Consider the following 111,445-nt stretch of genomic DNA (forward strand, 5'->3'; position numbering starts at 1 on the left):
CGGGATCTGCTGAATGACCGGTCCATAGCGGTGGATTACACGCTGCGCGAGGTGACCTATGTGCACCTGATGCTGGAGCGTCACCAAATCCTGTTTGCCAATGGTGTGGAATCCGAAAGCTTTCACCCGGCGGACACGTCGCTGGACGTGCTGGACCCGGATCAACGTGACCTGTTGTTAAAGCTTTACCCATCGGTTGAGCACGACCCGGAAACCTATGGCGGCCATGCGCGTCGTTTCCTGAGCCCATCCGAGGCGGCAGTTTTGCAACATGAGGGCGGTCTGAGGCATTGACTCTGCCCTGCGCGGCTGTATAAGCCCGCCATTCCCGGCCCCCGCGGCCGGGTTATTCATTGGTGTTGGTGGCCCCCGCAAGGGGATTCCTGTCAGGCCACGCGTCCCACGATGCGTTTGCCAAAGGACAACGCCCTTCATAGCTGCCACATGGCAGCGTTCTGACGAAGGAGATCAGCCGTGACCAAACGCACGTCTGCCAAGTACAAAATCGACCGCCGGATGGGTGAAAACATCTGGGGCCGTCCGAAATCCCCCCTGAACCGCCGCGAATACGGCCCCGGCCAGCACGGCCAACGTCGCAAGGGCAAGCTGTCGGATTTCGGCATTCAGCTGCGCGCCAAGCAGAAGCTGAAAGGTTACTATGGTGACCTGACCGAGAAACAGTTCCGCCGCATCTATGGCGAAGCCGAGCGTGTGAAGGGTGACACCGGTGAAAACCTCATCGGTCTGCTGGAGCGCCGCCTGGACGCGGTTGTGTACCGTGCCAAGTTCGTGGCCACCATCTTTGCCGCGCGTCAGTTCGTGAACCACGGCCACGTTACGGTGAACGGCCAGCGCGTGAACATCCCGTCCTACCGCGTCAAGGAAGGCGACGTGATCGAGGTGCGTGACCGGTCCAAGCAACTGGCCGTGCTGCTGGAAGCCGTGCAACTGCCCGAGCGTGACGTGCCCGATTACATCGAGGCCGACCACTCGAAAATGACCGCCACCTTCACCCGCACGCCGGGCCTGTCGGACGTGCCGTACCCGGTGATGATGGAACCCAACCTGGTGGTTGAATTCTACGCGAAGAACTGATCTTCGCCGCCCTTTGAAGTTCCTGGAAAACCCGTGGCTTGGCCGCGGGTTTTTCTTTTGCGCATCTTGTCGCAGAGGGGCTGCCTTTGTCGGGTGGCCTGCCTAGATCAGCCCCATGATCACGATGAACAACTCCAACGCCTATATTCTGGGCCCGATGGGCAGCCTGGACTATTTTGACCAGCAATCCATCAACCTGCCGCGCGCCGTCACGCCGTTGGATGTGTGGAACCTGGCCATTGCCGACCCACCATCGTGGCTGCGCGTGGCGTTTCGGATCCGCGATGCGATTTCGTCGTTGTTTGGTGTCCAAGGGGCCGGCGGGTTCAGCGGAGCGCGGTTTGACGCGGTGAAGGCCGGGGATCGCATGGACTTTTTCCTGGTCGAACATGTGGCGCAGGACGTGTTGGTCATGACCGCGAATGACAAACATCTGGACGTCATGATCAGCATTTCGACGCACGGCAAAACGGTGGATGTGACGGCATCGGTCAAGAACCACAACACGTTTGGGCGGGCCTATATGGTGCCGGTGGGCATCGCGCATCGCTGGATCGTGCGGGATACATTGAAACGCCTGAAGGCGCGGGTGTCGGCCACCTAGGTGTCGAAACTGGCGCGGTATTCGGTTGGTGTCATCCCGGTGAACTCGCGAAAAGCCGCGTTAAAGGCCGAGATCGAGCTGTAGCCAACAGAAAGGGCCACGTCCGTGACAGGGCGTTTGGGATCACCCGCCAGTGCCTCGATCGCGCGGATCATACGCAGCCGCCGCAAGGTCTGTCGCCAGGTCATGCCCATCTCGTCAGCAAAGCGCCGGGCCAGTGAACGCGGGGACAAGGCGACCTGCGCGGCTATGTCATCGAAGACCGGGGTGCCGGCGATCTGCGTTTCGGTCAGATCCATCGCCTGGGCCAACCGCGCGTCGCGGGGGATTGGCATCACCGCTGGGCTGGGCGTTTCGGCCAGTTTCCACGTGGCCTGGGCGAGGGCTTTGAACATCTGTTCGGCATAGGTGGGCAACGTCCCTTCGGGGTTTGACCATTGCCCGCATTCCATGACCAAGGCCCGCGCCAGCGGCGACATCTCGAACACACGCAACGGTCCCGGTGGCGGGTCCGTCAGGCGGGGTGCAAACAGCACCGACCGACAGGTCAGCGCCGTGGTGATTGTCACTTGAATCCGCGTTTGCGCGGCAATCAACGCTGCGCGCGCGGGCGGCAAAGTCCAGCTGCGCCCTTCATGCGTCAACCGCATCGCTCCAGCAGACGCGTAGAGCAAATAGTGCCGGTCCATCCGAAAATCGGTTGGGGGGGCGGGCGGAAAGTCCAGCGCGACGCTGTAGGCGAGGGGATCGCTCATGCCCCGATGCTAGGTCAAGCGGCGTCCTCGATCAACGCGGCGTTGTATCGGCGGCTTGAGGGCGGGGCGACCATCATCGGGCGCAACGCGGCCCCAAGCTGAGCAAAACTGTCGGACGACAGGTACCCGGCAAAGCCGCTTTCGGCCGCCCATTCATGGATCACGGTCACCAACATGTCGTCGACAGGGTCGGCGACCGGCCGGAAGGTCCGGCATCCCGGCATGGCGCGCACGGCCTGCGCATGGTCCAGAAGCAACGCCAGGGCAGCGGCGCGGTTGTCTGCGGTGGTTTGGAAATCTACGATGGCAACGAGCATTCGGGGACCTTTCAGGACGTATGGCAAAGATAGGCAAGGCTGGTGCGTGAAGGCACGCCTTTGTCGAAGGGAATGACCTGTACACGTGTGAAACCGGCGATCTTGCAAAGGCCAATGATGTGTTGAGATGGCCACCATTTATGGCGCCACTTCAACCAGATAACCCATTGGCAAATATGGGGTTTGCTGACAACCAAAACGGCGCGCCCACCTTCATTGCACAGGCCGTGCAGCCGCCGAACGGCATCTGCCGGATCATTGCAATGTTCGATCACATGGGCGGCTAAAACGGTGTCGTATTTTGTCGTTACCGGCAGCGATTGCAGCGTCGTTTCAGCCCGCCCCACGTTGCGGGTCATTGGGGTAAGGGCAGTCTGCGCGGTGTCCAGCATGCTGGCAGAAGGGTCAACCAGGGTAAGGTCGGCCGCCATCCCGTTTACACGCAGAAATGCGTGTGCAAATTCACCCGTTCCGGTGCCAATGTCGCACACCCGTTTTGCGTGGGGCAGTTGCAGACGTTCGAACAGGCGACGATAGGCGGCGGCATAGCCAAGCTCGGCCAGCTTTGCGCCCCAATTCGGCGCGGCGCGGTCATATCTTTCGATCATGGTCATTGGGCATCGCCTCCTTGACGTGAAGGTTAGTCCGAGCCCGGCAAATCCGCTTGTTGTGACGCGCCAAAGACACGCGTGTAACGGACTTTCAGTTTGCCGTGTTCTGAGGCTGGCCAACCCCCAAAGACACAGGTAGAAAATGAGGGCAATTTCGTGAGTATCAGTCCATGGCAAAGTCGATCACTCCGCAGCCCGGAATTCTCGATATCGCGCTCTACGTTGGTGGCGCGTCCAAGATCGAGGGCAAGAGCGATGTGGTGAAACTCTCGTCTAACGAGAATCCCTATGGTCCTTCGGACCAGGCCAAAGAAGCTTTTGCGCGGTCAGGCTTGCAATTGCATCGCTATCCGCCAACCGACCACGCGCATCTGCGCGAAGCAATCGCCGAAATTCACGATGTGGATGCGGACAGGGTGATTTGCGGTGTCGGCTCGGACGAGGTCATCACCTTCCTTTGCCAGGCTTTTGCCGGGCCGGGGGATGAGGTGATCCACACCGAACACGGCTTTTCGATGTACAAGATTTCGACGCTGGCGGCCGGTGCAACACCCGTTGAGGTGCCCGAGCGCGAGCGTGTTGTCGATGTCGACGCCATTGTCGAGGCCTGCAATTTCCGCACCAAGTTGGTGTTCATTGCCAATCCGGGCAACCCGACAGGCACGATGATCGGTGGGAACGAGCTGGCGCAGCTGGCCGACCGTTTGCCCCCGCATGTGTTGTTGGTGGTGGACGCGGCCTATGCCGAATATGCCGAAGGCTATGACGGTGGCAAATCGTTGGTGGACGAGCGCGACAATGTTTTCATGACGCGGACCTTTTCCAAGATCTACGGGCTGGGCGGGTTGCGTGTCGGTTGGGGCTATGGCTCGCAGGACGTGATCGACGTTCTCAACCGCGTCCGTGGTCCGTTCAACCTGAGCGTTGCGCAAATCGAAACCGCCGCGGCGGCATTGCGCGATCTGTCCTATACCGAGAAGTGCCGGGCAGACAACGCGCGGTTGCGGATCTGGTTGGCGGACGCATTGGCCGAAACCGGTGTTCAGTCCGACGCGTCATCGGCCAACTTCATTTTGGCGCGGTTCGACACGCCAGACGAGGCAGAGGCATGTTACGAGTGGCTGCGCGACGAAGGGATTCTCGTGCGCAAGGTTGCAGGGTATAAGCTGCCCCAATGCCTGCGTATCACGATCGGGGACGAGGCGGCTTGTCGCCGTGTGGCCCATGTGGTGCGCGCCTTTCGGGAACGGAGTGAATGACAGACGTAATTTTTCCGCGCATCGCGCTGATCGGGCTGGGGCTGATTGCCGGCTCTATGAGCTTGGCCGCGCGCCGTGCGGGTGTCGTGGAACAGGTGGTGGGTACGGCCCGGTCGCCTGAAACACGCGCGATCGCAGCCGAGATCGGCCTGTGCGACGTGGTCGTCGATACGGCGGCCGAGGCCGTGAAAGACGCAGATTTGGTCGTGCTGGCAGTGCCGGTAGGGGCCATGGGCGCGGTTGCCGCCGAAATTGGCCCGCATCTGAAGCCGGGCGCGACGGTGACCGATGTTGGGTCGGTCAAGCGCGCGGTGATCGACACGGTGACGCCCCATATCCCGGACGGTGTCCATTTTGTTGCCGGTCACCCGTTGGCCGGGACCGAGCATTCGGGCCCGCGATCGGGTTTTGCCGAGCTTTTCGACAACCGCTGGTGTCTGCTGATTCCGCCCGCTGACGGGTCGGGCGCGGAACCTGCAGCAAAGCTGCAATCGCTGTGGGAAGCCATGGGCGCAAATGTCGAGATGATGGATGCCGATCACCACGATCAGGTCCTTGCCGTCACCAGCCATGTGCCACACCTGATTGCCTACACGATGGTGGGCGTTGCAGACGATCTGGGACGGGTGACCGATAGCGAGGTCATCAATTTCTCGGCCGCAGGTTTTCGCGATTTCACCCGCATTGCCGCAAGCGACCCCACGATGTGGCGCGACGTGTTCCTGAACAACAAGGACGCCACGCTTGAGATCCTTGGCCGGTTCACCGAAGAACTGTTTGCCCTGCAACGCGCCATTCGGACGGGCGAGGGCAACGTGCTGCATGACTACTTCACCCGCACAAGAGCCATCCGACGTGGTATTGTACAAGCAGGGCAAGACACCGACGCCCCGGATTTCGGGCGCGGCGTGCAAGGAGAAAAGAAAGAGTGACGCGTTTCGGGTTGGCAATTGTGGCGGGCCTTGGGCTGGCGATCGGTGCGGTGCAGGCTGCGCCGCTGGATCGGTCGCCGATCCCCAAGCCGCGTCCTGTTATCGGGGTTCCGGTTTTGAAACCGGTGTTTGGTCCCGGATCCCACATCGTCCGCCCGCAACGCAACCCACGCCGGATTATCACTACGGTCAGCACTGCAGCTGTGGCAACAGCACGTGCAGCCGCAAATGCCCCACTGGCGGTATCGTTGTTCCCCAAGCCGCGCCCTGCTTTGAAACCCTACAAAGTCAGCGCACCAGTGCAGGTCGCCGGGGGAAAAGTTGGCCCAATCTGCGGGCGACGCGACATTCAAGGGGTGCGCGTTGCTGATATTCGGGGCTCGCAAGCCGGATGCGGCGTGAGCGACCCCGTACAGGTGATCGAGGTGTCGGGCGTACGTCTTTCAACCGCGGCCACCATGGATTGCAACACGGCAAAGGCCCTGAACGAATGGGTCGAAGACGGGCTGCAGCCAGCCGTGGGGCGCTTGGGCGGTGGGGTGTCTTCTTTGAAGGTTGCGGCAAGCTATGTCTGCCGCACGCGAAATCATCAACCGGGTGCGAAGTTGTCTGAGCACGGCAAGGGGAAGGCCATCGATATCTCTGCCATCACCCTGTCGAACGGCAAGGTTCTGAGTGTGCAGGAAGGCTGGGACCAAAGGGCGGATGGCAAGATCCTGAAAAAGGCGCATGCGGCGGCATGTGGGCCATTTGGCACGGTGCTTGGGCCGGATGCGGACAGATTCCACAAAGACCACTTCCATTTTGACACGGCCAAACACGGCAACGGCAATTACTGCCGGTAATCAGCCGCCGGTTTGCGGGGGTGTCAGCCAGAGGAATGGCAGGGCGCCGATGTAGACAACGCCGTTGCGAACGGGCAGCGGCAGGGTGACATCATCACCTTCAGCGATCAGCGGCAGTTGCCCGGACAGGCCTTGCAACACCTCGGGTGCAATCAAGCCAAGTTTCTGCAAACGCTCAAGAAAGCCGCGCCAATTGACAATCTCCAGCGTAAGCTGTCCCTGCGGTCGCCCAAACTGCCAGTTCAGGATGCCGGTCAGGCTGGCCCGGACACCGTCGCCTGCATTCAGTTGAAACCTGGACAGATCCAACGCCACCGGCTGCGCCGCGCTTTGGGCAAGATGGCGGTCCAGCGGGTTGTTCAACGTCAAGACGCCGTCCATGTTCAGTTGCAGCGTTTCGCCACCCAGTTGGGGCCAGGCAACGTCGCTGGCGGCAAGGCCCAGCCTGTATTGCGCGTCTTCCAACCCGCTGATTGCGGCGCGCAGGTTGGTAGTTGAAACGGACATGTCAGACAGTGAAACGGTCAAGGCTTCTGTAACAAAGCTGAGCTGTTGCAAGGGCAGGTCCGGTGTTGCAGCGAGCGAAAGGCTGGCGCGCATGTCTTCGTTTTTCAGGACAACCGGAATGCCACCGACAGACAAGTTGATGTCGTTCGGAGCCACGGCGATGACATGGGTCGGACGATAACTGAGCGACAGGATTTGCAGGAACGCCGCCTCAAGTGTCAGCGCCGCGTCGGGCGAGGTCAGCTCAACATCGCTGAGCGTCGTGTCCAGCCGGCTTGGAAACCCACGTGTCTGAACGTCCGAGGTAGTGATCTGCCAGCCCTGCGCATTGGCCTGGTCCAGCGCCGCGTTGAACCCACGCCGGGTGCCCTCGGCGGCGACGAACCAGTAGATCGACCACCCCAGCGCCACCACCAACAACAATACGAACAGCCGCCGCATAAAGCGCCCTCTTTTCCTTTTGATCTGTGTGGTGTTTACAAGCGGCACAACAAAAGGGCCAGTCACATGACACTTTGGGTGTTTGGATACGGATCGCTGATTTGGAACCCCGGTTTCGAGGTTGCTGAACGGCAGGTCGCCACGATGCACGGATACCACCGCAGCTTTTGCATGCGCTCTATTCACCATCGCGGCACAGAAGAGGACCCGGGCCTTGTACTGGCGCTGGACGCCGACCCGAATGCAAGCTGCACCGGCATGGCGTTTCGCGTCGCAGAGGGTCACGAGGACCGAACACTTGCGGAGCTGCGCGAACGTGAATTGATTTCATCGGCCTATCTGGAGGCTACCGCGCCGGTAAAACTGCAAACGGGCGGTCAGGTTGAAAGCTTGGTCTATATAATCGATCCCGACCATGTGCAGTATTGCGGAGGGCTGCCGCTGGACGAACAGGCGCAGATCATCGCGACGGCGGTTGGTGGGCGGGGCCCCAATTCGGAATACCTGTTCAATACCTCGGACCACTTGGTGGATCTTGGCATTGCCGACGCGGAATTGTCTTGGTTGGCCAATAGGGTGCGCGAAATTCAATCATCCTGAGCAAAGGCTGGCCGCACTGTCATTGCTTATTGTGGCAACGCAGCATTTACCCTAAAGTTCAGGCAATAATTTTGGGGCCGGAACCCGGTTTAGGCATATGAGCACGCCCGAGGCAGAGACGCAGTTTTCCCAACCGTTCCGCCAGTTTTTCCTGATGCTGGTGGTGCTGGCGGCGTTTTCAACGGGCGCCTATTTCATCTATCCCAACGTTGCCCCGGTCTTTTTGGCCAACCCCTATTTGAACGGTGCAATCCTTGTGGTGTTTGCCGTTGGGGTTCTGACCTGTTTCCTGCAGGTTATCCAGCTGGGCTTTTCGGTGAATTGGATCGAAGGCTTTGCGGCCGAACGTGTGGGCCACGAGATGACGCGCGCCCCACGCCTGTTGGCACCGCTGGCGGCGCTGCTGCGGTCGCGCGGGAAATCGATGCAGATCAGCTCGACCTCGTCCCGTTCGATCCTCGAATCCGTGGCCACGCGGATCGAAGAGGCGCGCGATATCACGCGCTATATCGTCAACCTGCTGATTTTCCTTGGCCTTCTGGGTACGTTTTATGGGCTGGCAACAACCGTACCGGCGGTGGTGGATACGATCCGATCACTGTCGCCCCGCGACGGCGAGACCGCGGTAGAGGTGCTGGCCCGCCTGATGTCCGGGTTGGAAGAGCAGTTGGGCGGTATGGGCACGGCCTTTGCATCGTCCCTGCTGGGGCTTGCCGGATCGCTGGTGGTTGGTCTGCTTGAACTGTTGGCTGGACACGGACAGAACCGGTTCTATCGCGAGCTTGAGGAATGGCTGTCCACCATCACCCGTTTGGGCTTTTCCAGCGGCGATGGCGAGTTGGGCGAGCAGGGCGCGCTGGTTGGCGTCATGGCCCAGATCGCCGAGCAGATGGACGCGCTGCAGACGATGTTCACGCAATCTGACATCAACCGCGCCATGGTGGATGAGCAGATGGGGACGATGGCGCAGGCCATCGTTCACCTGTCCGACCAGTTGAGCCAAGACGCGACATTGTCGACGCTGAACCGGATCGCTGACGGGCAGGAGCGTATCGCCAACCTGTTGCAGGGGCGCGCGGATGCCGGCGACGATGTTGCCGATGCCAGTGTCGACGCCGAAAGCCGGATGCGGTTGCGGTCAATCGATGTGCAGTTGTTGCGCATACTGGAAGAGATCTCGGCCGGGCGACAGGAATCCCTGACCGATTTGCGCAGCGATCTGGCCACCCTGAACGCCACGATAAAACGCGCCGCGGGCGAGGCCGAGGGCTAGGCGATGGCCCTGACCCGACGCACCGGACAACGCTTCCAAGGCTCTATCTGGCCCGGCTTTGTTGACGCAATGACGGCGCTTTTGTTGGTGCTGATGTTCGTGCTATCGGTCTTTATGATCGTGCAGTTCATGCTGTCCGAGACGATTTCGGGCCAGGAAGACGAACTGTCTGAACTGAATACCGAGCTGGCCGCTCTTGCCGAGGCGCTGGGCCTGGAACAGCAGCGTGCGTTTGAGTTGGAAACAGAGATCGGCACGCTGGGCGGGCAACTGGATGATGCGCGAGAGCTTTCGGCGGCTCAAACGGCGCTGATCGCATCGCTGAATGCACAGGTACAGGATCAGGCCAACGCCCTTACCGCGGCCCAGGCACGTATCACAAGTTTCGAAGCGCAAGTCGCCAGTCTGTTGGCGCAACGGGACGAGGCGGAAGCGCGCGGCGTGGCTTTGCAGGCGGATCTGGATGCGCTGCAGGGCGAAAACGCGCGGCTGTTAACGCAGCAGGAACAATTGCAACTGGCCTTGGCACAAGCTCGCGATGAAATCGACGCCGGCGTTGAGGCGGCGCGGTTGGCCGCCGCCCGCCGTGAGGCGTTGGAAGCGTTGATCGCAGATTTGCGTGCGGAAAACGAAGGCGCAGCCGAAGCAAACACCGTCTTGTCCGGTCGGATCGAAGATTTGCAGGCGCAGCTAAGCGAAGAAGAAAAGGCGCGATTGGCAGAAGCCGCCGCTGCGGCTGCGTTGCGTGAAAGATTGCAGGGTGCGCAGGACGAGTTGACAGCGATGACCCTGGCGCTTGAAGCCAAGCGGAAAGAGGCCGAAGACACGTTGACACTGTTGGCTGCCGCCCGCGCTTCGCAGGATGACCTGACGGCGAAACTGGCCGCGGCGCTGGCGGCACAGACCGAACTGGACGCAACGCTGGCAACTGCCAACCAAGGGCGCGAGGGGCTGCAACAGGCCTTGCAAGACGCGCGGGCCGAGCGTGAGAAGCTGGCCGAAGAATTGGCCATTGCCTTGGCTGCGCGCGACCGTCTGCAAGCGGAATTGACCACGGTTCGCGCCGAGGCCAGCGATGCGGCAGCCGCGCTTTTGGCCGCGCAAGAGGCAGGGCAGGCGGCGCTGGAAGCGTCGCAAGAAGAACTGCTGGCTGCCATTGCTGCCCGTGATACCGCGCGGTCTGAACTGGAGGCCGCACGGGCCAAAGAGGCAGAGACCACGCAGGACCTGCTGGCTGCAATCGCGGCCCGTGACCGGCTTCAAACGCAGATCGAAGACGCCGCAGCGGCGAATGAGGCCGACAGGGCCGCACTGGACGAGGCGCGCGCGGCACTGGCCCGGGCAAATGCCCAGTTGGAGGCGTTACAGGCCACTGCGGGGAACGAGGCGGAGTTGCAGAAATCTCTGGCGGCGGCTTTGGCTGCAAAGCTGGCGGCAGAACGTGATGCGCAAGCTCGGTTGACCGAAGCGGAAGAACGCGCGGCACTTTTGGCGGCCGCGCGCGACTCGCTTAGCGCAGAAGAGACCAAATCGGCCGACTACCTGCGCCGGGTGGAGTTGTTGAACCAGCAGGTGGCAACACTGCGCAGCCAGCTTGCTTCGCTGGAGGCAATTTTGGATGTGGCCGAGCAGAAGGATGCCGACGCGCAGGTACAGTTGGAATCACTTTCCAGCCGATTGAACTCGGCGCTGGCGCAAGTCGCTTCCGAGCAACGGGCCCGCGCGCGGCTGGAAGAGGCGGAACGCCTGCGGCTGGAGGAAGAGGCGCGCCGGTTGGCGGCCGAGGCCGAAGACCTGGAAAATTATCGGTCCGAGTTCTTTGGCCGCCTGCGCGAGGTGCTGGCCGGGCGCGAGGGGGTGCGGATCGTGGGCGACCGTTTCGTATTCTCGTCCGAGGTGCTGTTTGAACCTGCATCGGCAGACCTGGCACCGGCGGGTCAGGCGCAGATCGCCAATGTTGTGTCCATCTTGCGGGACATTTCGGATGACATTCCGGAAGGCATCGATTGGATCATTCGCGTCGATGGCCACACCGACAACGTGCCGCTGTCCGGTACAGGGCGATTCCGCGACAATTGGGAACTGAGCCAGGGCCGCGCCCTTTCCGTGGTGCGATACATGACCGATGTCTTGGCATTCCCACCCGAGCGTCTGGCCGCAACAGGGTTTGGCGAATACCGTCCGGTGAACCCGGCCGATACACTTGAAGCACGCGCACAGAACCGGCGGATCGAACTGAAGCTGACCGAACGCTGAAACGCAAAACGCCGAGGCACTGCCCCGGCGTTTTGTTATCTGGTGTAGCCTTTCTTTAGTCGGCTGTCAGAAGTGGCGGTTTGCGGGTCGAGATCTGGCGTTTGCCAACTTCTTCGATCCGTAGATCGATCTCGCCACCTTTGACACCAACCTTGACCAGCCCACCTTTGGCCAGCTTGCCAAACAGCAGTTCCTCGGCCAATGGCTTCTTGATATGCTCCTGGATCACGCGGGCCAAGGGGCGCGCGCCCATCTTGTCGTCGTAACCCTTGTCACCCAGCCATTCGGCGGCGGCGCGGGTCAGTTCGATCGACACGTTGCGGTCCATCAACTGAGCCTCAAGCTGCAGCACAAATTTCTCGACCACCTGCAGGATCACCTCTTTGCCCAGCGGCGCAAAGCTGATCACCGCGTCCAGACGGTTGCGGAATTCAGGTGTGAAGGTGCGTTCGATCGCGGCTGTATCCTCGCCCTCGCGACGGTCGCGGGCAAAGCCGATAGCGGCCTTGGCCTGTTCGGCGGCACCGGCGTTCGAGGTCATGATGATCACCACGTTGCGGAAATCCACCTGACGGCCGTTATGGTCGGTCAGCTTGCCGTGATCCATCACCTGCAACAGGATGTTATAGACATCCGGGTGCGCCTTTTCGATCTCGTCCAACAGCAGCACGCAATGCGGGTGCTGGTCTACGCCATCGGTCAGAAGGCCGCCCTGGTCAAAGCCAACATAGCCCGGAGGGGCGCCGATCAGGCGGCTGACGGCGTGTTTCTCCATGTATTCTGACATGTCGAACCGCAGCAGTTCCACACCCAACGTATCGGCCAGCTGCTTGGCCACCTCGGTTTTGCCGACGCCGGTGGGGCCGGCGAACAGGTAGTTGCCGATGGGTTTTTCCGGCTCGCGCAGACCGGCGCGCGACAATTTGATGGCCGAGCTTAGCGCGACGATGGCGTTGTCCTGACCGAACACAACGCGTTTCAGCGTGGTTTCCAGATCTTTCAGCACCTCGGTATCCGCTTTCGACACGTTCTTTGGCGGTATGCGCGCGATCTTGGCCACCACGGCCTCAATCTCTTTCGCACCAATGGTTTTGCGGCGTTTGGATTCAGCCACCAGATGCTGCGCGGCACCGGCCTCGTCGATCACGTCGATGGCCTTGTCCGGCAGCTTGCGATCGTTGATATAGCGCGCCGACAGTTCCACCGCGGTTTTGATCGCGTCGGCGGTGTATTTGATGCCGTGATGCTCCTCGAAATAGGGTTTCAGCCCTTGCAGGATCTTGATCGCGTCATCCACCGACGGCTCGTTCACATCGATCTTCTGGAAACGGCGGCTCAGCGCGCGGTCTTTCTCGAAATGCTGGCGGAATTCCTTGTAGGTTGTTGACCCCATGCAGCGCAATTTGCCGCCCTGCAATGCCGGTTTCAGCAGGTTCGAGGCATCCATCGCCCCGCCAGATGTAGCGCCGGCACCAATCACGGTGTGAATCTCGTCGATGAACAGCACCGCGTCGGGGTGATCTTCAAGCTCGGTCACCACGGCCTTCAGCCGTTCTTCGAAATCGCCGCGATACCGCGTGCCGGCCAACAGCGCGCCCATATCCAGCGAGTAGATTGTGGCGCCTTGCAGAACCTCGGGCGTTTCGCCGTTGACGATCTTGCGGGCCAGCCCCTCGGCGATGGCGGTTTTGCCCACGCCCGGGTCCCCCACCAACAGCGGGTTGTTCTTGCGGCGGCGGCACAGCACCTGCACGCAGCGTTCCACCTCGTGGCCGCGGCCGATCAGCGGGTCAACGTCGCCCTCGCGGGCCTTGGCGTTCAGATCGACGCAATATTTGGCCAGCGCTGATTCCTTGGCGTCGCCTTCTTCAGGGGCGGCCGAGGTATTGGAGTTGTCTTCTTCATAGTCCGAGCCCGAGATCGGGCGGGATTCACCATAGTTCGAATCCTTAGCCACGCCATGGGCGATAAAGTTGACCGCATCATAGCGGGTCATATCCTGCTCTTGCAGGAAATAGGCGGCGTTGGATTCGCGTTCGGCGAAGATGGCCACCAGAACATTTGCGCCGGTGACTTCGGTGCGGCCAGAGCTTTGAACATGGATCGCGGCGCGTTGGATCACGCGTTGGAAAGCCGCGGTTGGCACCGCTTCCGATCCCTCGATCTCGGTTACAAGCGTCGCCAACTCCTCGTCAATGAATTCTTCCAGGGTCTCGCGCAGCTCATCCATGTCCACAGAACAGGCTTTCATGACCCGGGCCGCGTCGGGCTCTTCGATCAGGGCAAGAAGCAAATGCTCTAGCGTTGCCAATTCGTGACGGCGCGCATTGGCAAGGGCCAAAGCGGCGTGGATTGCTTTCTCGAGCGTATTCGAAAACGAAGGCACGTGACGTGCTCCTTTCCTGTAGGGATGCGAGAGGCGCGCTCTCACAACCGTGGCCTCATACAATTAAGGTTCGGTTTTTGGCGGCCGGCTTCAAGTCTTTTATTGCGTTTTTCTGACAATCACGCGGCACAGACGTGATTTTCATGGGGTAAAAACGGGTAACTTTTTGCGGCGCGGTCAGAACCGGTCCTTTCTTTTGCGGATTTCGCCGAAAACTTCGGCGTCGGATGCATCGCGCATGCCCAGGCTGGCTTTGATCGCGGGCAGATGGGCGCGCAGGAAGGGATTCGTGGCCAATTCCTCGGACATCAGCGAAGGAACCGTGGGCTTGCCTGCGGCGCGTGCCTCGGACACGGCGGAGACCCGAGAGATAAGGTCAGGATTGTCGGGTTCAATGGTCAGCGCAAATTTACCGTTGCTGGCTGTATATTCATGGCCTGAACCGATAATTGTCTCCGGCGGCAGGGCGGCGAGTTTTGACAGGCTTTGCCACATGGTTTCGGCCGACCCCTCAAACAAGCGCCCGCAGCCGAGCGCCATCAGGCTGTCACCCGAAAAAAGCGCGCTGGATTGCGGGAAATGATAGGCGACGTGCCCAACCGTGTGGCCCGAGACATCCATCACATGCACGGGCTCGCCACATACTTCGATGGTGTCACCGTCCGCAACGGCCAAATCCAGCGCCGGCAAACGATGGGCATCAGCGGATGCCCCCACAACACGCGCGCCGGTTTCCGATTTCAACGCGGGGATACCGTTGATGTGGTCGTCATGATGATGCGTGATCAGAATATCCGTCAGGGTCCAGCCGCGATCGGCCAGGGCCTGGCGCACCGGGCCGGCCTCGGGGATATCAACCGTGGCAGTCTGGTCCGTTTCGGCATTGTGCAGCAGAAACACGTAATTGTCCGAGAGGACGGGCAGGGTGACAATCTCAAGGGGCATGGTTTTCTGTTCCTACTCGGCTATGTTTAACCAAAGAATGGCCCATTTCGGGGAAACTGTACAATGCACGTTGATGTGCTGGATCTGCGAAACTTTTATTACCGCACCAACCTGGGCCGCGTGGCGCAGCGGGCAATCCGCAACAAGGTGATCGAGATCTGGCCCGAGGCCAAGGGCCAAACCGTTGCCGGTTTCGGGTTTGCCGCGCCTTTGTTGCGTCCGTTCATCGCAGATGCCCGCAGGGTGGTATCCCTGATGCCGGGACAGCAGGGCGTCATGGCCTGGCCTGCAGGCGAAGAAAACCTGTCGGTTCTTTGCCCCGAAACGATGTGGCCCCTGCCCACGGGAATGGTGGACAAACTGATCCTGCTGCATGGGCTGGAGACGGGCGACCAACCGAATCTGGTTCTGGAAGAGTGCAATCGCGTGTTGGGGCCCGGAGGGCGGGCGATGTTCATTGTCCCCAACCGGACCGGCATGTGGGCGCGGCGTGACAAGACACCGTTCGGATATGGACGTCCGTATTCGCAAGGTCAGCTTGACGCACAATTGCGCAAAGCCGGGTTTCAGCCCGAGGCCCACAAGTCTGCGCTGTTCTCGCCACCGTCGCACAAGCGATTCTGGTTGCGCTCGTCACAATTGCTGGAATCGATGGGCACCCGTGTCGCTACGTTCGTTGCCGGCGGGGTCTTGATCGTCGAGGTATCAAAGCAGGCTTACCGTCCCGCCGGGACCGCCGCCGCCCCCCTTGCAAAAAGATCCATCGTTGGGGCCGCAGAAGGCGTGGCCGCGCAAACGGCAGAGCCGGTATAACCCCCTGCGGCGGCTGGTCGCACGGAATCAGCGCTGCGTGCGCATTCGTTTCAAATATTGAACGATGTTGCTTCAATTCGCCGCAGTATACGTTTGTATACTGAAATAAAAGCCAGATTCCGGCCCCCACTTCACCGTTAGGTGTTCTTGAGTGTTGCGGGGTCAGAAAGGCTCTGCTACACCCGCGCCGATTTCTAACGCGTACGCAACTGTGCGCGCTTTGACCTGCCTGGGGGCGTTCCTCCTACGTGTCCGGGCTCCAGATATCGGAAGGGTGGACGTGTCCGAACCAGCTTCGATCTCCACTGGCATCGCAATGCGCTATGCCACGGCCGTCTTTGAACTGGCCAAAGAAGAGAATGCCTTGGCTGCACTTGAGGGCGACCTTGGCACATTGCAAGCCGCAATCGACGAAAGTGCTGAACTGCGCGATCTGCTGAACTCGCCGGTGTATACCCGCGAGGAGCAGGCCAAAGCTGTTTCTGCCTTGTCGTCCAAGATGGGCCTGTCGGCCGTTCTGGGCAACACGCTGAGCCTGATGGCGTCGAAGCGTCGCCTGTTCGCAACGCCGCAGCTGATCGCCGGCCTGTCCGCGCTGATCGCCGAGGACAAGGGCGAGGTGACGGCAGAAGTGACCGCCGCCAAGGCGCTGACTGCCGAGCAGCAAAAGAAACTCGCCGCGTCGCTGAAGGCCAGCACCGGCAAAGATATCAACCTGAATGTCGCCGTCGATAACAGCCTTATCGGCGGCCTCGTTGTAAAAGTGGGCTCGAAGATGGTCGACACGTCGATCCGCTCCAAGCTTGCAGCACTCCAGAACACCATGAAAGAGGTCGGATAAATGGGTATCCAAGCAGCCGAAATCTCTGCGATCCTCAAGGAGCAGATCAAGAACTTTGGCCAAGAGGCCGAGGTGGCCGAAGTGGGCCGCGTGCTGAGCGTGGGCGACGGTATTGCCCGTGTGCACGGCCTGGACAATATCCAAGCCGGCGAGATGGTCGAATTTCCCGGCGGCATCCGGGGCATGGCCCTGAACCTGGAAACCGACAACGTTGGTGTGGTTATCTTCGGTTCGGACCGCGACATTAAAGAAGGCGACGTTGTTAAGCGGACCAACGCCATCGTGGACGTGCCCGCGGGCGACGCCCTGCTGGGGCGCGTTGTCGACGGTCTGGGCAACCCGATCGACGGCAAAGGCCCGATCGAGGCGTCCGAGCGCCGCATCGCCGACGTGAAAGCGCCGGGCATCATCCCGCGTAAATCGGTGCACGAGCCGATGGCAACCGGCCTGAAATCGGTGGATGCGATGATCCCGATTGGCCGCGGCCAGCGCGAGTTGATCATTGGCGACCGTCAGACCGGCAAAACCGCCGTGGCTCTGGACGCGATCCTGAACCAGAAATCGTATAACGACGCCGCCGGCGACGACGAAAGCAAGAAGCTGTACTGCGTCTACGTTGCAGTTGGCCAAAAGCGTTCGACCGTTGCGCAGCTGGTGAAAAAGCTGGAAGAAACCGGCGCGATCGAATACTCGATCGTCGTGGCCGCCACCGCGTCGGACCCCGCGCCGATGCAGTTCCTGGCACCCTATGCTGCCACCGCCATGGCCGAGTATTTCCGCGACAACGGCAAACACGCACTGATCATCTATGATGACCTGTCCAAGCAGGCTGTGTCGTATCGTCAGATGTCGCTGCTGCTGCGCCGCCCGCCGGGACGTGAAGCCTATCCGGGTGACGTTTTCTATCTTCACTCGCGGCTGCTGGAACGTTCGGCCAAGCTGAACGAAGATCACGGCGCAGGCTCGCTGACCGCGCTGCCGATCATTGAAACCCAGGGCGGCGACGTGTCGGCCTTTATTCCGACCAACGTGATCTCGATCACCGACGGTCAGATCTTCCTGGAAACCGAGCTGTTCTATCAGGGTATCCGCCCCGCCGTGAACACCGGTCTGTCGGTGAGCCGGGTTGGCTCTTCGGCCCAGACCAAGGCGATGTCGTCGGTTGCCGGCCCGGTTAAACTGTCGCTGGCGCAGTATCGCGAGATGGCCGCCTTCGCACAGTTCGGTTCGGACCTTGATGCCTCGACCCAGCGTCTGCTGAACCGTGGCGCCCGCCTGACCGAGCTGATGAAACAGCCGCAGTATTCGCCGCTGACCAACGCCGAGATCGTCTGTGTGATCTTCGCCGGTACCAACGGGTATCTGGACGATGTCGACGTCAGCGATGTTGGCCGGTTCGAAGCTGGCATGCTGAACCACCTGCGCACCAAACACGCCGATCTGCTGGCTGACATCACCGACAACGACCGGAAGGTGAAAGACGAGCTGGCCGACAAGGTGAAAGCTGCGCTGGACGAATTCGCAGCCGACTTCGCGTAAGGGAGAGATTGGCTTATGCCCAACCTCAAGGACCTAAAAAACAGGATCGCGTCGGTCAAATCGACCCGCAAGATCACGAAGGCCATGCAGATGGTGGCCGCCGCAAAACTGCGGCGGGCACAGGATGCGGCCGAGGCCGGACGGCCATATGCAGAACGGATGAATGCCGTTCTGGGCGGGTTGGCGGCTTCGGTCGGCGGCTCGGACAGCGCGCCGAAGCTGTTGTCGGGCACCGGCAGCGACCAGGTGCAGCTGCTGGTGGTGATGACCGCCGAACGCGGCCTGTGCGGCGGCTTCAACTCGACCATCGTGCGCCTGGCGCGCACCAAGGTGGAAGAGCTGCAGGCGGCTGGCAAGACGGTCAAGATCCTGACCGTCGGCAAGAAGGGCCGCGAACAGCTGAAGCGTGACTACGAAGACCTGTTCGTCGGTCACGTCGACCTGAGCGAAGTGAAGAATGTGGGCTATGCCAATGCGCATGGTATCGCCGCAGACGTTCTGTCGCGTTTCGACGCCGGCGAGTTCGACGTGGCCACGATCTTCTACAACCGCTTCCAGTCGGTGATCAGCCAGATCCCCACTGCGCAGCAGATCATTCCCGCTGCATTCGAAGCAGAGGGCGACGAAGGCGGTACGCTTTACGATTATGAGCCCAGCGAGGAAGACATCCTGGCTGATCTGCTGCCGCGCGGTGTCGCCACGCAGATCTTCGCCGCTCTGCTGGAAAACGGTGCATCCGAGCAAGGCGCACGGATGAGCGCGATGGACAACGCCACGCGCAACGCCGGCGACATGATCGACAAGCTGACCATCCAATACAACCGTTCGCGTCAGGCCGTGATTACCAACGAACTGATCGAAATCATTTCGGGCGCCGAGGCGCTCTGAGCCAAGAACCGGAGAAACGACAATGGCAAACGCAAAAGGCAAGGTGACCCAGGTCATTGGCGCCGTTGTGGACGTGCAGTTCGAAGATCACCTGCCGGAGATCCTGAACGCGCTGACCACCGACAACAACGGCAAAAACCTGGTTCTGGAAGTTGCACAGCACCTGGGCGAAAACACCGTCCGCACCATCGCAATGGACGCGACCGAAGGTCTGGTCCGCGGTCAGGAAGTAACCGATGCCGGCGGCCCGATCTCGGTGCCGGTGGGCAACGCCACGCTGGGCCGCATTCTGAACGTTGTGGGTGAACCCGTGGACGAAGGTGAGCCGCTGAAAGCCACCGAAACCCGCGCCATCCACCAGCCCGCACCTGAGTTCGCCGAACAGGCGACCTCGTCCGAGATCCTGGTGACCGGCATCAAGGTGATCGACCTGCTGGCCCCCTATTCGAAGGGTGGTAAGATTGGCCTGTTCGGCGGTGCCGGCGTGGGCAAGACGGTTCTGATCATGGAACTGATCAACAACATCGCCAAGGTGCACTCGGGTTACTCGGTGTTCGCCGGTGTGGGTGAGCGTACCCGCGAAGGCAACGACCTGTATCACGAGATGATCGAATCGAACGTTATTAAGCCGGACAACCTGGAAGACTCGCAGGTGGCACTGGTTTACGGCCAGATGAACGAGCCTCCGGGTGCGCGTGCCCGCGTTGCCCTGACCGGCCTGACCCTGGCCGAGCAGTTCCGCGACCAGTCGGGTACCGACGTTCTGTTCTTCGTCGACAACATCTTCCGCTTTACCCAGGCGGGTTCGGAAGTGTCGGCGCTGCTGGGTCGTATTCCTTCGGCTGTGGGCTATCAGCCGACGCTGGCCACCGACATGGGCGCGATGCAGGAACGCATCACCTCGACCAAGCAGGGTTCGATCACCTCGATCCAGGCCGTTTACGTGCCTGCCGATGACCTGACCGACCCCGCGCCGGCCACCACCTTTGCCCACCTTGACGCCACGACCGTTCTGTCGCGCGCCATCTCGGAACTGGGCATCTACCCGGCGGTTGACCCGCTGGACAGCTCGTCGCGGATCCTGGATCCGGGCGTGGTTGGCGAAGAGCACTATCAGGTTGCCCGTGATGTGCAGGGTATCCTGCAGCGCTATAAGTCGCTGCAAGACATCATCGCCATCCTGGGCATGGACGAACTGAGCGAAGAGGACAAGCTGACCGTTGCGCGTGCGCGCAAGATCCAGCGCTTCCTGTCGCAGCCGTTCGACGTGGCAAAAGTGTTCACCGGCTCGGACGGTGTTCAGGTTCAGCTGGAAGACACCATCGCCTCGTTCAAGGCGGTTGTGGCTGGCGAATACGATCACCTGCCCGAGGCTGCCTTCTATATGGTTGGCGGCATCGACGAAGTGATCGCCAAAGCCGAGAAACTGGCCGCGGAAGCTGCCTAAAGGGGGCGTAAATGGCTGAGACCATGCAATTTGACCTGGTGTCACCTGAAAAGAGGCTTGCCTCGGCTCAGGTCACCGAGGTCCAGATCCCGGGCGCCGAAGGTGACCTGACGGCGATGCCAGATCATTCGCCGCTGATCACCACCCTGCGTCCCGGTGTCGTTAAGGCAACGGGTCCTGATGGCGGGCTGGAATTCGTCGTAACCGGCGGGTTTGCCGAAATCTCGGCCGCGGGTACGTCGGTTCTGGCCGAAGTTGCCGTTCCGGTGGCCGATGTGACGCGCGAGATCTTGGACGGAATGGTGGAAGAGGCCAACGCGGCCCGTGATGCCGCCGAAGCCGAAGCACAAGATGTGCTGGCCAAACGTGCTGCCGATCTGGCTGCAATCAGCGCCTCGTTGGGCCTCTGAGGCCGGCACTGCGCCTTATGTGAGTTTCAAAACCCCCGCAACATTGCGGGGGTTTTGCCTTTTTCCCTTCCAAAATCCGCCGTGATTGACAAGTAATCGGACACGCGGAGGACCGTATTCTTATGCAGCGTTTGGACGGCCGTAACATTGGTGTTGACCAAGGCGAGACGCACCTGTTCTCGGATTACGAGGACGGCGGCGCAATGTGGACAGGTTCTGGTCCACGTGAGGTGCGCAAACGGGTGACCTTCTCAGCCTCCTACAGAACACCACCATCTGTGAGTGTTGCGCTGTCGATGTGGGACATGGATCAAAAGACCAACGCGCGGGCCGAAATTCAGGCCGAGAAAGTATCGACAACCGGATTTGAGATTGTGTTCAAGACCTGGGCCGACACCCGTATTGCACGGGTGCGGGCCAGTTGGATGGCCATCGGCGAACTTCCGTTCGACGATGACTGGGAGCTTTACTAAGGCAGCCTCAGCTGCGGGCAAACAGCCCTTCGTAAATCGGTTCGAGGGTCGTGTGATCGAACAGCGACGAGACCGACGTACCGTTCCAGATATTCAGGATCGCCTGCGCAAACATCGGCGCAGTTGGGACAATTCGGATGTTTTGTGCGGCCTGCGTGGCAGGGGTTGCCTGAATGGAGTCTGTTATGACCAGGCTTTTCATAGCAGATTTGGTGATCCGATCCTGCGCGGGGCCGGACAGCACGCCGTGCGAGATATAGGCGTGCACCTCTTTTGCGCCTTGTTCAATCAGGTGATCTGCTGCCTTGCACAGCGTGCCAGCGGTATCGCAAAGGTCGTCCACGATGATGCAGCACTTGCCTTCCACATTCCCGATCACGGTCATCTCGGCCACTTCACCAGGTTTTTCGCGACGTTTGTCCACGATCGACAGGGGGGCATTGATCCGTTGCGCCAATTCACGGGCGCGGGCCACGCCTCCGACATCGGGCGAAACGACCATCAGGTCATCCATCTGACCGGCGAACTGGTGCTTGATGTCCAGCGCGAAAACGGGCGACGCATATAGGTTGTCGACCGGAATATCGAAAAAGCCCTGGATCTGTGCCGCATGAAGGTCAAGTGTCAGGATCCGCTCGATCCCGGCTTCGACCAGCATATTGGCCACAAGTTTGGCGCTGATCGGGGTGCGAGCCTTTGTGCGGCGGTCCTGACGGGCATAGCCGAAATAGGGGATGACGGCGGTGATGCGCGAAGCCGACGAACGACGCAATGCGTCAGCAATGATCAAAAGCTCCATCAGATTGTCATTGGCGGGGTTCGAAGTGGGCTGGACGATGAACATATCCTCGCCCCGCACGTTTTCGAACACTTCAACAAAGATCTCTTGGTCGTTGAACCGTTCAACCCTTGCTTCGACCAAACCCATGTTCACGCCGCGATGCATGGACATCCGCCTTGCGATAGCCGTGGCCAGAGGGCGATTGGCGTTACCAGAGATCAGCTTGGGTTCGGTGATGTTCGCCATTGCGGAAAGTCCCTATTTGCGCAGGTCAGATGACAGAATCATGACGTTGACACCGCTTACCACCGCGATACCGTCTTGCAAACAGCCCGCTTTGGACAGGATGCAAAATGCCTCATATCGAATACTATTTCTCGACGATTTCTCCCTACACCTACATCGCGGGGACCCGGCTGGAGGAAGTTGCCAGCGCAAATGGGGCGACGATCACCTACAAGCCTTTGGACCTGATCGCGCTCTTTAGCCGTACGGGGGGTGTCCCGCCGGGGCAACGTCATGAAAGCCGCCAGGCCTGGCGCTTGCAAGAACTGCGCCGGCAGGCTGCGAAGGCAGGGGTTCCGATCAACCTGAAACCGGCGTTTTGGCCTACGAATGCAGCACCGTCATGTTACGCGGTCATTGCGGCTCAAAACGCAGGTGGCGGCAATCTTGGGGCGTTGGTCCAAGGGTTCACCCGGGCGGTGTGGGCGGAAGAAAAGGACATTTCGGACGACCGCGTTATTCGCGAAATCCTTGGAGCAAACGGGTATGACCCATCGCTTGCCGATAGCGGACTGTTAAGCGGTGCCGAAGCTTACGAGCGCAATCTGGAAGAGGCCGTGACTGCAGGAGCCTTTGGCGCGCCTTTCTATATCACGGATCGGGATGAGCGATTTTGGGGTCAGGACAGGATCGAAGACCTGGAACTGTCGCTGCAAGGAAAGCTGTAAGCAAAAGGCGCGCCTTTGGCGCAAGGCATTTGTCTCACGCGCGGCCTTGCGGCTGCGCGTTCGGGTGGGTGCGGGTTGTTGGGTTGCGACATTCGCCAGCCCGTGCCGAAAGCCGAAGGCGAAAGGCGAGACAAAGGACTTGCGCCGCAGGCGCACTATTTGATTGTGTCCAGAAAGCTTTCCACATCCGCGGCGCTTGTGCTCCATGAGCACACGAGGCGTGCAGAGACGGCCTCGTCATCGGGGCCTTCGAGAGTTTGGTTCATCGGCCAGAGGTAGTATTGAGCACCTGCACTTTGCGCCCTTCGGTGGCCCGCACGGGGCCAGGCCGCGAAAACTTCGTTGGCCCGGGTCGGATGGAGCAGCGATGTACCGGGCAGTGTCAGAATACCCTTCGACAGCTCAGCCGCCGCCGTGTTCGCGCGCATAGCCAGTGTTCGCCACAATCCGTCGCGCAGATAAGCGGCCATCTGGGCAGAAAGGTACCGGTGCTTGGAAAACAGGTGTCCGCCACGTTTTCGGCGCAACTCAAATTCCCATGCATGTTTGGGATCGAAGAGGATCACCGCTTCGACCCCCATCAGACCGTTTTTTGTGCCGCCAAAGCTGAGCACGTCGACACCGGCCTTCCAAGTCAGTTCAGCGGGCGTGCAGCCCACTGACACCAATGCATTGGCAAACCGCGCGCCATCCATGTGCACAGGCACGTCCGCCGCGTGGGCCGTGGCGGCAATGTCGGCAATCTCGGCCGGGGTGTAGACCGCGCCAGCCTCGGTCGCGTTGGTCAAGGTCACCGCGCCCTTTTGAACATTGTGCACGCCTGCACGAGCGGTGAAATCCAAGGCCTGTGCAAGCGCGGCGGCGTCGAATTTTGCATCCGGCCCGTCCAGAAGGGTCAACTTGGCCCCGCCAGCAAAAAACTCTGGCGCGCCGCACTCGTCTTCTTCGACATGGGCGTTGCGGTGACAGTAGATGGTTCCCCAAGGTGGACAAAGGCAGGCCAGAGACAATGCGTTTGCTGCGGTTCCAGTGGCCACCAGGTAAATCTCGGCTTCGGGCGCTTCGAACTGCGTTCGTATCTCGGCTCGTACTTCGTCCATCAGCGCGTCGGCGCCATAGGGGCTGGCATAACCTTTGTTGGCCTCAGTCAGCGCGTCGAGCACTTGCTGTGGGACGGGCGAGGTGTTGTCAGAGGCAAAAAACATCGCGCTAAAGCTCCATCTCGATCAGAAAATCTTCCCACTCTTCCACCGGCACGTCGAACTCGGACACGGTCCAGCCTTGCACGGACTGTCCTGCCTTGCGCACCGAGGCCGGATCACCCGTGATCAACGGGTGCCAGTCGGGCAGGGTACGCCCTTCCTGCAGCAGACGATAGGCGCAGGAGGCGGGCATCCAATAGGCGATGTCGGGCAGAGTCTTGGGGGTCAGAACCACGCATTCGGGCACCAGCGACTTGCGGGCCTCGTAATGCGCACAGCGGCATGTGTTGTCGTCCAGCAGACGGCAGGCCACACGCGTAAACGCGACCTCTTGCGTCTCTTCGTCTTCCAGCTTGTTCAGGCAACATTTGCCGCAGCCATCACACAGGGCTTCCCACTCGTCCTGAGTGAGTTTTGCCAGTTGATGGCGTTCCCAAAATCGTGGGCGCAGGCCCTTGCGTTGGATCGGTTCGGACATGGGGCGAGACTACGCCCATTGTCGCGAAGTTAAAGGGCGGAAAGGATCTCTCGCGCTTTTTTGCAATCTGCGTCCATCTGCGTGATCAGGGTTTCGAGGTTTTCAAAACTCAACTCGGGTCGCAAGAAGTCGACCAACGCGATGGACAGCGGGGTGCCATAGAGGTCGCCCTTGAAATTAAACAGGAAGGTTTCGCAATTGGCACGGTTCTCGCCGAACATCGGGCGCACGCCGATCGAGGCGGCACCGTGATAGGTGCCGGCATGCGGGCCTGACAGCACATCGACAAACACCGCATAGACCCCGAATTTCGGTGGATGCAGGCCGTCGATGGCCATGTTGGCAGTGGGGAAGCCCAACTCGCGACCGCGTTTTTCTCCGTGAATGACAGGCCCGTCGATACGATGCCAATGTCCAAGCATTTGTTGGGCGTCACGGGGACGACCGTCACCAAGCGCTTCGCGAATGGCGGTCGAAGAGACCTCGCCCTGATCGCCTTGAACCAACGTGGCAATAGTGACGCCGAAACCCATTTCCTTGCCGAAGACCTGCAGGTCGGAGGCATGACCCGCGCGGGCTTTGCCAAAACGGAAATCTGCCCCGACAACCACATGGTCCAGGCCCAGGCCATCGGCGATCACCTGCTGTGCAAATGCGCGTGGTTCCAACGCGGCCAGATCAGCGTCGAACGGCAATTGAAAGAGTTGGTCGACGCCCAGCTTGGCCATGCGGTTGACCTTCGCCTGGGCATTCATCAACCGAAAGGGTGGGGCGTCGGGGGCAAAGAATTCACGTGGGTGCGGTTCAAACGTCATCACGCCCAGCGGCGCGCCCGAGGCATTGGCCGCCCCACGTGCCAGGTCGATCACCGCCTGATGACCCAGATGCACACCGTCGAAATTGCCAATGGCCGCTGCCGCGCCGCGTTTGTCGGCAGGCAGGTTGTGCCAAGTGGTGAAAACGTCCATGCATCCCCCGTGCAAGCACCGGGGACCCGGCGCCGATCAGTCCAGCTTGCGGCTGGGCGCCATCACCAGCGCTTCGCCCTTCAGGACGACCGTATCGCCCACCGCGCAGTGACAATCAAGAGTGACGCGGCGCTTGGCGTGGTTGATATCGCTGACAGAAACTTCGGCCCGGACACGGTCGCCGATCCGAACCGGTGCCATGAATTTCAGGTCCTGTTTCATATAGACCGTGCCGTGGCCGGGCAGTTGCTCGCCGATCACCGCCGAGATCAGGCTGGCGGTCAGCATGCCATGGGCTATGCGGCCGTGGAAACGCGTGTCCTGGGCGTATTCTTCGTCCATATGGACCGGGTTGAAATCGGTCGAAACCTCGGCAAAAAGCTCGACATCCCGCTCGGTGATTATCTTAATCACATGGCGGGACATGCCGATTTCCATATCTTCGATACAGATTGTGCCCCTAGGGAAATTATCCAGCATTTTCGTGCGTCCATCATCTGTCATGTTGCGGTGCAGCATAACGGAAGTGCTGGAAAAGATCAATCCGCGCAGTAATTTTGTCGCACCAAAGTGTGAATTGCGGCAATTTTATTTCGCGGACAGTCTTATCGCAAGAAGCCGATGGTAAAAGTTGGCGACATGTTTTCAGCCTGCAGATACGCCTTTAGCGCGGCGGGGTCGGGTTGGTACGTGGTCTTGGTTTCCGCCGCGGCCAGCCCGCCCGAGATAAACACGCAATCCAGGTTCTCAGATATCGCACCACGCACATCGGTCAGGATGCCGTCGCCGACGCACAGGATGCGGTCATCGGCCACATAGGAGATTTGCGCCAGGCGGCGGCGCGCAAGGTCATAGATCGGCGGGTGCGGCTTGCCGAAATAGAGGCTTTCGCCGCCCATCTCGGTATACATTTTGGCCAGCGCCCCGGCGCACCATTCGCGCACTTCGCCGCGATCCACGACGATATCGGGATTGGCGCAAAGCAGCGGCAGGCCCTTCTGTTTGGCCAGCATCAGTTCACCCTTGTGCGCATCCAGATCGGCCAGCGGGTCCACCGGACCGCAGCAGACGATACCGTCGGCCTGATCCAGCGGCACGCGGGTGATCGCAACCGGATCTTCGATCAGCTTCAACGGGTCGAAAAAGCTGAAATCATGCGGCTGGCCCATGAAAAACACGTTCTGGCCCACGGCCCCGGTGAACATCGCGGCGCGCGCGCTGTCGCCGGAAGTGGCGATTGTGTCCCAGGCGTCAGGGTCCACGCCGATCTTGCCCAGCTGCACCTCGACCGAGGCGCGGTGGCGCGGCGCGTTGGTGACCAGCACCACGATGCCGCCCTTGGCGCGGTACGCTTTCAGCGCGGCCACCGCCTCGGGGAAGGGGTCGCGGCCGTTATGCACACAGCCCCACAGGTCGACGAACATGGCGTCGTAATTGGCAGAAACTTCGGAAAGCTGTTCGATGATCCGGGTCATGGGGCGCGCCTTGGCAAAGGAAAAGGGGCGCCCGATGCGCCCCTTTGTTGTGTCTGCGATCAGACCTTGAGGTTCGGGATGATCTGCTTTTTGCGGCTCATCACGCCGGGCAGAACCACGGTGTCGCCATCAACCGCCACATCGAACGACTTTTCGGCCACCGATTTCACCGCGTCGTTGGGGATCAGCAACGTGGCCTCTTCGTTCAGGATGTCCACGGCGAACAGCAGTACCTGATCCACGCCATCTTCGGCGGCCACATCGGCGCACGAGGCGATCAGGCTGTCCTTGCGGTCCAATACCAGCTTGGGCGCGGTGGTTTCCAGAACCGAGACGCGGAACTTGGTGCCGTCGACCTCGTATTCCTTGCTGTCCATGCGGATCAGCTCGGCATCGGAAAAGGCCGAGATGTCGGATTTAGCTTCGAACATCTCGGTCGCATAGGCGCTGATGTCGATGCCCAGATCGGCGGCCAGCCCCTCGGCCACGGCGCGGTCATGGTCGGTTGTGGTGGGCGAGCGGAACTCCAGCGTGTCCGACAGGATACAGCTCAGCGCCGCGCCCTTGATGGCGTCGGGCATCTTGGCGGTGTCATCGCCCATCAGGTCGATCAGAACCGTGGCCGCACAGGCCAGCGGGCGGATGGTGATGTCGATCGGTGCCTTGGTCTTCAGGCCACCCTGCAGCAAGTGGTGGTCGATCACTGCGATGACATTGGCATCGTTGATGCTGGGCGGCAGTTCGGCGACGTTGTTGGTGTCAACGATCACACAGTCCTGGCCTTCGGCCACATCGTCGATAATGGCCGGTTTGGGCAGGTCCCACTTGGTCAGCATGAACGCAGCTTCGGTGTTGGGTTCGCCCAGCAGAACGGCCTCGGCCGGCTGGCCCTTCACCTCGTTCAGGTACCAGGCCCAGACAATGGCAGAGCCGGTGGAATCGGTATCGGGGGCCTTGTGGCCAAACACTTTGATGGTCATCAGATCTATCCGCAAGAGGTCAATTTCCGCGGTGTTATAGGCGCCGTTCGCGGGGATGTCACCACCGGGAACACCAAGGGGGAATTTGCCGCATGGCCACCCGGTACCGGCGATCTGAAATAAACCAGTTTTGGCCCAATTGGCGCCCCAAATCACGGTGTACAAACGGCCAAAGATTGGGGGAATTGTTTCATGAAACGCGGCTCGCTTGAGGCCCTGCGCGGCATCGCGGCACTGGGGATTGCCCTGTACCATTCGGTATTTCTGGCGGCCCCGCGGGGCAACCTGCTGCTGAACGCCGAGTTTTTCGTGGATTTCTTCTTTGTGCTTTCCGGGTTTGTCATGGCGCTGGCCTATGCGCAGAAGGTCGCGCAGGGGCTGAGCTTTCCGGTATTTGCCTTCCTGCGGTTGGCGCGGTTGCTGCCGTTGCATGTGTTCGTGATGGGGTTGTGGGCGGCGTGGGCGATCATAGCGCCCGGCCCGTTCGCAGAGCAAACCCACACCATCGGCCGCTTCTTTCTGAACCTGTCTCTTCTAAACGCCGTGGGTCTGATGCCGGTTCTGAGCTGGAACTACCAAGCATGGAGCATTGGGGCCGAGCTGGTGGCTTATTCGGTGTTCTGGATCGTTTATGCCCGGTTTGGCCGGCACATGAACTGGGCCTGGGCCTTGGCGGTATCGGCCTTGGCCTATGGCATAGTTCTGGCAAATGGCGACACGATCCTGCGGACCCACGACCTGGGCGCGGTGCGTTGCGTCGGCGGCTTCTTCCTTGGCGTCGCGGTGTATTATCTGGCGGCAAAGATCCCATCACCCCGAGCGCTGGGCACCCGCGCCGAGGCCTTGGCGGTATTGGCCACAATTGGCGCCCTGTCGATGGCACCGGGGCCGGTGGTGTTTGAACTGGTCACGATTTTGGCCTTAGCCGGCGTGGTATTCGTTTTTTCCAGTTCAACCGGAGAAATCGCACGGTTTTTGAACACCCCGGTCATGCTGTTTTTGGGCCGGGTGTCCTATTCGGTCTATATGCTGCATACACTGTTCTTCGAGATCATGTTCCACCATCTCTGGTCGGGCCCGGTTGTCCTGCAATACGGCGCCGATGGTAGTGGTCGTTACTTCTTTGCAACGCCTCTGGCACCGCTTGTGAACACGGCGGTTCTGGCGGGCGTTGTCGGCTGTGCCTATGTGACGTGGCGCTGGATCGAAGAGCCCGCCCGCAAATGGTCGAAACGGGTTGTTGCCCGCCGCGTTGCGCCGTCTGCCCTGATGGCCACCGCCTGACCGCGGATTTCCGGTTTTCTTTGATTGACTCTGCGCGTGTGGTTCCTTACATCCGCTACGTTAGCACTCGACATAGATGAGTGCTAACGCGCGAATAAAACCTTGAACGAAGGAGCGTTCCAAGATGGCATTTACTCCGCTTCATGACCGTGTGCTGGTCGAGCGCGTGGAAAGCGACGAGAAAACCGCCGGTGGCCTGATCATCCCCGACAGCGCAAAAGAAAAGCCCGCCGAGGGCCTGGTTGTGGCTGTTGGTGCTGGCGCCAAGGACGAAGACGGCGAGCGCATCGCCATGGACGTCAAAGAAGGCGACAAGATCCTGTTTGGCAAATGGTCGGGGACCGAAGTGACAGTAGACGGCAAAGAGCTGCTGATCATGAAAGAGTCCGACATCATGGGCATCATTGCCTAAGCCCTTCCCAGAAATTCAATTAAGTCAGGAGCAAGCACATGGCTGCTAAGGACGTAAAGTTCGATTCCGACGCTCGTTCGCGTATGCTGAACGGCGTAAACGTACTGGCCGACGCCGTTAAAGTGACCCTGGGCCCCAAGGGCCGCAACGTGGTCATCGAGAAATCCTTCGGCGCCCCGCGCATCACCAAAGATGGTGTCTCGGTTGCCAAAGAGATCGAGCTGGAAGACAAGTTCGAAAACATGGGCGCGCAGATGGTGAAAGAAGTCGCCAGCCGCACCAATGACGAAGCCGGCGACGGCACCACCACCGCCACCGTTCTGGCCCAGGCCATCGTCAAAGAAGGCCTCAAGCAGGTTGCTGCTGGCCTGAACCCGATGGACCTGAAGCGCGGCATCGACCTGGCCACCACCAAGGTTGTTGAAGCCATCGTTGCCTCGGCGCGTGAAGTCAAAGACAGCGACGAAGTTGCGCAGGTTGGCACCATTTCGGCCAACGGCGAAGCCGAGATCGGCAGCCAGATCGCAGACGCGATGCAGAAGGTTGGCAACGAAGGCGTCATCACTGTTGAAGAGAACAAAGGTCTGGAAACCGAGACCGATGTTGTGGAAGGCATGCAGTTCGATCGCGGCTACCTGTCGCCTTACTTCGTGACCAACCCTGACAAGATGATCGCAGATCTGGAAGACTGCATGATCCTGCTGCACGAGAAAAAACTCTCGTCGCTGCAGCCGATGGTTCCGCTGCTGGAATCCGTGATCCAGTCGCAGAAGCCCCTGCTGATCATTGCTGAGGATGTTGAAGGCGAAGCCCTGGCAACCCTGGTTGTGAACAAGCTGCGCGGTGGTCTGAAAATCGCTGCTGTTAAGGCGCCGGGCTTTGGTGATCGTCGTAAGGCCATGCTGCAGGACATCGCGATCCTGACCGGCGGTCAGGTGATCTCGGAAGATCTGGGCATGAAGCTCGAGAATGTCACCATGGACATGCTGGGCACCGCCAAGAAAGTGTCGATCACCAAAGACGAAACCACCGTTGTGGACGGCGCTGGTGAAAAGGCCGAGATCGAAGCACGCGTTGCCCAGATCCGCACCCAGATCGAAGAAACCTCCAGCGATTACGACCGCGAGAAACTGCAAGAGCGTGTGGCCAAGCTGGCTGGCGGTGTTGCCGTGATCCGCGTGGGCGGCATGACCGAAGTGGAAGTGAAAGAGCGCAAGGATCGTGTTGACGATGCTCTGAACGCCACCCGTGCTGCCGTGCAGGAAGGCGTGATTGTTGGCGGCGGTGTAGCGCTGGTTCAGGGCGGCAAAGCTCTGGACGGTGTCGAAGGTGCCAATGCTGACCAGAACGCCGGTATCGCCATCGTGCGTAAAGCTCTGGAAGCTCCGCTGCGTCAGATCGCTGAAAACGCTGGTGTTGACGGTGCCGTGGTTGCTGGCAAGGTCCGCGAAAGCGACGACGTTGCCTTTGGCTTCAACGCCCAGACCGAAGAATATGGCGACATGTTTTCGTTTGGTGTGATCGACCCTGCCAAGGTAACCCGCACCGCTCTGGAAGACGCGGCCTCGGTTGCTGGCCTGCTGATCACCACCGAAGCCATGGTTGCCGACAAGCCCGAAAAGCCGGGCGCAGGCGCCCCGGCCGGCGGCATGCCCGACATGGGCGGCATGGGCGGCATGATGTAATCACGCCGGTCCAATGGATCTTGGGAAGGGGTCGCCTTGGGGCGGCCCCTTTTCATTTCGGTTTGCGGTTCTGCGGGCAAAACCGCCTCTTGTGTTATCGAGTGGTGGCGACAGAATCCCGCACATTGCGACTTTGGCGAACGTCGCCTTGGAAATCGCACAACTGTTTCTCTATCTATCGATAATCCGGGTCATCCCCGAAACGCGAATTCCCTCACCCGGCGTTGCGCCAATGCTTGCTTTCAACACTGACCTTGCGCCCATATCTTCGCCTTGCACGATGTCGATCTCGCCATCGTGGGGCCATTCGACGTCACGAAGATAGCCCGACAGTGCCGCAGCCGCCGCGCCGGTTGCGGGGTCTTCGATCACACCTCCGATCGCAAAAGCGTTGCGACTGTGAAACCGGCGCGGCGTCTGTGCCCACAAAAGGCTGATTGTGGTCAGATCGTGCTGCCGCATAAGCCGCGCACCGTCCTCCAAATCATAGGACATTTTGGAAAGCGTCAGCCTGTCATTCAACGCAAGGATCAGATGATTGTTCCCGGCATTGGCCAGCGCGGGCGGCAATGTTGGGTCAAGGTCAGCAATCGTGAGATCGAACAGTTCAAGCGCTGCCGTCAAAAGGGCCGCGTCTGCTCTTACGCTGTGGGTCGGGGGGGACGTCAGGGTTGCGCTGCCATCCGCGCCTGTCTCGACGGTGATGCGCCCCGCATTTAGATCGAGCGCAAACAGCCCCTGGCCTTCGTGTGCGGCCAAAGCACTGCCCAGAGCAATGGTGGCATGTCCACAAAAAGCCACCTCTTCCTCCGGCGAGAAGAACCGCACCCGCCATCCTTCACCCTGAGGCGCTGCAAAAACGGTTTCGGAGTATCCTATGTCTGTTGCAATGCGTTGCATCTCTGATGCAGAAGGAAGCGTGTCGCCGATGACAACACCTGCGGGGTTGCCGCCAGTGCCGCCATCCGAAAAGGCCGCGATGCGGAGAACGGGCCGGTTGGTTTCATCTTTCATGGTTACAATCCGATCTCTGTCGTCGTGAATCCGAAGTGGAAGGGCTGCTGGGCGTAAAGCAATTGCACCCTGTACCCATTCAGCCCCGGTGGAGATGGCCACCGGGGCCGGGCATGGTCACTTGGTGATGCGCGCCAGGAAATCCTGCATTTCTGCGGCAATCACATCCCCGTATTCCTCGAGCGCGAAATGCCCGGTATCAAGCAGATGAAACTCCACATCAGACAGATCGGCCTTGTAAGGGTGGGCGCCGTCGGCAGGGAAGATGTGATCGTTTTTTCCCCAGACGATCAACGCCGGAGGCTGGTATTCCCGGAACAGGGCCTGCCACTTGGGATACTCGGCGACATTGGTGCCGTAATCCAGGAACATCTCGAGTTGCACTTCCTGATTGCCCGGACGGTCGAGCAGGTATTGAACGTGCCAGAAATTGTCGGGGCTCACCGCCGAGACGTCACCAACACCGTGAGTGAATTGCCATTTGGTGGCGTCGAGCGTCAGGAAGCCGCGCAGCGCATCACCGTTTTCGGTGCTCGGGTCTGCCCAATACGCCTTGATCGGATCCCAGAATTCGCGCAACCCCTCGTCGTAGGCATTGCCGTTCTGGATGACAAATCCGGTGACCCGCTCGGGATGCTCAGCGAACATGCGAAACCCGATAGGTGCGCCATAATCCATCAAATAGACGGTGTAGTTATCGACTCCTTTTTCGTCGATCAAACGCGTTACCATTTCTGCGGCATTGGCGAAGCTGTAGTCGTACATGTCGGCAGACGGCATGTCCGAAGCGCCGAAACCGAGGTAGTCCGGTGCGATGACGTGATAGTCCTCTGCCAGGACCGGGATCAACTCGCGGAACATGTGCGAGGAGGTTGGAAAGCCATGCAACAGCAGAACCGTTGGGTTCGCTGGGTCCCCGGCCTCGCGATAGGCAATTGTGTGTCCGTCGATCTCTGTCGATTTCATGTCGACAACAAACGGGCTTTGGGCTGCGATTGCACCGTTCGGCAGGGACACGGGCAAGAGCGTGGCGCTGGCAAAAAGTGTGGCAAGGATAGATGTGTGAAAACGCTTCTTCATTGCACTGGTCCTTTCAGGGTTGGATTGGTGAGCCCGAAGCGCCGGACATGCGCAGGGCGCGGGTTTCGGCCCTCAGGGCCTCGTTCTCACGGCGCAATGCCGCGATCTCTTGATGCGCTTCATCAACAGTGAAGCGGCGTGGAATGTGGCTTGGGCAATTCCAGTCGAATGCTTCGACCGTAATCAGTACGGCGCGTTCGGGGCGCGCCCGATAGGTTCCGTCATGCAGCTGGCTTAGAATTTCGGGATTGTCCGCGCCTTCGATCAGACGGGCCCGGCCCCAGAGTTTCAGGCGGCGGCTGTTGGGATAGTCCGTCAGGATCATTGACAGACGATCGTTGCCGGACAGGTTGCCAGCGCTGATATACTGGCGGTTTCCGCGGAAATCGGCATAGGCCAACGTTGTAGATGTCAGCACTTTCAAAAATCCGACCGGGCCGCCGCGAAACTGGACGTATGGCCATCCTGTCTGCGATACGGAAGCCTGATAAAACCCATCGCGTGCGCCGATGAAGCCGATCTCTTCCGGCCCAAGCTCCTCCAGGTCTGCAAGGCCGTCGCCGAGGAATTTTCGGTACCCGTCGGCAGACCCCATCCGCGATTGCTGAGCGCGGACGTCAGGGGTAAAGGCAATGGTCGCAAAGGCCCGTGCCATAGCGTTTCCTTTCGGATGATCATTAGTTTTTCTGCAATGAGGTCCGTGTTCAGACCCTGTGTAAGTCTATATTTGTGCGGGTCTGGCCGAATTGACAAACGACGATGTCTATCGCAGGGTTAGAAAAACTTAGTCACTGACATGAATCGCAAAAACTACCCTCTGAACGCACTTCGCGCATTCGAAGCCTCGGCACGTCATCTGAGTTTCGTCGCTGCCGCCGACGAGTTGTCTGTGACGCCCGCTGCGATCAGCCACCAGGTCAAGAAGCTGGAAGATTTCCTTGGTGTTCCGTTGTTTCGACGGCGGACGCGAGGATTGGTTCTTGTCGAGGCTGGGCAGCGGTTGGCCAAGGAGCTTCACTCGGTCTTTTCGACCCTCGATCAGGCCATGGAACAAGTGATGGAAACGGACAGGGGGGGCTCGTTGGCGCTGACAGTGGCGCCAACATTCGCCGCGATGTGGTTGATCCCGAGGCTGCAAAAGTTTTATGCCCAACACCCAGATATCGATGTGCTTGTATCGACCAGCTTGGGTCTTGTGGATTTTCAACGTGATGACTTTGACGCCGCCATCCGGCTTGGACACGGGCAGTGGCCAGGTCTTGAAGCCATCAAGCTGTTCGACGAGTCCGTGATCCCAATGTGCAGCCCACGCCTGCTCGACGGGAAAAACGCCATCAGAACGCCTTCTGACCTCAAGAACCACGTTCTGTTGCACAATCAATCTATGGACTTTGACCCAAACGCGCCAACTTGGCAGACTTGGCTTGATGCAAGCGGTACACAGGATGTTGACGCCTCGCGCGGCATGCAATTCAGCCTGCCGGATCATGGGCTTCAGGCCGCGATCGACGGAGCCGGCGTGGTTTTGGGGTGGCGATTTCTTTCGGCAAAAGATGTCCAGGCCGGGCGCGTGGTCGAGCTTTTTGACCTGGCCATTCCTCTTGGATCAACATTTTACCTTGTCTATCCGGAGGCACATTCGCGACGACCCAATATTGTTGCTCTTCGCAATTGGGTTTTGGGGGAGCTTAATGACCGCTAGTCGACAAGCCGAAGCCTCACTGGATCTGAAAGCGGGGGTTCGAAGACTGACGAGGGCAGAAGAATACCGAGGACGGCCACCAGATAGGCCCTCCGGAGGTCGCCCGTTGGCCAAGAACTCCCACTTGCTCGTTCCGGTTCGCTGATCGAGGACGCAGCGGAACTAACGGTCAGCGGGCCAACCGGTGCAGGCATTTCGGTGCCCGTCTTGGGCACGACATTTGACGACACCGGTGAACTGATGCTGACCGGCGTCACTTCCGCAACACGGGCAGAAGTGAACGGCGGTGGAGGCGAAACGGCCTTGTCCCCGGAAACAGTGGCGGCCCCGGCATCCGGAAGCCGCCCGTGGGGTCAATGACCACCTGTTAACCAGGCTGGTCAACAATTCGATCCCGGCCGGAACTGGCCGTGCGCATCGGCTTGAATGCAACGAGCAAAAGGCCAGCGATCACGACCTCGATTGCTAAAGCGCCGATGACGCTGCCGGACGGCATACCATCCAATACGATGCCCACGATGCGCCCGACTGGGAAGGCCAGATAGACGGTCAGCGCGACGGCAAGTGCAATCGGTGCCATGGCCGCACGGATTGGCCCGGCCAACATAATTGCCCCCAATACCGCCAGCCCGGCGCCCGGTGCCCGAAGCTCGCTCAGCAGGTTGGGGTTCGGCCCAAGCGTTATGCCATAGCTGGCGTAAAACGCATGGGGTGCCAAAGTGATGAAGGTGCCGATGGCCAACGCCGTGGCGCCGCTGATGCCGAGGGTGATTTTCTGAAAACGAGTGAGTTGCATGCTTGGTGTTCCTTTTTGATTGAGTACGTCAGGCCGCTTTGGCCCATTTGCCTGCCGTGGCGGCGGCTTGTGCGAATTCGGTGAAGTCGCGGGGCGCGCGGCCAATTGCGCGCATCACACCATCGCCGATCTTGGCATTCCGGCCGTCAAAGGTTTCGCGCGCAATCTCCGTTACGATGTCGGCGAAGACCGTTCCGCTGGTTGCCTCAAGCGCGGCATGGAAATCATCGAAGGAGATCGGCAAATAATCGACCCGCCGCCCCATTGCACCCGACAGGATGTCAGCGACCTCGGCAAAGCCCAGCAGACGTGGGCCGGTGCATTCATAGGTCTGGCCGGAATGGCCCGTACCTGTAAGCGCCGTCACAATGACGTCTGCGAGGTCGTCGATGTCGATAATCGGCTCTTCCAGATCGCCGCCAGGCATCGGGACAACGCCCTCCATCACCGGCTCCCACAGGGACCCTTCAGAGAAGTTTTGCGCAAACCAGGCGGAACGGATGATGGTGTGGTCCAGACCTGAATTGGCGATCACCTTTTCGCCCAGCTGTGCATGGTGTTCGCCACGACCGGTCAGGATGACCAGACGCTGAACACCGCAGGACGCGGCGACATGGGTGAACCGTGTCAGGTTCTCAATGGCACCGGGAAAAGCATAGTCTGGATGATAGTTGACATAGACGGCCCAAATGCCGCTAAGCGCCTTTTGCCAGGTGTCCGGATCATCCCAGTTAAAGGGGGGCTGCGCTGTGCGCGACCCCGAGCGGGCATCATGCCCCGCGGCCGTGAGCCGGGCCAAGACACGAGATCCGGTTTTCCCGGTTGCGCCCGTTATCAGGATTGGTTTCGATGTCATGTTGGTCTCCCTTGATTGACGTGATGGTCAAGGGGTAGACGCTGTCGGGGGCGACGGTATTTGCATTAGGCGCCAGTGTTTTGGCCCGATGCGCCATGGTCATACGCAACTTATTCGATGGCTTGAATTGCGGCCGATGCACCGCGTCGATAGCTTGCCGGTGTTTGCCCGTGCCAGCGTTTGAAGGCTCGGGTGAACGTGCTTTGATCAGAAAAACCCGTCAGAAAGGCGATCTCTGCCAAGGCGTATTCCGTTCGCCGCAAAAGCTGCCCAGACAGAGATTTTCGCGCCTCCACTACCAGGTCCTGATAGGCCAAACCCTCCGCAGACAGGCGTCGTTGCAATGTTCTGCTGCTCATCCCCAAACGCCCTGCAAGGTCGGCAAGCGTGGGTACACCTTCGCTCAACGATTCGGTGATCTGATCCACAATGCGCCGCTCAAGTTCGGACGTGTCGTTGATTTGGCTAAGTTGGCTGTCGAGATGTGTTTCGAAAAACTTTGACATGCCGTCGTCGGACAAACGATTGGGTTGGGCGACAACAGCAGCCGAGACTTCAAGGGCATCGCGATCTGCGCCGAAATGAATTGGGCACTGAAAATGCGCCTGATACACGCGGTCATCGTCAGGGCGATCCGACATGAGGTGAACAGCCTTCAGCGAGAAGCCATCCATGCTGACTTCCCGGCTTATCGACATCGCCGCGGCCAGAGCCAGCTCATTGGTCATCTTTAGGCCCAGACGACGATCCCGTCCCTGAATGACGTCCATGAAGACCGACGTTCCGGACCGTTCAACGCGGAAATTAGCAATCGAGGTCACGACCTTGCCATAGCGTTCGACACGCGCGTAAGAGCCAAGGAGATCAGGGGCAGTTTTGAACGCAAGCCCAAAGGCGCCGTAGTCATCGCATCGCATTGACGTGCCCATATGTATCGGAACGGATCGTCCACGATCATCACGTTCGGCGATGCGTTCCAGCAGGCCAAAAAAGTCGCCATCCGAGATCATTGCGCCGGGATCAGCCGGCGCTGAAGGGTCCAGCCCAACGCTTGCGAAAAGCGCCAGGCGCGCGTCTGGTTCGACGCAATCAAGAGCGACCGCGGCATCCAGTGCTTTGTGAACGAAGATCGATGAAATCCAACCCATACAGTAAAGATAGACGAGTGTGCCCAAGCTGAAAACTGGCACCCGTGGCCCAAATTTTGGCGGCGCGCGCCAATGCCTTCGCTGTCTCACCTTTGCAGACTTGGCTCATCTGCAAGCGGGAAACGCGCCAGGCTTTCGCGCACCAACGCAAAGGGGAAGCTTCATGGAAAACACAAACACCAAGGTCCTTGTGACCTATGGCAGCAAGCTCGGATCGACCGCCGAGGTCGCCATGTTCATTGGGGATGTCTTGGCTGAACAAGGGGTTGCAATCACCGTTCTGCCCCTTTCTGAGGCTGATGATCTGCATACTTTTGACCGCGTCATTATCGGCAGCGCAATCCGCTACGATCGTTGGCTGCCCGTCGCTGCTGCTTTCGTGAAAGAAAACAAGACAATCCTCAGCAGGATACCGGTTTCCTTCTTCTTCACGTGCCTCACGCTTGCAAACCCGACGCCGGCTGCACTGCGCAAGGCCGACGCGTATGCAGACAAGCTCCGTACCCTCGCGCCAGAAGTCAAACCCGTGACCGTCGGCGGATTTGCAGGTGTGCTGCAGTTTTCACGCACCCCTTGGCCGGTGCGATTCGTGCTCAAATTGCTATCAATCGCGACCGGCGTGAAGGAGGGCGATTATCGGGATTGGGCGGCCATTCGCGCCTGGACCTTGAACCTTGAGCCCTCCCAAGACCCACAAATAAGACGGCGTTGAGGGTTTGGCGAGGCGTGGAATTCTGGGCCACGGGTGCCAGTCGGCAGAGCGAAACAGTCTCTGCCGGAAACGTCCTCAGCAACGGCGTAGTGTGTCTCGCGGCCGCGTTTAGGAACTAAATGGGCCGAAGCGTTCATGCGCCGTTGTTGCAATGCGAATTGGCCTACCGCGCACAGGCGTGTCTTGACCCCGAAACGCTTCAAAAAAACTTCTGCCGACGCTTGGCCCTCTCCCATACACCTACATGTCACATTGAGGCCTTAACGCTTTCGACATCCAAAAATTCAATACACAGAGGTCATGCATGTTAAAACGCTTCCTTGTAGCTGCCGCTGCGACCGCATTCGCAAACGCCGCTTTCGCCGCCGATGTATCGGGTAAACTCGTCCTCTACACGTCTCAGCCGAACGCCGATGCTCAGCAAACAGTTGACGCGTTCACGGCGAAGTACCCGGATGTAGACGTCGAATGGATCAGAGATGGTACAACCAAGGTTATGGCAAAACTTCGGGCCGAATTCGAAGCGGGTGCCCCTCAGCCAGACGTCCTCCTGATCGCCGATATGGTCACCATGGAAGGGCTTGAGGCTGAGGGCCGGTTGATGCCGCATGCTGATGCCGATGTCACTGCCTATGACCCAGCTCTCATGGACGCCGAGAAGCACTACTTCTCGACCAAGTTGATCACGACGGGCATCGTATACAACACATCGGCCGCGATGGTGCCGACATCCTATGCGGATCTTCTTGGTGAGGATGCCAAAGACAAGCTGGCCATGCCATCGCCGCTGACCTCGGGCGCAGCGACCATTCACATGGCCGCCATCACCTCGCACCCCGACTTGGGCTGGGAATTCTATGAAGGGCTGGCGGACCAGGGCGCCAATCCTCAGGGTGGCAATGGCGGCACGTATAAGGCGATTGCCGGCGGCGAAAAGCTGTACGGGTTTGTCGTTGATTTCCTGCCCATCCGGAACAAGCTTGACGGCGCACCGGTGGAGTTTGTTTTCCCGGAAGAAGGCGTTTCGGCGGTGACCGAGCCTGTCGCGATCCTGTCGACCGCGCAAAACCCAACGGCTGCGAAGGCTTTTGTGGATTTTCTGATCTCTCCCGAGGGGCAGCAGCTGGCGTCCGATATGGGCTATCTTCCGGCGCATCCGGCAATCACGCCGCCCGAAGGCTTCCCCGCGTTGAGCGACATCAAGCTTCTCGATTTTGATCCGGCGGCAGCCCTTGCCAACGATCAGGAGAACAAGGCGCGCTTCATCGATATATTCGGTGGCTGATGCTAAAACGACTTTTGGGCGGCGAGGGGATAACCTTGGCCGCCCTCATTGTGATTGCCGCAGCGCTTTTCGTCCTTCCACTTGCCTTGCTGGCTGGCGTGGCGATTGGCGAAGGCCCCGTGGCATTTCTATCCGCGCTCAATAGCCGGTCCGTGCCCCGCGCCGTGTGGAATTCGTTTGAAAGCTCTGCGCTATCGGCGTTTGTCGCGCTCGTTGGGGGAAGTGCTGCGGCGCTCATTCTTGGGCTGGCAGATGTCCGGATGAAAGGCCTGTTCACTTTTCTTCTGCTGATCCCAATGATGGTGCCGCCGCATGTGACGGCCATAGCCTGGGTGCAAGCACTGGGCCCATCATCGGCTCTTCTTCAGACGCTTGGAATAGCGCCGGAAATCGGCTCGACGCACCCGCTGTATTCGCGCGAAGGTGTGATCTTTCTTCTTGGCATTCAGCATGCACCACTTGTCTTTCTGGTCGTCCTGGCTGCGCTTCGCAGTTTGCCACGTGAAATGTCCGACGCTGCCCGCGTTGCGGGTGCGAAACCGGTGCGACTTCTGTTTCGGATCATTTTGCCGCTTCTCGCGCCGACGCTGATCGCCGGTTATGCCCTTGCCTTCGTCTCGGCACTTGGGAATTTCGGCATCCCCGCGTTGCTGGGCATTCCCGCCCGGTACACGACGCTGCCGGTTCTGATTTGGCAACGGCTTGCCAGTTTTGGGCCAACCGTGTTGACCGACATGGCTGTGATTGCCAGCCTCGTCGCGGTTATCGCCGTGGCTGCGGTCGTGTTTCAGATGTGGTTTGCCTCGCGACAGCGGAATGCATTGATTGGGCCACCCCAACCGCCACTGGACATTCGGCTTGGCCGGATCCGCCCGCTGGTCGAGACTGGCTTGGCGCTGGTGATCCTGGCAACACTTGTGTTGCCGATTACGGCGCTGTTTGCGACGGCCCTTGTCCCAACCTACGGCGTACCACTGACGTTTGACACGGTGACCTTCGCGAATTTTGCCGAAATCCTGTTCCGGCAATCCGTAACCGCGCGGGCGTTCATCAATTCGACAATCGTGGCCATCGTCGCGGCCGTAACCATCGCCATTCTTGCCATCTTTGTCGCGCGCTACGCAGCGGCGCAAAACAGAGCTGTCAGGCGCGTCGGGACGCTGATGACGGCGCTGGCCGAGATGACCTATGCCATTCCGGGGCTTGTGATTTCGGTGGCTTTCATCCTTGCCTTCATCAGGCCGCTCCCCCTTATCGACGTGTCGATTTACAATACGCTGACGATCATCCTGCTTGCCTATCTATGCGCCTTTTTCTCCATTGCGTTGAAGCCGATTACCGCCGCGACCCTTCAACTGGACCGAAGCCTTGATGAAGCGGCGCGGGTGGCGGGCGCGGGGTTTTATCGCCGCATGGCGCGCATTACCATTCCGCTGATTGCCCCGGCTGCAGCCTCCGGCGCGATCCTCGTTTTTCTGACAGCCTATAACGAGGTCACAGTATCTGCCCTGCTTTGGTCGAGCGGTAACGAGACCATCGGTACGACGATTTTCAACTATGAGGACGGCGGCTACACAACACTGGCGTCAGCCATGGCTGCGGTCACGATCATTGCAACGATCCTGTTGATGGCGCTGCTTGACTGGGCCGGACGGCGTGCGCCGCCAGGTGTCGTGCCCTGGCGCCTTTAGTCAGCAAGCCCCCAGCCGCCGGCGAAGCGCAGCCCAACGGTGTCCCCGGTGCGGATCGGGTCATTGAGATTCAGCAAAATCGACTCCGTCAGCCCGTCTATTCGCGCTTCCGCTTCCCAGAATCCGCCGCGGTACTGTGCGGTTGAGATTCGAGCTTTTATGCCGTCATCAGCAATGGAAACGCGCTCGGGGCGGATAAAAACTTTGCCCGCTGCGGGCCCGGATACAGGAAACACCTGACCCTGGAAACACGCCTCATTACCGCGAATGTCGGCGTCGAGCACCGTACCTCTGCCGATAAAACGCGCGACTCTCTCCGTCGCGGGCCGATCATAGATTTCCTGTGGTGTACCAAGCTGCAGGAACCGACCCTGGTCCATCACCGCCATCAGATCTGCAAGCGCCATCGCCTCGCGTTGATCATGCGTGATATAAAGCGTCGTCACATCTGATCGATCGTGGAAGGCCCGAAGTTCCCCCTCCATGGCCCCGCGCAAATGCGGGTCAAGGTTGGCCAGCGGCTCGTCCATCAGAACTGTCCGCGCATCGCTCGCAAGACACCGCGCCAGCGCCACCCGCTGACGCTGACCGCCGGACAGTGCCTCTGGCCGACGGTCTGCATATGGGGTCAACGCCACCCGTTCAAGATGATGGGCCGCGCGTTCCGCGGCCCGGTTCGCCGAAATTCCTTTTGCTTCATATGGGAATGCCACGTTCTTTGCGACCGTCAGATGGGGCCACAGCGCATAGGATTGAAAGACAACGCCAACCCTCCGATCTTCAGGAGGCACATTCACATCGGCACCAAAGACCTTGCGACCTGAAAGATCGATCTTCCCCGCATCAGGGGTGTCCAGCCCCGCAATCAGGCGAAGCAATGTGCTTTTCCCGCACCCAGATGCTCCGACAACACAAAAGAACGCGTGCTCTGGCACATCAAAGGTTAAGCCGTCGATGGCCTTATGGTTTGAGAATGTCTTCTTCAACTCAGCGACGTGTATGCTCATCCTGATGCCAACTTTAGTTCTCAGCTGTTTCGGTGCGTCATACTCTACCGCCAGCAGTCTTGAAGCTTAAGTGAATGTTTCGCTTCATGCGAAAGTAACCGCCTTGGGTTTTGGGGATGTAAGCGGTTCTTTTTGTTGGCAATGGTCACAAGCTGCGATTGTCCGGCTGGCTACTGCCGCAAGATGAACCAATGATTAAAATCAGGCTACGCCAACAGCGTTGTCGTTGATTCGCGAAGGGCAAAAGTTGGGCGTTGTTTGCCGGCGCCAATGTGCGTCTTCCTCCGACCTAAAGGCAATCGTGCGATTTGCATCAGCCAGCGCCCCGGGCTCGGAGCTGGGTTCGGATGCAGCGCTTGTCCGGCTGTTAGAGACAACACTAACGATCCAATATTGACCTTGGCAGGTGGTCGTTGGTGTTGCAATCCTGTTGGTTTAACCAGCCAGTCGCTGCAGAAACGTCATTAAGCGGATAGCGAACTCACGTTAATGGCGGCACAGCGGAATCGGATCAAACAAAACTGTCGTTGTCGTCTTTTATTACGCCTCCAACAATGTTTTGAACTTTTCGAAGCAGAGACAAAACATAGTCATCTTCATTGTAGTTACGACCGCTTATGTCAGCTTGAATATAAAATGGGCCTTCAACTTCGTCCCAGACGTCATCAACGATGTCTACATTCAGGTATGCAACCGGGGCTGCTGCATCTCTGGTCCACAGTACCCAAGGATCGTGCTGGCCTGGTAGGTATTGGGAAAGAGTTTGACGCGCTTTCAAGGGGTCTGTGATGCGCTCGATAAAGTAACTCTTCACTTCATTCTCCGACAGGTTTTCAACAGGCTATTGGGTCGCCGAGAATAGCACAATTGGCACTTTAAATGCCGTTCAAGGGTACCCGACAAGCGTGAAGAGGCGGATGCAGGTGAACCGGACGGCGGCATACGTGACAAGGACGGTATGATGCAAGTCAGTCCAATGCAGCAAGAGTTACAAAAGGCGTCCGGTGAGGCGGGCTTTTTCTTTTAGAACACAATCGGTTCCAATGGATCGTAATGCGCTGTGCTGCCACCAAAGGCGATGTCGGGCAAGCTGGAAGGCTTCAGGTGCATACCCCGTAACTCGGACTGCGAGAACCATTTGCGGCGTGTCACAATGCCCTCTGGATCTTGCCAGGTGTCGCTGAGAGCGCCACCCGCCAAAGCGCAATGAAAGAAAACCTCAACTTGGTGAAAGTCTCTTTTGGGGTCGTGAAACTCGTTCACAAGGCACGGTGCGCCAACGGTGATGCTCAATCCGGTTTCTTCCATCACTTCGCGCTGCAGGTTGTCCGGTAAGGACGCGCCGGGCTCTACACCGCCTCCCGGCGCGCACCAAAGCTTACGGGATGGGTCGGCCCAAGCATTGACCAGCAACAAGCGGTTTTCGTGCACCATCACGGCGCGCACAGCAAGGCGTGGGGGGCGGGTATGGCTCATCGTGCCACTATGTTCTGGATCATGCGGAAGGCAAGAGGGGTCGTCTCAGCGCCCCGTCTACACACCGGGTTGAATGGAGCGGCTTAGCACCAAAACCGCGATTTTCCCTGGCAAAGTAGCGAGCCAACCCATTCAAATCGCTTAGCATATGGTGGCTCAGCGTCAGTTCGGTTTGATATCATGTATGTGGGCGCCTATGTCGCAGAGATGCGTTGGTGTGTTTTGTTCTTATGCTTTTTCGCGCTGCCTGTACGGGCAGACTGCGTGGTATTGTTGCACGGCCTGGCCCGAACGGAGGCGTCATGGGCCTTGATGGTGCCGGCGCTGCAGCGCGCGGGGTTCCATGTTGAAAACGCAAGTTACCCTTCGACCGATGAACCGGTCGAAGGGCTGTTGCCCTTTGTCGACACCGCCATGTCCGCGTGCAAATCCGAGAATGTTCATGTTGTCACGCACTCCATGGGCGGCATTTTGTTCCGCGCTTGGCTGGCACAGGAAGGCCGCAAGTTTGAGGGTCGTGCCGTCATGTTGGCACCGCCCAATTCGGGGTCTGAGCTGGTGGATAAGCTGGGCGGTTGGGCGCCGTTTCGCTGGGTGAACGGGCCCGCGGGTCTGCAATTGGGTACGGGCGCGGAAAGCGTGCCCAACAGCCTTGGGGCATTTGACGGCACGTTGGGGATTATTGCGGGCAACCGGTCGGTCAGCCCGGTATTCTCATCACTGATCCCTGGAACCGACGACGGAAAGGTCTCTGTCGAGGCGACGAAACTGCCGGGTATGGACGCGCATTTGACAATGCCCACAACGCATACGTTCATGATGGCGAACCCCGTGGTCATTGCCCAGGTTTTGCATTTCCTGAGGCACGCGTCCTTTCAACCTGACCTGGATTTGGAAGAAGCGTTGTTGCAATTGGCGCGGTAACAGCTTTGTTGGATTTGCGACCTTCCTGCCGGTCTGTGGCCACGATAGGGTCCGGCCATGCGACTGATCCTGCTTTCCTGTCTGACCATGGTTGCCTTTGCGGCCAATTCGATCCTGAACCGTTTAGCGCTGGCTGAAGGTGCGGCGGGACCGGCAAGTTTTGCCGCGATCCGGCTGGTCGTAGGCGCCGGGGTGCTGGCCGTGCTCATCCTTGCCCGTGGGCGGCCAGACTTTGGCCGGATCGTGCAGCCGGGGTGGGGGATGGCCAGTTTGCTGGCCTATATGCTGGGCTTTTCTTTTGCCTATACGCAGTTGGATGCGGGTATCGGCGCGCTGATCCTTTTTGGTGGGGTGCAGATTACCATGTTTGCAGGGGCCGTATTAACGCGCGAGGCAATCCCTGTGATGCGCTGGGCCGGTGCGGGTGTGGCATTTTCGGGGCTTGTCGTTTTGTTGTGGCCGGGGGCTGAAACTTCGCTGCCTTTGTTCGGTGCAGCGATGATGGCGATTGCGGCGGTTGGATGGGGTATCTATTCGCTGCTGGGGCGGCGGCAATCGGACCCTTTGCTTAGCACAGCGTCGGCATTTGTTTTGGCGGCGCCGATTGGTTTGTTGGCCCTGTTGATTCTACCAGACAGCATTTCCTGGTGGGGAGTGTTGCTTGCCGCAATCTCTGGCGGGGTGACATCGGCGCTGGGCTATGCGCTTTGGTACAGCATCTTGCCCGCCCTTGGCGCGGCTCGCGGTGCGGTGCTGCAACTGAGCGTGCCTGCCATCGCAACAGCCGGTGGCGTCTTGTTTCTGAACGAGGGTGTGGGTCTGCGGTTCCTGATCGCATCAGCACTGGTTCTGGGGGGCGTCGCGCTGTCGATGCGCCGCGCCTAGCGTTTGACGCGGTTCACGTGACCCATCTTGCGGCCCCTTCGGGTTTCCGCCTTGCCGTAAAGGTGTATCGCCACATCCTGCTCGGCCCGCAGTTCTGGTAAGCGGTCCATATCGTCACCAATCAGGTTTTCCATCACCACATCGGCAAAACGGCCGCCATCACCCAGGGGTTGGCCGGTCACGGCACGGATATGCTGTTCGAACTGATCCACCGCACAGCCGTTCTGTGTCCAATGGCCGGAATTATGCACGCGTGGAGCAATCTCGTTCACGACCAACCCACCGGCGGTAACGAACAACTCAACCCCCATTACGCCAATATAGTCCAACGCGTTCAGGATCTTGGCGGCCATCAGCACAGCGTCGGTTCGCTGCGCGGGGGACAGGCGCGCGGGCACGGTGGTGGTGCGCAGTATGCCGTCGCGATGTACGTTCTCGCCCGGATCAAAACAGGCTACGTCGCCGGACATGCCGCGCGCGGCAATGACCGAGACCTCGTGACTGAAATCCACAAACCCTTCGAGGATCGCCGGAGCGCCCTGCATCGCAGACAGCGCCTCTGGTGCGTCCCCGGGCGTCATGATCCGCACCTGCCCTTTGCCGTCATATCCCAGACGGCGGGTTTTCAGGATGCCGGGTGCGCCAATTTCGGCCAGCGCAACGTGCATACTGTCGGTGTCATCCACGGCGGCAAAAGGCGCGGTGTTCAGACCCAAATCGCGCAGGAAAGCTTTCTCTGTCAGGCGGTCCTGACTGACCTGCAAAGCGCGGCGCCCCGGGCGTACCGGGCGCAGGTCTTCCAAGACGTCCAAGGCAGCGGTTGGAATGTTCTCGAACTCGTATGTCACCACATCGACCGATTGTGCGAACCGGGTCAGGGCAGGGATATCGTCGAAAGAGGCCGCGGTCTGATGGCGCGCCATCTCGGCCGCAGGTACAGTGGCCGAAGGATCATATACATGCGTGGCATAGCCCAACCGGCCCGCCGCGACGGACAACATGCGGCCCAGTTGGCCGCCACCCAGAATGCCAATGGTTGCGCCGGGTTCCAAAGCCTCACTCATCCACCGGCACCTCGGGGATAGAGGCCGACAGCGCCGCGCGCCAAGCGTCCAAACGTTCGGCCAGTGCTTCGTCTTCGTTGGCAAGGATTGCGGCGGCCATCAGACCAGCATTCTTTGCACCTGCTTCACCGATAGCCATGGTGGCCACCGGATACCCGCGGGGCATTTGCAGGATCGAATACAGGCTGTCCACTCCGCTCAGCGCGCGGGTTTGGACAGGTACGCCGATCACAGGCACGCGCGTCTTTGACGCCATCATGCCCGGCAAATGCGCCGCACCCCCCGCACCTGCAATGATGACCTTCAAGCCCCGATCAACAGCGCCTTTGCCATAGTCCCACAGACGGTCAGGGGTGCGGTGGGCCGAAACGATGCGATCCTCGTGCGCCACGCCCAGTTCGTCCAGAACATCGGCGGCGTGTTTCATGGTGGGCCAGTCGGACTGGCTGCCCATAATGATCCCAACTTTGACCTGCTGCATCGGCCCCTCCTGAATTTGAGAGGCGGACTATAGCGGCCTTTACTGGCTACGCAATGATATCAGGGGTCAGGCGGTCTTCGAGTGTGGCAATACGGTCTTTCAGCGTCAGTTTCTGCTTTTTCAGGCGCCGAATGGTGAACGGATCCGCCGCTGCACCACGTTCTTCCAACGCAGCGATTGCGTCGTCCAGATCGCGATGCTCTCGGCGCAGCACTTCGAGCCGAACCCGCAGCACCTCGTCACTGTTCATTTCTCCGGCGATATTCACGGAACCACTGATTTTGCCATCATCCATAGACCTTTGAGGATAACCAATTCGAAAGGCTCCGGGAAGGCCGGGCTTGCAGGAACTAGGTCAAAAGCCCATATAAATACTTGGCCGCCGAGAAACGGGGCCGAAAGACATAACAGGTCGCTTGATCAAGGACCCGACACGATGACAAAACTGACGCTTGGCTCGCACCCTTATCTTCTGGGTTTCGAGCAGCTTGAACGCCTTCTGGAACGCAGCGCCAAAGCTGGAAACGAGGGTTATCCCCCTTTCAATATCGAACAAACCAGCGAGCGCAGCTATCGCATAACTCTGGCAGTGGCCGGGTTCAGCGAAGATGATCTGGCCATCACGGTCGAAGAACGGCAGCTGTTGATTCGCGGCCGACAGTCCGAAGACGCGTCTGAACGTGTCTATCTGCATCGCGGCATCGCAAATCGGCAGTTTCAGCGGACCTTCCTGATGGCCGATGGTGTTGAAGTGGCCGGTGCCGAGATGGAAAACGGTTTGCTGCATGTGGACCTTGAACGGGCAGAGCCCGAGCGGGTCGTGCAGACCATTCAGATCAAATCCGGCGAAAACAAGTAGGGGTGAGCAGATGAATATGAAACACGAGTTTGAAACCAGCGATCAGACCGCATTGGTCTATGTGCGCGCCGTTGATGTCGCCGACTTGCCCGTTGAAGTGCAAGAGCAGGTGCACGAAGAGGTGCCGGGCGCGGATCAGCTGTTCGCGGTGCACGATGCCGAAGGACAACGTCTGGCCCTGGTCAAGGATCGAAACCTGGCGTTCACCCTTGCCCGCGAAAACGATCTGGAGCCTGTTGCGGTTCACTAACCAATCCGCAGGTGTGCAAATGAAAAGGCCACGCTGTTTAGCGTGGCCTTCGTCGTTTCTTGTAACTGGAATCAGCCGGCGATCAGGCCCATAGCTTCCAATTTCAGGATCACCTGATGCGCGCAGTTGTCCACGTCGACGCCTTCGGTGTTGACCACCAGTTCGGCATTCTCGGGTGTCTCGTAGGGATCCGAGATACCGGTGAATTCCTGGATCTTGCCTTCGCGGGCCAGCTTGTACAGACCTTTGCGGTCACGGCGTTCGCATTCTTCCAGCGACGTGGCAACATGCACTTCGCAGAATGCGCCGTAGGCTTCGATCATTTCACGCACAGCGCGGCGGGTGGCCGTGTAGGGCGCGATGGGTGCACAGATGGCGATGCCACCGTTCTTGGTGATTTCCGAGGCAACGTAGCCGATGCGCTTGATGTTGATGTCGCGATGCTCTTTCGAGAAGCCCAGTTCCGACGACAGGTGCTTGCGCACAACGTCACCGTCCAGCAGCGTCACGGGGCGGCCGCCCATCTCCATCAGTTTCACCATCAGCGCATTGGCAATGGTCGACTTACCCGAACCCGACAGACCGGTGAAGAATACCGTAAAGCCCTGGCTTGCACGCGGCGGCTTGGTGCGGCGCAGTTCCTTGACCACTTCGGGGAAGCTGAACCATTCCGGAATTTCCAGCCCTTCGGCCAGACGGCGGCGCAGCTCGGTGCCCGAGATGTTCAGGATGGTGACGTTGTCGCGGTCGGCGATTTCGTCGTTGGGTTCGTACTGGGCGCGCTCTTGCACATAGACCATGTGCTTAAAGTCGACCATTTCGATGCCCATTTCCTCTTGGTGCGTCCGGAACAGTTCCTGCGCATCATAGGGGCCATAGAAATCTTCACCGGCCGAGTTCTTGCCGGGGCCAGCATGGTCGCGACCAACGATCAGGTGAGTGACACCGTGGTTCTTGCGGATCAGGCCGTGCCAAACCGCTTCGCGCGGGCCGGCCATACGCATGGCAAGTGGCAAAAGCGACATGGTGGTGGTCGATGCCGGATATTTGTCCAGAACCGCCTCGTAGCAGCGCACGCGGGTGAAATGGTCTACATCGCCCGGCTTGGTCATACCCACAACGGGGTGGATCAGCAGGTTGGCCTGCGCCTCTTTCGCGGCGCGGAAGGTCAGTTCCTGGTGCGCACGGTGCAGCGGGTTGCGGGTTTGGAACGCAACCACCTTGCGCCAGCCCAGCTTGCGGAAATACGCGCGCAGTTCATTGGGGGTGTCGCGGCGGGCGCGGAAGTCATAGTGCACCGGCTGCTGGATACCCACAACAGGGCCGCCCAGGTAAACAGGGCCAGCAGTGTTGTGCAGGTAGTTTACGGCAGGGTGGGCCAGATCGTCGGCACCGAACACTTTTTCAGCTTCAACAGCTTTGTTCGGTGTCCAGCTATCGGTCACCGTCATGGTGGCCAGGATCACACCTTCCTGGTCGCGCAGCGCAATGTCCTGTCCCGGCTCAAGCGAGGCGGCGAACTCTTCCGATACATCCAGATTGATCGGCATCGGCCACAATTGGCCATCCGCCAGGCGCATGTTTTCAACAACGCCATTGTAATCTTCTTCGGTCAAAAAGCCCTTCAGCGGGTTGAACCCGCCATTCATCAGAAGCTCGAGGTCGCAGATTTGGCGCGGGGTCAGGTCCCAGCTTACCAGATCGGCAGCCTCCATTTTCAGTTTTTGGGCACTTTCGTGGGAAACGTATAGCTCCGGGATCGGAGCAAGGTTGTTCAGCGACATGATATCAACTCGATTCTCTGTCTGGTTAAAATTTTGGCCGCACCCAACTCGGGCACGGCCGCACAGGGCGCGGGTTAGCGCGTGAATGTGACAGTAATCAAGCAAATCCCGGGTTTATTTTGCAGATGCGGCAAAATTCCCGCTGTTTTTTGCCCGGAAGCGAACAATGTTCTGAAATCCGGGCAAAAAGTGAAAGCCGCGCTGCAGCTTATTCTTGTTCGGCCAGAAAGCGCTCGGCCTCAAGCGCGGCCATGCAGCCCATGCCGGCGCTGGTCACGGCCTGACGATAGATGTGGTCGGTCAGGTCACCCGCGGCAAAAACGCCCGGGATCGAGGTTGCCGTGCTATCGGGTTTGGTGACAACATAGCCACCCATGTGGGTTTCCAGCTGATCTTTGACCAGTTCGGATGCGGGCGCGTGGCCGATGGCAACAAAGAACCCTTTGCAAGCCACTTCCTGCACTTCGCCGGTTTCCACATGCTTGATCTTCACAGCTTCTACGCCCAGCGGATTGTCGCCGCCAACAACCTCTTCGACCGCGTGGTCCCAGATGATCTCGACCTTTTCATTCTTGAACAGGCGGTCTTGCAGAATCTTTTCTGCGCGCAGGCTGTCGCGTCTATGTACCAGCGTGACCTTGGAGGCGAAATTGGTCAGGAACAGCGCCTCTTCGACGGCGGTGTTGCCGCCCCCTACAACTACTACTTCCTGCCCGCGGTAAAAGAACCCGTCACAGGTTGCGCAGGCCGAGACACCGAATCCTTTGAACTTTTCTTCGCTGTCCAGGCCCAGCCACTTGGCCTGTGCACCTGTGGCAAGGATCACCGCGTCGGCAGTATAGGTGGTGCCGCTGTCGCCATGTGCCACAAACGGGCGCTTGGACAGGTCGATATCGGTGATGATGTCGCCGATGATCTCGGTGCCGACGGCGCGGGCATGTTCTTCCATCTTGATCATCAGGTCGGGGCCCTGGATCTCCACCCATGACGGCCAGTTCTCGACCTCGGTGGTGATGGTCAGCTGCCCGCCCGGTTGAATGCCCTGTACCAGAACGGGGTTCAACATAGCGCGCGAGCCGTAGACGGCGGCGGTATAGCCCGCCGGCCCCGAACCCACGATCAGCAGCTTGGTGTGTTTGGTCTCAGCCATTTGGGCAGCCTCTTACGATTTTCGTTTGAACCGATATAGACACTGCCCACCAGCGGTGAAAGGGGATTCGCAATGCGTAAATTATTCGCGTTTCGCATTTCTGAAAGTTGCTTAAGGGTGAAATATTATTGCGCTATGCGAAGGCTCTGCGTAGTATCCGCCAAAATTAGGAGACTTTGATGGCAGCACACAGGCTAGACCCGATCGACCGCAAGATCTTGGCGGAATTGCAGGCTGACGGGCGCATGACAAATGTGGAACTGGCCAAGCGTGTTGGCATCTCGGCGCCACCCTGTTTGCGACGTGTGCGAACCCTGGAAGAGGCCGGGTATATTCGCGGCTTTCACGCCGATGTGGACGCGCGCCAGCTTGGGTTCGAGGTGCAGGTTTTTGCCATGGTGGGGCTGGTCAGCCAAGCCGAGGTGGACCTGTCCGCATTCGAGGCTCGTTGCCGCGAATGGTCGCTGGTGCGCGAGTGTCACATGTTGAACGGCGAGGTGGATTTCCTGCTGAAATGCGTGTCGCCCGATTTGTCGACTTTCCAGACATTCCTAACCGAAGAACTGACTGCGGCAGAAAACGTTGCAAGTGTAAAAACCTCGCTCGTCATTCGCTGTGCGAAAGACGAACCCGGTGTCCCGTTTGATGTAATCGAAGCCCGCGCAACTGCGCAGGATTAAGCCGCGTCCACCCGGATCATTTCGACCTCATGTGCGCTGAGGCGTGGATAGCTCATCGGGCCAAATTCGTGGATCGACCGCACATGCGGGAAAAGGCTGAGAAACAGGTCCAGTGTCTCGGCATCCATCATGTCGTCGGCGCGTGCACCGGGGTGAAAGCTTTCCACTTCCAAGCCGTTGGCGGATAGAACCTGTTGCCCTTCAACGGCCACGTGGTAGACGCGGACCGGGGCAACGGGCTGAATTGTGATCATGCTTTCGCCATCGGCAAAGCCATGAGCGGGCGCGAAGGCAGACGGTGTGCCAAACATGCGGCGGCAGGCATCATGCTGAAACAGCACGCGGGCACGCGGACCAAGCATCAGATCCGGCAAAGGGCGCCCCATGCCAAAGCTTTCCGCGGTGACCCTGAGCAGCCGCACCGATTCTTCTGACAGTTCCGGCAGCCCCGGGAACACCATCATCGAACCGATCCACAACAGCGGCATCGGACCATTATCCTTGGTGACAATCTGCATGCCGGGGCACAGGTCTTCGACCGCGATGGGGCCATCGGTGGTCGTGATCAGCGTGCCGCGGGCAAAACCGGCAAACGCGTCTTCAAAGGTCGGAGTGGCGGGGGCGACAGCGGATTTCTGAGTCAACGCGCCTTGAACATCGATCGCCTGAATTTCGTAACGGCGCGTCAGCGGCATCGCGCGGGCCAGCGCCGGCTTGCGCTGAACCTGCGGGACCCGCGAAGGACGCGAGGGAACAGTAGCCGGACGCGGCGGTGTTGTGTGGCGCTGGTGTCCCATCTTTACTCCGTAGTCAAAACCAAACCCCTCACTTTCGGGCGAGGGGCCAACGATTGTCAGCGCGCGGCGCGGCGCTTTTCTGCTTGCTGCCCATAGGCGCGCTTGGACTTGCGGGCCCACGGCATGGCCTGCACCGGCTTCTTGCTTTCGTTAAGCACCGATTTCAGCCAGCGACGTTCGCTCTTCATAACCTGTTACTCCTGCCATCAGCCTCGCTTTTGGAGGTCTGCGTTTATTCTTCGTAAACAGGTATGAACGGCCAATGCGGCGGGCATATGGCTGGGAATGTGTCGTTTTGCGGTCAAGGTATGGAGGAAATGTGGCGCTCGTGTCAGAGGCGGATCGCCGAAATCAGACGGCCATAGTCGGCTTCGCCCAGATGGCAGGACCTGCGATAGGAAAAGAACCGGTCCGGCTCGGAATATGTGCAATGCCGCGTCCACTCAGCCTGACCAATTCCCGCCGCGCGCAAGCGGTGCAACCCGTAAGAGGGTAAGTCGAACTGCAGTCGATCTTCTTTGCCGCTGGCGAAAAACCGGGTGTTGCCTGCATCGTCATCGGCAAACCGTTCAAACAGTTCCGGCCCCACCTCATACGCGCGCTGGCTGATCGATGGGCCGATGACGGCAACGGTGTTTGCCCTGTCTGCGCCAAGGTTTTCCATCGCATCCAGCGTCGCTTCCAACACGCCGTCCAACGCTCCGCGCCACCCGGCATGGGCGGCCCCAACAACACCAGCCTGCGCGTCGGCAAACAGCACCGGTTGGCAGTCCGCGGTCAGGATTGTCAGCACCACACCCTGCGTCGCCGTAACCAGCGCATCGGCGCGCGCGGGAAGCTCTGTAGGCCCGTCGACGGCCAAGACATCGGCGGAGTGCACCTGATGCACCGCGGCCAACCCGCCCGGTTCGCTGTCCATCGCGGCGGCGACCCGGGCGCGGTTGATCTGTACAATCTCGCGCAGGTCGGTCGAGCCCAACCCGCAATTCAGCCCGGCAAAGATTCCCGACGATGCGCCGCCACGGCGGGTAAAGAACCCGTGGCGGACAGAGCCCAAAAGGTCAGCAGTCAGAATTTCCAGCGTCATGCGGCAAAACCCGGCAATTGAGGTGCGTCGTGTGGGCGCAGTCCCAGCACTTTGAAGAGCGTTCCCATTTCCTGCGGGTGGGTCAAGCGCCGATGCGCTGCAATGTGCTGTTCCAGCGCGTCGCCGCTGAGACGTTGCGCCAGGGTTTGTGCGCGATGTGTGATGCCTAGACGTTCAAGAAACGCGCCCTGTTCCGTGTAATCCGCTGACAAAACCGGGGTCGCGGCCTGTGCCAATGCCTCGAAATCCACGTGGGCGGTCAGGTCAGCCTCGCCACAATGTGATAGCGGGTCCAGGGGTTCGTGGTTGCGCAGCGCCTGAAACGTATCCCCTTTCGAGCGCCAGCCACCGTAATCCAATATCAAAGCGGCGCCCCCGTGTGTGGCGATTTGACTGGCGATTCCCGCGATCGCTGGTGCGGCTGAAGGACAGGTTTCAACAATGTCACCGGGTTCGGAGTCTGACAGCCGGCTGTCCAGCGCGGCGATAGGCGCTGCGGCCGAGAGGGCCAGCGTCAGGGCACCATTGGGTGCGGCAACCACGACTTCATGCCAGCCCTGATCTGCACGCTGGAACTGGCGAATGGGGAGCGCATCAAAGAACTCGTTGGCAACGAGGTATAGCGGCTGATTGTCGGGCAGTTCCGACAGATGGTCGTGCCAGGTGACCTGGGCGTCTTTCAACTTGTCGCGCTGAAAGTCGCGCAGGCGGGACGACGCCTCGATCAGATGCACCGACAACGCGGCGTGAAAACCCGGTACAGCGCGTGTGGCGCGCAGGATGTCGGCCATCAGCGTGCCGCGCCCCGGTCCCGGCTCGGCCAGCACAAATCGCGCGGGTTGCCCCTGGTCCATCCAGGCCTGTGCCAGCGCCAGGCCCAGCATCTCGCCAAACATCTGGCTGACCTCGGGCGCGGTGATAAAGTCACCCGCCGTACCAAAGGGTTCGGACCGGGTGTAATAGCCATGCTCGGGATGCAGCAGACATTCGGACATGTAATCGCCCAAGGTCATCGGACCCGAGGTCGCAATCCGCCGTAAAAGGATATCGGCCAGTGCCGTCACGCCGCGCGCTTTTTCTGCCGCAGCGCGATCAGGATCAGCGCCGCGCCAAAGGCGACCATCGGCAACGACAGAAGCTGCCCCATGGTGACGCCAATACCGTTCCAATGGATGGCGAACCCAATCGGGTTTTCGGGCGTAATGAATTGGAAATCGGCCTGCCGAAAGAACTCGACGATGAACCGCCCCACGCCATAGCCGGCAAAGAACAGCCCCGCCGTCAGGCCCGGCACCTTCAGCCAGCCGCGACGATAGACGAGATAAAGCAGGATCAGCCCCAGGATCAGCCCCTCAAGCGCCGCCTCGTACAGCTGCGAGGGGTGGCGCGCGCAGGGGCCTTCCCAACCAGGCGGGCAAAGCGCCGCAAGCTCGCCGGGGAACACCATGGCCCAGGGCACGTCGGACGGGCGGCCCCACAGCTCGGCATTGATGAAATTGGCAATCCGGCCAAAAAACAACCCCGGCGGCGTGGCCAGCGCCAGCGCGTCGGCGGCCTGCATCAGGGGAATGCTCTGGCTGCGGCAATACAGGATCAGCGCCACAACAACGCCGATTAGCCCGCCATGAAAGGCCATGCCGCCTTCCCAGATCTTGACGATGTCGATGGGGTTGGCCAGGTAGTCCATGGGTTTGTAGAAAATCACAAAGCCCAGTCGCCCGCCCAACACCACGCCCAGGATCACCCAGGTTAGCAAATCGCCCACCTGTTCGGCGGTCATCGGGGCCGTTTCGCCGGGCCATAAATCGGCGCGCTTGACCAGCCGCACCACCAGCCACCAGCCCAGCAACAGACCTGCCATATAGGCAAGCGCGTACCAGCGTAGGGCAAATTCGAATCCGCCTATCGCGAAGGAGAATAGCTCAGGGTCGAGCGCGGGGAAATTAAGGACAGCCTGCATCAGGGACTCTCTTGCCGTTTAACCTGCGACCAAGTCAACCTTGAGCTTTGGGCCGCCTGCGACCATATAGAGGGCGAATGTAACGCCGGAGACCGCAATGCAGACCCGCAACAAGTTTTTTGACGACATGTCTCAGTTGATGACCAATGCAATGGGCGTTGCGCAGGGGGCCAAGGACGAGGCCGAAAATGCCATGAAAGGCATGATCGACCGTTGGTTGGCCGATCGTGACTTTGTCACGCGCGAAGAGTTCGACGCCGTCCGCCTGATGGCTCAGAAAGCCCGCGAAGAAAACGCCGAACTGCGCGCGCGCCTCGAAGCGCTGGAAGCCGCGAAGAAATAAGCATCAGGCCGCAAAAGCTGCGGCAAGATCGGCGGGCAGTTCGAATTCGTCCAGCACGCGCGCACGTGCTGCGGGCGACATCTTGCGGGCCGTTTTCTCGACAATCGACTGCACCTTTTCGGCCGGATGTTTGGCGGCAAAGGGGGCAAAATACCATTTCAAGAAGACGAAACAGATCACGTCCTCCAATGCCTGCACGTCAGGATCGCGTTTCAGCCCCTCTTTGCGCAACATCGCGCCAACCTTGTCGCGCTCCTCTGCGCCATATCCCGCATCTGCCATCAGTCCCGTCACCGTATCGGCGTGATGCCGCCCCAGATCGCGGCGCCATGTCAGGTATCCGGTACGTCCCTCGGGGTAGTCGGCGCGTTTCAATACCCAGCGTTCCACGTGCTGACCGCGCGCGGCGATCTGCAGCAGGTCCGAGGCACTGGGGAAAAGGCGCTGTGCCTCGGCGCTCATCCGTTCGCCATAAATCAGTTCCTTCGGGCGGCCGTCCTCAAGATCGGGGTCGGCGGCATTCAGGGTATCGATGGCGGCAAGAACCTGGCTGAGGGACATGGGTGCTCCGTTTGTCTGTCAGAGAGGTCAGACTACGGCGCGGCGGTTGGGCTGTCACCCCGAAAGGCGGGGGCAGGGCCGTAGTCGGCCCTGCCCAACGCGTTATTGCTTGATAGCTTCGGCGTCGATGAACACTTCAACAACCGGGCCCAGGCCAAATTCGGTCAGTTTGTTCATGCCGAAGATGGTGCCGTCGATGCTGCCGGTTGCGGTGAAGCCGGTTTTGACAGTGTTGGCATCCCAAGGCAGCGGGAACTCGGCATTCCATGTGGTGTCCAGCGCAATTTCACGGGTGACGCCGACCATGGTCATGTCACCGTAGATCACCGCGGTTTTGTCACCTGTCTGCTCGATCCGGGTGCTTTCAAAGGTGATTTCGGGGAATTCCAGCGCATTCAGAAAGTCGGGGCTGCGCACGTGATCGTCACGACCTTGATCGTTGGTGTCGACGGTTTCGGCGGCGATGGTCACCTTGACCGAGCTTTTGGTGACGTCGTCTTTGTCAAACACGATGTCGCCGCTGACGCCACGGAAGATGCCGCGGGCATTGGCCCAACCGGCGTGGTTCACGGCGAACTGCACCCAGGTGTGGTTTTCGTGCAGCTTGTATTCGTCGGCCGCCATGGCTGGCATGGTCACAGCCGAAAGCGCAAGCGCGGCGATGGTGGATTTCAGAATGGTCATGGTTTTCTCCTTCAGGGTTGGGGTCATGAGAACAGGGCGACAAGGACAGCGGGTGCGGCGGCGATGGCCGACACCACGCCGATTGCAACAGGCCGCAACAGCGGATGCGTCACGGGAATGCGCGGGGCAAAAAAAGGCACTACCAGCACAAGGTGTTGCAGGAAGATGGCCGGAACGCTCAGCTTGGGGGCAAAGAACGCGGTCCCTGCCAGCATGGCGACACCAGCTGCGATAAAAAGGGCCGTTGCGGTTTCTGATAGCCCCGGACGGTTGGCCAGTTTGGCCAGAAGGCCGCCATAGGTGGCCAGCAATGCGCCGCCGGTCAGGGCCGCCAAGGCACCCAAGACCTGCCCGCTGCCGATATAGCCACCGTCAACTGAAATGATGCTGCCTGCAATTGCCCAGACAAGAATGGGCACGGGCCAAATGAACCCCGTGTCGGTGGCCGTGGGACGTGCGGCAAACCATGTGGCAGCCAATGGCAGGACCAGTGCAACGAACCCTGGAGGAATGGCTCCACCGGAAAGGCGTCGTTGGCCAATCCATATTACGGTAGCCGCTGCAACAGCAATGGCGGCCGCGACACCGACCCGCGGGATCAACGAGACCGCGCCAATGGCCAGAAGGCCGTAGAAAAGCTTGTGTTTGGAGGCAACGGGAGGAAAGGGTGGCAGCCCTTCAAGCCCGTAATAGACGATTAAAAGCGCGACACCTGCCACGACAACTTGGATCAGTGGTTGCGGCGCGCGGGCGGAGATAGCGACAAAAACCCCTAAAACCAGGGGAAGGATGGCAGTGTAGATCAGTAGCGTGTTGAGCATTTCGACCTCGAATTTCGTGTTCGTGGTCGATGTAGAGGCGATCTATTTTCGCGATAATGCGGCGGTTTGTTGCTTGATAATCGTCAAATCAGGGATAGACATGTTCAGCGGCGGCGCAGCAGGTAGACGTCCATCACCCAGCCGTAACGTTGTCGGGCTTCAGTGCGGGCGGCTTTGATGTCATCCGCAACATCCTGTAAGCGGCCCGCCCGCAGCACCTGTTGGTCCATCCCAACATAAGCACCCCACCAGATGTCGAATGCCTCGCCGGGCAAGGTGTCAAAGCTGCATTGCCCGTCCAGCATGATCACGGCGCTGTCGGCATCTGTTGGAAAGCCATGATCGCGCAACTGCCGGCCCGTAGTTACAACAACGGGTGCGCCAATATCGTTAAAGGGGATTGCATGGGCAGCAGTCAAAGCCTGTATGGCTGTGATACCGGGGACTACCTGCACATTGGGGGCAGGGTTCAGCCGAGCGGCGATCCGCAACGCGCTGTCATACAGCGAGGGATCGCCCCAGATCAGCATTGCCACATTCTGAGCGTCGGGATGCGCGGCAATGTTCTTGGCCCAAACTTCAGCGATGGCGTCATGCCAGTCATTCACCCCATGGTGGTAACTTAGGTTCGCCGTGTCTCGAACGGGCAGGTCGAACGCGGCAATCTTGGTCTTGGGGTTGCTCAAATGCACGTCACAGATCTGATGGCGGAGCGCGGCCAGTTCGGTTTTCTCTGCCCCTTTCAATGGGATCAGGACCAAATCCGCAGCGTTCAGCGCCTTGATCCCTTGCACCGTGACGTGGTCCGGGTTGCCAGAGCCAATGCCGATCAGCGACAGCGTAAACATCTCTCAGCCCTCCGGACCGTCGTCGGCCAAGGGTCCATATAGGATCAGCGCGGCCGAGGTGCCGGGGCCGGTCGCAAGGGCCGCGGCCAGTTCAGTGATTGTGCTGCGGGTCAGGCGCTGTTCCGGTTTGCTGATCTCTTCGGCCAGCAAGGCGGGCGTGTCCTTTGGCAGGCCCGCACCAATCAATGCCGCGGCCAGTTTGGGGAAAGTTCGTTTGCCCATGAACACCACCGTGGTCGCCAGCGGGTCGGCCAGCGCGGCAAGGTTCAGGTCAGCGGGCAGTTCTCCATCCACACCGTGGCCGGTGACAAACTGCACCCGCCGCGCCGTTAAGCGACGTGTCAGTGGGATGCCCGCCGCCGCTGCCGCCGCGCAGGCCGAGGGCACGCCGGGGATGACCTCGTAGCCGATCCCGGCCTCTCGCAGCGCCGTAAGCTCTTCCTCCAGCCGGCCGAACATGCCGCCATCGCCGGATTTTAGGCGAACCACCCGCGCCCCGGTCTGCGCGTAGTCCACCAAAAGGCGGCTCACGTGGCTTTGCTTGGGCGATGGCCGCCCGGCGCGTTTGCCAACCCCCACCAGATCGGCACCCGCGCCGGCATGCTCCAGGATCGGTCCGGCGCTGAGATCGTCAAACAGCACCGCATCGGCGGCTTTCAGGCGATCCACCGCCTTCAGCGTCAACAGCTCGGGGTCACCGGGGCCAGAGCCGACGAAACTGACAAAGCCCGTCATGCGCCCTCCGCCGTGATCAGGTGGAAGAAGGTGCCAGTGACATTGCCGCGGTGCGAGCCGGTCTCGGGCACCGGATTGCCGTCAGCATCAGCCACATCTGCCAAAGGTTGGTCTGGTTGATCAAGAATGGTGGAGTAATGGAATTCGTGCCCGCGCAACGCAGCGCCAGAGCCATGGCCAGGCATCGCATCGCGCAACACCGCGCGACGGTATCCAAGATGGAATTTACGCTTCTCATAACTGGTCACAAGGCCCAGCAAACCGGCCATTTCGTGCCGCGTGCCTTCTTTGTCGATCAGCGCCGCGCCCAGCGCCATATAGCCCCCGCATTCGCCATGCACCGGTTTGGTTTTTGCGTGCTTCCGTAGGCCGGTCAGGAAGGTCTCGGCTGCGGCCAGCCTGCCTGCGTGCAATTCGGGATAACCACCCGGAAGCCAGACAAGGTCAGCCTCGGGCGGGGCCTCGTTGGCCAAAGGTGAAAATGGCAGGATTTCGGCCCCGGCCGCCCGCCACCCGGCCAGCAGATGCGGATAGGTGAAGGAAAATGCCGCATCTTGAGCCAGCGCGATGCGCTGCGCCGGGGGCTTAGGCAACGCGCCTGCGGTCAGCCGCGCGGCAGAGCCATCGGCCGCGGCCTTGATCGCCTCCAGATCGACATTCTCGCGCAGGAATGTGGCATATCCGGCGATCGCGGCCTCAAGATCGGGGTGCTCGACCGCTTGGATCAGGCCCAGATGGCGTTCGGGCAGGGTCAGATCGCCCCGGCGGGGCAGCGACCCCAGCACGCGCATACCCGCCTGTTCCATGCCCAGTCGTGTCAGGCGTTCGTGGCGGGGGCTGGCCACCCGGTTCAGGATTACACCCGCAAAGGGCAGGTCCGGGTTGAATGTCTTGAACCCCAGCGCCGTGGCCGCCGCCGACTGCGCCTGTCCGCCAACATCAACCACCAGTACCACCGGCAATCCCAGCCACGCCGCGGTCTCGGCGCTGCTGCCGAACCCGGCGCGCCCGCGCGTGGCGACGCCGTCAAACAGGCCCATCGACCCCTCGGCGATCACGATATCGGCGCCGTCCGCCTGCCGCGAAATCTCGCTCAGCAGCGCGTCGTCCATCGACCATGTGTCCAGATTGAACGAGGCCCGCCCGCTGGCCGCCCGGTGAAAAGCTGGATCGATATAGTCAGGCCCCGATTTGAACGGCTGCACCGCCAGCCCGTCGTCGCGCAACGCGCGCAGAAGGCCCAGCATCACCGTGGTTTTGCCGGTGCCCGAAGACGGGGCCGAGATCATCAGGCCGCGGATGTCAGTCATCATGTTCACTCCAGCTGGCCCAGGGGCTGTCAGCGGTTTGCGGGCGATAGCGCCGGTCGTAATCGGCGGAGTAAAGACAGCTTTCGGCAAACCCCTCGGCCGCCAAGGCCGGGCCAACAAGGATCAAGGCGGTGCGCTTGATATCCTCGGGCAGGGTTTCTTCGATGCTGCCCAAGGTGGCGCGCACGATCTGCTGATCCGGCCAGCTGGCACGATAAACCACGGCGACCGGGCAATCAGCGCCATAGGCGGGGGTCAGCGCGCCCACCACCGTGTCAACCTGGTGGATCGACAGGTGAATGGCCAGTGTCGCTCCGGTGGCGGCAAAGCTCTGCAGGCTCTCGCCTGACGGCATCGCGCTGGCCCGGCCCGGCGTGCGGGTCAGAACCACCGATTGCGCCACGCCGGGCAGCGTCAGTTCCGCCCCCAGCGCGGCGGCGGCGGCGGCAAAGGCCGGCACGCCCGGTGTCACGGTATAGCGGATGCCTTCGGCGCGCAGGCGGCGCAGCTGCTCGCCCATGGCCGACCAGACCGACAGGTCGCCGGAATGCAACCGGGCAACGTCCTGGCCGTCCGCCTGCGCCTGCTTGATCTCGGCGATGATGGCGTCCAGATCCATCGCCGCCGTGTTCACGATGCGCGCGCCTTCGGGGCAATGGGTCAGGATCTCTTTTGGCACCAGCGAGCCCGCGTAAAGACAAACAGGGCAGGCCGCGATCAGGTCGCGCCCGCGCAACGTCAGAAGATCCGGCGCACCGGGGCCGGCGCCGATGAAATGCACAATCATGCAAGGCCTCCTACGGCAATGGCGCAAGTGGCCATACCATCGCCGGAAACGTGGCGCGGCGACCAAAGGGATGCACCCGGGCCAGCCGCGATCAGGGCCGCGGCCTCGGCCACGCTGCCGGAGCCATGGGCCGCGAGCGACGCGGCGGATTGGGTGGGCGTGGCAACCCGTTGCAACGCGTCGGGAGACAGGGTGATCAGCGGCAGGTTCAGCACGTCAGCCAGCGGGGCCAGCATCGCGGCCTTGCTTTCCAGCGTCGCCAGCGCCTGCACGGTATGTGCGCCCGCCGCGCCGCGCAGCGCGTCGCGCAAACTGGTGGCGTTGGTTCCGTTGCGCATGCCAAATCCCGCCACGATCATCGCTGCACACTCCATTGCACAATCGGATTGGCCGCCGACCAGCCGCGACGGCTGCCCAAGGGCTGTGCCCGCGAAAGCTCAACGCGCAGAAGGTCACCGCCATTGCGCGCCTGCCACGTGGCCAGTAACGCCTCGCTTTCCAGCGTCACCGCATTTGCGACCACGCGGGTTCCGGCGGGCAGCATTTGCCAAAGATGATCCAAAAGCACCTCCGACAAACCCCCGCCGATGAATACGGCGTCGGGCGGCGTTTCGTCCTGCAGCACCGCAGGCGCGCGGCCCGTGAGCACCCGCAGCCGGTCCACGCCAAGCCGCACCGCATTGCCCTCGATCCGGGCGGCGCGGGTTGGGTCGGCTTCGAAACTGGTGGCGGTGGTGGTGGGATGGCTAAGCAGCCATTCGATGGCCACCGCGCCTGACCCGCCGCCGATATCCCACAGATGCGCGCCGGCACTCGGCGCCAGCGCGGCCAGCGTCATAGCCCGCATTGGCGGTTTCGAGATTTGTCCGTCATGGTCGAACCAGACTGTGCTCCGGCCCGGCACGGTTGGCAGGGCCAATCCACCCGCACATTCCAAGGCAACGCAGACCGGATGGCTAATATCGTCGAACGCAAAGGTGCTGGCCGTTGTCTGCCGTTGACGCTCGCGCGGGCCGCCCAGCGCCTCCAGCACATGCATCTGGCTAGCGCCAAACCCTTCATTGCTCAGATATTCGGCCAGTTGCGCCGCCGCGTCGCCGTCGCGCAGCAACAAGATGGCCCGCTGTCCTTCTGCCAGAACCGGGCGCAGCCGCGACAATGGCGCCGCATGCAGGCCCATGCAGGTGGTCTTTTCCAGCGGCCAGGCCATCGCCGCCGCCGCCAGCGAGAAGGTTGCGCGCCCGGGATGGGCCACCCACTCGCCGGGTTCCAGATGCCGTGCCAATACCGAACCCGCGCCGAACCAGAACGGATCGCCCGACGCCAGAACCACTGTGGCCTGTCCGCGAAATTCCAGCAATTGCGCGATGCCATCGGCAAAGGGCACCGGCCATTCCACCCGTTGAGCCACGATTTCGGGCAGCAACGACAAATGGCGAGGCGGACCCATCACCACCTTTGCGGCCGCTAATGCGGTTCGGCTTGCATCGCTCAGCCCTTCCGGGCCATCTTCGCCCAACCCGATGATTGTCAGCCACGGACCCTCAGACATGCGCGCGAAACTCCTGATCCTGGGCGGCACAACCGAGGCCAGCGCACTGGCCCAAGCGGTGGCCGATGCCGGGTTGGCGGGCGAGGTGTCGCTGGCTGGCCGGGTGGACCGCCCGCGCCCCTTGCCCCTGCCGACACGGATCGGCGGGTTTGGCGGGGTCGAAGGGTTGGCCAAATACCTGCAGGCCAACGCCATCACGCATCTGGTCGACGCAACCCATCCCTTTGCCGCGCAGATCAGCGCCAACGCCATACACGCCGCGCGGTTGGCCGGTGTACCGATGGTGGCGCTGACTCGCGCGCCCTGGGCCGCGCAAGCAGGTGACCAATGGCACCACGTGCCCGACATGGCCGGGGCGGTTGCGGCGCTGAGCGGGCCGGCGCGGCGCGTGATGCTGGCCATTGGGCGTATGCACCTGGCCGATTTCGCCGCGCAACCACAACATTTCTATCTGCTGCGCCTTGTCGACCCGCCCCGCGACGCGATCACGCTGCCCGACCACCATGCCGAGGTCAGCCGCGGCCCGTTCACCGTTGAGGGGGACATGGCCCTGCTGCGCGAGCATCGAATCGAGGTGATTGTCTCCAAGAACTCGGGCGGGGCCGCGGCAAAGGCCAAGCTGGACGCGGCCCGCGCCTTGGGGATCGGGGTGATCATGATCAACCGGCCCTGCGTCCCGGATCGGATGGAGGTCACAACGGTTGAGGATTTGATGGCGTGGCTGGGTCATTCCGGCACCGATCGCGGCGTATAGACAATCGGCGCGCCGTCCCGTTCGATCACCCGCGTCTGGCTGGACCCGACAATCACCATGGTGCGCATATCCGCCATCTCGGGCCGCGCCTCGGGCAGGGGGACGGTGCGGATAACCTCGTCCGGGGTGCTGACCGCTCGTGCGAATATCACCGGGCGCGCATCGCCGCAGGCGTCGTTCAGAATGTCCAGCGTGCGGGCAAACCCCTCGGGCCGGGATTTGGAGCGTGGATTATAAAACGCCATGGCGAAATCGGCTTCGACCGCCAGCCGCAGCCGTTTCTCGATCAACGCCCAGGGTTTGAGGTTATCGGACAGGTTGATGGCACAGAAATCATGCCCCAATGGCGCGCCAACCCGCGCGGCGGCGGCCAGCATCGCGGTGATGCCGGGCAGCACGCGGATGTCCAGGTTGCGCCAGGTCTCGGGCCCGGCTTCCACCGCCTCAAACACCGCCGCCGCCATCGCAAAAACGCCGGGATCACCCGACGACACCACAACCACCCGCCGCCCTGCCGCGGCCAGTTCCAGCGCGTGGCGTGATCGGTCAAGCTCCACCCGGTTATCGGTGGCGTGCAGGGTCAGCCCGTCGTGCGGCGCAATGCGCGCCACGTAGGGAATATAGCCGATCACGTCGGTCGCCTCGGCCAGTGCCGCCGTCACCTCGGGCGTGATCAACGCGTCGTCGCCGGGGCCAAGGCCCGCGATCTGCACCCAGCCGGTCACGGGCGCCGCCCCTGTCCATGCACGATGATGATCGAGAAATAGGGGGTCACGGCGCCCTCTGCCTCGGCCAGTTTGCGCACGGTCTGGTTTGGCATCTGCGCGTATTCGACCAGCCAGGCATCAGCGAACCGGTCGGCAGATTTCAGCGCCCGGCAGACCTTGTCGAAGTTTCGTCCGATCTTCATCACCACCAGCGCGTCGGCGCGGGTCATGTGATCGGTCAGCGTGTCTTCGTCCAGCGTGCCCATCAGCACGCACATCACGTCATCGCCCCAGGTCACCGGCTGCCCGGTGGCCGTCCACGCCCCGGACATGCCGGTGATGGCGGGCACAACCTCAACCGTGACATCCGCGACCAACCGCGCGTGCAGATGCATGAACGAGCCGTAAAAGAACGGGTCGCCTTCGCACAGAACCACCACGTCGATGCCCGCTTCCACCAGCGCCCTCAGTTTGTCGACACATTCGGCATAGAACGCGGCAAGGGTCTGATTGTAGCGCGGATCGGTAAGCGGGATCTCCGTGGTCACTGGGTATTCCATCGGCACTTCGATGACATCTTCGCGCAGCAATCCTTCAACAATCTGGCGTGCCTGACCTTTGCGGCCCGCCTTGCGGAAAAACGCAACGTGCCGCGTTTCGCGCAGCAGACGGTGCGCCTTTACGCTCATCAGCTCGGGATCGCCAGGACCCAGCCCCAGCCCGTATATGGTGCCGCCGCTCATTCGGCGCGGCTCGCAATGGCGTTGACGGCGGCCACGGTGATGGCGCTGCCGCCCAGCCGGCCCTGCACGATGCAGCACGGCACCGGCTGATCGGCCCACAGCGCGTCTTTGGATTCGACCGCGCCAACAAAGCCAACAGGGCAGCCGATAATGGCCGCGGGGCGCGGGCAATCGGGGTCTTGCAACATGTTCAGCAGGTGAAACAGTGCCGTCGGAGCATTGCCGATGGCCACAACCGCCCCGGCCAGATGCGGCCGCCATAGTTCCAGCGCTGCGGCCGACCGGGTGTTCGACATCTCGGCCGCCAGTTCGCGCACACCATCGGCATGCAGGGTACAGATCACTTGATTATCTGCGGGCAGCCGGCCGCGCGTCACCCCTTCGGAAACCATGCGCGCGTCGCACAGGATCGGCGCGCCACCCTCCAGCGCGGCACGCGCTGCGGTGACAAAACCGGGGGAAAACCGCACGTGTTCCTCAAGCCCAACCATCCCGGCCGCATGGATCATGCGCACGGCAACTTGCTCTTCGTCCGGCGCGAACCGGTCCAGCGCAGCCTCGGCCCGTATGGTGGCAAAGGATTGCTTATAGATGGCGGCGCCATCGGTTTCATAGCTATAGGCCATCAGCTCAGGCTCAACTCCCTAACTTGCGCCGCCGTTAAACCGCGCAGGGCCGGTTCCTCCCACGGAGCGCCATGTTTCACAAGGTCAAAGACGCCGTCGCGCCCAACCAATGTTGTCGCAGCCGGGCGCGGATGGGCGCAGCCCTTTGCGCAGCCCGAGACATGCAAATCCGGCAAATCGGCCAGTTCGCGCGCCAAAGCGCGGGTTTCGACGCTGGCCGATGCGCAATGCGGCGCACCGGGGCAGGCGCGGGTGCGCAGCAAGGGGCCGGGCTCTGTCAGAAAGCCATGCGCCGGGCCGGGCCGGGCGTTTTCAAGGATAAAGACGCGCCATGGTGTAACGCGCAGGGCGGTTGCGGATGTGTCTTGCAACAGGCCTTGTAGGTCTCTGGCGGCGATCGCGCCAAAGGGCGCGCCGAAAGCAATGCCGTTTTGCACCGCGCCGGGGGGGATCGCCGGCCCGGCGGTTGCGGCGGCTGTTGTGGCCCAGCCATCGGGCAATGGCGCCTTGTGGCGGATCATGCGACCGGCCTGCGCGCCGCCGGTCCCGGTGAACCATGTGGCGGCCTCGATCAACGCGCCCGGTGCATCTCGCTCGATTATCTCGCGCCCCAGATCGCGACCATCGAGCCGCAGGATCAGGGTGCCGCTGGCGCTGCGTTCAAACCGGAAATCTGCAGAGATTGCGCTCAACAACGGCGCTGGTCCGGTATCCACGGCCACGCCCATTTTTGCGGGCAAGTCAGGCAGGTGAGGCAAAGCGGTCAGCAACGCATCATGCAGCCGCTGCGTCAGGTCACCCGCCACCCAAAGCGGGGTGATCACGATGTTACGTTTGGCTTCAGCTTCGGGCGTGTCGTCCAAAAGGCCAGCACCGGCAAGTTCGCTCAGCAGCTGGTCCAGCCCCTGTTCGCTCACGCCCCGGATCTGCAAATTTGCGCGGCTGGTCAGGCCGATAATGCCGTTGCCATGGGTCAGCGCAGCGGTGCAAAGCACCTGTACCTGATCGGCGCTGAGCCGTCCGATATGGGGGCGCACACGGACAATCAGACCATCGCCCGAGGCCATGGGGCGCCACGCGCCCGGGCACCAGCCTTTGGCGGCAGGGCGGTTCACAGGCTGGCCTCCAGATCGGCGCGGATCGAGTTGCGGCGTGTCGCCCACAGGCCCGCTCCATCCAGCGCGGCGAACTGGTCGCGCATGGCCTGCAGCGCGCCGGGATTGGCCTCGGCCAGGAAGGCGGTGACATCGGCGTCGCCCAGCGTGGCGTCGTAATAGAGGTCAAACAGATGCGCGGGCACTGCGGCGGCCAGCTGTGCAAAAGCGGCCATATGGTCCAGCGTTGCCGCGATCTCGGCCGCGCCACGAAAGCCGTGGCGCTGCATACCGGCCAGCCAGTTCGGGTTGGTGGCGCGGGCCCGGACAATGCGCGCGATTTCCTCGGGCAGGGCGCGCATCTGTGGCTGGGCGGGATCGGTATTGTCGAGGTGATAAAGCGCGGCATTGCCCCCCGAGACCGCCTGCGCCGCGGCAAACCCGGCCTCGTGCGCGGCGTAGTCGGCGGCCAGCAGGATGTCGGTTTCCGGCAGGTCCTGCAGGTGCACGAAACTGTCGGCCTGTGCGACGCGCGCGGCAATGGCCTGCGGGGCGTGTTCGGGTTCGGCCCCGTCCAGTGCCCAGCTGCTGGCGGCCAGCCATGCGGCCCCGGCGCGGGCGCGCGCGTCGTCGGAAAAGGTTTCGGCCAGATGCCCCATGCTCAGCCCGTATTGTCCCGGTTGCGGGCCAAAAACGCGGGCAGATGGGGCCTGGCCCGCGTAGGGGTTCCAGTCGGGTGCCTCGTCGCGTGCCGCCAAGGCGCGGGTGGCCTGGGCGAACAGGGACGAAAGGGTGGGAAACACGTCACGGAAGAGGCCCGAAACACGCAGGGTCACGTCGATCCGGGGGCGGTCCATCTCGGCCAGCGGCAGCACCTCGATGCCCGACACACGTTCCGAGCCTTTGTCCCAGATCGGCCGTACGCCCAGCAGGTGCAGCGCCATGGCGAACTCTTCGCCCGCTGTGCGCATGGTGGCCGAGCCCCAGAGGTCGACCACCAGCCCGCGCGGATAGTCGCCGTGGTCCTGCAAGTGGCGGCGCACCAGTTCCCCGGCCAGTTTCACCCCCTGGGCGTAGGCGGCGCGGGTGGGCACCGCGCGCGGGTCGGTGGTGAAGAGGTTGCGGCCGGTGGGCAGCACGTCGGTTCGGCCCCGATAGGGTGACCCGGAGGGGCCGGGCGCGATGCGTTTGCCGGCCAGCGCGTCGCGCAGGGCGTGCCGCTCGTCGGTCGCTGGCGCGCCCTTCTCGCTGGCGTGGCGGCCAAAGATATGCAGCCCGTCGCCGAACTGGCTTTCCTTGATGTCGCAGACGAAGCGGTCGATGCGGGTGATGGCCTCGGCTGTTGAGGTGGCGCGGTTCAGGCCAAGATCGTCCTCGACCCCCAGCGCTTGTGCCTCGGCGCGGATGTCGGATTGCAGGCGGTCGCGGCGTTTGGGATCCAACCCGTCGGCGTTGGAGAACTCGTCCAGCAGCGCCTCGAGCCCAGCCATGCGGTCGGGCGTGGCGCTGTCGCGCATCGGTGGTGGCAGATGGCCCAGCGTTACCGCACCGATCCGGCGTTTGGCCTGCGCGGCCTCGCCGGGATCGTTCACGATGAACGGATAGATCACCGGCAGCGCGCCGGTCAGCACCTCGGGCCAGCAGCCATCCGACAGGGCCACCGATTTGCCCGGCAGCCATTCCAGCGTGCCATGGGCCCCCATATGGATCAGCGCGTCGGCCTGGCTTTGTAGCCACAGGTAAAACGCCACATAGCCGTGGCGCGGGGTGCGGGCGAGGTCGTGATAGTCGTCATCGCGGTTGTCGCGCTGCCCGCGTTCGGGTTGCAGCGCCACAAGGGCCGCACCGCGCCGCGTGGCAGGGAAATGGAACGCGTTTTCAGCGACCAGCGGGTCGGTTTCGGGGGCACCCCACGCCGCAGTCAGATCGTCCTGCAAGGGTTGCGGCAGGGCCGCGAGGGCCTTTGCATAGGCGGTCAAGGGCCAGGTGACGCGATCCAAGGTCAAAGCGTCCTGCAGCGCCGGGCCGGGGGGGATGGCATAACCCTCTTCGGCCAGATCCCCCAACAGCGCTTCGGTCGATGCGAGGGGGTCCAAGCCCACCGCATGCGCCATCTGCCAGCTCTTGCCCGGATAGGTCGACAGGACAATCGCAAGGCGTTTATCTGTGTTGGCACGCTGCAATCCCACCCAGCCGTGAACCCGGTTCGCGATGGCGGCGATCCGGTCGGCATCCGGCTGGTGTGCCATGCGGGCAAATTGCAGCGCGTCGTCGCGGGGGCCGGGTTCCTTAAAGCTGGCCACGCCGCCGGTCAGGCGGCCATCCACCTCGGGCAGGACCACATGCATGGCCAGATCGGCGGGCGACAATCCACGCTCAGCCTCGGCCCAGGCTTTGCGACTGGACGTGCTGAGCGCCACCTGAAACACAGGCACGTCGGCGACATCCAGGGGGGAACGCCCGTTGCTGCCTTTGCCGGAAAACGACGTGATATTCACGATGGCAGCGGGCGCGTGGTGGGCAACCTGCCGTTCCAGCCAGCCCGCGGCCAGTGGCGCCTTCAGCGACGGCGCGAAAAGCGCCAATACGTCGTAACCTTGCGCCCGGAATGCCGCGAACAGCGCGGTCACCGGGGCCATGTCAGCCGCGGCCAGATAGGCGCGGTAAAAGGTGACCAGTATGCGCGGCTTGTCCCCCCAGGCCAGAGCCGGACAGCGCACGCCGTCTTCGGGCGTCCAGGCGCCAACCATCGGCAGAACCTTGGCGCCTTTTACCGGCCCGGCATAAAGCCCCGCCGACAGTGCCAACTGCGCCAGGGCCGCCTGCGCCGCAATCGCGCCGCCTTCGTCACACAGATGCGTCAAGCGGTGCAGCGTGCTGACCGGCAGGGTCGAGGCCGCGTCCAACTGAGGATCGGGCCGCCCATCGGCCGGCAGCACCGCCAGCGCAATGCCGCGCTCCTGGCACAGCGCCTGCACCTGTTGCAGCCCGTATTGCCAATACGGCACCCCGCCGATCAGCCGGATCAGGATGCCTTTGGCACCCGTAAGCGTCTGTTCCACATAGGTGTCAACCGACAGTGGGTGTTTCAGCGCCGCCAGATTGGCCAGCCGCAGCGTTGCGTCAAAACCGCCTTCGCGTGCCCGTTGCCACCCTGCCGCGAAAGCGCCCAGATCGCTGTCGGAAAACGACAACACCACCAGATCGGCGGGGCTTTGCCCCAGATCCTGCGGTGTGTCGGCCTCGTCCAGCCCGTGGCTTTCGCGAAAGATGACATGCATCGGCGGTTACTCGGCCGCCTCGGCCACAACGCCAAGGGCGGCGTGGATTTTGGCGGTTACGATGTCGTCATGCTGACCAATCACCACCAGTCGGCCCTGCCGCGCCTCGTCGGGCTTCCAGGGCCGGTCAAACTGATGGCGCACCCGCGCACCAACCGCCTGAACCAGCAGGCGCATCGGCTTTCCGGCCACAGCGGCATAGCCTTTGACCCGCAGGATGTTCAGGTCGTTGGCCATCGCTTCGATGGCGGTAACCAGCTGCGCGGGGTCGGTGAGTTCGGGGATGTTGACAACGATGGAGTCGAAATCGTCGTGATCATGGTCATGGTGGTGATGATGGTCGTGGTCGTGGTCGTGATGGTGATGATGATGCGCCTCGTGATGCGAGGGGCGGGCGTCGATGTCATCCTCGGCGGCGGCCTCCAACCCCAGGATCACGCGGGGGTCTACCGCGCCTTCGGCCACTTCGACCATCGGCAAGGCCCGCGGGGCGTGATCGGCAATCATCGCCTTGGCTTTCGCCACCCCGTCGGCCCCGGCCAGATCGGGCTTGGTCAGCAAGATGATATCGGCACAGGCGATCTGATCCTCGAACACCTCGGACAGTGGCGTTTCGTGGTCCAGGCTGTCGTCGGCCTCGCGCTGCGCATCCACGGCGGCGACATCGGGGGCGAACCGCCCGGCGGCCACGGCCTCGGCATCGGCCAGGGCGATCACCCCGTCCACCGTGATGCGCGAGCGGATATCGGGCCAGTCAAACGCCTTGAGCAACGGTTTCGGCAGGGCCAGCCCCGAGGTCTCGATCAGGATATGCTCGGGCTTGGGATCCAGCGCCATCAAGGCCTCGATCGTCGGGATGAAATCATCGGCCACGGTGCAGCAGATACACCCATTGGCCAGTTCCAGGATGTTCTCGGCCGGGCAATCGGGGATCGCGCAGGATTTCAAAATCTCGCCATCCACCCCGACATCGCCGAACTCGTTCACCACAATCGCCAGCCGCTTGCCTTGCGGGTTCTGCATCAGGTGGCGCACCAGCGTGGTCTTGCCCGATCCAAGAAAGCCGGTGATCACGGTGACAGGGGTTTTTGACAGATCGGTCATTCGGTAGCCTCCAGCGGGGGAATGCGGGCGATGCAGTTCTTGCGGAAATGTTCGGGGCGTTCGCGCCACGGCACCAGCCCGTCAGCTGTCGCGGCATAGCGCGCCGCGCCCTCGGCCACGATGTCGGGGCCGGTCTCTTCGGTCAGGTTGCCATAGACATAGGTCCACCGTTTCGGCCCGCCACGCAGCACCACCGAACAGCCGCTGTCACAGTTCGACAGGCATTCAACCCCCTTCAGTTCAACGTTGTCGGGCAGGTTCGCCGCGCTCAACCGGTCCAGCATCACCGCGCCGGGGCGCGGCCCCTCGGCATCGGTTGGCTGACCGCGCCGGCAGGTCGTACAGACCAGAAGTTCCACAATTTCAGTCATCTTCATTCCTTTATCGGCCCAAAGGCCGGGATGAAGACGGAGGGCAGATGGCGGGCAAGCCGGGGCCGGACCCGTCACCGGAACACCCCGTCCGGTTCACGTATCGTCGTCACTGGCAGGTCTCCCGGCTTGCGGATGTCCAAGCGGTGGCTTGGGCGGCGTCCCGGCCTTCCCGGCATCTTGCCAGTGGCGAGGGGGGCCTCTCCGGTCACGGTCGCGGGGGCGGCTGCGCTTGGGGCCTTTGGGGCCCGTGTTGCATTCCCTTTTCACCTGCCATGTGGCAGGAACCAGTGCAGAACCGAATGCGCCGAAGGGCGCGCCCTTGTCAAGCGCAGAGAGTTTTCATGGACGATATCGACGCCCGCCACAAAGCGAAAATGCAGAAAATCAAGGCCGCGCGCGACAAGATGATGGCCACCAAGACCGAGGAAAAGGGTCTGATCATCGTCAATACCGGCCCCGGCAAAGGCAAATCCAGCGCCGGATTCGGCATGATCATGCGCTGTATCGCGCATGAGATGCCCTGCGCCGTGGTGCAGTTCATCAAGGGCGCGATGGCCACGGGCGAGCGTGATTTCCTCGAAACCCATTTCCCTGAGGCCTGCAAGTTCTATGTCTCGGGCGAGGGGTTCACCTGGGAAACGCAAGACCGTGCCCGCGATATTGCCAAGGCCGAAGCGGGCTGGGAACTGGCCAAGCAGTTGATCCGCGACCCCGCTAACCGCTTTGTTTTGCTGGATGAAATCAACATCGCGCTGCGCAACGACTATCTGGATATCGACGATGTGGTCGGCTTTCTGCTGACCGAAAAGCCCGACATGACGCATGTCTGCCTGACCGGCCGCAACGCCAAACCCGAACTGATCGAGGCCGCCGATATGGTGACCGAGATGACCCTGCTGAAACACCCGTTCCGCGACGGCATCAAGGCGCAGGCGGGGGTGGAGTTCTAGATAAGCCTTTGTAAGTAAAAGAATTTCCCATGAGCGTGAAAGTCAAGGAATGGCACCTGTCGTTGCCGTGTTGGCACGGCCCCGAGATGCGGGTCGTCATGGTGGCCGATCTGCATGCCTGCTGGCCCTGGATGTCGGTGGCGCGGGTGCGGCGAATTGTTGAGCAGGCCCAAGGGCTTGGCGGTGATCTGATCGCGCTGATGGGGGATTATCCGGGCCATGTGTTTCCGGCCACCAGGGTCTCGGCCGATGCGGTGGCCGACGCTTTGGGCGCGCTGCACGCGCCGCTGGGCGTTTACGCGGTGTTTGGCAATCACGATTGGCGCGACGACCCCGTCGCGCAGGCCGAAAACCAGGCCGAGACCTTTTGGCACCGGTTGCTGGCGGTGCAGGGCCTGAAGGTTCTGGAAAACGCGGCGGTCGAAATAACGCATAAAAATCAGGATTTTACCCTGGCCGGCTTGGGATCTCAGCGGTCGCATTACCGCAAGAAAATCCCGGTATTCGGGCGCAATTACGGCCATGGCATCGACGACCTTGGCAAGGCGCTGAAAGGTACATCGCGGGACCAGTTCACCCTGCTTTTGGCGCACGAGCCGGATGTATTTGCCACGCTGCCCGACGGGGTGGACCTGACGCTGAGCGGTCATACCCATGGCGGCCAGATCCGCCTGCGCAACCGCGCCTATGTGGTGCCCTCGGCCTTTGGCGAACGCTACGCCTATGGCCATGTGCATGAAAACGGGCGCGATCTGGTGGTGTCGGGCGGGTTGGGCTGTTCGGGGATCCCGGTGCGGATCGCGATGCCGCCCGAGCTGACGGTGGTGACCATCCGGTCTGGCGATGTTTAACGGGGATTTTAAACTTTGAGCCCGGGGCCAAGGCCGCAGTTTAAACTTTTGGCTTCCCCCGCCGCGGGGGCGCCGCCCGGCGGGCGGCGCGGTTACGGAAGTTTAACGGATGGGTTTGCGCGGCAGGCGCGGCGCGTTAGAAGAGCCGGCGATGACTGATCCAAAATCCAACCGCGCGCTGATGATCCAGGGCACCGGCTCGAACGTGGGCAAGTCGATGCTGGTGGCGGGCCTGTGCCGGGCTGCGGTGCGGCGCGGGCTGCGCGTGGCGCCGTTTAAGCCGCAGAACATGTCGAACAACGCGGCCGTGACCGAGGATGGCGGCGAGATCGGCCGGGCGCAGGCGTTGCAGGCGCGGGCCTGCGGGGTGGCGCCGCATACGGACATGAACCCGGTTCTGCTGAAGCCCGAGACCGATATGGGCAGCCAGGTGGTGGTACAGGGGCAGCGGCTGACCACGGTGCGGGCGCGCGACTACAAGGCGCTGAAGCCGCGGTTGATGACCCATGTGCTGGAAAGTTTCCACCGCCTGAAGGCGTCGCACGATCTGGTGATCGTCGAAGGCGCGGGCAGCCCGGCCGAGGTCAACCTGCGCGCCGGTGATATCGCCAATATGGGGTTCGCGCGGGCCGCCGATGTGCCGGTGATCCTGACCGGAGATATCGACCGCGGCGGCGTGATCGCGCAGATTGTCGGCACGCAGGCGGTGATCGACCCGGAAGACGCGGCGATGGTTGCGGGCTTTATGGTGAACAAGTTTCGCGGCGACCCGTCGCTTTTCGACGATGGCTATGCCCTGATCGAGCGCCACACCGGGTGGCGCGGGTTTGGGGTGCTGCCGTGGTTCGACGGCGCGCATCGGCTGCCCGCCGAAGACGCGCAGGATCTGGGCGCTGCGCGCGGGACGGGCGGCTTTCACATCGCGGTGCTGACGCTGTCGCGGATCGCCAATTTCGACGATCTGGACCCGCTTTCGGCCGAGGCCGGGTGCCGGGTAACCATGGTGCGCGCGGGGCAAGCCGTGCCGGGCGACGCTGATCTGGTGATTATCCCCGGCAGCAAGTCCACACGCGGCGATCTGGCCTTTCTGCGCGATCAGGGTTGGGACGTGGACCTGGCCGCGCACATGCGCCGGGGCGGGCGCGTCTTGGGCATTTGCGGCGGCTACCAGATGCTGGGCACCGCCGTGCATGACCCTGACGGAATCGAGGGCCCGGCAGGCAGCACACCGGGGCTGGGGCTGTTAGAGGTGGAAACGGTCATGACCCCGGCCAAGGCGCTGCGGCAGGTGCGGGCAGTACATGTGCCAACCGGCCAGCCCATGCGCGGTTATGAGATCCATATTGGCCGCACGGATGGCCCTGATTGCGCCCGACCCTTTGCCAGGGTCGATGGCCGCGACGAGGGCGCGATGCGGGCCGATGGGCGCGTCGCTGGCAGCTATTTGCATGGTATGTTCAGCGATGACAGCTTTCGCTCGGCCTATCTGTCAGGGATGGGTGCCCCGAAGTCGGACCTGCAATTCGAAGCCGGGGTCGATGCGGTACTGGATGATCTGGCCACCCATGTCGCGACACATCTGGACGTGCCGGGCCTGCTGTCGGTGGCGCGTTAGGTCAGGGCCTTTTCCAGCCGCGCCCAGTTGGCGTCGCCATCGGTCAGGCCCAACCGCATCCACCCTTTGGAGTAAGGGAAGACACGCGACCAGATGTGATGGTGCGCCAATTGCCTTTGCGTGGCCACTGCATCGCCGGTGTCGTAAAGCCGGAACAGGGTCGTGCCGCCTTTGACCACCCACCCGGCCCTGGCCGCCAGACCGTCCAGCCGTTCGGCATCTGATGCAAGGCGGTTGATGGTCCGGCCCCGCCATGTCTCGTCGGCATAGGCGGCCAGTCCGATCTGAACCGCCGCACCGGATACCGGCCATGGCCCGGCCATCTCGGCCAGTTTCGCGATGTTGGCTTCCCCACCGATGGCAAACCCCAGCCGCAGACCGGCAAGGCCGAAGAATTTGCCAAACGAGCGCAGCACCACAATTCCGCGTGTGTCCTTGGTGAGGTGCGGGGCAACGGACAGGCCCGGGTGCGGCTCGGCAAAGCTTTCGTCGATGATCAGCAGGCCGGTGGCGCGGGCCAGGTTGCGCAGATCGGTAGGGGTGTGGCGTTGCCCGTCGGGGTTGTTGGGGTTCACAACCACGGCAAGGTCCGCACCTTCGAGTGCAGACAGGGTCTCCACCGTCTCGACCCGCCATCCCGACTGACGCAGGCTGGCGGCGTGTTCGTTATAGGTTGGGCCCAGAACGCGCGCGCGGCCACGCATGGCCAGTTGGGGCATCAGCTGAATCGCGGCCTGCGCTCCGGCAAGCGGCACCATGGGCGCGGTGGTACCAAAGGCCCGGGCGGCGGTTTCGGTCAGCGCCGCAAGATCAGCTTTTGTGGGCAGGGCGGTCCAGGCGCGGGCAGACAGTTCGGGCACCGGAAATGGGCGCGGGTTGATCCCCGTCGACAGGTCGATCCAATCGCCCGGCGCGCCGCCAAATTCAGCGATGGCCGTATCCAGATTTCCACCGTGATCACGCATGATCACTCCTCTGTCAGATTGCGGCGCAAATGACCAGAGCCAGCGCGCACAGGGCCGTTGCCCGTGTGAACAAGCGCAGGCCCTGCGCCATTTTTACCGCGTCGGGGTCGGGGGCATCGGCGTTCAGCCAGGGCTCGTTGGTTTTCCCTTCGGCATAGGTGCGGGGGCCGGACAGGCGGCAGTGCAACGCACCGGCCATGGCGCTTTCTGGCCAGCCCGCGTTGGGCGAGCGGTGATGGCGGGCATCGCGCCGGACGATGGGCCAGATAGCCGCGGGGCGGCCCGCGGCCAGCATGATCAGCCCTGCCGTCAGCCGCGCGGGGATCAGGTTTGCCACATCATCGATCCGGGCCGCGGCCCAGCCGAACCGCTCGTGTCGCGGCGTGCGATGTCCGATCATGGAGTCCAGCGTGTTGATCGCCTTGTAAGCCGCGATGCCGGGCAGCCCCGCGACCGCGCCCCAGAACAGCGGTGCGATCACCCCGTCCGAGGCGTTTTCGGCCAGGCTCTCTAACCCTGCGCGGGCAATGGCGGGGGTGTCCAGCTGTGCCGGGTCGCGGCCCACGATCATCGAGACAGCGTGGCGTGCGCCGGGCAGGTCCCCGGCCGCCAGCGGCCGAGCAACGGCGGCCACATGGGTATGCAACGAGCGGGCCGCGACCAGGGGCCAGGCCAGGGCACCGGTCAGGACAACACCCCAGATGCCGCCGGGCAACAGCCCGCTTAGGGCGATGGCAGGCACGGTCGCGGCGGTGATCACCAGAAGTGCCGCAAAGGTGCCTTTGGCGCGGCTTGCATGGCCTGCGCCGTTCAGGCGTTTGTCCAACACCGAAATCAACGCGCCGATCCATGTCACCGGGTGACCGATCCGGCGATAAAGCCAATCGGGCCATCCCAAGAGGGCGTCCAGCAGCAGGGCGATGGCCATGGCGGCGCAGAAACCGGTCACGTGGGCCCTCCGGTGGTGAAATGCCTTATGTCGCGCAGCCCGGCACGGGTCAGGCTTTCATCGATGCCCGCCGGCACCGTGCCGGGTTCAAACACCAATCCGCGGGCCGCGCCGGTATGGGCGCGGATATGGCCAAGGGCGCCTGTGGCGTCGGCCAAAGCGGACATCGGATCATCCGCGGGGCCACGCAGCGCCGTGGTACGCTGGGCTGAAAGGGCCGCAATCGCGGCAATATCCGGCAGGGTTTTGGCGTTTTGCCACCGGTCCCAGAGGTCTGAAATGTCGGGAAACCCGTTGTCGGTGGGGTCGGTCGGTTGGGCGGGGCCGTAGAAACCACCGACGATCTTGGCCACGGGCACGGCCGGGGCCGGGGCAATGACCCGCCCCTCGCGCGAGGCCCAGAGAACGCGATCGGGCGCGGAAAGCATCAGCGGGTCACTGGCCCCTTCGGCAGCGATGCAGGCGGCGGGCAGGGCGTCCGTCTGAGCGCCCGCGATCCGGGCAAGGGCGACCAGGGCGCCGGTGGACATGCCGGTGCCCATGCCCGGGGTGCAATCGGGCGCAAGGTCGATGCGGCTGGCAAGCCGGGTGCCGAGGCCATGCAGGAACGCGGTGGCGCGGTCCGTGGCAATCAGCGCGGCGGCGTCATCGGTCAGCCCTGCCGGGCCGGGCATCAGGCGCGCAGTCACACCGACCCCGGTGCAGGGCAAGGTAACCAGAACCACCGGGCCGTCGGGGCCAAGCCGGCCTTGCAGCCACTCGCCAAAGTGGCCAGCCACACGGATCATGCCGCGCCCTCGTTCACCGACAGAACAGCGTAGGATCCGTCCGGGAACCGGCGCAGGCGGGTCAGGGACAGGGTGCCGATATCGAAGGCCAGCCCGACGGGGATATCGCCCAGAGCCAACGCAAGGGCCGCCCGGATGACACCCGCATGTACGACAAGGATGCTGCTTTGCGAAACCCCGGTCAGCGCTGGCGCGGCGCGGGCGCAGAGATCGGCAAAGCTCTCACCCTCTTGAGCGCGATGCTGCGCCAATTCAGCGCGGCTGAGCGGACCAAGATCGGGGATATCGGCAACGGGCGCGCCGTCAAGCACGCCAAAATCCTGCTCCCACAGCCGGGCATCGACGCTTGGTGCACGACCGGGCCAAAGGGCCTCGGCGGTTTGAACGCAACGTCGCGCGGGACTGGATATCAGGGGCAGTTCGGGGGTGGAAAGGCGGGATTGCAGTGCCGCGACCTGTGCCGAACAACCTTGCAGCAAAGCCCCGACATCGGTGCGGCCACAAAGCCGCCCTTGGGTGTCGGCCGGTGCGTGGCGGATCAGAAACAGGTCACAATATGCCGCAGGCCCGGTCAATCCATCTTTCCTTTGCTTGCGCTTTCTGCTTTCTCACGGATCCATGGGAAAGTCGATACTGGTCACAGGCGGGGCAAGGTCCGGCAAGAGCGCGATCGCCGAGCGGCTGACGCTGCAATTTGGCGGGCCGGTGGCGTATATCGCCACGGCGCAGGCCTGGGATGACGAAATGGCCGAGCGGATTGCCGAGCATCAGGCGCGGCGTGGTCCTGAATGGCGCACGGTCAACGCGCCGCTGGACGTGGTGGGCGCGCTGTGGCGCACCGATGGTGTGCCGCGCCTGCTGGATTGCCTGACGATGTGGCTGTCGAACCTGATTCATGACGAGCGCGACTGGCGGGCCGAAGGTGCGGCCCTGGTGGCGGCCCTGGCCGAGCAAAGCGCGCCCGTGGTTCTGGTAACCAACGAGGTCGGCGGCGGCATCGTGCCCGAAAATGCGCTGGCGCGGGAATTTCGCGACGCGGCGGGTGTGCTGAACCAAATGGTGGCGGCGCAATGTGATACTTTGTATTTGGCCGTTGCTGGCCACCCTTTGAAGGTGAAACCGAATGACGACTTCGCAATTTGACCTGTCAACGCTGGCCGGATTGGCCGCCACGCTGCCCGGTGTGGACCAGACCGCCCGCAGCGCGGCGACGGACCGGCAGAACCAGTTGACGAAACCCCCCGGCGCGTTGGGCCGGCTGGAAGATCTGGCGATCTTCATGGCCGGGTGGCAGGGGACGGAGAAACCGGTGATCAACACCGCGCAGGCGTTGGTCTTTGCCGGAAATCACGGCGTTTGTGCACAGGGCGTGAACCCGTTCCCGCAAGAGGTCACCGCGCAGATGGTGGCGAATTTTGAACATGGCGGTGCAGCAATCAATCAGCTGTGCCGTGCCGCGGGCGCAGACCTTTCGGTGATCGCGCTGGAGCTGGACCGGCCCACCGGCGACATCACTCAAGGCCCCGCGATGGGCGCCGAAGATGCGCAGGCCGCGCTGGACGCCGGTGCGGCGGCGGTGAACCCCAGCGCCGATATCGTGCTGTTGGGCGAGATGGGGATCGGCAATTCGACCATCGCCGCGGCGCTGGCCAACGCGGCCTTTGGCGGTGCGGCTGCCGACTGGGTTGGCCCGGGCACCGGGTCGGATGCCGCGGGTGTGTCGCGCAAGGTTGCGGTGGTGGAAACCGCGGTGGCGCGCCATGCGGGCTTGTCGGGCGCGGGCACGCTGGCCGCGCTGGGCGGGCGCGAGCAGGCGGCGATCTGCGGCGCGATTCTGGCGGCGCGGGCGCAAGGCATTCCGGTGCTGTTGGATGGTTACATCTGCACGGCGGCGGCTGCGCCCTTGCATATGGCTGATCCGGCGTTGCTGGATCATTGCCTTGTGGCGCATCAATCGGCCGAGCCGGGACATGCGATGCTGCTGAAGGCGATGGGCAAGACGCCGATCCTGCAATTTGACATGCGGCTGGGCGAGGGCTCGGGCGCGGCGCTGGCGCTGAGCGTTTTGCGCGCGGCGCTGGAGTGCCATAACGGCATGGCCACCTTCGCCGAGGCCGGGGTGGCGGGCGGATGAGCCGGCATGCCGAACTGCACGCGGCCCTGATGTTGCTGACCCGGCTGCCGGTGAAACCGGTGGGGGGCGAAACCCCGTCGATGGCCGACAGCCGCTGGGCCTTTCCGCTGGCGGGCGCGGTGGTGGGGGCAATCAGTGCGCTGGTGTTCTGGTTGGCGGGGGTTCTGGGGCTGGGCCCGTTTGCGGTCGCGTTACTGGCCATTGGTGCGGGCGTTTTGGCCACCGGCGGGCTGCACGAGGATGGCCTGGCTGATCTGGCCGACGGGCTGGGTGGCGGGGCCACCAAGGACCGCAAGCTGGAGATTATGCGCGACAGCCGGATCGGCAGCTATGGCGTGCTGGCGCTGATCCTGTCGCTGGGCCTGATCACCGCAGGGATTGTCGAGGCCGCGCCGGTATTCTGGGCGTTTATCGCCATTGGCGTCGCCAGCCGTGCGGCAATGGCGGCGGCGCTGATCCTGTTGCCGCCGGTGCGCGACGACGGGCTTGGCCATGCGGCGTCGGGCGGCAGGGCGGATGGAACAATCATGGTGATCGGCGCAATGGCGGCGCTGGCATTGCTGCCGCTGGGGTGGTCTGCGATTGTCGTGGCCGGGGGCGTGATCCTTGGCGCCGGGGTTGTGGCGCGCCTGGCGATGAAACAACTGGGCGGGCAAACCGGAGACGTTCTGGGTGCCACACAAAAAGCCGCGGAAATCGGTGGCTGGCTGGCGCTGGCGATGGTCTGTTAGGCGGCCGTTTCTTTTTCAGCTTCCCGCGCCGCGCAAATGTCCATACCGACCTTGGCGATCGCCTCGATCGCGGGGACAAGGCGGTGGCCGAATTCGTTCAGGCTGTATTCCACCGAAGGGGGCGAGGTGTCCAATACGCGGCGGTCCACAACGCCGTTGGCCTCAAGCTCTTTCAAACGGGTGGTCAGCACCTTGGGCGAGACCTGCGTGATCGAAGATTTCAGCTCGGAAAACCGCATCGGGCCGTGAGACAGGTTCCAGATGATGCTGGGCCCCCATGCGCCGCCGATGACCGACAGGCATTCCAGCAGCGGGCAGCCACCGGTTGAACTGGGTTTCGCCGTCGTCTGTTTGGCCATGCGTCAGGTCCCGTTCGGTTGGATGGCTGTATAGGTATCCATTGGTAAGCTTGTTTACAATGGTAGGCTTGTTCACCGGTTCGTTATTTTGCCAAATGGTCGAAAAACCCTTGATTTTAGGGCTGGTTTCCACGTTCGGCAGGGATTAAGTTGCGCTTCAGCTTTAACCAAGGGGGGGCATTTTCATGCTGGACCTCACTGCCGCACGGGCAACTCTTTCCGAACATTACGATCTGTCGCCGTCCCTGACGCTGGCCGAAGAGATGGGGGAAACCTATGGGCGCATGTCGCGGGTGGTCTCGCCAGCCGACTGGGCGATCTATGCGCCCTATGTCCGCGCCATCAATCAGCTGAAGGCCGAACGCAACGCCGTCGTGCTGGCCCATAACTATATGACGCCGGAAATCTTCCACGGTATCTCGGATGTGGTGGGCGACAGCCTGCAACTGGCGATCGAGGCCACCAAGGTGGATGCCGATGTGATCGTGCAATGCGGCGTGCATTTCATGGCCGAGACGTCAAAGATCCTGAGCCCCGAAAAAACCGTGCTGATGCCGGATATGGCGGCGGGCTGCTCGCTGGCCGAAAGCATCACCGCCGAGGGCGTGGCCGAGATTCGTGCCAAATATCCCGGCGCGCCGGTGGTCAGCTATGTGAACACCACCGCCGAGGTAAAGGCCGCGTCCGACATCTGCTGTACCTCGGCCAACGCGGTGCAGATCGTGGATGCGATGCCCGGCGACACGGTGATCATGACGCCCGACCAGTTTCTGGCGCAGAACGTGGCGGCGCAGTCGAAGAAAAAGGTCGTGTGGTGGGAGGGGTCGTGCATCGTGCACGAGCTGTATACCGCCGAGGATCTGCGCGCCTATCGCGAGGCCGACCCGGATGTGAAAATCATCGCCCACCCCGAATGCACACCCGCCGTGGTGGCCGAGGCCGATTTCACCGGCTCGACCAGTGGCATTATCAAATGGGTGCATGACAACAAACCGGCCAAGGCGATGCTGGTGACCGAATGTTCGATGGCGTCGAATATCTCGGACGAGCTGCCCGAGGTTGAGTTCGCCAAACCCTGCAACATGTGCCCCTATATGAAGAAGATCACGCTGGAAAAGGTGTTGTATGCCTTGCACACCATGACCGGCCAGGTCGAGGTGGACGCCGCCGTGGCCAAGGATGCGCGCCGCGCCGTGCAGCGGATGATCGACCTGTCGCAGGAGCTGGGCCTCTGAGCACCGCCGCCGCGCAGGATACCGGGCGCGTCCTGATTGTGGGCGCGGGGCTTGGCGCGCTTTACGCGGCGCTGAAACTGGCGCCGCGCCCGGTGCTGATGATCTCGCCCGATCCGCTGGGCCAGGGGGCCAGCTCGGCCTGGGCGCAGGGCGGGGTGGCCGCGGCGATGGACCTGGGTGACAGCCCCCGGTCGCATGCCGATGACACGGTGGCCGCCGGTGCGGGGCTGGTGGTGCCGGATATCGCACAACTGGTCACCGCCGAGGCGCGTGATCATATTCTGGACCTGACCGCGCTGGGCACGCCGTTTGATCGCACCGATGGTGGCGATTACGTGCTGTCGCGCGAAGCCGCGCACAGCTATGCCCGCGTGGTGCGGGTGAAGGGTGATCAGGCCGGTGCCGCAATCATGGCGGCGCTGATCGAGGCCGTACAAAAAACCCCCTCGATCCAGGTGGTCGAAGGCGCGCTGGCGACCGAATTGCATGTCGAAGGCGGCCGGGTCCGTGGCGTTTGGATCAGCAGTTCCGCCCCCGGCGGTTCCACCCCTGTGTTAATGACAGGTCCGGCGGTGTTGCTGGCTGGTGGCGGTTCGGCCGGGCTTTATGCCGTGGCCACCACGCCGCCGCGTATTCGCGGGCAGGTGATCGGCATGGCCGCGCGGGCCGGTGCACGGATCGCCGACCCGGAATTTGTGCAGTTCCACCCCACCGCGCTGGATGTGGGCGAGGACCCGGCGCCGCTGGCGACCGAGGCGTTGCGCGGCGAAGGCGCGGTGCTGGTCAATGCCGAGGGCGCGCGGTTCATGACCGGCCTGCATCCCGATGCCGAGCTGGCCCCGCGCGACGTGGTGGCGCGCGCCATCTTCGACGAATGGCGGGCCGGGCGGCGCCCGATGCTGGACACGCGCGCGGCAATTGGAGCCCGGATTGTCGAGCAGTTCCCAACCGTTGCCAGCGCCTGCGCACGTCATGGGATTGATCCTGTGACCCAGCCGTTCCCCGTTGCCGCCGCCGCCCATTACCACATGGGCGGGGTTGAAACCGCCCCGAATGGGCGCGCATCGCTGCCCGGTTTGTGGGTCTGCGGCGAGGCCTCGGCCACGGGGCTGCACGGGGCGAACCGGCTGGCTTCGAACGGGCTGTTGGAAGCATTGGTCTATGGCCGCATCACGGCGATGGATATCTCTGCTGAATTGCCCGAGGGCATGGCCGCCCCGACGCTTGCCATCGCGTTCGAAGGGGCACCGGCCTGGACCGCGCCCGAGGCCGATACCGCCGCGCTGCGAAAGGTCATGACCCGCGATGTGGGTGTTTTGCGCGATGCAGAGGGCTTGAAGGCCGCATTGGTCGCGATCGCACAGCTTGAGGCGCGCAATGTCGAGGTGCCCAGCTTTGTCAATATGTGCGCCACGGCCACGCTGATTGCGGCGGCGGCCTTGCAGCGTCAGGAAAGCCGCGGCGCGCATGCCCGCACCGATTACCCGGACCCGTCGCCAGAGACGCCGGAACGTACCCATATCACCCTGCAACAGGCGATGGACATCCGCGCCGCCGCCGTGAACGAGGTTCAATCATGACCCTGCAACCGCTGCCCGATTTCGTCATCGAACCCATGGTGCGCAACGCGCTGGCCGAGGATCTGGGCACCAATGGCGACATTACCACCCGCACGGTGATCCCGTCCGGCACCACCTATCGCGCGGCGATCCGGGCGCGCGAGGCGGGTGTGGTTTCGGGGATGCAGGTGGCACGGATTGCCTTTGCCTTGGTGGATGCGGGGTTGCAGGTGGACACTCTGTTGCCCGATGGCAGCCCTTGTGCGCCGGGTGACGTGCTGATGCAGATCGCGGGCGACGCGGCCGCCATTTTGTCGGGCGAGCGCGTGGCGCTGAACTTTGCCGGGCGGCTGTCGGGCATTGCCACGATGACCGCCGGGTTCGTGGCCGAGACAGCGGGCACCAAAACCCGCGTGACCTGTACCCGCAAAACCACGCCCGGTTTGCGCGCGGTGGAAAAGCAGGCGGTGTTGCATGGCGGCGGGTTCAACCATCGGTTCGGCTTGTCGGACGCGATCCTGATCAAGGACAACCATATCGCCGCCGCCGGCGGGGTGAGCGCGGTTCTGAACGCGGTTCAGGCCCATGCCTCGCACATGATGCGGGTCGAGATCGAGGTGGATACGCTGGACCAGCTGGCCGAGGTTCTGGCGGTGGGCGGCGCCGATGTCGTGCTGCTGGACAATATGGACACGGCCACCCTGACCCGCGCGGTGGCGATGGTGGATGGGCGGCTGGTGACCGAGGCTTCGGGCAACATGCGCCGTGCCCGCATCGCCGAGGTGGCGGCGACCGGGGTGGATTACATCTCGGCCGGGGCGCTGACACATTCGGTTTCCACGCTGGACCTGGGCCTGGATTTCTAACAATCCGCGCCAATACGCTTGCCGATGGCGCAATCCATGTTGCAATTCGCGCCAATCTGTTCATATCCTGAACACCCAGTTTTTCGCCGGTGGAGGGAACATGGCGCGGCAATTCCGATACAAGATTGCTCCTGCAATCGAACAGGTCTGCACCTATTTCGATCTCAACAAACCCGCGCTTCTGCGCCATGCAGGGGTGCCTGCAGATGCGTTGGATGACCCATCCAAGGGGTTGACCGAGGCCCAGTTCTTCCGCGTGTGGCAAGGGATGTTCGAGGTGTCGGATGACCCCGATCTGGCGGTGAAAATTGGCAAAAGCTTTGCCCGAGCCGTGACGATTCCCGCCGCGCTGGCCTATTGTGCCAGCCGAAATGTGGGCGAGGGCGTGCGGCGGCTTGCAGATTTTAAACCGCTGATCGCCCCGGTCGCGCTTGAAACCGCCACGACCGAGCGCGGCTTTGAGATTACGGCGGTGTTTGCCGGTGGCCGCATTGCGACGCCGTCGATGGCCATGTTCGAAATCGTTTACCTGACCGAGATGATGCGCAATTCGGTGCTGCCGCAACTGGACCCGCTATCCGTCAGTATGCCACAGGCCGGCGCCGCCACAACGGCGGCGCGTTCGTTGCTGAATTGCCCGATTCGTGAAAGCCGGAATATCGAGATCGTGTTGCGGCACAGCGACGCCACGCTGCCGCTGATCTCGGCCAATGCGGATTTGCTGGACCAGGTGCAGATGGACCTGAACCACAAGATGGGTCAGCAGGACGGGCAGGCGCTGACCTCGGAACGGGTGAAATCCGCACTGGTAGAGCTTCTGCCAGCGGGCAACCCAACGATCGAGGCTGTGTGCGAGCGGTTGGTGATCACCCGGCGCAGCCTGCAGCGCAAGCTGAAGATCGAGGGCCGGTCGTTCCAGGAATTGCTGAGTGAAACGCGCGAGGCGATGTCACTGAAATACCTGCGGTCGGGCGAGATGAGCGTGGAAGAGATCTCGTACCTGTTGGCCTATCGCGACCCGAACTCGTTCTATCGCGCCTTTCACGGCTGGACGGGCATGACCCCGGCCGAAGCACGTCGGGCGGTATTGCAATAGTTTAGCCGGGTAAAAGCCCCTCGGCGCGCAGGATCAGTTCGGCGGCGGCGGCGTCTTCGACAGCCAGCCCGCCCGACATGAACACCCGCACCCGGCCGGTGGGTGCGGCGGTGGTCCCGGCCAGAATCGCGCCCATCTCGACATCGGCTTGTCGTTCGGTGGCCAAAAGGTCGCCCGATTCGGCGTTGCAGCCCGCGACGCTGTCGGCCATCACACCATGGGCCAAAAGGCTGCTATCCAGCTCGCGCCAGCCGGGCAGGGGGGCGCCGACGCTGACGACCAGCGCGCCATCGGCGATGTGGTGATCAAACAGCACAGGTGCGCGGGCCGAGGTGCAGGCGATGACAATCTGCGCGTCCCGGGTGGCGGCATCGACGGTTTCGGCAAATTTCGCGCCTGAATCGGCGGCAAGGGCTTGCGCGTTGGCGGCGGTACGGCTGGTGACGACAATCTGCGCGCCGGGGTAGAGATGGCGGAACGCATCGATATGGGCGCGGCCCTGCACGCCGGCGCCGATGATCGCGATGCGGTTGGCCTGATCGACCACCCCGCGCGCCGCAGCGGCCGAGGCGGCGGCGGTGCGCAGCGTGGTCACCAGCGTGCCGTCGATCATCGCGATGGGAATGCCGGTATCGGCGGTCAGCGCGACGATCACGGCGTGATGCGTGTGCAGGCCCAGATCGGCATTGCCGGGGCAGAATGTCACCACTTTCACCGCCGCGATATCGCCAAACCGGGCGGGCATCGACAACATCACGCCGTCCCCGTCCAGCGGGGTGGAGCTGCGCAGCGGTTGCGGGGCCGAGCCGTCGGAAAACGCGATCAGGGCGCGGGCCATCTGGTCGATCAACGCGTCCGGCGTCAGGGCGCGGGCCACGGTTTCAGCGGGGATAAAGGGGGGTGCCTGGGTCATGGGCGCAGCTTTGCGGATGCGTGCCGCGCTGCCAAGCCCGAAAAGCATCGGGGCGCCCAATGGCAGGGCGCCCCGGTTTGATTACATGCCGTCGTAGAGGGGGAAGCGGGCGCAGAGCTCGGCCACTTCGGCCTTCACGCGGTTCTCGACCTCGGCGTTGTCGTCCTCGCCATTGGCGGCCAGCCCGTCGACGACCTGCACGATCCAGTCGGCGATCTGGCGGAACTCGGGCTCGCCAAAACCGCGGGTGGTGCCGGCGGGTGTGCCCAGGCGGATGCCCGAGGTGACAAACGGCTTTTCGGGATCAAACGGCACGCCGTTCTTGTTGCAGGTGATATGGGCACGGCCCAGCGCCTTTTCGGCGGCCTTGCCGGTGACGCCTTTGGGGCGCAGATCGGCCAGCATCAGGTGGTTGTCGGTGCCGCCCGACACGATGTTGATGCCGCCCTTCATCAGCTGATCGGCCATGGCGCGGGCATTGGCGACCACTTGCGCGGCGTAGTCTTTGAACTCGGGCTGCAACGCCTCGCCAAAGGCCACAGCCTTGGCGGCGATCACGTGCATCAGCGGGCCACCCTGCAGGCCGGGGAATACGGCCGAGTTGACCTTTTTGGCGATGGCCTCGTCATTGGTCAGGATCATGCCGCCACGCGGGCCGCGCAGCGATTTATGCGTGGTCGTGGTGACCACATCGGCATGCGGCAGGGGCGAGGGGTGCTGACCACCGGCAACCAGACCGGCGATATGGGCCATATCGACCATCAGATAAGCGCCAACCTCGTCCGCGATCTCGCGGAACGCGGCCCAATCCCACACGCGGCTATAGGCGGTGCCGCCGGCGACGATCAGCTTGGGTTTGTGTTCCAGCGCCTTGGCGCGGATCTCGTCCATATCCAGCATCTCGTCCTGCTGGCGCACGCCATAGCTGACCACGTTGAACCACTTGCCCGACATGTTCACCGGCGACCCGTGGGTCAGGTGACCACCCGAGTTCAGGTCCAGCCCCATGAAGGTATCGCCCGGCTGCAGCAGGGCCAGGAACACCGCCTGGTTCATCTGGCTGCCGGAGTTCGGCTGTACGTTGGCAAAGCCTGCCCCAAACAGCTCTTTGGCGCGTTCGATGGCCAGCTCTTCGGCCATATCGACGATCTGACAGCCACCGTAATAACGACGGCCCGGATAACCTTCGGCGTATTTGTTCGTCAGGACCGAGCCCTGCGCCTGCATGACCGCCTTGGAAACGATGTTCTCGGAGGCGATCAGCTCGATCTCGTCGCGCTGACGTTCCAGCTCAAGGCCGTTGATGCGGGCGATATCGGGGTCGCGTGTGGCCAGATCTTCGGTGAAAAAGCCGTTGTCACGGTGGGGTGCATTCATCTGACATCTCCTTAAGGGTGCCTTGGTGCCGGTTTCGTCCGGGCTTTTAAAGGAAATGTAACAGATGAAAAAGCCCCGATGGGTTGGAAATAGTTATGAATAGATTTCACCTTGGCGGGCTGCACGGTCTTGTCTTTCGCGGCGTGGCAGGCAAAGTCTGTTACAACGAATGGAGGCCGCACCATGCGCCAATGCGACAATATCGCCTTTCTGGCAAATGGCACCGAGATCGCCGAAGAGGCACGGCGGCATCTGTCGACCATGCATGGCGACGTGCCGCCCGAACAGGCCGATGTGATCGTTGCGCTGGGCGGGGACGGGTTCATGCTGCAGACGCTGCACGGCACACAGCATCTGGATACGCCCGTCTACGGCATGAATTGCGGCACGGTTGGGTTCATGATGAACGAATATGCCGAACCCCGTCTGATCGAACGGTTGCAGGCCTCGGAGGAGGAGGTGATTCACCCGCTGCGCATGCGCGCGATGGGGGTGGACGGCACCATGCACGAAGCGCTGGCGATCAACGAGGTGGCGTTGCTGCGCGCGGGCTCGCAGGCGGCCAAGTTGCGCATTTCGGTCGATGGCAAGGTGCGGCTCGACGAGCTGGTCTGCGACGGGGCGCTGGTGTCGACCCCAGCGGGCTCCACCGCCTATAACTATTCCGCCCACGGGCCGATTTTGCCCATCGGTTCGGATGTTCTGGCGCTGACGGCGATGGCGGCGTTCCGGCCGCGGCGGTGGCGCGGCGCCTTGTTGCCGTCAGGCGCGACGGTGCGCTTTGACGTGTTGCAGCCCAGCAAGCGCCCGGTGATGGCCGATGCCGACAGCCGCAGCGCCTGTAACGTGGTGTCGGTCGAGATCGCGTCCGAGCCCAACGTGGCCCATCGCATCCTGTTTGACCCCGGCCATGGGTTGGAAGAGCGCCTTATCCGCGAGCAATTTGCCTGATTTCGGCAGACCACCGTCCGGATAACCGCAAAGGATCGGCATCTAAATTTTTATCCATCAGGGCTTTTTCGCCCAGCTTTCGCGCTTGCGATAGATTGTCGAGGGTGACACATCCAGCACCCGTGCGGCGCGTGGCACCGACCCGCCGTGGCGTTGGATGGTCTCTTCGATCACCAATTGTTCGATCTCGGCAAGGGTTTTGCCCAACAACCCGTCCAGCGCCACGCGCGGCGGCGCGCCCACCATGGGGGCCGTGGGGGCGTGGCTCAGCGCCTCGGTCTCGTGGCGCAGGTCCAGTGGCAACATATCCTGCGTCACCAACGGGCCGTCATGCAGAACGATGGCGTGGCGCAGGACGTTCAGCAATTGCCGCACGTTGCCCGGCCATTCCAGTTGTTGAAACAATTGCTTGGTGGCCTCGTCCAGACCGGTGAAGGCGCGGCCTTCGTCGTTGGCGAACCGGGCGATCGACGCTTCGGCGATTTCGATGACATCATGGCCCCGATCCCGCAGGGGGGGCAGGTGGATCGGCACCACGTGAAGCCGATAGTACAGATCCTCGCGGAACCGACCGCGCCGAACCTCTTCCATCGGGTCACGGTTGGTTGCGCAGATGATCCGGACATTCACCTTGCGCGGCGTTGGCGCGCCGACGGGTTGTATCATCGATGTCTGCAGGAACCTGAGCAGCTTGGTCTGCAGGTTCAGGTCCATCTCGCAGATCTCGTCCAGAAACAGCGTGCCCCCATCTGCCACCGCCGCCGCGCCGGGCTTGTCGGCAATCGCGCCGGTGAACGAGCCCTTGAGGTGCCCGAACACCTCGGATTCCAACAGGTCGGACGGGATTGCCCCGCAATTCAACGGAACAAAGGGCCCATTGGCGCGGTTCGATTTCTCGTGCACGGCCTGCGCACAGATTTCTTTGCCCGTGCCGCTTTCACCGGTGATGAACACCGTGGCCATTGACCGCCCGACCGAGCGGATGCGGGCATAAACCTGCTGCATCAGGGGCGAACTGCCGACGAAGGTGCCGAACGCGCCGGGCGCCGTGCCGGGGCTGGTGGTAGGTTTGGACCGATTGCCGTCATCAAGGGCGTTTTCCACCGCGTTCAGAAAGCGTTGTTCGTTGAATGGTTTCAGCAGGAATTCATAGGCCCCGGCGCGCATCGCCTCGACCGCGCGGTTGATCGAGCCATTGGCCGTGACCACGATGACGTTTGTATCGGGCTTGATCTCCAGCAGGTCGCGCATCAATTCCTGCCCCGACCGGTCGGGCAGCATCAGGTCCAGCAGCACAACGTCGGGCGCGTGTTTCTGAAACAGGGCTGCGCCCTCTGCCGCTGTCGAAGCCGAGACAACCTCGTGTCCCGCGCCGCGCAAAACAGATTCGTACACCATCTGCAACGAGGCTGTGTCTTCGATCAGCAACAGTGGCTTCATGCGCGCTCCTCGCCGAAACGGGTTTCGTTTTGCTGGGCGAGCCAGTTGCGGATTTCGGCAAGATCGTCAACGGCACCTGGCGCAATCTTCGAGATAACCCCGTTGTCGTTTGAATTTGCCGCGTCATTCAATTGTTCGGCTTTGCCTTGCAGCGTCGATGATCCGACCGCCCCGGCCAAAGAGATCAGAACATGCGTGTGGGCCCGCATTTCGGCGTAGTCCATATTGGTCAACGCCCGTTCGATGCCCATCGATACCGTCGCGAAATCCTGTATCAGGCGCGACATCAACTCGCGCCCGTGGGCCTCGCCGGCAAGGGCGAGAAGGCGATCGAGGTGCAGGGTTCCTTCCAGCGCGGTTTGCTCGCACGCAACCTGGGGCGGTGTCCCGAACTTGGCCAGAAGTGCCGCGATGGCCTGGCCAAAGCTTTCCAAACTCATGATCGGCTTGGCCAGAATCGCATCGGCCCCGGCGTCATAGATCTGAGCGCGGTTCGACGACAGGACAAAAGCGGTCACCGCAAGGATCGGCAAGCGATCCGCGCCTTTGCTGGTTTCATCGGCGCGCCAGCTGGTGATCACGTCCAGACCCGACAGGCGGGGCATTTCTATGTCGACCAACGCCAGATCAATGGGCAGGCGCCGCAACAGGTTCAACGCCTGTTCGCCATCGGCGGCCACCATGCAGCGCGCGCCCAGAGTTTCCAGCATCTGGCGGATCAGCAGCTGGTTGGTCAGGTTGTCCTCGGCCACCAGCACGGTTTTCCCGGTCAGATCGGGCGGGGCATTTTCGGCAGATTGCAGCGAAACGCCGGGGGCCCAGGCGGTGCGGGGCAGGATGATACTGACCTGCGCACCACCGTCCGGCGCGTTGGCGATGTCCAGACGGCCGCGAATGCGGTCCACCAGTTCGCGCACGATGTGCAGGCCCATGCCCGTGCCCGGTGTCGCACTTGCGGCCGGGCGACCGCCCAGTTCAAACAGGCGCGCCAGTGCTTCGTCGCTGAAACCGCGCCCGGTGTCGCGCACGGTAAAGCGCAATGCCTCGTGGCTGTCCAAGGTAACGCCCAGCGTGACCACGCCCTTGGGCGTATGTTTCATCGAATTGCCAATGATATTGACCAACGCGCGTTCCAGCGCACGTTCCGGTGTGCCGATCAGTCGCGGCAGGTCGGCCCCCATTTTCAGGGTCAGACCCACGGGGTTGGCCGCACTGGTGGGCCATCGGTTGGCCAGCTCTTGCAGGAATTCGGGCAACTGGATCACGGCGGGGCCGGTGTCCGAGGGCAGCGCTTCGCCCGAGACCAGCGCAAGCACCTCGTCGCTGAGCCGTGCCAATTGCCGCGCCGCGCTTTGCACCGCGCGCAATTGCTGGGCCATGGCATAGTCCATCGACGACAGGTCAGACAGCTCTAGCCCACTGAGGATGTCCGAAATAGCGTTACGCATGTCGTGCCCCAATAGCGCCGCGCGGGTCTGTGTGACCTGCCGGTCGGGCGATTGGGGCATGGACATGTCAGGGTCACTCAATACACAGTCTCCGTGGTTTACCCTCAGTTGAGACCGAACGTCGGCACTCGTTAGGGTTGCAACTACACATGCTTACCACGACACGCGCACCAGCCAACCTGTCTAAATCGGCAAGTGCGCGCAATTTTCGGGATCAACGGTCAGCCGGGATAGCCCAATGTTTTCAATGCCGCACCAATTTCATCAAGGACGGTGGGGTCCTCGATCGTGGCGGGCATCTTGTAATCGGCACCGTCGGCGATCTTAACCATGGTGGCCCGCAGGATCTTGCCAGACCGGGTTTTCGGCAGGCGCGACACAACGCAGGCTTGTTTGAACGCCGCCACCGGGCCGATCTGATCGCGGATCAGTTTGACGCATTCGGTGGCGATGTCGCCATGATCGCGATCCACCCCGGCCGACAGGCAGACAAAGCCCACCGGCGCCTGACCCTTCAGCGCGTCCGACACGCCGATCACGGCGCATTCGGCCACATCCGGGTGGGCGGCCAGAACCTCCTCCATCGCGCCGGTCGACAACCGGTGCCCGGCGACGTTGATCACGTCATCGGTGCGCGCCATGATGAACAGATAGCCATCCTCGTCAATATACCCCGCATCGCCGGTTTCGTAATGGCCGGGGAAGTTGGTCAGATAGCTTTTGAGGTACCGATCCTCGGCGTTCCACAGGGTCTGCAGGGTGCCCGGTGGCAGGGGCAGGGGGGTGACAATCGCGCCAAGCTCGCCCGCTGGCATCTCGTCGCCCTCGTCATTCACGATCTTCATCGCATAGCCGGGCATCGGCACCGCGGGCGAGCCGGGTTTCACCGGCAGCAGTTCGATCCCCACCGGGTTGCACACGGCCGGATAGCCCAGCTCGGTCTGCCACCAATGGTCGATGATCGGCACGCCCAGCTTATCCTGCGCCCAGGTGATCGTATCGGGGTCGGCCCGTTCGCCGGCAAGGTAGACATTGCGCAGCGCCGACAGGTCATATTTGCCAATATAGTCGCCGGCCGGATCCTCGCGTTTGACGGCCCGCAGCGCGGTGGGGGCGGTGAAGAAGCTAGCGACCTTGTGTTCCGACATCACCCGCCAGAACGTGCCGGGATCGGGTGTGCCCACAGGCTTGCCCTCGAACACGATGGTGGTGTTGCCATGGATCAGCGGGGCATAGCAGATATAGCTGTGGCCCACGACCCAGCCCACATCGGACGCGGCCCAGAATACCTCGCCCGGCTCTACCGCATAGACATTGCGCATGGTCCAGTTCAGCGCCACCAGATGCCCGCCGGTGGGGCGCACAACGCCCTTGGGCTGCCCGGTGGTGCCCGAGGTATAAAGGATATAGGCCGGGTGGTTGCCTTCGACCGGTACGCAATCGGCCAACGGCGCGTCGGCCTGAAATGCATCCCACTCGAAATCGCGGCCATCCACGAGGTCGGCCAGACACTGTTCGCGCTGCAGGATCACGCAGAATTCGGGCTTGTGGGTGGCCTGTTCGATGGCGTCATCCAGCAGGGGCTTGTATTTCACCACGCGGCTGGGTTCGATCCCGCACGAGCCCGCGATGATCGCCTTGGGCGTGGCATCGTCGATGCGTACAGCCAGTTCATGCGCGGCAAAGCCACCGAACACCACCGAATGCACCGCGCCCAGGCGCGCGCAGGCCAGCATCGCCACCAGTGCCTCGGGCACCATGGGCATATAGATCACCACGCGGTCGCCCTTGGTCACGCCGCGCTGCGCCAGCGCACCGGCCAGTCGCGCCACGCGGGTCTGCAGGTCGGCATAGGTGATCGTGGCCTTGGTGTCGGTCACCGGGCTGTCATAGATGATCGCCGCTTGCGTTCCGCGCCCCGATTTCACGTGCCGGTCCACCGCGTTCCAGCAGGTGTTGACCATGCCGTCCGAGAACCACTCGTAAAGCGGGGCGTTATCTTCAAACAGCGCCTTCGAGGGCGCGCGGTCCCAGTCGATTGCGCCCGCAGCATCCATCCAGAAGGTTTCTGGATCGGCCTGCCAGGCGGCATAGCTCTTAGCATAGGTCATGTCACGGCTCCTCATCCGTATACATTTGCATGCTCTCGTACGGACAAGATGCGCATACCGCGCACCAAAGGGCAAGGCGCCCGCCTGCGGCACTTGCGCCCCGGTGGCGCAAACATTCTGAAACCTGCGCGCGATCAGCCGTAGTGGGCCACCGGTGTACCAGCCAGCGCCGACAGGTTCAAAAGCCCGCGCGCCGTAACCGATTGCGTGGCGATATGGGCGCGGTTGCCCATGCCCATCAGGATCGGCCCCACCTCCAACCCGCGCGCCCGCATTTTCAGCGTGTTGCGCACGGCCGAAGCTGCATCGGTATTGGCAAAGACCAGGACATTGGCCGCGCCGTTTATGCGGCTATCGGGGAAAATCCGCGCGCGCAGTTCGGCATCCAAAGCGGCGTCGGTGTGCATCTCGCCCTCATAGGCAAAATCCGGCGCCATATCGTCCAGTTGTTCCATCGCCCCGCGCATCAATAGCCCCGAACGCGTGTTCAGATTGCCAAACTGCGAATGTGAACACAGCGCGATATTGGGTGTCAGGCCAAAGCGGCGCACATGGCGGGCCGCGCCAACTACCGTTTCGACGATCTGGTCGACAGTGGGTTCGGCATGTACATGGGTGTCGGCGATAAACAGCGGCCCATCTTCGAGGATCATCAGGCTGAGCGCGCCCACCGGGTGCAGCCCGTCACGCGCCAGAACCTGGCTGATATAGTTCAGGTGCCAGCCGTATTGACCAAACGTGCCGCAGATCATGCTGTCGGCCTCGCCGCGATGTACCATGACGGCGGCGATGGCCGTGGTGTTGGTGCGCATGATGGCCTTGGCCAGATCAGGCGTTACACCCTTGCGCGCCATAAGCTGATGGTATGTGCCCCAATAGTCGCGGTATCGCGGGTCGTTTTCGGGGTTCACCAGTTCAAAATGCGTGCCGGGTCGAATCGTCAGGCCGGCGCGTTCGCACCGGGATTCGATCACTTCGGGACGACCGATCAGGATCGGGCGGTCGGTGGTTTCCTCGATCATCGCCTGCGCGGCACGCAACACGCGCTCGTCTTCGCCCTCGGCAAAAACAATGTTGCGCTCGGCCTGCGCGGCGGCGGCAAAGACCGGGCGCATGATCAGCGCTGACCGGAAGACCGAACCTTCAAGCTGTGCCATGTAGGCATCAAGGTCTTCCAACGGTCGCTGGGCCACGCCGGACTCCATCGCGGCCTTGGCCACGGCACCGGCGACCACGTTGATCAGGCGCGGGTCAAACGGTTTGGGGATCAGGTAATCGGCGCCAAAGGTAAGCTGCTCGCCCTGATAGGCGGCGGCGGCCTCGGCGCTGGTGGTGGCGCGGGCCAGTTCGGCAATGCCTGACACGCAGGCCAGCTGCATCTGGTCGTTGATCTCGGTCGCGCCCACATCCAGCGCCCCGCGGAAGATGAAGGGGAAACACAGAACGTTGTTCACCTGGTTCGGAAAATCCGACCGGCCGGTGGCGATGATTGCATCCGGGGCCACGGCGCGGGCGTCCTCGGGCATGATCTCGGGCGTGGGGTTGGCCAGGGCAAAGATGATCGGCTGCGCCGCCATTTTTTCCACCATCGACGGTTTCAGCACGCCGGGGCCCGACAGGCCCAGGAACAGATCCGCCCCTTCGATCACGTCATCCAGCGTGCGCAGATCGCTGGGCTGGGCGTAATCGGCCTTTTGCGGCGTCATCTCTTCGGTCCGGCCTTCGTGGACCAGCCCGGCAATGTCGCAGAGCCAGACGTTTTCGCGTTTCACCCCCAGCTTCAGCAGCATGTTCAGGCAGGCGATGCCCGCCGCCCCGCCGCCGGTCGACACCACCTTGATGTCTTCGAACTTCTTGCCTGCCACGCGCAGCGCGTTGGTGGCGGCGGCGCCCACCACGATGGCGGTGCCGTGCTGATCATCGTGGAACACCGGAATGCCCATCCGCTCGCGGCAGATCCTTTCGACCACAAAACAATCGGGCGCCTTGATATCCTCGAGGTTGATGGCCCCGAACGAGGGTTCCAGAGCGCAGACAATCTCGGCCAGTTTCTCGGGGTCGGCCTCGTCCACCTCGATGTCGAAACAGTCGATATTGGCGAATTTCTTGAACAGAACCGCCTTGCCTTCCATCACCGGTTTCGAGGCCAGCGCCCCGATATTGCCCAGCCCCAGAACCGCCGAGCCGTTCGACACCACCGCCACAAGATTACCGCGCGCGGTGTATTGGGCGGCGGTCTGGGCGTCGTTCTTGATCTCGATACAGGCTTCGGCCACGCCAGGGGAATAGGCCAGGCTCAGGTCACGTCCGTTCGCCATTGGCTTGGTCGCGCGGATCTCGAGCTTACCGGGCTTGGGCGTTGCATGGTATTTCAGCGCCGCAGCGCGGGCGTTCGTGGCGTTGTCTTCGGACATAATTCCCCCGAAATGAATTAGTTTAATGTTAAACTATCCCCTGCGGCATACGCGTGCCACGGCACTGTGGCAAGGGGGCGATTGGTAGAAATTCCGTGGAAATTGTCGCAACGAAACATGTTAGCGTCAACGCTCGATGCCTTGCATCGCCGCGCGGGCGGCTTCACAGTGGATCAAAAGGAGTTTCCCGTCATGAGTCTGATCGAAGCCGCCGCCAAAACCCGCGAAAACGCCCATGCGCCGTATTCGAACTTCAAGGTTGGTGCGGCCGTGCGAACCGTTGACGGCACCGTCTATACCGGCTGCAACGTGGAAAACGTGGCCTATCCCGAAGGCACCTGCGCCGAGGCCGGGGCCATCGCGGCCATGTGCGCGGCGGGCGAATACCAGATCGCCGAGGTGGCGGTGATTGCCGACAGCCCCGACCCCGTGCCGCCCTGTGGCGGGTGCCGCCAGAAGCTGGCCGAATTTGCGGCGGGTGACGTGACGGTCACGATGGCCACCACCGACGGCAAGACCAAAACCGTGACAGTGGCCGACCTGTTGCCCGGCGCGTTTGACGCGGGCCATATGGACCGGACCTGAGGCGCCATGGACACCCGACAGATCATCGCCGCGAAACGGGATGGCAAGGCGCTGCCCGATGCCGCGATCCGGGATTTTGCCGCTGGGCTGGCCGATGGGCGTGTCAGTGACGCGCAAGCGGGTGCCTTTGCCATGGCGGTGCTGCTGAACGGCATGTCCGAGGGCGAGCGCGTTGCCCTGACCACCGCGATGCGCGACAGCGGCGCGGTGATGGCGTGGGACGTGCCGGGCCCGGTGCTGGACAAGCATTCCACCGGCGGGGTGGGTGATTGCGTCTCGCTGGTACTGGCCCCGGCGCTGGCGGCCTGCGGGGCTTATGTGCCGATGATCTCGGGCCGCGGGCTGGGCCATACGGGCGGCACGCTGGACAAGCTGGAGGCGATACCCGGCCTGCGCGCCGAATTGCCGACGGACCGTTTGCAGGACCTTGTGGGGCGCATCGGCTGCGCGATTGTCAGCGCCTCGTCTGATGTGGCCCCGGCCGACAAGCGGCTTTATGCGATTCGCGACGTGACCGGCACGGTGGAAAGCGTACCGCTGATCACCGCGTCGATCCTGTCCAAGAAGCTGGCCGAGGGGCTGGGCGGGCTGGTGCTGGACGTCAAGGTTGGCTCGGGCGCGTTTATGACGGACATGGCGCAGGCGCGCGATCTGGCCGCCGCCCTGGTGGGCACGGCGCGCGGTGCGGGCTGCCCGACGCAGGCGCTGATCACCGATATGGACCAGCCGCTGGTGCCATCGGCGGGCAACGCGCTGGAGGTGATCGAGGTGATGCAGGTGCTGACGGGCGATCCCGGCGGGCAGGCGCTGGCCGAGCTGTGCCGGGCGCTGGGTGGGACGTTGCTGCATCTGGGGGGGCTGGCCGACAGCGTGCAGGATGGCGCCTCGAAGATCGGGCAGGCGGTGCAAAGCGGCGCGGCGGCCGAGATTTTTGGCGACATGGTGGCCGAACTGGGTGGCCCGATGGATTTTGTGGAAAACTGGCGCGACCGGCTGCCGGCCGCGCGGGTGATGCGCCCGGTGATGGCCGGGCAGGCCGGGGTGGTCGAAGCCATCGATGGCCAGTCGCTGGGCATGAGCGTTGTGGGCCTGGGCGGCGGGCGGCTGCGGGACGGCGACAAGATCGACCCGTCGGTGGGTCTGTCCGGGCTGCTGCCACTGGGCGAAGTTGTAGCACCTGATACACCGCTGGCCATGGTGCACGCCGCAGATGGCGACGCCGCGGCCAAGGCCGAGGCCGCCGTGCGCGCGGCCTATACCGTGGGGGACACCCATCCGGCGATCCCGCCGCTGATCCGCGAAAGGATCACCTGATGGCCCGTGTTTTCCTTGTGGTGATGGATTCGGTCGGCTGTGGCGGAGCACCCGACGCCGACGCGTTTTTCAACGGTGATCTGCCGGATTCCGGGGCCAACACGCTTGCACATATCGCACAATTCTGTGCCGATGGCCGTGCCGAAAACGGGCGTAGCGGGCCGTTGCGATTACACAATCTCGACAATCTGGGGTTGAGCGCTTCGGTGCGCCTCGCCTCGGGTGTGTCACTGGCCGAAATGGGCGCCAAGCCGCAGGGACTGTGGGGCGCCGCAACCGAGATTTCGCCCGGCAAGGACACGCCCTCGGGCCACTGGGAACTGGCCGGGGTGCCTGTGCCATGGGACTGGCACTATTTTCCAAACGTGCCGGATTGTTTTCCGCAAGAGGTGGTGGATGCCGCCTGTGCGGCTGCGGGCACCGATGCGGTCCTTGGCAGATGCCACGCTTCGGGCACCGAGATTATCGCGCGGCTGGGGGCCGAGCACCTGAAATCCGGGGCGCCGATTTGTTACACCTCGGCCGACAGCGTGTTCCAGATCGCCGCGCATGAAGAGGTGTTTGGGCTGGACCGGCTGCTGAACATGTGCCGCACCCTGGCGCCGATGCTGCACGACATGCGCGTGGGCCGGGTGATTGCGCGGCCCTTTGTCGGAGACGCCGAAACCGGGTTTACGCGTACCGCTAACCGCCGCGATTTTGCCATCGCCCCGCCGGCCGACACGATCTGCGACATCGTGCAAAAGGCCGGGCGCAAGGTGCATGCGGTGGGCAAGATAGGCGACATCTTTTCGATGCGCGGGATCGACAGCGTGGTCAAAGGCGACGACGCGGCGCTGATGGGTCATCTGCTGAATGCCGTGCATGAGATGCCCGACGGCAGCCTGACCTTCGCCAATTTCGTTGAGTTTGACAGCCTCTACGGTCATCGGCGCGACGTGTCGGGCTATGCTCGCGCGCTGGAATGGTTCGACGCGCAGCTGCCTGCCCTTTTCGCCGCGATGCGACCCGGTGACCTGATGATTTTCACAGCCGATCATGGCAATGACCCGACCTGGCCGGGCACGGATCACACGCGCGAACGCGTGCCGGTTCTGGCCCATGGCGTGGGGCGGCGCGATCTGGGCCTGATCGGGTTTACCGACGTGGCGACGCTGGCGCTGGACCATCTGGGAGTAACAAGAGACCAATGAAAAACCTGCCCAAAATTGAACTGCACCACCATATCGAAGGCGCGGCACCGCCGTCGTTCATTCGCGACCTGGCCAAGCGAAAATCGGTTGATATTTCAAAGGTTTTCGATGAAAGCGGCGGCTATGCCTTCACCGATTTCTGGCACTTTCTGCAGGTTTACGAGGCCGCGACTTCGGTGCTGCAGACCCCGCAGGATTACCACGACCTGACCTTGGCCGTACTGCAGGCCGGGGCCGAGCATGGGGTGATTTACACCGAAAGCTTCATTTCGCCGGATTTCTGCGGCGGTGGCGACGTGGATGCGTGGCGCGATTATCTGGCGGCGATCGAGGCGGCGGCCAACACGGCCACGCGCGACTTTGGCGCTCAAATGCGGTGCATCGTGACCCCGGTGCGCCATTTCGGGCCGGACAAGGCGCGCGCCTCGGCGCTGTGCGCGGCGGAAACCGTGGGCGAATTCGTGGTGGGGCTGGGCATGGGCGGCGACGAGAAGGCCGGCAAACCGGCCGATTTCGCCTATGCGTTCGACATGGCGCGCGAGGCCGGGTTGCACCTGACCGCCCATGCCGGCGAGTGGGGTGGCCCCGCCAGTGTGCGCGCGGTGATCGACGATCTGCGGGTGGAACGCGTGGGCCACGGGGTGCGCGCCATCGAAGACCCGGCGCTGGTCGACGATCTGGCGGAACGCGGCATCGTGCTGGAGGTGTGTCCGGGGTCCAACGTGGCGCTGGGTGTTTACCAAACCTGGGCCGATCACCCGATCAGCAAACTGATGGAGCGCGGCGTGAAGGTGACCGTGTCCACCGACGACCCGCCGTTCTTCCACACCACGATGACCGCCGAATACGAGAACCTTGCGCGCCATCAGGATTGGGGCGGCAGCGAATTTGCCACTGTGAATGCCGTTGCGGTGGACGCCGCTTTCTGCGATGCCGAGACCAAAGACGCACTGCGTCAGAAACTGGAGGGGGCCTATGACTGACCATTTGACCGTTGTCGATCACCCGTTGGTGCAACACAAACTGACGCAAATGCGGGACAAGGACACCTCGACCGCAGGGTTCCGGCGCTTGCTGCGCGAAATCTCGCACCTGCTGGCCTACGAGGTGACGCGCGGGCTTGAGATGACAACGCAAGAGGTCGAGACACCTCTGCAAACCATCGACGCGCCGGTTCTGGCAGGCAAAAAGCTGGCACTGATCTCGATCCTGCGGGCGGGCAATGGCCTGTTGGACGGTATTCTGGACCTGATCCCCGGCGCACGGGTGGGGTTCGTGGGGCTTTACCGCGACGAAGAGACCCTGCAACCGGTGCAATACTACTTCAAGGTTCCCGAGAACCTTGAGGATCGGCTGGTGATCGCCGTGGACCCGATGCTGGCCACCGGCAATTCGTCCGCCGCCGCGATTGACCTGCTGAAAGAGGCCGGGGCGACGAATATCCGGTTCCTTTGCCTGCTGGCTGCCCCGGAAGGGATCGCGCGCATGCGCGATGCGCATCCCGACGTACCAATCGTCACAGCATCTGTGGATGAGAAGCTGAACGAGCATGGATATATTGTTCCGGGCCTAGGAGATGCGGGCGACCGCATGTTCGGTACAAAATAAAGTAGTTTTCACTTTACGGATTGTGTCCAATCCGGCATCATTACCCCATATTTTGTGGGGATAGTGATGCAGGCGTGTAAAACACTGGTGTCTGCTGCGCTTTCGATGGTTTTGGTTACAGGCATTGCCGAAGCCCGCTCGTTGCAGAAAGACACCGGACCGGCGGAACAACCGCCGGCCACCTACACTGGGAAGCAGTATGTGGATTCCCGTGGATGTGTGTATATCCGGGCCGGCTATGCCGGTCTGGTTGAATGGGTGCCGCGCGTAACGCGCGACCGACAGGTCGTGTGCGGGCAGACACCAACCTTTGCCAAGAAAAAGCCGAAGGCGGCAGAGCAGCCTCGTGTGGCTGAACAGCCCAAGCCGGCTGCCAAGCCCAAGGTGAAGAAAGCCACCGTTGCGGCCACACCGACACCTGCGGCCAAGCCCAAGGCGAAGGCCAAGCCAGCAGCGGTTGCCGCGGCGCCGGCCAAACCGCAACTGCCGTCGGATGCTCAGGCCATGGCCCGGGCCGAACGTGGTGATGCCTGCAACGGTGCGCCAATCCTGTCGGCGCGGTATCTGGACAGCAAGCGGATCGGTGTGCGTTGTGGCAAGGTCGCGGCCCCTGTTGCGGTTGCCGTTGCAAAACCGGTCAAACCGGTCCCGACTGCGCGGCCGGCTACAACGTCGGTTGCGTCCGTGCCAACCGCACGTCCTGTTGTCCCACGTACAACCGTCCGCAATGCGGGCACCGCTGCGCCGCTGCGCCTGACGGTCACACAGCCACGCACCGCTGCGATCACGATCCCTGAAGGTTATGAACCCGCGTGGAGCGATGACCGCCTGAACCCGCAGCGTGGCAAGGGTACGGCGGCCGGTCAGGCCGCGATGGACCTTTTGTGGACCCAAACAGTGCCGCGCAAATTGATCGACGTGACCACCGGGCAGGACGTAACGCGCCGACTGTCGCATTTGGACTATCCCTATACCGATTACAGCGAACAACGCGTTGACCTGGGGCTGGCCCCGGTGCCGGCTGCAAAATCGCAACTGTCCACTAAGGCGCAGCCTCAGGGCAACCGGTTCATCCAGGTGGCCTTGTTTGGGCAACCGTCCAACACGCGCGCCGCCGTGGCCAAGCTGCAGGCGCTGGGCCTGCCGGTCACGCTGAAGAAAAAGACGTCGAAAGGGCGTGTGCTGGAACAGTTGATGGCCGGGCCATTAACCGACGCTGCCGTGGCACAAGCGCTGGCACAGATTAAACGCGCGGGGTTCCGCGACGCCTATCTGCGCTGATCATTCTCCGCAGATACCTTGCAAGGTAATCCAGTCGCCATCGCTGATCAAAGCGGTGGCGTCTTTCGTTGCACCGGGGTCGGCCTCGATCAGGTCCAGTACTGTTTCGCCCGACGGGTCCACGGCAAAGGCGTATGGGCTGGCGGCGATACCTGCCTGCGTGAACAAGGTCAGCAGCGCGTCGGCCGGGGGGGATTCCATTGGGGCAGATACCAAAATCTCGGCGTATTGAGACAAGCTGTCTTCCGGCATCTCGCCGGTGGTCAGCAGGCGCAGCGTTGCCCAGATGGAGCTTTGCGACAGCAGCGCAAGCATAGGGTCCCGCGTGTTGGCCCGCGCTTGTTCCGCCAGAATGAAACCGGCGACGATCTCGGGCTCTTCGTAATCTTCGACCACGGCGCGATTCAGCAGGATGCGTCCATCGGGCAGGTGCGCAGACACCGTGACGCCCGCGGGCAGCACGGTGATATCGCGCGATCCGCCGGGCAGCTTGGCGGTCAGGCGGCGCAGCGCGGCCATGCCCTGCGGGACCCGGCAGGCCGATCCGGATACCCGCCCGATTTGCGCCAGCATCCGGTCGCCCAGTTCGGTTCTTACCGGGTCCGGGACCACCCGCGCCGTGTGTTGCCGCAACGCGTTGGGCAGCCAGAAAACCGCAAGACCCACAACCGCCGCCACACCGCCCGCCATCAGCAACCCACGCAACCGGCCGTGATGCGGGCGCGACTTTTCGATGGCGGTCAGAACGCGGGTGATCGCCTCGACCATCTCGGGGTCTTCGATCTCCAGCTCTTCGTCCGCGTCTTCGCCCTCGGGCGTATAGATCGCGGGATGACCCTTTCCCGGATTGCGCCGCACCAGCGCCGCCAATGACCAATGGGCCAATGCCACGTCATTGTTGTCCGAGATCACCAGGGACGCTTCCCCAAACGACACGATAACGTCGCGCCGTTGCGCGTCGCCACCCGGCCGCCAAATGCCGGGGCTTTCCAATCGCTGATACTCTTGCAGGGCGGTCATGTTGTTGCTTTTGGGCCCGGATTTACATGCTCTGAACCTACCATAGCCCGCCATTGCGCCCGCGACAATCGGGGGCGGCTGGTCTAGAGTGCGGGCATGATCATCTCGCCCGGCCGCAACTATGTTTTCGTGCATATCCCAAAGACCGGGGGCACGGCGCTGTCTCTCGCGCTCGAGGGGCGGGCGATGGCCGACGATATCCTGATAGGTGACACGCCCAAGGCGCAACGGCGACGCGGGCGGATCAAGGGCCTGCACAGCGCAGGCCGGTTGTGGAAACACGCGCGGCTTGCCGATATCGAGGGGTTGGTCAGCGCCGAATGGATTGCGCAGGCTTTTGTTTTTACGCTGGTCCGAAACCCGTGGGATCGCGTGGTCAGCTATTACCATTGGCTGCGCATGCAAAGCTTTGACCACCCTGCGGTCAAGCTTGCCCGGGATCAGGATTTCAGCGGCTTCTTGAACCACCCCCATACGCGTCGATCGCTAGAGGCCGACAGCTATGGCCACTACGTCACCGCGCCCGACGGTACAGAACGGGGGTGCTTTGTGCGGCTCGAGTATTTGGAACAGGACCTTGCACCGGTTTGGGACCACCTGGGGTTCAACCTGTGGCCGATTGCGCCAACCAATGCCTCGGATCGGCCACGCGACTATCGCACCGCCTATTCCGCGCCTGATTCTGAGCTTTTGGCCAAAATCTGTGCAGAAGACATCGCGCGCTTCGGATACAGCTTCGATCCCGACACCAATTGTTAACCATACGGCGCCAATTTCGCGATTTCCCAATTATTCTCCATTTCGGCCATGCGAATGCCACATTTCGGCCCGGATTTGGGCGAAAAGCGGTCGAGATGACACAATTAACTCTCCCTTAACGGGCCAGAAGGCTCGGCCGATAACCGCTAGGGAAGTTTGCCATGTCGTTGTTTGCCGCCAGAATGGGAAAGTCATTGTTCCGCCGCGCGTCCGAAGGCGCATCGGGCATTTGGGACGGCGCAGATTGCCGGTTCGGCAACGCCCCTTGGGTTCTGCCCGCTAATGCCATGCTGGCAACGGGCAATGGTTGGTTCACGCTGGACCAATTGCGGTCGGGCGACAAGGTTCTGACCTTTGACAACGGTTTTCAGGAAATCACCGACATCGCGGAAATCCCTGCCCGGGTTGTTACGGAAAACTGCCCGCCCGCCTTTTGGCCGCGCCGCATTCCGGCCGGAACGCTGGGTCTGGATCGTGCCATTTCGGTGATGCCGGGGCAGGGCGTGATGGTGGAAAGCGACCTGGCCGAGGCATTGTGCCGTGACCCGTTCGCCGTGGTGGCGGCCTCGGCGCTGGATGGGTTTGCGGGGATCGAACCTGCCGAACCTGCACCTGAAAGCGTGCTTTATTCCCTCAGCTTTGCCGAGGATCAGCTGGTCTATGTCAATGGTGGGCTTTTGTTGTTGATCAAGACCGCGGCCCGATCACCGCTGGAAGCAGCAACCGGGCCAGTCGAAACAGGGTATCATGTGCAGCCCCCAGCCATCGCCCGACAGCTGGTGGCCGATCTGGCGACGGTTTAGGCCGCCGCCTTGGCTTCGGGGCCGAAACGGCCATAAAAGCTTTCACCTTCTTCAGCCAGTTCACGCAGCAAGGCGGGCGTGGTGAACCGGTCGCCCTCGGCCGTGGTCAGAGTCTCGCAGATCTCTACAGCCTTGGCCGCGCCGATAATGTCCAGCCAGCCAAACGGCCCGCCCGACCACGGTGCAAAGCCCCAGCCCAGGATTGCGCCCACGTCACCCTCGCGGATGTCTTCCAGCACACCTTCCTCCAGCGCCCGCACGGCCTCCAGCACCTGCGCCATCAGCAGACGGTGCTGCACATGGGTCAGGTCGGGCTGGTGGTCTGAAACGGCCCAGTTTTCGGCCAGACCGTTCCACAGGCCGGTGCGCTTGCCTTTGTCGTCATAGGCATAGAAGCCCGCGGCGGATTTGCGGCCCAGCCGGCCTTCGTCGAACAGCTTGAACAGCACGTCATCGGCAGGGCTTTCGGGGTAATCTTCACCCATCGCAGCCTTGGTCGCCTTGGCGATTTTTACACCCAGATCGATCGAGGTTTCGTCGGTCAGCTGCAGCGGGCCCAAAGGCATACCCAGCTGTTTCGCCGCGTTTTCGATCAGCGCCGGTGCCACGCCCTCGGCCACCATGCGCACACCTTCGTTGATATAAGGGATGATACAGCGGTTGGCATAGAAGAAGCGCGCGTCGTTCACCACGATGGGCGTCTTGCGGATCTGGCGGACATAGTCCAGCGCCTTGGCCACGGCCACATCGCCGGTTTCGGCCCCCTTGATGATCTCAACCAGCAGCATCTTTTCAACCGGCGAGAAGAAGTGGATGCCGATAAACCGATCTGGCCGCACGCTGGCCTTGGCCAGCTCGGTGATCGGCAGGGTCGAGGTGTTGGTGGCAAAGATGCAATCGGGGCCAACGATGGCCTCGACCTTCTTGGTCATCTCGGCCTTCACGCCCACGTCTTCGAACACCGCCTCGACAATCAGGTCGGCCCCTTTCAGCGCCTCCAGATCGGTGGTGGCGGTGATGCGGTTCAACAGCGCCTCTTTCTTTTCAGCCGTGGCTTTGCCGCGCTTGATGCCCTTGTCCATATAGGTCTCGGCATAGGCTTTGCCTTTGTCGGCGGCCTCCTGGCTTTGGTCGATCAACACCACCTCGATCCCGGCCTGGGCCGAGACCAGCGCGATGCCCGCGCCCATCATGCCCGCGCCCAGCACGCCCACCTTGGTGACCTTCTGATCGTCAACGGCGGGGCGGTTGGCGCCTTTTTCCAGCGCTTCCTTGTTGATGAAAAGCGACCGGATCATGGCGCTGGACGAGGGGTTCATCAGCACATTGGTGAACCAGCGCGCCTCGATCTTGATGGCAGTGTCAAAGGGCACCAAAGCACCCTCATATACGGCCGACAGCAACGCCTTGGCCGCCGGGAACGCGCCCTGGGTTTCTTTCTGCACCATGGCATTGGCGCCCACAAAGGTCATGAAACCGGCGGGGTGATACGGCGCGCCGCCGGGCATTTTATAGCCCTTCTCGTCCCATGGTTTCACGAATTTGGGTTCCGACAGAACCCATTCGCGGGCCTTGGCCAACAGCTCGTCTGCGGGCACAACCTCGTCCACCACGCCGGCGGATTTGGCTTTTTTGGGGTCGTTCAGCTTGCCTTGCAACAGCAAGGGCGCGGCACCCATCGCGCCCAGCTTGCGCACCAGCCGCGTGGTGCCGCCCGCGCCGGGGAAGATACCCACCATGATCTCGGGCAGGCCGATCTTGGCCTTGGGATTGTCGGCGGCGAAAATGCGGTGACAGGCCAGCGGAATCTCCAGCCCGATGCCCAAAGCCGTGCCGGGCAGGGCGGCGGCGATGGGTTTGCCGCCTTTGTTGGTCTTGGGGTCCATGCCGGCGCGCTCGATCTTGCGCAGGATGGCGTGCATGCCCATCACCCCATCAAACAGACCCTTGGCCGGGTTGTCGCCGGCGCTGTCGCGCATTTTGGCGATGATGTTCAGGTCCATACCGCCCGCGAACGAGCCCTCTTTGCCGCTGGTGATCACGATGCCTTTGACCGCGTCATCGGCCAGCGCCTGATCAACCAGCGCGCCCAGGTCGACAAAGCCCTGCTCGTTCATCACGTTCATCGATTTGCCAACCGTGTCCCAGGTGATGACGGCCACGCCGTCGGCGTCCACGGCCATGGTAAAATCGGTCATTGGTCGTCTCCTATTTCTTTGGCGGTCAGCGGGCTGCCATTCTGACGGGTGAAGGCAAAGCCGTTGCCCTCATCTGTCACCATCATGTCCAGATCGCTGTAAAAAGCGGTTTCGGTTTCGGTGCGCGAGCCGACCACAAGGAAGGTCGCCGGCGCGTCGGTTTTGTTGATCAGGTGGTGGCCGTTGGCATCGCCCGCCGGAAAGGCGGCGCAGTCGCCAACCTGCAAAACATGTTCGCCGTGGTCGTCGACAAGCGTGCATTCCCCCTCGGTCACGATGGCAAACTCGTCCTGCTGCATGTGCCAGTGGCGCAGCGACGACATGGCGCCCGGCGCCAGCCGAACAAGGTTCACGCCGAACTGCGTAAGGCCATGCGGATCGCCCAGCGCGGTCTGGCTGCGCCCGTCAAACATCTGGCCCAGCTTGCCCGGATAGCCCGATCCGGTGCGCCATTTCAGCGTGTCCAGGTCGATCTTGGGCATCAGATACGCTCGATAATCGTGGCCGCACCCATGCCCGAGGCAACGCAGAGCGTCGCCAGACCGGTGCCTTTGCCGGTACGCTCCAGCTCGTCCAGCAGGGTGCCGATGATGATCGCCCCGGTCGCGCCCAGCGGGTGACCCATCGCGATGGAGCCGCCGTTGACGTTGACCTTGTCGTGGTCCACGTCAAAGGCCTGCATAAAGCGCAGCACCACGCTGGCGAAGGCCTCGTTTACCTCGAACAGGTCGATGTCCGAGATCGACATGCCGCTGTCGGCCATGATCTTTTCGGTCACCGGCACGGGGCCGGTCAGCATGATGGTGGGATCGGTGCCGATCTTGGCGGTATGGGCGATGCGTGCGCGGGGTTTCAGGCCGTGGCGTTCGCCGAATTCCTTGTTGCCGATCAGAACCGCGGCCGAGCCATCCACGATACCCGAGCTGTTGCCGGCGTGGTGGATGTGGTTGATCCGTTCCAGATGCGGGTATTTCAGCAGCGCCACGGCGTCAAAGCCCGGCATCACCTCGCCCATATCCTTGAAGCTGGCCTTCAGGCTGCCAAGTGCCTGCATGTCGGTGCCCGGGCGCATGTATTCGTCGCGGTCCAGAATGGTCAGCCCGTTCACGTCTTTGACCGGCACCACCGATTTGTCGAACCGGTTATCGGCCCAGGCGGCGGCGGCGCGGTTCTGGCTTTCAACCGCCAGCGCGTCGGCGTCATCGCGCGAGAAGCCGTATTCGGTGGCGATGATATCGGCCGAGATGCCTTGCGGCACGAAATAGGTTTTCTGCGCCACGGTTGGGTCCACGGCGATGGCGGCGCCGTCGCTGCCCATGGCCACGCGGCCCATCATCTCGACCCCGCCGGCGATATAGCCATCACCCGCGCCGCCCTTAACCTGGTTGGCGGCCAGGTTCACGGCCTCCATGCCCGAGGCGCAGAAGCGGTTGATCGACAGGCCGGGGATGCGTTCATCCAGATCCGAGCCCAGCACCGCGGTGCGGGCCAGGCAGCCGCCCTGTTCCATCACCTGCGTGGCATTGCCCCAGATCACGTCTTCGACGGCGTGCCCTTCCAGATTGTTGCGGGTCTTCACCGCGTTCAGCATCTGCGAGGACAATGCGGTGGCGGTCACCTCGTGCAGGCTGCCGTCTTTGCGGCCTTTGCCGCGCGGGCTGCGCACGGCGTCATAGATATAGGCTTCGGTCATGGGGTCCTCCGTTCAGGCGCGGTCGGCGGGCGAGCCGGGCATCAGGTCATAGGGGTGTTTCCAGCCGGGCAGGGCGGCGATATTGTCCAGCCAGCGGTTGATATTGGGCCAGTTGGCACGGTCGAACCCGAAATACTCGGGGTAATAGAGATACCCGCAGCAGGTCAGGTCGGCATTGGTGACCGCGTCGCCGACGATCCAGTCGCGGCCGTCGAGATGTTTGTCGAGGATGGCATAGGTGCCTTTCAGGCGGCCCTGCAGGAAGGCGATGACCTGGGCGGGGCGTTTGTCTTCGGGCAGGAAATGCATCTGGAACCGGCAGATGCCGGCCATCGACGAAAGCTTGTGATTGTCCCATAATTGCCAGCGGAAGATCTCGCGCGCGTCATCGGCGGTTTTGCCGCCCAGCTTGCCGGTTTTCTCGGCGATATAGTTCTGGATGACGGCCGATTGGCTGAGCCGGGTGTCGCCATCGACCAGCACCGGGCTTTCGCCCATCTCGTTGATGGTTTCGCGGAATTCCGGCGTGCGGGTTTCGCCGTTGAAGAAGTCGATAAAGACCGGTTCCCAGTCGAGGCCGGTAAGCTCGAGCGCCAGGGCGGCTTTGTAGGAATGGCCGCTTTCGCCGAAACAGTGAAGTTTGATTGTCATGCACGGGCCCTCCGGGATGCCGGCGTTCTGCTGTTAAAAGGCGGCGCGTGCCGCGCCATTTTTGTTCTCCCCATCCCCGCCAAGGGCGGGGCCGGGGCCCGTGGGTGGGTGGCGCTAGCGTTTGCGCGCCTCAAGCTCGGCGTTGAAGAGCCGCAGCCGGTGGGTGAGGGTGTCTTCGTCGGTGACCGAGTTGAAGTTTTCGAAGAGGAAGGACAGCGCCTCGCCCGCGTCCAGCCCCGCCTCGTCGGCGAAGCGGCGCAGGTTGCGATAGCCATCCTCGGTCATGGCGACGTTGAAACGGCGGGTCAGGCGCAGGCGTTTGGGCATTGTTGGTCCTCTTTCGGGTCGTCAGAAGTTGGCGGCCTCCAGCGTCATCACCGGGTCGGCGCCGCTTTCGATGCGGGCCAGGTGCATGGCCGTGGCGGGCAGCTGACGTGCCATGTAGTAGCGCGCGGTGGTCAGCTTTGTCTCGTAGAACGCGGCGTCAGAGGCGCCACCGGCCAGCGCGGCCAGCGATGCCTTGGCCATGCGCGCCCACATCAGCCCCAGGCAGGTATGGCCGAAGAGATGCATAAAGTCATAGCTGCCGGCCAGCGCCGCATTGGGGTTCTTCATGCCGTTCTGCATGAAGAACATGCCCGCCGCCTGCAGGTCCTTGGAGGCCTTTTTCAGCGGTTCGACAAATTCGGCCATGCCGTCGACATCGCCGTTTTCTTTGCAGAAGGTTTTGACCATCTCGAAGAAGGCCATCACGTGTTTGCCGCCGTCGGCGGCCAGTTTGCGGCCCACAAGGTCCAGCGCCTGCACTCCGTTGGCGCCTTCGTAGATCTGGGTGATGCGGGCGTCGCGGGCGAATTGGGACATGCCCCATTCCTCGATATAGCCGTGGCCGCCATAGACCTGTTGGGCCGCCACGCACATCTCGAACCCCTTGTCGGTCTGAAAGCCCTTGATGACCGGTGTCATCAGCGAGATCAGCCCCTCGGCATCTTTGTCGCCTTCGCGGTGGGCCTTGTCGATCAGCGAGGCGCCCCAGATGGTAAAGGCGCGGGCGCCTTCGACAAAGGATTTCTGATCCATCAGGTTGCGGCGGATATCGGGGTGCACGATCAGCGGGTCGG

116 protein-coding genes and 1 riboswitch (2 of these 117 cut by a window edge) are annotated in these 111,445 nt (G+C 62.1%); of the genes, 50 read left to right on the plus strand and 66 right to left on the minus strand.

The window, feature by feature from the left end:
• The 3 genes from ACMU_RS13265 to ACMU_RS13275 all read left to right on the plus strand — a co-directional run.
• Window positions 1–294 carry the 3' portion of a Hint domain-containing protein gene (locus ACMU_RS13265; protein WP_035260315.1) on the plus strand. 777 nt of this gene lie to the left of the window's left edge, so the window shows 294 of its 1,071 coding nt (coding positions 778–1,071); the start codon falls outside the window, past its left edge; it ends in the stop codon at window positions 292–294.
• 180 nt (window positions 295–474) lie between these two features.
• Entirely contained in the window at window positions 475–1,095 is a 621-nt protein-coding gene (rpsD, locus tag ACMU_RS13270) for a 30S ribosomal protein S4 (RefSeq protein WP_035260318.1), read from the plus strand.
• Window positions 1,096–1,210: 115 nt separating this feature from the next.
• Entirely contained in the window at window positions 1,211–1,699 is a 489-nt protein-coding gene (locus ACMU_RS13275; RefSeq protein ID WP_035260320.1) for a DUF2867 domain-containing protein, read from the plus strand.
• Here ACMU_RS13275 and ACMU_RS19930 read toward each other — a convergent pair.
• The 3 genes from ACMU_RS19930 to ACMU_RS13290 are packed head-to-tail and all read right to left on the minus strand — an operon-like array spanning window position 1,696 to window position 3,385.
• Window positions 1,696–2,454, minus strand: a complete 759-nt coding sequence (locus ACMU_RS19930) for an AraC family transcriptional regulator (protein ID WP_035260322.1) — start codon at window positions 2,452–2,454, stop codon at window positions 1,696–1,698. The genes ACMU_RS13275 and ACMU_RS19930 overlap by 4 nt on opposite strands.
• A gap of 14 nt (window positions 2,455–2,468) precedes the next feature.
• A complete protein-coding gene (locus tag ACMU_RS13285) occupies window positions 2,469–2,771 on the minus strand; it encodes a putative quinol monooxygenase (protein WP_035260324.1) in 303 nt (100 codons plus the stop codon).
• 11 nt (window positions 2,772–2,782) lie between these two features.
• Window positions 2,783–3,385 (minus strand): class I SAM-dependent methyltransferase, encoded by a 603-nt coding sequence (locus tag ACMU_RS13290; protein WP_051588334.1) that lies wholly within the window; start codon window positions 3,383–3,385, stop codon window positions 2,783–2,785.
• 167 nt (window positions 3,386–3,552) lie between these two features.
• Between ACMU_RS13290 and hisC the strand changes: the two genes are divergently transcribed.
• From hisC to ACMU_RS18855, 3 genes are read left to right on the plus strand one after another with little or no spacing between them, the layout of a single operon-like run.
• Window positions 3,553–4,641: a histidinol-phosphate transaminase gene (gene hisC, locus ACMU_RS13295; RefSeq protein WP_035260327.1), complete on the plus strand. Its 1,089-nt coding sequence runs from the start codon at window positions 3,553–3,555 to the stop codon at window positions 4,639–4,641.
• Window positions 4,638–5,573: a prephenate/arogenate dehydrogenase family protein gene (locus ACMU_RS13300; protein WP_035260332.1), complete on the plus strand. Its 936-nt coding sequence runs from the start codon at window positions 4,638–4,640 to the stop codon at window positions 5,571–5,573. The genes hisC and ACMU_RS13300 overlap by 4 nt, the downstream gene beginning before the upstream one ends.
• A complete protein-coding gene (locus tag ACMU_RS18855; protein ID WP_035260335.1) occupies window positions 5,570–6,418 on the plus strand; it encodes an extensin-like domain-containing protein in 849 nt (282 codons plus the stop codon). Before ACMU_RS13300 ends, ACMU_RS18855 begins: the two co-directional genes overlap by 4 nt.
• On the opposite strand, the gene ACMU_RS13310 is transcribed toward ACMU_RS18855, so the two are convergent.
• Window positions 6,419–7,366, minus strand: a complete 948-nt coding sequence (locus ACMU_RS13310; protein ID WP_152544617.1) for a DUF2125 domain-containing protein — start codon at window positions 7,364–7,366, stop codon at window positions 6,419–6,421.
• Window positions 7,367–7,432: 66 nt separating this feature from the next.
• Between ACMU_RS13310 and ACMU_RS13315 the strand changes: the two genes are divergently transcribed.
• The 3 genes from ACMU_RS13315 to ACMU_RS13325 all read left to right on the plus strand — a co-directional run bounded on the left by ACMU_RS13315 (window position 7,433) and on the right by ACMU_RS13325 (window position 11,495).
• Window positions 7,433–7,966 (plus strand): gamma-glutamylcyclotransferase, encoded by a 534-nt coding sequence (locus ACMU_RS13315; RefSeq protein ID WP_035260337.1) that lies wholly within the window; start codon window positions 7,433–7,435, stop codon window positions 7,964–7,966.
• 97 nt (window positions 7,967–8,063) lie between these two features.
• Window positions 8,064–9,239 carry a hypothetical protein gene (locus tag ACMU_RS13320; RefSeq protein ID WP_035260339.1) on the plus strand — a complete coding sequence of 392 codons (1,176 nt, stop codon included), beginning with the start codon at window positions 8,064–8,066 and terminating at the stop codon, window positions 9,237–9,239.
• Between the two features lie 3 nt (window positions 9,240–9,242).
• Entirely contained in the window at window positions 9,243–11,495 is a 2,253-nt protein-coding gene (locus tag ACMU_RS13325; RefSeq protein WP_035260340.1) for a peptidoglycan -binding protein, read from the plus strand.
• Window positions 11,496–11,550: 55 nt separating this feature from the next.
• Here the strand turns inward: ACMU_RS13325 and clpA are convergent, their stop codons facing one another.
• Both clpA and gloB read right to left on the minus strand, forming a co-directional pair.
• A complete protein-coding gene (gene clpA / locus ACMU_RS13330) occupies window positions 11,551–13,881 on the minus strand; it encodes an ATP-dependent Clp protease ATP-binding subunit ClpA (protein WP_035260341.1) in 2,331 nt (776 codons plus the stop codon).
• Between the two features lie 177 nt (window positions 13,882–14,058).
• Entirely contained in the window at window positions 14,059–14,826 is a 768-nt protein-coding gene (gene gloB / locus ACMU_RS13335) for a hydroxyacylglutathione hydrolase (protein WP_035260343.1), read from the minus strand.
• Between the two features lie 63 nt (window positions 14,827–14,889).
• Between gloB and ACMU_RS13340 the strand changes: the two genes are divergently transcribed.
• From ACMU_RS13340 to ACMU_RS13370, 7 genes are all read left to right on the plus strand, one after another.
• The gene (locus tag ACMU_RS13340) at window positions 14,890–15,639 is read left to right on the plus strand and encodes a methyltransferase domain-containing protein (RefSeq protein ID WP_035260344.1); all 750 of its coding nucleotides are present in this window, start codon (window positions 14,890–14,892) and stop codon (window positions 15,637–15,639) included.
• Window positions 15,640–15,919: 280 nt separating this feature from the next.
• Window positions 15,920–16,480, plus strand: a complete 561-nt coding sequence (locus ACMU_RS13345) for a F0F1 ATP synthase subunit delta (RefSeq protein ID WP_035260665.1) — start codon at window positions 15,920–15,922, stop codon at window positions 16,478–16,480.
• Window positions 16,481–18,019, plus strand: a complete 1,539-nt coding sequence (gene atpA, locus ACMU_RS13350) for a F0F1 ATP synthase subunit alpha (protein WP_035260345.1) — start codon at window positions 16,481–16,483, stop codon at window positions 18,017–18,019.
• Between the two features lie 15 nt (window positions 18,020–18,034).
• Window positions 18,035–18,907: a F0F1 ATP synthase subunit gamma gene (locus ACMU_RS13355; protein WP_035260347.1), complete on the plus strand. Its 873-nt coding sequence runs from the start codon at window positions 18,035–18,037 to the stop codon at window positions 18,905–18,907.
• Between the two features lie 22 nt (window positions 18,908–18,929).
• Complete coding sequence (gene atpD, locus ACMU_RS13360) at window positions 18,930–20,354, plus strand: F0F1 ATP synthase subunit beta (protein ID WP_035260349.1); 1,425 nt, start codon at window positions 18,930–18,932, stop codon at window positions 20,352–20,354.
• An 11-nt stretch (window positions 20,355–20,365) separates the two neighbouring features.
• Window positions 20,366–20,764: a F0F1 ATP synthase subunit epsilon gene (locus ACMU_RS13365; RefSeq protein WP_035260352.1), complete on the plus strand. Its 399-nt coding sequence runs from the start codon at window positions 20,366–20,368 to the stop codon at window positions 20,762–20,764.
• Between the two features lie 122 nt (window positions 20,765–20,886).
• On the plus strand, window positions 20,887–21,237 hold the full coding sequence (locus ACMU_RS13370; protein WP_035260353.1) for an H-type lectin domain-containing protein: 351 nt from the start codon (window positions 20,887–20,889) through the stop codon (window positions 21,235–21,237).
• A 7-nt stretch (window positions 21,238–21,244) separates the two neighbouring features.
• On the opposite strand, the gene ACMU_RS13375 is transcribed toward ACMU_RS13370, so the two are convergent.
• Window positions 21,245–22,264, minus strand: coding sequence for a ribose-phosphate pyrophosphokinase (locus ACMU_RS13375; protein ID WP_035260355.1), 1,020 nt, complete (start codon window positions 22,262–22,264; stop codon window positions 21,245–21,247).
• 107 nt (window positions 22,265–22,371) lie between these two features.
• Between ACMU_RS13375 and ACMU_RS13380 the strand changes: the two genes are divergently transcribed.
• Window positions 22,372–22,971 carry a 2-hydroxychromene-2-carboxylate isomerase gene (locus tag ACMU_RS13380; protein ID WP_035260357.1) on the plus strand — a complete coding sequence of 200 codons (600 nt, stop codon included), beginning with the start codon at window positions 22,372–22,374 and terminating at the stop codon, window positions 22,969–22,971.
• A 155-nt stretch (window positions 22,972–23,126) separates the two neighbouring features.
• Here ACMU_RS13380 and ACMU_RS13385 read toward each other — a convergent pair whose 3' ends face one another.
• The 6 genes from ACMU_RS13385 to ACMU_RS13410 form a co-directional block, all read right to left on the minus strand.
• On the minus strand, window positions 23,127–24,176 hold the full coding sequence (locus ACMU_RS13385; RefSeq protein ID WP_035260358.1) for a threonine aldolase family protein: 1,050 nt from the start codon (window positions 24,174–24,176) through the stop codon (window positions 23,127–23,129).
• A gap of 4 nt (window positions 24,177–24,180) precedes the next feature.
• Window positions 24,181–24,651, minus strand: coding sequence for a YcgN family cysteine cluster protein (locus ACMU_RS13390; protein WP_035260359.1), 471 nt, complete (start codon window positions 24,649–24,651; stop codon window positions 24,181–24,183).
• Between the two features lie 29 nt (window positions 24,652–24,680).
• Window positions 24,681–25,619, minus strand: coding sequence for a bifunctional riboflavin kinase/FAD synthetase (locus ACMU_RS13395; protein ID WP_035260360.1), 939 nt, complete (start codon window positions 25,617–25,619; stop codon window positions 24,681–24,683).
• Between the two features lie 36 nt (window positions 25,620–25,655).
• A complete protein-coding gene (locus tag ACMU_RS13400; RefSeq protein WP_035260667.1) occupies window positions 25,656–26,099 on the minus strand; it encodes a MaoC family dehydratase in 444 nt (147 codons plus the stop codon).
• A 125-nt stretch (window positions 26,100–26,224) separates the two neighbouring features.
• Window positions 26,225–27,094 (minus strand): TIGR01459 family HAD-type hydrolase, encoded by an 870-nt coding sequence (locus ACMU_RS13405; protein ID WP_035260362.1) that lies wholly within the window; start codon window positions 27,092–27,094, stop codon window positions 26,225–26,227.
• 59 nt (window positions 27,095–27,153) lie between these two features.
• Window positions 27,154–28,074, minus strand: a complete 921-nt coding sequence (locus tag ACMU_RS13410) for a manganese-dependent inorganic pyrophosphatase (protein ID WP_035260668.1) — start codon at window positions 28,072–28,074, stop codon at window positions 27,154–27,156.
• Between the two features lie 192 nt (window positions 28,075–28,266).
• Between ACMU_RS13410 and ACMU_RS13415 the strand changes: the two genes are divergently transcribed.
• The 3 genes from ACMU_RS13415 (at window position 28,267) to groL (ending at window position 31,455) form a co-directional block, all read left to right on the plus strand.
• Window positions 28,267–29,358 (plus strand): acyltransferase family protein, encoded by a 1,092-nt coding sequence (locus ACMU_RS13415; RefSeq protein WP_035260364.1) that lies wholly within the window; start codon window positions 28,267–28,269, stop codon window positions 29,356–29,358.
• 124 nt (window positions 29,359–29,482) lie between these two features.
• The gene (groES, locus tag ACMU_RS13420) at window positions 29,483–29,770 is read left to right on the plus strand and encodes a co-chaperone GroES (RefSeq protein WP_035260366.1); all 288 of its coding nucleotides are present in this window, start codon (window positions 29,483–29,485) and stop codon (window positions 29,768–29,770) included.
• A gap of 38 nt (window positions 29,771–29,808) precedes the next feature.
• Window positions 29,809–31,455 (plus strand): chaperonin GroEL, encoded by a 1,647-nt coding sequence (gene groL, locus ACMU_RS13425; protein WP_035260369.1) that lies wholly within the window; start codon window positions 29,809–29,811, stop codon window positions 31,453–31,455.
• A 171-nt stretch (window positions 31,456–31,626) separates the two neighbouring features.
• On the opposite strand, the gene ACMU_RS13430 is transcribed toward groL, so the two are convergent.
• The 3 genes from ACMU_RS13430 to ACMU_RS13440 form a co-directional block, all read right to left on the minus strand.
• A complete protein-coding gene (locus ACMU_RS13430) occupies window positions 31,627–32,469 on the minus strand; it encodes a PhzF family phenazine biosynthesis protein (RefSeq protein ID WP_035260372.1) in 843 nt (280 codons plus the stop codon).
• A gap of 117 nt (window positions 32,470–32,586) precedes the next feature.
• Window positions 32,587–33,486: an alpha/beta fold hydrolase gene (locus tag ACMU_RS13435; RefSeq protein WP_236626259.1), complete on the minus strand. Its 900-nt coding sequence runs from the start codon at window positions 33,484–33,486 to the stop codon at window positions 32,587–32,589.
• Between the two features lie 76 nt (window positions 33,487–33,562).
• Window positions 33,563–34,204 carry a pyridoxamine 5'-phosphate oxidase family protein gene (locus ACMU_RS13440; RefSeq protein WP_035260378.1) on the minus strand — a complete coding sequence of 214 codons (642 nt, stop codon included), beginning with the start codon at window positions 34,202–34,204 and terminating at the stop codon, window positions 33,563–33,565.
• Window positions 34,205–34,345: 141 nt separating this feature from the next.
• Between ACMU_RS13440 and gcvA the strand changes: the two genes are divergently transcribed.
• Window positions 34,346–35,251: a transcriptional regulator GcvA gene (gene gcvA, locus ACMU_RS13445; RefSeq protein ID WP_035260380.1), complete on the plus strand. Its 906-nt coding sequence runs from the start codon at window positions 34,346–34,348 to the stop codon at window positions 35,249–35,251.
• 367 nt (window positions 35,252–35,618) lie between these two features.
• On the opposite strand, the gene ACMU_RS13450 is transcribed toward gcvA, so the two are convergent.
• From ACMU_RS13450 to ACMU_RS13460, 3 genes are all read right to left on the minus strand, one after another.
• Window positions 35,619–36,047, minus strand: a complete 429-nt coding sequence (locus ACMU_RS13450) for a DUF4345 domain-containing protein (protein WP_035260382.1) — start codon at window positions 36,045–36,047, stop codon at window positions 35,619–35,621.
• Window positions 36,048–36,075: 28 nt separating this feature from the next.
• Window positions 36,076–36,903 (minus strand): Rossmann-fold NAD(P)-binding domain-containing protein, encoded by an 828-nt coding sequence (locus tag ACMU_RS13455; RefSeq protein WP_035260391.1) that lies wholly within the window; start codon window positions 36,901–36,903, stop codon window positions 36,076–36,078.
• 110 nt (window positions 36,904–37,013) lie between these two features.
• Complete coding sequence (locus tag ACMU_RS13460; protein WP_035260392.1) at window positions 37,014–38,051, minus strand: AraC family transcriptional regulator; 1,038 nt, start codon at window positions 38,049–38,051, stop codon at window positions 37,014–37,016.
• A 163-nt stretch (window positions 38,052–38,214) separates the two neighbouring features.
• On the opposite strand from ACMU_RS13460, the gene ACMU_RS13465 reads away from it, so the two are divergent.
• The 3 genes from ACMU_RS13465 to ACMU_RS13475 all read left to right on the plus strand — a co-directional run bounded on the left by ACMU_RS13465 (window position 38,215) and on the right by ACMU_RS13475 (window position 41,739).
• Window positions 38,215–38,763: a flavodoxin domain-containing protein gene (locus ACMU_RS13465; RefSeq protein WP_051588335.1), complete on the plus strand. Its 549-nt coding sequence runs from the start codon at window positions 38,215–38,217 to the stop codon at window positions 38,761–38,763.
• A gap of 304 nt (window positions 38,764–39,067) precedes the next feature.
• Entirely contained in the window at window positions 39,068–40,048 is a 981-nt protein-coding gene (locus ACMU_RS13470) for an ABC transporter substrate-binding protein (RefSeq protein ID WP_035260394.1), read from the plus strand.
• Window positions 40,049–40,083: 35 nt separating this feature from the next.
• On the plus strand, window positions 40,084–41,739 hold the full coding sequence (locus tag ACMU_RS13475) for an ABC transporter permease (protein ID WP_236626261.1): 1,656 nt from the start codon (window positions 40,084–40,086) through the stop codon (window positions 41,737–41,739).
• Here the strand turns inward: ACMU_RS13475 and ACMU_RS13480 are convergent.
• From ACMU_RS13480 to ACMU_RS13490, 3 genes are all read right to left on the minus strand, one after another.
• On the minus strand, window positions 41,736–42,746 hold the full coding sequence (locus tag ACMU_RS13480; RefSeq protein WP_035260399.1) for an ABC transporter ATP-binding protein: 1,011 nt from the start codon (window positions 42,744–42,746) through the stop codon (window positions 41,736–41,738). The two genes, ACMU_RS13475 and ACMU_RS13480, sit on opposite strands and share 4 nt — an antisense overlap.
• A 511-nt stretch (window positions 42,747–43,257) precedes the next feature.
• Window positions 43,258–43,560: a hypothetical protein gene (locus ACMU_RS19310; RefSeq protein WP_152544619.1), complete on the minus strand. Its 303-nt coding sequence runs from the start codon at window positions 43,558–43,560 to the stop codon at window positions 43,258–43,260.
• A 209-nt stretch (window positions 43,561–43,769) separates the two neighbouring features.
• On the minus strand, window positions 43,770–44,222 hold the full coding sequence (locus ACMU_RS13490; RefSeq protein ID WP_035260403.1) for an NUDIX domain-containing protein: 453 nt from the start codon (window positions 44,220–44,222) through the stop codon (window positions 43,770–43,772).
• A 207-nt stretch (window positions 44,223–44,429) separates the two neighbouring features.
• Between ACMU_RS13490 and ACMU_RS13495 the strand changes: the two genes are divergently transcribed.
• Together ACMU_RS13495 and ACMU_RS13500 are read left to right on the plus strand one after the other, a co-directional pair.
• Complete coding sequence (locus ACMU_RS13495) at window positions 44,430–45,146, plus strand: alpha/beta fold hydrolase (protein WP_035260672.1); 717 nt, start codon at window positions 44,430–44,432, stop codon at window positions 45,144–45,146.
• Between the two features lie 57 nt (window positions 45,147–45,203).
• Window positions 45,204–46,031 (plus strand): DMT family transporter, encoded by an 828-nt coding sequence (locus ACMU_RS13500; protein ID WP_035260405.1) that lies wholly within the window; start codon window positions 45,204–45,206, stop codon window positions 46,029–46,031.
• On the opposite strand, the gene ACMU_RS13505 is transcribed toward ACMU_RS13500, so the two are convergent.
• From ACMU_RS13505 to ACMU_RS13515, 3 genes are read right to left on the minus strand one after another with little or no spacing between them, the layout of a single operon-like run.
• Window positions 46,028–47,095, minus strand: coding sequence for a 5-(carboxyamino)imidazole ribonucleotide synthase (locus tag ACMU_RS13505; RefSeq protein ID WP_035260407.1), 1,068 nt, complete (start codon window positions 47,093–47,095; stop codon window positions 46,028–46,030). The genes ACMU_RS13500 and ACMU_RS13505 overlap by 4 nt on opposite strands.
• Window positions 47,088–47,576, minus strand: a complete 489-nt coding sequence (gene purE / locus ACMU_RS13510; protein WP_035260409.1) for a 5-(carboxyamino)imidazole ribonucleotide mutase — start codon at window positions 47,574–47,576, stop codon at window positions 47,088–47,090. The genes ACMU_RS13505 and purE overlap by 8 nt, the downstream gene beginning before the upstream one ends.
• Window positions 47,577–47,622: 46 nt before the next feature.
• A complete protein-coding gene (locus ACMU_RS13515) occupies window positions 47,623–47,826 on the minus strand; it encodes a YdcH family protein (protein ID WP_035260673.1) in 204 nt (67 codons plus the stop codon).
• Between the two features lie 186 nt (window positions 47,827–48,012).
• On the opposite strand from ACMU_RS13515, the gene ACMU_RS13520 reads away from it, so the two are divergent.
• Both ACMU_RS13520 and ACMU_RS13525 read left to right on the plus strand, forming a co-directional pair.
• Window positions 48,013–48,435 (plus strand): Hsp20 family protein, encoded by a 423-nt coding sequence (locus ACMU_RS13520; RefSeq protein WP_035260411.1) that lies wholly within the window; start codon window positions 48,013–48,015, stop codon window positions 48,433–48,435.
• Window positions 48,436–48,445: 10 nt separating this feature from the next.
• Window positions 48,446–48,685 (plus strand): DUF1150 family protein, encoded by a 240-nt coding sequence (locus tag ACMU_RS13525; protein ID WP_035260413.1) that lies wholly within the window; start codon window positions 48,446–48,448, stop codon window positions 48,683–48,685.
• A 71-nt stretch (window positions 48,686–48,756) separates the two neighbouring features.
• Here ACMU_RS13525 and ACMU_RS13530 read toward each other — a convergent pair whose 3' ends face one another.
• Together ACMU_RS13530 and trxB are read right to left on the minus strand one after the other, a co-directional pair.
• Window positions 48,757–50,469 (minus strand): bifunctional sulfate adenylyltransferase/adenylylsulfate kinase, encoded by a 1,713-nt coding sequence (locus tag ACMU_RS13530; protein ID WP_035260415.1) that lies wholly within the window; start codon window positions 50,467–50,469, stop codon window positions 48,757–48,759.
• A gap of 208 nt (window positions 50,470–50,677) precedes the next feature.
• Entirely contained in the window at window positions 50,678–51,619 is a 942-nt protein-coding gene (gene trxB / locus ACMU_RS13535) for a thioredoxin-disulfide reductase (RefSeq protein WP_035260418.1), read from the minus strand.
• A gap of 179 nt (window positions 51,620–51,798) precedes the next feature.
• Between trxB and ACMU_RS13540 the strand changes: the two genes are divergently transcribed.
• Window positions 51,799–52,299, plus strand: coding sequence for an Lrp/AsnC family transcriptional regulator (locus tag ACMU_RS13540; RefSeq protein WP_035260420.1), 501 nt, complete (start codon window positions 51,799–51,801; stop codon window positions 52,297–52,299).
• Here the strand turns inward: ACMU_RS13540 and ACMU_RS13545 are convergent.
• The 5 genes from ACMU_RS13545 to lgt all read right to left on the minus strand — a co-directional run bounded on the left by ACMU_RS13545 (window position 52,296) and on the right by lgt (window position 56,143).
• A complete protein-coding gene (locus ACMU_RS13545; RefSeq protein WP_051588337.1) occupies window positions 52,296–53,096 on the minus strand; it encodes a Hint domain-containing protein in 801 nt (266 codons plus the stop codon). The two genes, ACMU_RS13540 and ACMU_RS13545, sit on opposite strands and share 4 nt — an antisense overlap.
• A 56-nt stretch (window positions 53,097–53,152) precedes the next feature.
• On the minus strand, window positions 53,153–53,284 hold the full coding sequence (locus ACMU_RS19905) for a hypothetical protein (RefSeq protein WP_268870872.1): 132 nt from the start codon (window positions 53,282–53,284) through the stop codon (window positions 53,153–53,155).
• A gap of 143 nt (window positions 53,285–53,427) precedes the next feature.
• Window positions 53,428–54,183: a peptidoglycan editing factor PgeF gene (pgeF, locus tag ACMU_RS13550; protein WP_035260422.1), complete on the minus strand. Its 756-nt coding sequence runs from the start codon at window positions 54,181–54,183 to the stop codon at window positions 53,428–53,430.
• The gene (locus ACMU_RS13555) at window positions 54,180–55,247 is read right to left on the minus strand and encodes a class I SAM-dependent methyltransferase (RefSeq protein ID WP_035260424.1); all 1,068 of its coding nucleotides are present in this window, start codon (window positions 55,245–55,247) and stop codon (window positions 54,180–54,182) included. Before ACMU_RS13555 ends, pgeF begins: the two co-directional genes overlap by 4 nt.
• Window positions 55,244–56,143, minus strand: coding sequence for a prolipoprotein diacylglyceryl transferase (gene lgt / locus ACMU_RS13560; RefSeq protein ID WP_081805529.1), 900 nt, complete (start codon window positions 56,141–56,143; stop codon window positions 55,244–55,246). Before lgt ends, ACMU_RS13555 begins: the two co-directional genes overlap by 4 nt.
• Before the next feature lie 97 nt (window positions 56,144–56,240).
• Between lgt and ACMU_RS13565 the strand changes: the two genes are divergently transcribed.
• On the plus strand, window positions 56,241–56,486 hold the full coding sequence (locus ACMU_RS13565; RefSeq protein WP_035260428.1) for an accessory factor UbiK family protein: 246 nt from the start codon (window positions 56,241–56,243) through the stop codon (window positions 56,484–56,486).
• 3 nt (window positions 56,487–56,489) lie between these two features.
• Here the strand turns inward: ACMU_RS13565 and ACMU_RS13570 are convergent, their stop codons facing one another.
• The 9 genes from ACMU_RS13570 to ACMU_RS13610 all read right to left on the minus strand — a co-directional run bounded on the left by ACMU_RS13570 (window position 56,490) and on the right by ACMU_RS13610 (window position 63,784).
• Entirely contained in the window at window positions 56,490–57,047 is a 558-nt protein-coding gene (locus tag ACMU_RS13570; protein ID WP_035260430.1) for a DUF4202 domain-containing protein, read from the minus strand.
• Window positions 57,048–57,149: 102 nt separating this feature from the next.
• Window positions 57,150–57,731, minus strand: coding sequence for a YceI family protein (locus ACMU_RS13575; protein ID WP_035260677.1), 582 nt, complete (start codon window positions 57,729–57,731; stop codon window positions 57,150–57,152).
• Between the two features lie 23 nt (window positions 57,732–57,754).
• The gene (locus ACMU_RS13580) at window positions 57,755–58,552 is read right to left on the minus strand and encodes a hypothetical protein (protein WP_035260431.1); all 798 of its coding nucleotides are present in this window, start codon (window positions 58,550–58,552) and stop codon (window positions 57,755–57,757) included.
• Window positions 58,553–58,656: 104 nt separating this feature from the next.
• A complete protein-coding gene (cobF, locus tag ACMU_RS13585; protein WP_035260433.1) occupies window positions 58,657–59,400 on the minus strand; it encodes a precorrin-6A synthase (deacetylating) in 744 nt (247 codons plus the stop codon).
• Window positions 59,401–59,403: 3 nt separating this feature from the next.
• Window positions 59,404–60,135: a uroporphyrinogen-III C-methyltransferase gene (gene cobA / locus ACMU_RS13590; RefSeq protein ID WP_035260434.1), complete on the minus strand. Its 732-nt coding sequence runs from the start codon at window positions 60,133–60,135 to the stop codon at window positions 59,404–59,406.
• On the minus strand, window positions 60,132–61,445 hold the full coding sequence (locus tag ACMU_RS13595; protein WP_035260678.1) for a cobyrinate a,c-diamide synthase: 1,314 nt from the start codon (window positions 61,443–61,445) through the stop codon (window positions 60,132–60,134). Before ACMU_RS13595 ends, cobA begins: the two co-directional genes overlap by 4 nt.
• The gene (gene cobM, locus ACMU_RS13600; RefSeq protein WP_035260435.1) at window positions 61,438–62,232 is read right to left on the minus strand and encodes a precorrin-4 C(11)-methyltransferase; all 795 of its coding nucleotides are present in this window, start codon (window positions 62,230–62,232) and stop codon (window positions 61,438–61,440) included. Before cobM ends, ACMU_RS13595 begins: the two co-directional genes overlap by 8 nt.
• Window positions 62,229–62,606 carry a cobalamin biosynthesis protein gene (locus tag ACMU_RS13605; protein ID WP_328286661.1) on the minus strand — a complete coding sequence of 126 codons (378 nt, stop codon included), beginning with the start codon at window positions 62,604–62,606 and terminating at the stop codon, window positions 62,229–62,231. The genes cobM and ACMU_RS13605 overlap by 4 nt, the downstream gene beginning before the upstream one ends.
• Window positions 62,588–63,784: a bifunctional cobalt-precorrin-7 (C(5))-methyltransferase/cobalt-precorrin-6B (C(15))-methyltransferase gene (locus ACMU_RS13610; protein WP_035260438.1), complete on the minus strand. Its 1,197-nt coding sequence runs from the start codon at window positions 63,782–63,784 to the stop codon at window positions 62,588–62,590. Before ACMU_RS13610 ends, ACMU_RS13605 begins: the two co-directional genes overlap by 19 nt.
• Between ACMU_RS13610 and ACMU_RS13615 the strand changes: the two genes are divergently transcribed.
• Window positions 63,783–64,538: a cobalt-precorrin-6A reductase gene (locus ACMU_RS13615; protein WP_035260441.1), complete on the plus strand. Its 756-nt coding sequence runs from the start codon at window positions 63,783–63,785 to the stop codon at window positions 64,536–64,538. The genes ACMU_RS13610 and ACMU_RS13615 overlap by 2 nt on opposite strands.
• Here ACMU_RS13615 and cobJ read toward each other — a convergent pair.
• From cobJ to ACMU_RS13650, 7 genes are read right to left on the minus strand one after another with little or no spacing between them, the layout of a single operon-like run.
• Entirely contained in the window at window positions 64,511–65,263 is a 753-nt protein-coding gene (gene cobJ, locus ACMU_RS13620; RefSeq protein WP_035260443.1) for a precorrin-3B C(17)-methyltransferase, read from the minus strand. The genes ACMU_RS13615 and cobJ overlap by 28 nt on opposite strands.
• A complete protein-coding gene (locus ACMU_RS13625) occupies window positions 65,260–65,988 on the minus strand; it encodes a precorrin-2 C(20)-methyltransferase (RefSeq protein WP_035260445.1) in 729 nt (242 codons plus the stop codon). The genes cobJ and ACMU_RS13625 overlap by 4 nt, the downstream gene beginning before the upstream one ends.
• Complete coding sequence (locus ACMU_RS13630; protein WP_035260447.1) at window positions 65,985–66,614, minus strand: precorrin-8X methylmutase; 630 nt, start codon at window positions 66,612–66,614, stop codon at window positions 65,985–65,987. Before ACMU_RS13630 ends, ACMU_RS13625 begins: the two co-directional genes overlap by 4 nt.
• Window positions 66,614–67,729 (minus strand): hypothetical protein, encoded by a 1,116-nt coding sequence (locus ACMU_RS13635; RefSeq protein ID WP_035260450.1) that lies wholly within the window; start codon window positions 67,727–67,729, stop codon window positions 66,614–66,616. Before ACMU_RS13635 ends, ACMU_RS13630 begins: the two co-directional genes overlap by 1 nt.
• Entirely contained in the window at window positions 67,726–70,989 is a 3,264-nt protein-coding gene (cobN, locus tag ACMU_RS13640; protein WP_035260453.1) for a cobaltochelatase subunit CobN, read from the minus strand. The genes ACMU_RS13635 and cobN overlap by 4 nt, the downstream gene beginning before the upstream one ends.
• A gap of 6 nt (window positions 70,990–70,995) precedes the next feature.
• Window positions 70,996–72,093, minus strand: coding sequence for a cobalamin biosynthesis protein CobW (cobW, locus tag ACMU_RS13645; protein WP_035260456.1), 1,098 nt, complete (start codon window positions 72,091–72,093; stop codon window positions 70,996–70,998).
• Entirely contained in the window at window positions 72,090–72,464 is a 375-nt protein-coding gene (locus tag ACMU_RS13650; RefSeq protein ID WP_035260680.1) for a DUF1636 family protein, read from the minus strand. The genes cobW and ACMU_RS13650 overlap by 4 nt, the downstream gene beginning before the upstream one ends.
• 97 nt (window positions 72,465–72,561) lie before the next feature.
• Window positions 72,562–72,771, minus strand: a riboswitch (cobalamin riboswitch).
• A gap of 37 nt (window positions 72,772–72,808) precedes the next feature.
• Between ACMU_RS13650 and cobO the strand changes: the two genes are divergently transcribed.
• From cobO to ACMU_RS13665, 3 genes are all read left to right on the plus strand, one after another.
• Window positions 72,809–73,417, plus strand: a complete 609-nt coding sequence (gene cobO / locus ACMU_RS13655; RefSeq protein WP_035260458.1) for a cob(I)yrinic acid a,c-diamide adenosyltransferase — start codon at window positions 72,809–72,811, stop codon at window positions 73,415–73,417.
• A 29-nt stretch (window positions 73,418–73,446) separates the two neighbouring features.
• Complete coding sequence (locus ACMU_RS13660; protein WP_051588339.1) at window positions 73,447–74,268, plus strand: metallophosphoesterase; 822 nt, start codon at window positions 73,447–73,449, stop codon at window positions 74,266–74,268.
• A 151-nt stretch (window positions 74,269–74,419) separates the two neighbouring features.
• The gene (locus ACMU_RS13665) at window positions 74,420–75,883 is read left to right on the plus strand and encodes a cobyric acid synthase (RefSeq protein ID WP_035260461.1); all 1,464 of its coding nucleotides are present in this window, start codon (window positions 74,420–74,422) and stop codon (window positions 75,881–75,883) included.
• Here ACMU_RS13665 and cobD read toward each other — a convergent pair.
• The 4 genes from cobD to ACMU_RS13685 are packed head-to-tail and all read right to left on the minus strand — an operon-like array spanning window position 75,880 to window position 79,160.
• Window positions 75,880–76,848, minus strand: a complete 969-nt coding sequence (gene cobD, locus ACMU_RS13670) for a threonine-phosphate decarboxylase CobD (RefSeq protein ID WP_035260462.1) — start codon at window positions 76,846–76,848, stop codon at window positions 75,880–75,882. The genes ACMU_RS13665 and cobD overlap by 4 nt on opposite strands.
• A 13-nt stretch (window positions 76,849–76,861) precedes the next feature.
• A complete protein-coding gene (gene cbiB / locus ACMU_RS13675; protein WP_035260683.1) occupies window positions 76,862–77,776 on the minus strand; it encodes an adenosylcobinamide-phosphate synthase CbiB in 915 nt (304 codons plus the stop codon).
• Window positions 77,777–77,793: 17 nt separating this feature from the next.
• The gene (locus ACMU_RS13680; RefSeq protein ID WP_051588340.1) at window positions 77,794–78,585 is read right to left on the minus strand and encodes a hypothetical protein; all 792 of its coding nucleotides are present in this window, start codon (window positions 78,583–78,585) and stop codon (window positions 77,794–77,796) included.
• The gene (locus tag ACMU_RS13685; protein ID WP_035260464.1) at window positions 78,582–79,160 is read right to left on the minus strand and encodes a histidine phosphatase family protein; all 579 of its coding nucleotides are present in this window, start codon (window positions 79,158–79,160) and stop codon (window positions 78,582–78,584) included. Before ACMU_RS13685 ends, ACMU_RS13680 begins: the two co-directional genes overlap by 4 nt.
• 43 nt (window positions 79,161–79,203) lie before the next feature.
• Between ACMU_RS13685 and cobU the strand changes: the two genes are divergently transcribed.
• The 3 genes from cobU to cobS are packed head-to-tail and all read left to right on the plus strand — an operon-like array spanning window position 79,204 to window position 81,450.
• Window positions 79,204–79,728, plus strand: a complete 525-nt coding sequence (gene cobU / locus ACMU_RS13690; RefSeq protein ID WP_035260467.1) for a bifunctional adenosylcobinamide kinase/adenosylcobinamide-phosphate guanylyltransferase — start codon at window positions 79,204–79,206, stop codon at window positions 79,726–79,728.
• Window positions 79,709–80,719, plus strand: coding sequence for a nicotinate-nucleotide--dimethylbenzimidazole phosphoribosyltransferase (gene cobT / locus ACMU_RS13695; protein WP_035260470.1), 1,011 nt, complete (start codon window positions 79,709–79,711; stop codon window positions 80,717–80,719). The genes cobU and cobT overlap by 20 nt, the downstream gene beginning before the upstream one ends.
• Complete coding sequence (gene cobS, locus ACMU_RS13700) at window positions 80,716–81,450, plus strand: adenosylcobinamide-GDP ribazoletransferase (RefSeq protein WP_035260472.1); 735 nt, start codon at window positions 80,716–80,718, stop codon at window positions 81,448–81,450. The genes cobT and cobS overlap by 4 nt, the downstream gene beginning before the upstream one ends.
• Here cobS and ACMU_RS13705 read toward each other — a convergent pair.
• Window positions 81,447–81,809, minus strand: coding sequence for a winged helix-turn-helix transcriptional regulator (locus tag ACMU_RS13705; protein WP_035260474.1), 363 nt, complete (start codon window positions 81,807–81,809; stop codon window positions 81,447–81,449). The genes cobS and ACMU_RS13705 overlap by 4 nt on opposite strands.
• A 185-nt stretch (window positions 81,810–81,994) precedes the next feature.
• Between ACMU_RS13705 and nadA the strand changes: the two genes are divergently transcribed.
• The 4 genes from nadA to ACMU_RS18860 all read left to right on the plus strand — a co-directional run bounded on the left by nadA (window position 81,995) and on the right by ACMU_RS18860 (window position 86,565).
• The gene (gene nadA / locus ACMU_RS13710) at window positions 81,995–83,044 is read left to right on the plus strand and encodes a quinolinate synthase NadA (RefSeq protein WP_035260476.1); all 1,050 of its coding nucleotides are present in this window, start codon (window positions 81,995–81,997) and stop codon (window positions 83,042–83,044) included.
• A gap of 38 nt (window positions 83,045–83,082) precedes the next feature.
• Window positions 83,083–84,624 (plus strand): L-aspartate oxidase, encoded by a 1,542-nt coding sequence (locus ACMU_RS13715; RefSeq protein WP_407636997.1) that lies wholly within the window; start codon window positions 83,083–83,085, stop codon window positions 84,622–84,624.
• A complete protein-coding gene (gene nadC / locus ACMU_RS13720) occupies window positions 84,621–85,469 on the plus strand; it encodes a carboxylating nicotinate-nucleotide diphosphorylase (RefSeq protein ID WP_035260478.1) in 849 nt (282 codons plus the stop codon). The genes ACMU_RS13715 and nadC overlap by 4 nt, the downstream gene beginning before the upstream one ends.
• A 100-nt stretch (window positions 85,470–85,569) precedes the next feature.
• Entirely contained in the window at window positions 85,570–86,565 is a 996-nt protein-coding gene (locus tag ACMU_RS18860; protein WP_051588341.1) for an AraC family transcriptional regulator, read from the plus strand.
• Window position 86,566: 1 nt separating this feature from the next.
• On the opposite strand, the gene ACMU_RS13730 is transcribed toward ACMU_RS18860, so the two are convergent.
• A complete protein-coding gene (locus ACMU_RS13730; protein ID WP_161635683.1) occupies window positions 86,567–87,478 on the minus strand; it encodes an ornithine cyclodeaminase family protein in 912 nt (303 codons plus the stop codon).
• An 81-nt stretch (window positions 87,479–87,559) separates the two neighbouring features.
• Window positions 87,560–88,855, minus strand: coding sequence for a serine hydroxymethyltransferase (gene glyA, locus ACMU_RS13735; RefSeq protein WP_035260481.1), 1,296 nt, complete (start codon window positions 88,853–88,855; stop codon window positions 87,560–87,562).
• A gap of 183 nt (window positions 88,856–89,038) precedes the next feature.
• Here glyA and ACMU_RS13740 point away from each other — a divergent pair, with 183 nt between their 5' ends.
• Window positions 89,039–89,806, plus strand: a complete 768-nt coding sequence (locus ACMU_RS13740) for an NAD kinase (protein WP_035260484.1) — start codon at window positions 89,039–89,041, stop codon at window positions 89,804–89,806.
• A gap of 57 nt (window positions 89,807–89,863) precedes the next feature.
• Here ACMU_RS13740 and ACMU_RS13745 read toward each other — a convergent pair whose 3' ends face one another.
• The 4 genes from ACMU_RS13745 to ACMU_RS13760 form a co-directional block, all read right to left on the minus strand.
• On the minus strand, window positions 89,864–91,246 hold the full coding sequence (locus tag ACMU_RS13745; protein WP_035260485.1) for a sigma-54-dependent transcriptional regulator: 1,383 nt from the start codon (window positions 91,244–91,246) through the stop codon (window positions 89,864–89,866).
• Window positions 91,243–92,775 carry an ATP-binding protein gene (locus ACMU_RS13750; RefSeq protein WP_152544620.1) on the minus strand — a complete coding sequence of 511 codons (1,533 nt, stop codon included), beginning with the start codon at window positions 92,773–92,775 and terminating at the stop codon, window positions 91,243–91,245. Before ACMU_RS13750 ends, ACMU_RS13745 begins: the two co-directional genes overlap by 4 nt.
• Window positions 92,776–92,915: 140 nt before the next feature.
• Window positions 92,916–94,805 (minus strand): propionyl-CoA synthetase, encoded by a 1,890-nt coding sequence (locus ACMU_RS13755; protein ID WP_035260488.1) that lies wholly within the window; start codon window positions 94,803–94,805, stop codon window positions 92,916–92,918.
• 134 nt (window positions 94,806–94,939) lie between these two features.
• Window positions 94,940–97,219 (minus strand): NADP-dependent malic enzyme, encoded by a 2,280-nt coding sequence (locus ACMU_RS13760; RefSeq protein WP_035260490.1) that lies wholly within the window; start codon window positions 97,217–97,219, stop codon window positions 94,940–94,942.
• A 117-nt stretch (window positions 97,220–97,336) separates the two neighbouring features.
• Here ACMU_RS13760 and ACMU_RS13765 point away from each other — a divergent pair, with 117 nt between their 5' ends.
• The 6 genes from ACMU_RS13765 to ACMU_RS13790 all read left to right on the plus strand — a co-directional run bounded on the left by ACMU_RS13765 (window position 97,337) and on the right by ACMU_RS13790 (window position 103,200).
• On the plus strand, window positions 97,337–97,804 hold the full coding sequence (locus tag ACMU_RS13765) for a cytidine deaminase (RefSeq protein WP_081805531.1): 468 nt from the start codon (window positions 97,337–97,339) through the stop codon (window positions 97,802–97,804).
• Between the two features lie 6 nt (window positions 97,805–97,810).
• A complete protein-coding gene (locus ACMU_RS13770; RefSeq protein WP_035260492.1) occupies window positions 97,811–99,118 on the plus strand; it encodes a thymidine phosphorylase in 1,308 nt (435 codons plus the stop codon).
• Entirely contained in the window at window positions 99,118–100,311 is a 1,194-nt protein-coding gene (locus ACMU_RS13775; RefSeq protein WP_035260495.1) for a phosphopentomutase, read from the plus strand. Before ACMU_RS13770 ends, ACMU_RS13775 begins: the two co-directional genes overlap by 1 nt.
• Window positions 100,308–101,294, plus strand: coding sequence for an adenosine deaminase (locus ACMU_RS13780; protein ID WP_035260496.1), 987 nt, complete (start codon window positions 100,308–100,310; stop codon window positions 101,292–101,294). Before ACMU_RS13775 ends, ACMU_RS13780 begins: the two co-directional genes overlap by 4 nt.
• Window positions 101,287–101,919 carry a uracil phosphoribosyltransferase gene (gene upp, locus ACMU_RS13785; RefSeq protein ID WP_035260498.1) on the plus strand — a complete coding sequence of 211 codons (633 nt, stop codon included), beginning with the start codon at window positions 101,287–101,289 and terminating at the stop codon, window positions 101,917–101,919. The genes ACMU_RS13780 and upp overlap by 8 nt, the downstream gene beginning before the upstream one ends.
• Before the next feature lie 87 nt (window positions 101,920–102,006).
• On the plus strand, window positions 102,007–103,200 hold the full coding sequence (locus tag ACMU_RS13790; RefSeq protein ID WP_152544621.1) for an SPOR domain-containing protein: 1,194 nt from the start codon (window positions 102,007–102,009) through the stop codon (window positions 103,198–103,200).
• Here the strand turns inward: ACMU_RS13790 and ACMU_RS13795 are convergent, their stop codons facing one another.
• Complete coding sequence (locus ACMU_RS13795) at window positions 103,201–104,220, minus strand: hypothetical protein (protein ID WP_035260501.1); 1,020 nt, start codon at window positions 104,218–104,220, stop codon at window positions 103,201–103,203.
• 96 nt (window positions 104,221–104,316) lie between these two features.
• Between ACMU_RS13795 and ACMU_RS13800 the strand changes: the two genes are divergently transcribed.
• Window positions 104,317–104,979, plus strand: coding sequence for a sulfotransferase family protein (locus tag ACMU_RS13800; RefSeq protein ID WP_035260504.1), 663 nt, complete (start codon window positions 104,317–104,319; stop codon window positions 104,977–104,979).
• Window positions 104,980–105,161: 182 nt separating this feature from the next.
• Window positions 105,162–105,782, plus strand: coding sequence for a Hint domain-containing protein (locus ACMU_RS18865; protein ID WP_161635684.1), 621 nt, complete (start codon window positions 105,162–105,164; stop codon window positions 105,780–105,782).
• Here ACMU_RS18865 and ACMU_RS13810 read toward each other — a convergent pair.
• The 6 genes from ACMU_RS13810 to ACMU_RS13835 all read right to left on the minus strand — a co-directional run.
• Window positions 105,779–107,980 carry a 3-hydroxyacyl-CoA dehydrogenase NAD-binding domain-containing protein gene (locus tag ACMU_RS13810; protein ID WP_035260506.1) on the minus strand — a complete coding sequence of 734 codons (2,202 nt, stop codon included), beginning with the start codon at window positions 107,978–107,980 and terminating at the stop codon, window positions 105,779–105,781. The two genes, ACMU_RS18865 and ACMU_RS13810, sit on opposite strands and share 4 nt — an antisense overlap.
• Complete coding sequence (locus ACMU_RS13815) at window positions 107,977–108,462, minus strand: cupin domain-containing protein (RefSeq protein WP_035260508.1); 486 nt, start codon at window positions 108,460–108,462, stop codon at window positions 107,977–107,979. Before ACMU_RS13815 ends, ACMU_RS13810 begins: the two co-directional genes overlap by 4 nt.
• On the minus strand, window positions 108,462–109,673 hold the full coding sequence (locus ACMU_RS13820) for an acetyl-CoA C-acetyltransferase (RefSeq protein WP_035260510.1): 1,212 nt from the start codon (window positions 109,671–109,673) through the stop codon (window positions 108,462–108,464). The genes ACMU_RS13815 and ACMU_RS13820 overlap by 1 nt, the downstream gene beginning before the upstream one ends.
• A gap of 12 nt (window positions 109,674–109,685) precedes the next feature.
• Entirely contained in the window at window positions 109,686–110,324 is a 639-nt protein-coding gene (locus ACMU_RS13825; RefSeq protein ID WP_035260512.1) for a glutathione S-transferase family protein, read from the minus strand.
• Between the two features lie 114 nt (window positions 110,325–110,438).
• Window positions 110,439–110,651, minus strand: coding sequence for a hypothetical protein (locus ACMU_RS13830; protein ID WP_035260514.1), 213 nt, complete (start codon window positions 110,649–110,651; stop codon window positions 110,439–110,441).
• A gap of 21 nt (window positions 110,652–110,672) precedes the next feature.
• Window positions 110,673–111,445 carry the 3' end of an acyl-CoA dehydrogenase C-terminal domain-containing protein gene (locus ACMU_RS13835; protein ID WP_035260516.1) on the minus strand. 1,003 nt of this gene lie beyond the right edge of the window, so only the last 773 of its 1,776 coding nucleotides appear in the window; its start codon lies beyond the right edge, outside the window; the stop codon is at window positions 110,673–110,675.

It is taken from the genome of Actibacterium mucosum KCTC 23349, assembly GCF_000647975.1.
Taxonomy (GTDB): Bacteria; Pseudomonadota; Alphaproteobacteria; order Rhodobacterales; family Rhodobacteraceae; genus Actibacterium; species Actibacterium mucosum.

Coding starts and splice junctions, on each gene's coding strand:
- ACMU_RS13275 (WP_035260320.1), top strand. CDS start 1,211: ATGATCACGATGAACAACTCCAACGCCTATATTCTGGGCCCGATGGGC.
- ACMU_RS19930 (WP_035260322.1), bottom strand. CDS start 2,454: ATGAGCGATCCCCTCGCCTACAGCGTCGCGCTGGACTTTCCGCCCGCC.
- ACMU_RS13285 (WP_035260324.1), bottom strand. CDS start 2,771: ATGCTCGTTGCCATCGTAGATTTCCAAACCACCGCAGACAACCGCGCC.
- ACMU_RS13290 (WP_051588334.1), bottom strand. CDS start 3,385: ATGACCATGATCGAAAGATATGACCGCGCCGCGCCGAATTGGGGCGCA.
- hisC (WP_035260327.1), top strand. CDS start 3,553: ATGGCAAAGTCGATCACTCCGCAGCCCGGAATTCTCGATATCGCGCTC.
- ACMU_RS13300 (WP_035260332.1), top strand. CDS start 4,638: ATGACAGACGTAATTTTTCCGCGCATCGCGCTGATCGGGCTGGGGCTG.
- ACMU_RS13310 (WP_152544617.1), bottom strand. CDS start 7,366: ATGCGGCGGCTGTTCGTATTGTTGTTGGTGGTGGCGCTGGGGTGGTCG.
- ACMU_RS13315 (WP_035260337.1), top strand. CDS start 7,433: ATGACACTTTGGGTGTTTGGATACGGATCGCTGATTTGGAACCCCGGT.
- ACMU_RS13320 (WP_035260339.1), top strand. CDS start 8,064: ATGAGCACGCCCGAGGCAGAGACGCAGTTTTCCCAACCGTTCCGCCAG.
- ACMU_RS13325 (WP_035260340.1), top strand. CDS start 9,243: ATGGCCCTGACCCGACGCACCGGACAACGCTTCCAAGGCTCTATCTGG.
- gloB (WP_035260343.1), bottom strand. CDS start 14,826: ATGCCCCTTGAGATTGTCACCCTGCCCGTCCTCTCGGACAATTACGTG.
- ACMU_RS13340 (WP_035260344.1), top strand. CDS start 14,890: ATGCACGTTGATGTGCTGGATCTGCGAAACTTTTATTACCGCACCAAC.
- atpA (WP_035260345.1), top strand. CDS start 16,481: ATGGGTATCCAAGCAGCCGAAATCTCTGCGATCCTCAAGGAGCAGATC.
- ACMU_RS13355 (WP_035260347.1), top strand. CDS start 18,035: ATGCCCAACCTCAAGGACCTAAAAAACAGGATCGCGTCGGTCAAATCG.
- atpD (WP_035260349.1), top strand. CDS start 18,930: ATGGCAAACGCAAAAGGCAAGGTGACCCAGGTCATTGGCGCCGTTGTG.
- ACMU_RS13365 (WP_035260352.1), top strand. CDS start 20,366: ATGGCTGAGACCATGCAATTTGACCTGGTGTCACCTGAAAAGAGGCTT.
- ACMU_RS13370 (WP_035260353.1), top strand. CDS start 20,887: ATGCAGCGTTTGGACGGCCGTAACATTGGTGTTGACCAAGGCGAGACG.
- ACMU_RS13375 (WP_035260355.1), bottom strand. CDS start 22,264: ATGGCGAACATCACCGAACCCAAGCTGATCTCTGGTAACGCCAATCGC.
- ACMU_RS13380 (WP_035260357.1), top strand. CDS start 22,372: ATGCCTCATATCGAATACTATTTCTCGACGATTTCTCCCTACACCTAC.
- ACMU_RS13385 (WP_035260358.1), bottom strand. CDS start 24,176: ATGTTTTTTGCCTCTGACAACACCTCGCCCGTCCCACAGCAAGTGCTC.
- ACMU_RS13390 (WP_035260359.1), bottom strand. CDS start 24,651: ATGTCCGAACCGATCCAACGCAAGGGCCTGCGCCCACGATTTTGGGAA.
- ACMU_RS13395 (WP_035260360.1), bottom strand. CDS start 25,619: ATGGACGTTTTCACCACTTGGCACAACCTGCCTGCCGACAAACGCGGC.
- ACMU_RS13400 (WP_035260667.1), bottom strand. CDS start 26,099: ATGCTGGATAATTTCCCTAGGGGCACAATCTGTATCGAAGATATGGAA.
- ACMU_RS13405 (WP_035260362.1), bottom strand. CDS start 27,094: ATGACCCGGATCATCGAACAGCTTTCCGAAGTTTCTGCCAATTACGAC.
- ACMU_RS13410 (WP_035260668.1), bottom strand. CDS start 28,074: ATGACCATCAAAGTGTTTGGCCACAAGGCCCCCGATACCGATTCCACC.
- ACMU_RS13415 (WP_035260364.1), top strand. CDS start 28,267: ATGAAACGCGGCTCGCTTGAGGCCCTGCGCGGCATCGCGGCACTGGGG.
- groES (WP_035260366.1), top strand. CDS start 29,483: ATGGCATTTACTCCGCTTCATGACCGTGTGCTGGTCGAGCGCGTGGAA.
- groL (WP_035260369.1), top strand. CDS start 29,809: ATGGCTGCTAAGGACGTAAAGTTCGATTCCGACGCTCGTTCGCGTATG.
- ACMU_RS13430 (WP_035260372.1), bottom strand. CDS start 32,469: ATGAAAGATGAAACCAACCGGCCCGTTCTCCGCATCGCGGCCTTTTCG.
- ACMU_RS13440 (WP_035260378.1), bottom strand. CDS start 34,204: ATGGCACGGGCCTTTGCGACCATTGCCTTTACCCCTGACGTCCGCGCT.
- gcvA (WP_035260380.1), top strand. CDS start 34,346: ATGAATCGCAAAAACTACCCTCTGAACGCACTTCGCGCATTCGAAGCC.
- ACMU_RS13450 (WP_035260382.1), bottom strand. CDS start 36,047: ATGCAACTCACTCGTTTTCAGAAAATCACCCTCGGCATCAGCGGCGCC.
- ACMU_RS13455 (WP_035260391.1), bottom strand. CDS start 36,903: ATGACATCGAAACCAATCCTGATAACGGGCGCAACCGGGAAAACCGGA.
- ACMU_RS13460 (WP_035260392.1), bottom strand. CDS start 38,051: ATGGGTTGGATTTCATCGATCTTCGTTCACAAAGCACTGGATGCCGCG.
- ACMU_RS13465 (WP_051588335.1), top strand. CDS start 38,215: ATGGAAAACACAAACACCAAGGTCCTTGTGACCTATGGCAGCAAGCTC.
- ACMU_RS13470 (WP_035260394.1), top strand. CDS start 39,068: ATGTTAAAACGCTTCCTTGTAGCTGCCGCTGCGACCGCATTCGCAAAC.
- ACMU_RS13480 (WP_035260399.1), bottom strand. CDS start 42,746: ATGAGCATACACGTCGCTGAGTTGAAGAAGACATTCTCAAACCATAAG.
- ACMU_RS13490 (WP_035260403.1), bottom strand. CDS start 44,222: ATGAGCCATACCCGCCCCCCACGCCTTGCTGTGCGCGCCGTGATGGTG.
- ACMU_RS13495 (WP_035260672.1), top strand. CDS start 44,430: ATGCGTTGGTGTGTTTTGTTCTTATGCTTTTTCGCGCTGCCTGTACGG.
- ACMU_RS13500 (WP_035260405.1), top strand. CDS start 45,204: ATGCGACTGATCCTGCTTTCCTGTCTGACCATGGTTGCCTTTGCGGCC.
- ACMU_RS13505 (WP_035260407.1), bottom strand. CDS start 47,095: ATGAGTGAGGCTTTGGAACCCGGCGCAACCATTGGCATTCTGGGTGGC.
- purE (WP_035260409.1), bottom strand. CDS start 47,576: ATGCAGCAGGTCAAAGTTGGGATCATTATGGGCAGCCAGTCCGACTGG.
- ACMU_RS13515 (WP_035260673.1), bottom strand. CDS start 47,826: ATGAACAGTGACGAGGTGCTGCGGGTTCGGCTCGAAGTGCTGCGCCGA.
- ACMU_RS13520 (WP_035260411.1), top strand. CDS start 48,013: ATGACAAAACTGACGCTTGGCTCGCACCCTTATCTTCTGGGTTTCGAG.
- ACMU_RS13525 (WP_035260413.1), top strand. CDS start 48,446: ATGAATATGAAACACGAGTTTGAAACCAGCGATCAGACCGCATTGGTC.
- ACMU_RS13530 (WP_035260415.1), bottom strand. CDS start 50,469: ATGTCGCTGAACAACCTTGCTCCGATCCCGGAGCTATACGTTTCCCAC.
- trxB (WP_035260418.1), bottom strand. CDS start 51,619: ATGGCTGAGACCAAACACACCAAGCTGCTGATCGTGGGTTCGGGGCCG.
- ACMU_RS13540 (WP_035260420.1), top strand. CDS start 51,799: ATGGCAGCACACAGGCTAGACCCGATCGACCGCAAGATCTTGGCGGAA.
- ACMU_RS13545 (WP_051588337.1), bottom strand. CDS start 53,096: ATGGGACACCAGCGCCACACAACACCGCCGCGTCCGGCTACTGTTCCC.
- ACMU_RS19905 (WP_268870872.1), bottom strand. CDS start 53,284: ATGAAGAGCGAACGTCGCTGGCTGAAATCGGTGCTTAACGAAAGCAAG.
- pgeF (WP_035260422.1), bottom strand. CDS start 54,183: ATGACGCTGGAAATTCTGACTGCTGACCTTTTGGGCTCTGTCCGCCAC.
- lgt (WP_081805529.1), bottom strand. CDS start 56,143: ATGCAGGCTGTCCTTAATTTCCCCGCGCTCGACCCTGAGCTATTCTCC.
- ACMU_RS13565 (WP_035260428.1), top strand. CDS start 56,241: ATGCAGACCCGCAACAAGTTTTTTGACGACATGTCTCAGTTGATGACC.
- ACMU_RS13570 (WP_035260430.1), bottom strand. CDS start 57,047: ATGTCCCTCAGCCAGGTTCTTGCCGCCATCGATACCCTGAATGCCGCC.
- ACMU_RS13575 (WP_035260677.1), bottom strand. CDS start 57,731: ATGACCATTCTGAAATCCACCATCGCCGCGCTTGCGCTTTCGGCTGTG.
- ACMU_RS13580 (WP_035260431.1), bottom strand. CDS start 58,552: ATGCTCAACACGCTACTGATCTACACTGCCATCCTTCCCCTGGTTTTA.
- cobF (WP_035260433.1), bottom strand. CDS start 59,400: ATGTTTACGCTGTCGCTGATCGGCATTGGCTCTGGCAACCCGGACCAC.
- cobA (WP_035260434.1), bottom strand. CDS start 60,135: ATGACGGGCTTTGTCAGTTTCGTCGGCTCTGGCCCCGGTGACCCCGAG.
- ACMU_RS13595 (WP_035260678.1), bottom strand. CDS start 61,445: ATGACTGACATCCGCGGCCTGATGATCTCGGCCCCGTCTTCGGGCACC.
- cobM (WP_035260435.1), bottom strand. CDS start 62,232: ATGATTGTGCATTTCATCGGCGCCGGCCCCGGTGCGCCGGATCTTCTG.
- ACMU_RS13605 (WP_328286661.1), bottom strand. CDS start 62,606: ATGGAGTGTGCAGCGATGATCGTGGCGGGATTTGGCATGCGCAACGGA.
- ACMU_RS13615 (WP_035260441.1), top strand. CDS start 63,783: ATGCGCGCGAAACTCCTGATCCTGGGCGGCACAACCGAGGCCAGCGCA.
- ACMU_RS13610 (WP_035260438.1), bottom strand. CDS start 63,784: ATGTCTGAGGGTCCGTGGCTGACAATCATCGGGTTGGGCGAAGATGGC.
- ACMU_RS13625 (WP_035260445.1), bottom strand. CDS start 65,988: ATGAGCGGCGGCACCATATACGGGCTGGGGCTGGGTCCTGGCGATCCC.
- ACMU_RS13630 (WP_035260447.1), bottom strand. CDS start 66,614: ATGGCCTATAGCTATGAAACCGATGGCGCCGCCATCTATAAGCAATCC.
- cobN (WP_035260453.1), bottom strand. CDS start 70,989: ATGCATGTCATCTTTCGCGAAAGCCACGGGCTGGACGAGGCCGACACA.
- cobW (WP_035260456.1), bottom strand. CDS start 72,093: ATGACCGATCTGTCAAAAACCCCTGTCACCGTGATCACCGGCTTTCTT.
- ACMU_RS13650 (WP_035260680.1), bottom strand. CDS start 72,464: ATGACTGAAATTGTGGAACTTCTGGTCTGTACGACCTGCCGGCGCGGT.
- cobO (WP_035260458.1), top strand. CDS start 72,809: ATGGACGATATCGACGCCCGCCACAAAGCGAAAATGCAGAAAATCAAG.
- ACMU_RS13660 (WP_051588339.1), top strand. CDS start 73,447: ATGAGCGTGAAAGTCAAGGAATGGCACCTGTCGTTGCCGTGTTGGCAC.
- ACMU_RS13665 (WP_035260461.1), top strand. CDS start 74,420: ATGACTGATCCAAAATCCAACCGCGCGCTGATGATCCAGGGCACCGGC.
- cobD (WP_035260462.1), bottom strand. CDS start 76,848: ATGCGTGATCACGGTGGAAATCTGGATACGGCCATCGCTGAATTTGGC.
- cbiB (WP_035260683.1), bottom strand. CDS start 77,776: ATGGCCATCGCCCTGCTGCTGGACGCCCTCTTGGGATGGCCCGATTGG.
- ACMU_RS13680 (WP_051588340.1), bottom strand. CDS start 78,585: ATGATCCGTGTGGCTGGCCACTTTGGCGAGTGGCTGCAAGGCCGGCTT.
- cobU (WP_035260467.1), top strand. CDS start 79,204: ATGGGAAAGTCGATACTGGTCACAGGCGGGGCAAGGTCCGGCAAGAGC.
- cobT (WP_035260470.1), top strand. CDS start 79,709: ATGACGACTTCGCAATTTGACCTGTCAACGCTGGCCGGATTGGCCGCC.
- cobS (WP_035260472.1), top strand. CDS start 80,716: ATGAGCCGGCATGCCGAACTGCACGCGGCCCTGATGTTGCTGACCCGG.
- ACMU_RS13705 (WP_035260474.1), bottom strand. CDS start 81,809: ATGGCCAAACAGACGACGGCGAAACCCAGTTCAACCGGTGGCTGCCCG.
- nadA (WP_035260476.1), top strand. CDS start 81,995: ATGCTGGACCTCACTGCCGCACGGGCAACTCTTTCCGAACATTACGAT.
- nadC (WP_035260478.1), top strand. CDS start 84,621: ATGACCCTGCAACCGCTGCCCGATTTCGTCATCGAACCCATGGTGCGC.
- ACMU_RS18860 (WP_051588341.1), top strand. CDS start 85,570: ATGGCGCGGCAATTCCGATACAAGATTGCTCCTGCAATCGAACAGGTC.
- ACMU_RS13730 (WP_161635683.1), bottom strand. CDS start 87,478: ATGACCCAGGCACCCCCCTTTATCCCCGCTGAAACCGTGGCCCGCGCC.
- glyA (WP_035260481.1), bottom strand. CDS start 88,855: ATGAATGCACCCCACCGTGACAACGGCTTTTTCACCGAAGATCTGGCC.
- ACMU_RS13740 (WP_035260484.1), top strand. CDS start 89,039: ATGCGCCAATGCGACAATATCGCCTTTCTGGCAAATGGCACCGAGATC.
- ACMU_RS13745 (WP_035260485.1), bottom strand. CDS start 91,246: ATGAAGCCACTGTTGCTGATCGAAGACACAGCCTCGTTGCAGATGGTG.
- ACMU_RS13755 (WP_035260488.1), bottom strand. CDS start 94,805: ATGACCTATGCTAAGAGCTATGCCGCCTGGCAGGCCGATCCAGAAACC.
- ACMU_RS13760 (WP_035260490.1), bottom strand. CDS start 97,219: ATGTCCGAAGACAACGCCACGAACGCCCGCGCTGCGGCGCTGAAATAC.
- ACMU_RS13765 (WP_081805531.1), top strand. CDS start 97,337: ATGTTAGCGTCAACGCTCGATGCCTTGCATCGCCGCGCGGGCGGCTTC.
- ACMU_RS13770 (WP_035260492.1), top strand. CDS start 97,811: ATGGACACCCGACAGATCATCGCCGCGAAACGGGATGGCAAGGCGCTG.
- ACMU_RS13775 (WP_035260495.1), top strand. CDS start 99,118: ATGGCCCGTGTTTTCCTTGTGGTGATGGATTCGGTCGGCTGTGGCGGA.
- ACMU_RS13780 (WP_035260496.1), top strand. CDS start 100,308: ATGAAAAACCTGCCCAAAATTGAACTGCACCACCATATCGAAGGCGCG.
- upp (WP_035260498.1), top strand. CDS start 101,287: ATGACTGACCATTTGACCGTTGTCGATCACCCGTTGGTGCAACACAAA.
- ACMU_RS13795 (WP_035260501.1), bottom strand. CDS start 104,220: ATGACCGCCCTGCAAGAGTATCAGCGATTGGAAAGCCCCGGCATTTGG.
- ACMU_RS13800 (WP_035260504.1), top strand. CDS start 104,317: ATGATCATCTCGCCCGGCCGCAACTATGTTTTCGTGCATATCCCAAAG.
- ACMU_RS18865 (WP_161635684.1), top strand. CDS start 105,162: ATGGGAAAGTCATTGTTCCGCCGCGCGTCCGAAGGCGCATCGGGCATT.
- ACMU_RS13810 (WP_035260506.1), bottom strand. CDS start 107,980: ATGACCGATTTTACCATGGCCGTGGACGCCGACGGCGTGGCCGTCATC.
- ACMU_RS13815 (WP_035260508.1), bottom strand. CDS start 108,462: ATGCCCAAGATCGACCTGGACACGCTGAAATGGCGCACCGGATCGGGC.
- ACMU_RS13820 (WP_035260510.1), bottom strand. CDS start 109,673: ATGACCGAAGCCTATATCTATGACGCCGTGCGCAGCCCGCGCGGCAAA.
- ACMU_RS13825 (WP_035260512.1), bottom strand. CDS start 110,324: ATGACAATCAAACTTCACTGTTTCGGCGAAAGCGGCCATTCCTACAAA.
- ACMU_RS13830 (WP_035260514.1), bottom strand. CDS start 110,651: ATGCCCAAACGCCTGCGCCTGACCCGCCGTTTCAACGTCGCCATGACC.